The sequence below is a fragment of the Roseivirga ehrenbergii genome (assembly GCF_001593005.1).
Classification (GTDB): domain Bacteria; phylum Bacteroidota; class Bacteroidia; order Cytophagales; family Cyclobacteriaceae; genus Roseivirga; species Roseivirga ehrenbergii.
The window spans coordinates 57,672-173,014 of sequence record NZ_LQZQ01000002.1 but is presented as its reverse complement, the minus strand read 5'-3'; the positions used below and the strand labels follow the sequence as shown (position 1 = coordinate 173,014).

The 115,343-nt window shown below is 39.4% G+C and carries 107 protein-coding genes, 1 pseudogene and 1 riboswitch (2 of these 109 cut by a window edge); of the genes and pseudogenes, 47 read left to right on the top strand and 61 right to left on the bottom strand.

Features of this window, described 5'->3' with window-relative positions; genetic code table 11:
• Window positions 1-6, top strand: the 3' end of a protein-coding gene (locus MB14_RS02755; RefSeq protein ID WP_062588470.1) for an ABC transporter permease. The gene continues 2,601 nt to the left of window position 1, outside the view; the window shows 6 of its 2,607 coding nt (coding positions 2,602-2,607); the start codon falls outside the window, past its left edge; its stop codon occupies window positions 4-6.
• 61 nt (window positions 7-67) lie between these two features.
• Here MB14_RS02755 and dnaA read toward each other — a convergent pair whose 3' ends face one another.
• Window positions 68-1,483: a chromosomal replication initiator protein DnaA gene (dnaA, locus tag MB14_RS02750; protein WP_062588468.1), complete on the bottom strand. Its 1,416-nt coding sequence runs from the start codon at window positions 1,481-1,483 to the stop codon at window positions 68-70.
• A 267-nt stretch (window positions 1,484-1,750) separates the two neighbouring features.
• Here dnaA and MB14_RS02745 point away from each other — a divergent pair, with 267 nt between their 5' ends.
• The 3 genes from MB14_RS02745 (at window position 1,751) to MB14_RS02735 (ending at window position 6,218) form a co-directional block, all read left to right on the top strand.
• The gene (locus MB14_RS02745; protein ID WP_062588465.1) at window positions 1,751-2,887 is read left to right on the top strand and encodes a methylmalonyl-CoA mutase family protein; all 1,137 of its coding nucleotides are present in this window, start codon (window positions 1,751-1,753) and stop codon (window positions 2,885-2,887) included.
• A gap of 9 nt (window positions 2,888-2,896) precedes the next feature.
• Window positions 2,897-5,014, top strand: a complete 2,118-nt coding sequence (scpA, locus tag MB14_RS02740; RefSeq protein ID WP_062588463.1) for a methylmalonyl-CoA mutase — start codon at window positions 2,897-2,899, stop codon at window positions 5,012-5,014.
• Between the two features lie 82 nt (window positions 5,015-5,096).
• Entirely contained in the window at window positions 5,097-6,218 is a 1,122-nt protein-coding gene (locus MB14_RS02735; RefSeq protein ID WP_062588462.1) for a hypothetical protein, read from the top strand.
• 446 nt (window positions 6,219-6,664) lie between these two features.
• Here MB14_RS02735 and MB14_RS02725 read toward each other — a convergent pair whose 3' ends face one another.
• The 4 genes from MB14_RS02725 to MB14_RS02710 are packed head-to-tail and all read right to left on the bottom strand — an operon-like array spanning window position 6,665 to window position 11,032.
• Window positions 6,665-7,516, bottom strand: coding sequence for a hypothetical protein (locus tag MB14_RS02725; protein WP_062588458.1), 852 nt, complete (start codon window positions 7,514-7,516; stop codon window positions 6,665-6,667).
• A 26-nt stretch (window positions 7,517-7,542) separates the two neighbouring features.
• On the bottom strand, window positions 7,543-8,850 hold the full coding sequence (locus MB14_RS02720) for an MptA/MptB family glycosyltransferase (protein ID WP_062588456.1): 1,308 nt from the start codon (window positions 8,848-8,850) through the stop codon (window positions 7,543-7,545).
• Entirely contained in the window at window positions 8,843-10,330 is a 1,488-nt protein-coding gene (locus MB14_RS02715; protein ID WP_062588454.1) for a cellulose synthase family protein, read from the bottom strand. Before MB14_RS02715 ends, MB14_RS02720 begins: the two co-directional genes overlap by 8 nt.
• Window positions 10,331-11,032 (bottom strand): glycosyltransferase family 2 protein, encoded by a 702-nt coding sequence (locus tag MB14_RS02710; protein ID WP_246032604.1) that lies wholly within the window; start codon window positions 11,030-11,032, stop codon window positions 10,331-10,333.
• A gap of 199 nt (window positions 11,033-11,231) precedes the next feature.
• On the opposite strand from MB14_RS02710, the gene MB14_RS02705 reads away from it, so the two are divergent.
• Entirely contained in the window at window positions 11,232-11,753 is a 522-nt protein-coding gene (locus MB14_RS02705) for a hypothetical protein (protein ID WP_062588452.1), read from the top strand.
• A gap of 227 nt (window positions 11,754-11,980) precedes the next feature.
• Window positions 11,981-12,691, top strand: coding sequence for a pirin family protein (locus MB14_RS02700; RefSeq protein ID WP_062589013.1), 711 nt, complete (start codon window positions 11,981-11,983; stop codon window positions 12,689-12,691).
• A gap of 210 nt (window positions 12,692-12,901) precedes the next feature.
• Here MB14_RS02700 and MB14_RS02695 read toward each other — a convergent pair whose 3' ends face one another.
• Window positions 12,902-14,002, bottom strand: a complete 1,101-nt coding sequence (locus MB14_RS02695; RefSeq protein ID WP_062588450.1) for a DegT/DnrJ/EryC1/StrS family aminotransferase — start codon at window positions 14,000-14,002, stop codon at window positions 12,902-12,904.
• Window positions 14,003-14,180: 178 nt separating this feature from the next.
• Here MB14_RS02695 and MB14_RS02690 point away from each other — a divergent pair, with 178 nt between their 5' ends.
• Window positions 14,181-15,002, top strand: coding sequence for a universal stress protein (locus MB14_RS02690; RefSeq protein WP_062588447.1), 822 nt, complete (start codon window positions 14,181-14,183; stop codon window positions 15,000-15,002).
• A 12-nt stretch (window positions 15,003-15,014) separates the two neighbouring features.
• Here MB14_RS02690 and MB14_RS02685 read toward each other — a convergent pair whose 3' ends face one another.
• The 8 genes from MB14_RS02685 to MB14_RS02650 all read right to left on the bottom strand — a co-directional run bounded on the left by MB14_RS02685 (window position 15,015) and on the right by MB14_RS02650 (window position 22,772).
• A complete protein-coding gene (locus MB14_RS02685) occupies window positions 15,015-15,791 on the bottom strand; it encodes an HAD-IIA family hydrolase (protein ID WP_062588445.1) in 777 nt (258 codons plus the stop codon).
• Window positions 15,792-16,126: 335 nt separating this feature from the next.
• Window positions 16,127-17,503 carry a pyridoxal-phosphate dependent enzyme gene (locus MB14_RS02680; protein ID WP_062588443.1) on the bottom strand — a complete coding sequence of 459 codons (1,377 nt, stop codon included), beginning with the start codon at window positions 17,501-17,503 and terminating at the stop codon, window positions 16,127-16,129.
• A 156-nt stretch (window positions 17,504-17,659) separates the two neighbouring features.
• Complete coding sequence (locus tag MB14_RS18900; RefSeq protein WP_157716534.1) at window positions 17,660-17,800, bottom strand: hypothetical protein; 141 nt, start codon at window positions 17,798-17,800, stop codon at window positions 17,660-17,662.
• A gap of 511 nt (window positions 17,801-18,311) precedes the next feature.
• Window positions 18,312-19,283, bottom strand: coding sequence for an alpha/beta hydrolase (locus MB14_RS02670; RefSeq protein ID WP_062588438.1), 972 nt, complete (start codon window positions 19,281-19,283; stop codon window positions 18,312-18,314).
• Between the two features lie 4 nt (window positions 19,284-19,287).
• Entirely contained in the window at window positions 19,288-20,220 is a 933-nt protein-coding gene (locus tag MB14_RS02665) for an aspartate carbamoyltransferase catalytic subunit (RefSeq protein ID WP_062588436.1), read from the bottom strand.
• The gene (gene pyrR, locus MB14_RS02660) at window positions 20,220-20,768 is read right to left on the bottom strand and encodes a bifunctional pyr operon transcriptional regulator/uracil phosphoribosyltransferase PyrR (protein WP_062588433.1); all 549 of its coding nucleotides are present in this window, start codon (window positions 20,766-20,768) and stop codon (window positions 20,220-20,222) included. Before pyrR ends, MB14_RS02665 begins: the two co-directional genes overlap by 1 nt.
• A 52-nt stretch (window positions 20,769-20,820) precedes the next feature.
• Entirely contained in the window at window positions 20,821-22,365 is a 1,545-nt protein-coding gene (locus MB14_RS02655; protein ID WP_062588431.1) for a hypothetical protein, read from the bottom strand.
• Window positions 22,365-22,772 carry an EVE domain-containing protein gene (locus MB14_RS02650; protein ID WP_062588430.1) on the bottom strand — a complete coding sequence of 136 codons (408 nt, stop codon included), beginning with the start codon at window positions 22,770-22,772 and terminating at the stop codon, window positions 22,365-22,367. Before MB14_RS02650 ends, MB14_RS02655 begins: the two co-directional genes overlap by 1 nt.
• Before the next feature lie 104 nt (window positions 22,773-22,876).
• Between MB14_RS02650 and polX the strand changes: the two genes are divergently transcribed.
• From polX to purT, 4 genes are all read left to right on the top strand, one after another.
• Window positions 22,877-24,589: a DNA polymerase/3'-5' exonuclease PolX gene (gene polX / locus MB14_RS02645; RefSeq protein WP_062588427.1), complete on the top strand. Its 1,713-nt coding sequence runs from the start codon at window positions 22,877-22,879 to the stop codon at window positions 24,587-24,589.
• Window positions 24,582-25,598: a glycosyltransferase family 9 protein gene (locus MB14_RS02640; protein ID WP_062588425.1), complete on the top strand. Its 1,017-nt coding sequence runs from the start codon at window positions 24,582-24,584 to the stop codon at window positions 25,596-25,598. The genes polX and MB14_RS02640 overlap by 8 nt, the downstream gene beginning before the upstream one ends.
• Window positions 25,595-25,864, top strand: a complete 270-nt coding sequence (locus tag MB14_RS02635; protein ID WP_062588423.1) for a hypothetical protein — start codon at window positions 25,595-25,597, stop codon at window positions 25,862-25,864. The genes MB14_RS02640 and MB14_RS02635 overlap by 4 nt, the downstream gene beginning before the upstream one ends.
• 77 nt (window positions 25,865-25,941) lie before the next feature.
• Window positions 25,942-27,102: a formate-dependent phosphoribosylglycinamide formyltransferase gene (purT, locus tag MB14_RS02630; RefSeq protein ID WP_062588421.1), complete on the top strand. Its 1,161-nt coding sequence runs from the start codon at window positions 25,942-25,944 to the stop codon at window positions 27,100-27,102.
• 215 nt (window positions 27,103-27,317) lie between these two features.
• On the opposite strand, the gene MB14_RS02625 is transcribed toward purT, so the two are convergent.
• Complete coding sequence (locus MB14_RS02625; RefSeq protein WP_062588419.1) at window positions 27,318-29,498, bottom strand: prolyl oligopeptidase family serine peptidase; 2,181 nt, start codon at window positions 29,496-29,498, stop codon at window positions 27,318-27,320.
• Between the two features lie 40 nt (window positions 29,499-29,538).
• A complete protein-coding gene (locus MB14_RS02620; protein WP_062588416.1) occupies window positions 29,539-30,891 on the bottom strand; it encodes a PhoH family protein in 1,353 nt (450 codons plus the stop codon).
• 193 nt (window positions 30,892-31,084) lie between these two features.
• Between MB14_RS02620 and MB14_RS02615 the strand changes: the two genes are divergently transcribed.
• Together MB14_RS02615 and MB14_RS02610 are read left to right on the top strand one after the other, a co-directional pair.
• Window positions 31,085-32,452: a Gfo/Idh/MocA family protein gene (locus MB14_RS02615; protein WP_062588414.1), complete on the top strand. Its 1,368-nt coding sequence runs from the start codon at window positions 31,085-31,087 to the stop codon at window positions 32,450-32,452.
• A 41-nt stretch (window positions 32,453-32,493) separates the two neighbouring features.
• Complete coding sequence (locus MB14_RS02610; protein ID WP_062588412.1) at window positions 32,494-33,009, top strand: hypothetical protein; 516 nt, start codon at window positions 32,494-32,496, stop codon at window positions 33,007-33,009.
• A 415-nt stretch (window positions 33,010-33,424) separates the two neighbouring features.
• Here MB14_RS02610 and MB14_RS02605 read toward each other — a convergent pair.
• Window positions 33,425-34,311, bottom strand: a pseudogene (locus MB14_RS02605) (DUF72 domain-containing protein).
• A 214-nt stretch (window positions 34,312-34,525) separates the two neighbouring features.
• Here MB14_RS02605 and MB14_RS02600 point away from each other — a divergent pair.
• From MB14_RS02600 to MB14_RS02590, 3 genes are all read left to right on the top strand, one after another.
• Window positions 34,526-35,272, top strand: coding sequence for a lysophospholipid acyltransferase family protein (locus tag MB14_RS02600; protein ID WP_062588410.1), 747 nt, complete (start codon window positions 34,526-34,528; stop codon window positions 35,270-35,272).
• Window positions 35,273-35,322: 50 nt separating this feature from the next.
• Window positions 35,323-36,468: a hypothetical protein gene (locus tag MB14_RS02595; protein WP_062588408.1), complete on the top strand. Its 1,146-nt coding sequence runs from the start codon at window positions 35,323-35,325 to the stop codon at window positions 36,466-36,468.
• A gap of 136 nt (window positions 36,469-36,604) precedes the next feature.
• The gene (locus MB14_RS02590) at window positions 36,605-36,829 is read left to right on the top strand and encodes a VF530 family protein (protein ID WP_062301190.1); all 225 of its coding nucleotides are present in this window, start codon (window positions 36,605-36,607) and stop codon (window positions 36,827-36,829) included.
• A 29-nt stretch (window positions 36,830-36,858) separates the two neighbouring features.
• On the opposite strand, the gene MB14_RS02585 is transcribed toward MB14_RS02590, so the two are convergent.
• From MB14_RS02585 to MB14_RS02565, 5 genes are all read right to left on the bottom strand, one after another.
• Window positions 36,859-37,068: an LPXTG cell wall anchor domain-containing protein gene (locus tag MB14_RS02585; RefSeq protein ID WP_062588406.1), complete on the bottom strand. Its 210-nt coding sequence runs from the start codon at window positions 37,066-37,068 to the stop codon at window positions 36,859-36,861.
• A gap of 161 nt (window positions 37,069-37,229) precedes the next feature.
• Complete coding sequence (locus tag MB14_RS02580; RefSeq protein ID WP_062589012.1) at window positions 37,230-37,550, bottom strand: heavy metal-binding domain-containing protein; 321 nt, start codon at window positions 37,548-37,550, stop codon at window positions 37,230-37,232.
• 50 nt (window positions 37,551-37,600) lie between these two features.
• Window positions 37,601-38,098 (bottom strand): cupin domain-containing protein, encoded by a 498-nt coding sequence (locus tag MB14_RS02575; RefSeq protein ID WP_062588404.1) that lies wholly within the window; start codon window positions 38,096-38,098, stop codon window positions 37,601-37,603.
• Window positions 38,095-39,111: a phosphotransferase enzyme family protein gene (locus MB14_RS02570; protein WP_062588402.1), complete on the bottom strand. Its 1,017-nt coding sequence runs from the start codon at window positions 39,109-39,111 to the stop codon at window positions 38,095-38,097. Before MB14_RS02570 ends, MB14_RS02575 begins: the two co-directional genes overlap by 4 nt.
• Window positions 39,111-40,001 (bottom strand): nucleotidyltransferase family protein, encoded by an 891-nt coding sequence (locus MB14_RS02565; protein WP_062588400.1) that lies wholly within the window; start codon window positions 39,999-40,001, stop codon window positions 39,111-39,113. The genes MB14_RS02570 and MB14_RS02565 overlap by 1 nt, the downstream gene beginning before the upstream one ends.
• Before the next feature lie 82 nt (window positions 40,002-40,083).
• On the opposite strand from MB14_RS02565, the gene MB14_RS02560 reads away from it, so the two are divergent.
• Window positions 40,084-41,865 (top strand): sodium:solute symporter family protein, encoded by a 1,782-nt coding sequence (locus MB14_RS02560; protein WP_062588398.1) that lies wholly within the window; start codon window positions 40,084-40,086, stop codon window positions 41,863-41,865.
• A gap of 92 nt (window positions 41,866-41,957) precedes the next feature.
• On the opposite strand, the gene MB14_RS02555 is transcribed toward MB14_RS02560, so the two are convergent.
• Window positions 41,958-43,442, bottom strand: coding sequence for a trypsin-like peptidase domain-containing protein (locus MB14_RS02555; RefSeq protein ID WP_062588396.1), 1,485 nt, complete (start codon window positions 43,440-43,442; stop codon window positions 41,958-41,960).
• A gap of 517 nt (window positions 43,443-43,959) precedes the next feature.
• Between MB14_RS02555 and MB14_RS02545 the strand changes: the two genes are divergently transcribed.
• The 4 genes from MB14_RS02545 to MB14_RS02530 all read left to right on the top strand — a co-directional run bounded on the left by MB14_RS02545 (window position 43,960) and on the right by MB14_RS02530 (window position 47,621).
• Entirely contained in the window at window positions 43,960-45,123 is a 1,164-nt protein-coding gene (locus MB14_RS02545; protein WP_062588393.1) for a 1-deoxy-D-xylulose-5-phosphate reductoisomerase, read from the top strand.
• 3 nt (window positions 45,124-45,126) lie between these two features.
• The gene (gene rseP, locus MB14_RS02540) at window positions 45,127-46,434 is read left to right on the top strand and encodes an RIP metalloprotease RseP (RefSeq protein WP_062588391.1); all 1,308 of its coding nucleotides are present in this window, start codon (window positions 45,127-45,129) and stop codon (window positions 46,432-46,434) included.
• Between the two features lie 151 nt (window positions 46,435-46,585).
• The gene (locus MB14_RS02535; RefSeq protein ID WP_062588389.1) at window positions 46,586-47,227 is read left to right on the top strand and encodes a hypothetical protein; all 642 of its coding nucleotides are present in this window, start codon (window positions 46,586-46,588) and stop codon (window positions 47,225-47,227) included.
• Between the two features lie 217 nt (window positions 47,228-47,444).
• On the top strand, window positions 47,445-47,621 hold the full coding sequence (locus tag MB14_RS02530; protein WP_157716533.1) for a hypothetical protein: 177 nt from the start codon (window positions 47,445-47,447) through the stop codon (window positions 47,619-47,621).
• Here the strand turns inward: MB14_RS02530 and MB14_RS02525 are convergent.
• The gene (locus tag MB14_RS02525) at window positions 47,618-49,600 is read right to left on the bottom strand and encodes an OmpA family protein (protein WP_062588386.1); all 1,983 of its coding nucleotides are present in this window, start codon (window positions 49,598-49,600) and stop codon (window positions 47,618-47,620) included. The two genes, MB14_RS02530 and MB14_RS02525, sit on opposite strands and share 4 nt — an antisense overlap.
• Before the next feature lie 166 nt (window positions 49,601-49,766).
• Here MB14_RS02525 and lon point away from each other — a divergent pair, with 166 nt between their 5' ends.
• From lon to argH, 5 genes are read left to right on the top strand one after another with little or no spacing between them, the layout of a single operon-like run.
• On the top strand, window positions 49,767-52,232 hold the full coding sequence (gene lon / locus MB14_RS02520) for an endopeptidase La (RefSeq protein ID WP_062588384.1): 2,466 nt from the start codon (window positions 49,767-49,769) through the stop codon (window positions 52,230-52,232).
• Window positions 52,233-52,288: 56 nt separating this feature from the next.
• Window positions 52,289-53,320 (top strand): type IX secretion system protein PorQ, encoded by a 1,032-nt coding sequence (porQ, locus tag MB14_RS02515; protein WP_062588382.1) that lies wholly within the window; start codon window positions 52,289-52,291, stop codon window positions 53,318-53,320.
• 1 nt (window position 53,321) lies between these two features.
• The gene (gene hslU / locus MB14_RS02510; protein ID WP_062588380.1) at window positions 53,322-54,710 is read left to right on the top strand and encodes an ATP-dependent protease ATPase subunit HslU; all 1,389 of its coding nucleotides are present in this window, start codon (window positions 53,322-53,324) and stop codon (window positions 54,708-54,710) included.
• A gap of 40 nt (window positions 54,711-54,750) precedes the next feature.
• The gene (locus tag MB14_RS02505; RefSeq protein WP_062588378.1) at window positions 54,751-55,065 is read left to right on the top strand and encodes a hypothetical protein; all 315 of its coding nucleotides are present in this window, start codon (window positions 54,751-54,753) and stop codon (window positions 55,063-55,065) included.
• A 52-nt stretch (window positions 55,066-55,117) separates the two neighbouring features.
• Window positions 55,118-56,449 carry an argininosuccinate lyase gene (gene argH / locus MB14_RS02500; RefSeq protein ID WP_062588376.1) on the top strand — a complete coding sequence of 444 codons (1,332 nt, stop codon included), beginning with the start codon at window positions 55,118-55,120 and terminating at the stop codon, window positions 56,447-56,449.
• Window positions 56,450-56,565: 116 nt separating this feature from the next.
• On the opposite strand, the gene MB14_RS02495 is transcribed toward argH, so the two are convergent.
• From MB14_RS02495 to MB14_RS02425, 16 genes are all read right to left on the bottom strand, one after another.
• The gene (locus MB14_RS02495; protein ID WP_062588374.1) at window positions 56,566-57,756 is read right to left on the bottom strand and encodes a DUF4221 family protein; all 1,191 of its coding nucleotides are present in this window, start codon (window positions 57,754-57,756) and stop codon (window positions 56,566-56,568) included.
• Between the two features lie 81 nt (window positions 57,757-57,837).
• On the bottom strand, window positions 57,838-59,112 hold the full coding sequence (locus MB14_RS02490; protein ID WP_062588371.1) for a serine hydrolase domain-containing protein: 1,275 nt from the start codon (window positions 59,110-59,112) through the stop codon (window positions 57,838-57,840).
• A gap of 167 nt (window positions 59,113-59,279) precedes the next feature.
• The gene (locus tag MB14_RS02485; protein ID WP_311316232.1) at window positions 59,280-60,059 is read right to left on the bottom strand and encodes a DUF547 domain-containing protein; all 780 of its coding nucleotides are present in this window, start codon (window positions 60,057-60,059) and stop codon (window positions 59,280-59,282) included.
• A 95-nt stretch (window positions 60,060-60,154) separates the two neighbouring features.
• Window positions 60,155-60,844 (bottom strand): Dph6-related ATP pyrophosphatase, encoded by a 690-nt coding sequence (locus MB14_RS02480; RefSeq protein ID WP_221405451.1) that lies wholly within the window; start codon window positions 60,842-60,844, stop codon window positions 60,155-60,157.
• Between the two features lie 5 nt (window positions 60,845-60,849).
• Window positions 60,850-61,533: a Dph6-related ATP pyrophosphatase gene (locus MB14_RS02475; RefSeq protein ID WP_062588367.1), complete on the bottom strand. Its 684-nt coding sequence runs from the start codon at window positions 61,531-61,533 to the stop codon at window positions 60,850-60,852.
• A 4-nt stretch (window positions 61,534-61,537) separates the two neighbouring features.
• Window positions 61,538-63,418, bottom strand: a complete 1,881-nt coding sequence (locus tag MB14_RS02470) for a TonB-dependent receptor plug domain-containing protein (protein ID WP_062588365.1) — start codon at window positions 63,416-63,418, stop codon at window positions 61,538-61,540.
• Complete coding sequence (locus MB14_RS02465) at window positions 63,415-64,425, bottom strand: ABC transporter ATP-binding protein (RefSeq protein WP_089082142.1); 1,011 nt, start codon at window positions 64,423-64,425, stop codon at window positions 63,415-63,417. Before MB14_RS02465 ends, MB14_RS02470 begins: the two co-directional genes overlap by 4 nt.
• 7 nt (window positions 64,426-64,432) lie before the next feature.
• Window positions 64,433-65,491 (bottom strand): iron chelate uptake ABC transporter family permease subunit, encoded by a 1,059-nt coding sequence (locus tag MB14_RS02460; protein WP_062588360.1) that lies wholly within the window; start codon window positions 65,489-65,491, stop codon window positions 64,433-64,435.
• A 20-nt stretch (window positions 65,492-65,511) separates the two neighbouring features.
• Window positions 65,512-66,705: an ABC transporter substrate-binding protein gene (locus MB14_RS18690; protein WP_084375954.1), complete on the bottom strand. Its 1,194-nt coding sequence runs from the start codon at window positions 66,703-66,705 to the stop codon at window positions 65,512-65,514.
• Window positions 66,706-66,732: 27 nt separating this feature from the next.
• A riboswitch (cobalamin riboswitch) is annotated at window positions 66,733-66,930 on the bottom strand.
• Between the two features lie 117 nt (window positions 66,931-67,047).
• Window positions 67,048-67,707, bottom strand: a complete 660-nt coding sequence (gene bamJ, locus MB14_RS02455) for a BamJ family beta-barrel-assembly machinery protein (RefSeq protein ID WP_062588358.1) — start codon at window positions 67,705-67,707, stop codon at window positions 67,048-67,050.
• 106 nt (window positions 67,708-67,813) lie between these two features.
• A complete protein-coding gene (locus MB14_RS02450) occupies window positions 67,814-69,541 on the bottom strand; it encodes a DUF885 family protein (RefSeq protein ID WP_062588356.1) in 1,728 nt (575 codons plus the stop codon).
• A 105-nt stretch (window positions 69,542-69,646) separates the two neighbouring features.
• The gene (locus MB14_RS02445; RefSeq protein ID WP_062588353.1) at window positions 69,647-70,558 is read right to left on the bottom strand and encodes a CPBP family glutamic-type intramembrane protease; all 912 of its coding nucleotides are present in this window, start codon (window positions 70,556-70,558) and stop codon (window positions 69,647-69,649) included.
• A 127-nt stretch (window positions 70,559-70,685) separates the two neighbouring features.
• Entirely contained in the window at window positions 70,686-71,231 is a 546-nt protein-coding gene (locus MB14_RS02440) for a lipid-binding SYLF domain-containing protein (RefSeq protein WP_062588351.1), read from the bottom strand.
• A gap of 60 nt (window positions 71,232-71,291) precedes the next feature.
• Entirely contained in the window at window positions 71,292-71,942 is a 651-nt protein-coding gene (locus MB14_RS02435) for an AlbA family DNA-binding domain-containing protein (protein WP_062588349.1), read from the bottom strand.
• Between the two features lie 398 nt (window positions 71,943-72,340).
• A complete protein-coding gene (locus MB14_RS02430; RefSeq protein ID WP_132644038.1) occupies window positions 72,341-73,306 on the bottom strand; it encodes a tetratricopeptide repeat protein in 966 nt (321 codons plus the stop codon).
• 65 nt (window positions 73,307-73,371) lie between these two features.
• Window positions 73,372-73,911 carry an RNA polymerase sigma factor gene (locus MB14_RS02425; protein WP_062588341.1) on the bottom strand — a complete coding sequence of 180 codons (540 nt, stop codon included), beginning with the start codon at window positions 73,909-73,911 and terminating at the stop codon, window positions 73,372-73,374.
• A gap of 299 nt (window positions 73,912-74,210) precedes the next feature.
• On the opposite strand from MB14_RS02425, the gene MB14_RS02420 reads away from it, so the two are divergent.
• The 4 genes from MB14_RS02420 (at window position 74,211) to rpiB (ending at window position 77,283) form a co-directional block, all read left to right on the top strand.
• Complete coding sequence (locus tag MB14_RS02420) at window positions 74,211-74,654, top strand: response regulator (RefSeq protein WP_062588338.1); 444 nt, start codon at window positions 74,211-74,213, stop codon at window positions 74,652-74,654.
• A 100-nt stretch (window positions 74,655-74,754) separates the two neighbouring features.
• Window positions 74,755-76,029: a serine hydroxymethyltransferase gene (glyA, locus tag MB14_RS02415; RefSeq protein WP_062588336.1), complete on the top strand. Its 1,275-nt coding sequence runs from the start codon at window positions 74,755-74,757 to the stop codon at window positions 76,027-76,029.
• A 4-nt stretch (window positions 76,030-76,033) separates the two neighbouring features.
• A complete protein-coding gene (gene tatC, locus MB14_RS02410) occupies window positions 76,034-76,855 on the top strand; it encodes a twin-arginine translocase subunit TatC (protein WP_062588334.1) in 822 nt (273 codons plus the stop codon).
• A complete protein-coding gene (gene rpiB, locus MB14_RS02405; protein ID WP_062588332.1) occupies window positions 76,852-77,283 on the top strand; it encodes a ribose 5-phosphate isomerase B in 432 nt (143 codons plus the stop codon). Before tatC ends, rpiB begins: the two co-directional genes overlap by 4 nt.
• Window positions 77,284-77,296: 13 nt before the next feature.
• Here rpiB and MB14_RS02400 read toward each other — a convergent pair whose 3' ends face one another.
• Window positions 77,297-78,292: a hypothetical protein gene (locus MB14_RS02400; RefSeq protein WP_132644036.1), complete on the bottom strand. Its 996-nt coding sequence runs from the start codon at window positions 78,290-78,292 to the stop codon at window positions 77,297-77,299.
• A gap of 142 nt (window positions 78,293-78,434) precedes the next feature.
• Here MB14_RS02400 and rbfA point away from each other — a divergent pair, with 142 nt between their 5' ends.
• The 4 genes from rbfA to radA all read left to right on the top strand — a co-directional run bounded on the left by rbfA (window position 78,435) and on the right by radA (window position 84,735).
• Window positions 78,435-78,815 carry a 30S ribosome-binding factor RbfA gene (rbfA, locus tag MB14_RS02395; RefSeq protein WP_062588328.1) on the top strand — a complete coding sequence of 127 codons (381 nt, stop codon included), beginning with the start codon at window positions 78,435-78,437 and terminating at the stop codon, window positions 78,813-78,815.
• Window positions 78,816-78,818: 3 nt separating this feature from the next.
• On the top strand, window positions 78,819-80,045 hold the full coding sequence (locus MB14_RS02390) for an ABC transporter permease (protein ID WP_084375934.1): 1,227 nt from the start codon (window positions 78,819-78,821) through the stop codon (window positions 80,043-80,045).
• Between the two features lie 95 nt (window positions 80,046-80,140).
• Window positions 80,141-83,071, top strand: a complete 2,931-nt coding sequence (locus tag MB14_RS02385) for a DEAD/DEAH box helicase (RefSeq protein WP_062588323.1) — start codon at window positions 80,141-80,143, stop codon at window positions 83,069-83,071.
• Between the two features lie 290 nt (window positions 83,072-83,361).
• Window positions 83,362-84,735 (top strand): DNA repair protein RadA, encoded by a 1,374-nt coding sequence (gene radA, locus MB14_RS02380; protein ID WP_062588321.1) that lies wholly within the window; start codon window positions 83,362-83,364, stop codon window positions 84,733-84,735.
• A gap of 3 nt (window positions 84,736-84,738) precedes the next feature.
• Here the strand turns inward: radA and MB14_RS02375 are convergent, their stop codons facing one another.
• Both MB14_RS02375 and MB14_RS02370 read right to left on the bottom strand, forming a co-directional pair.
• Window positions 84,739-85,323, bottom strand: coding sequence for a hypothetical protein (locus MB14_RS02375; RefSeq protein ID WP_062588319.1), 585 nt, complete (start codon window positions 85,321-85,323; stop codon window positions 84,739-84,741).
• Window positions 85,320-86,219 carry a 1-aminocyclopropane-1-carboxylate deaminase/D-cysteine desulfhydrase gene (locus MB14_RS02370; RefSeq protein WP_062588317.1) on the bottom strand — a complete coding sequence of 300 codons (900 nt, stop codon included), beginning with the start codon at window positions 86,217-86,219 and terminating at the stop codon, window positions 85,320-85,322. The genes MB14_RS02375 and MB14_RS02370 overlap by 4 nt, the downstream gene beginning before the upstream one ends.
• 358 nt (window positions 86,220-86,577) lie before the next feature.
• Between MB14_RS02370 and MB14_RS02365 the strand changes: the two genes are divergently transcribed.
• The 4 genes from MB14_RS02365 to MB14_RS02350 all read left to right on the top strand — a co-directional run bounded on the left by MB14_RS02365 (window position 86,578) and on the right by MB14_RS02350 (window position 91,425).
• Window positions 86,578-87,897, top strand: a complete 1,320-nt coding sequence (locus MB14_RS02365; RefSeq protein ID WP_062588315.1) for an NAD(P)/FAD-dependent oxidoreductase — start codon at window positions 86,578-86,580, stop codon at window positions 87,895-87,897.
• Between the two features lie 68 nt (window positions 87,898-87,965).
• Window positions 87,966-89,012, top strand: coding sequence for a sensor histidine kinase (locus MB14_RS02360; RefSeq protein WP_062588313.1), 1,047 nt, complete (start codon window positions 87,966-87,968; stop codon window positions 89,010-89,012).
• Between the two features lie 17 nt (window positions 89,013-89,029).
• Window positions 89,030-89,752 carry a LytR/AlgR family response regulator transcription factor gene (locus MB14_RS02355; RefSeq protein ID WP_062588310.1) on the top strand — a complete coding sequence of 241 codons (723 nt, stop codon included), beginning with the start codon at window positions 89,030-89,032 and terminating at the stop codon, window positions 89,750-89,752.
• A 56-nt stretch (window positions 89,753-89,808) separates the two neighbouring features.
• Window positions 89,809-91,425, top strand: a complete 1,617-nt coding sequence (locus MB14_RS02350; protein WP_062588308.1) for a mechanosensitive ion channel family protein — start codon at window positions 89,809-89,811, stop codon at window positions 91,423-91,425.
• 80 nt (window positions 91,426-91,505) lie between these two features.
• Here the strand turns inward: MB14_RS02350 and MB14_RS18685 are convergent, their stop codons facing one another.
• The 7 genes from MB14_RS18685 to MB14_RS02320 form a co-directional block, all read right to left on the bottom strand.
• Entirely contained in the window at window positions 91,506-91,664 is a 159-nt protein-coding gene (locus MB14_RS18685; protein WP_082338133.1) for a DUF1328 domain-containing protein, read from the bottom strand.
• A gap of 248 nt (window positions 91,665-91,912) precedes the next feature.
• On the bottom strand, window positions 91,913-92,401 hold the full coding sequence (locus tag MB14_RS02345; protein WP_062588306.1) for a hypothetical protein: 489 nt from the start codon (window positions 92,399-92,401) through the stop codon (window positions 91,913-91,915).
• Between the two features lie 23 nt (window positions 92,402-92,424).
• On the bottom strand, window positions 92,425-92,814 hold the full coding sequence (locus MB14_RS02340; RefSeq protein WP_062588304.1) for a zinc ribbon-containing protein: 390 nt from the start codon (window positions 92,812-92,814) through the stop codon (window positions 92,425-92,427).
• Between the two features lie 33 nt (window positions 92,815-92,847).
• The gene (locus MB14_RS02335) at window positions 92,848-93,765 is read right to left on the bottom strand and encodes a mechanosensitive ion channel family protein (protein WP_062588302.1); all 918 of its coding nucleotides are present in this window, start codon (window positions 93,763-93,765) and stop codon (window positions 92,848-92,850) included.
• 4 nt (window positions 93,766-93,769) lie between these two features.
• The gene (locus MB14_RS02330) at window positions 93,770-93,961 is read right to left on the bottom strand and encodes a CsbD family protein (RefSeq protein ID WP_062588300.1); all 192 of its coding nucleotides are present in this window, start codon (window positions 93,959-93,961) and stop codon (window positions 93,770-93,772) included.
• 201 nt (window positions 93,962-94,162) lie between these two features.
• A complete protein-coding gene (locus MB14_RS02325) occupies window positions 94,163-94,687 on the bottom strand; it encodes a Dps family protein (protein ID WP_062588298.1) in 525 nt (174 codons plus the stop codon).
• 132 nt (window positions 94,688-94,819) lie between these two features.
• Window positions 94,820-96,259: a PAS domain-containing sensor histidine kinase gene (locus tag MB14_RS02320; protein ID WP_062588296.1), complete on the bottom strand. Its 1,440-nt coding sequence runs from the start codon at window positions 96,257-96,259 to the stop codon at window positions 94,820-94,822.
• A 153-nt stretch (window positions 96,260-96,412) separates the two neighbouring features.
• On the opposite strand from MB14_RS02320, the gene MB14_RS02315 reads away from it, so the two are divergent.
• Complete coding sequence (locus MB14_RS02315) at window positions 96,413-97,033, top strand: porin family protein (protein ID WP_062588294.1); 621 nt, start codon at window positions 96,413-96,415, stop codon at window positions 97,031-97,033.
• A gap of 79 nt (window positions 97,034-97,112) precedes the next feature.
• Here the strand turns inward: MB14_RS02315 and MB14_RS02310 are convergent, their stop codons facing one another.
• Together MB14_RS02310 and MB14_RS02305 are read right to left on the bottom strand one after the other, a co-directional pair.
• Complete coding sequence (locus MB14_RS02310; protein WP_062588291.1) at window positions 97,113-98,486, bottom strand: sigma-54-dependent transcriptional regulator; 1,374 nt, start codon at window positions 98,484-98,486, stop codon at window positions 97,113-97,115.
• A gap of 1 nt (window position 98,487) precedes the next feature.
• Window positions 98,488-98,844: a response regulator gene (locus MB14_RS02305; protein ID WP_062588289.1), complete on the bottom strand. Its 357-nt coding sequence runs from the start codon at window positions 98,842-98,844 to the stop codon at window positions 98,488-98,490.
• Window positions 98,845-99,079: 235 nt separating this feature from the next.
• Here MB14_RS02305 and MB14_RS02300 point away from each other — a divergent pair, with 235 nt between their 5' ends.
• Window positions 99,080-99,682, top strand: a complete 603-nt coding sequence (locus MB14_RS02300; RefSeq protein ID WP_062588287.1) for a M48 family metalloprotease — start codon at window positions 99,080-99,082, stop codon at window positions 99,680-99,682.
• Here MB14_RS02300 and MB14_RS02295 read toward each other — a convergent pair.
• The 7 genes from MB14_RS02295 to rho all read right to left on the bottom strand — a co-directional run bounded on the left by MB14_RS02295 (window position 99,677) and on the right by rho (window position 109,378).
• A complete protein-coding gene (locus tag MB14_RS02295) occupies window positions 99,677-101,203 on the bottom strand; it encodes a GH3 family acyl-acid amido synthetase (RefSeq protein ID WP_062589009.1) in 1,527 nt (508 codons plus the stop codon). The two genes, MB14_RS02300 and MB14_RS02295, sit on opposite strands and share 6 nt — an antisense overlap.
• Before the next feature lie 482 nt (window positions 101,204-101,685).
• Window positions 101,686-102,315, bottom strand: a complete 630-nt coding sequence (locus MB14_RS02290) for a response regulator transcription factor (protein ID WP_084375933.1) — start codon at window positions 102,313-102,315, stop codon at window positions 101,686-101,688.
• 90 nt (window positions 102,316-102,405) lie between these two features.
• Window positions 102,406-102,792, bottom strand: a complete 387-nt coding sequence (locus MB14_RS02285; RefSeq protein WP_062588282.1) for a response regulator — start codon at window positions 102,790-102,792, stop codon at window positions 102,406-102,408.
• Window positions 102,793-102,875: 83 nt separating this feature from the next.
• Entirely contained in the window at window positions 102,876-104,918 is a 2,043-nt protein-coding gene (locus tag MB14_RS02280; RefSeq protein ID WP_062588279.1) for a sensor histidine kinase, read from the bottom strand.
• A gap of 2 nt (window positions 104,919-104,920) precedes the next feature.
• Window positions 104,921-105,532: a response regulator transcription factor gene (locus MB14_RS02275; protein WP_062588277.1), complete on the bottom strand. Its 612-nt coding sequence runs from the start codon at window positions 105,530-105,532 to the stop codon at window positions 104,921-104,923.
• Between the two features lie 6 nt (window positions 105,533-105,538).
• A complete protein-coding gene (locus MB14_RS02270; protein ID WP_062588274.1) occupies window positions 105,539-107,500 on the bottom strand; it encodes a histidine kinase dimerization/phosphoacceptor domain -containing protein in 1,962 nt (653 codons plus the stop codon).
• Window positions 107,501-107,701: 201 nt separating this feature from the next.
• On the bottom strand, window positions 107,702-109,378 hold the full coding sequence (rho, locus tag MB14_RS02265; RefSeq protein WP_062588272.1) for a transcription termination factor Rho: 1,677 nt from the start codon (window positions 109,376-109,378) through the stop codon (window positions 107,702-107,704).
• Window positions 109,379-109,637: 259 nt separating this feature from the next.
• Here rho and serS point away from each other — a divergent pair, with 259 nt between their 5' ends.
• Both serS and MB14_RS02255 read left to right on the top strand, forming a co-directional pair.
• Window positions 109,638-110,909: a serine--tRNA ligase gene (serS, locus tag MB14_RS02260; protein WP_062588270.1), complete on the top strand. Its 1,272-nt coding sequence runs from the start codon at window positions 109,638-109,640 to the stop codon at window positions 110,907-110,909.
• 46 nt (window positions 110,910-110,955) lie between these two features.
• Complete coding sequence (locus MB14_RS02255; protein ID WP_062589007.1) at window positions 110,956-111,432, top strand: GNAT family N-acetyltransferase; 477 nt, start codon at window positions 110,956-110,958, stop codon at window positions 111,430-111,432.
• A gap of 20 nt (window positions 111,433-111,452) precedes the next feature.
• Here the strand turns inward: MB14_RS02255 and MB14_RS02250 are convergent, their stop codons facing one another.
• Window positions 111,453-111,758: a hypothetical protein gene (locus MB14_RS02250; RefSeq protein ID WP_062588268.1), complete on the bottom strand. Its 306-nt coding sequence runs from the start codon at window positions 111,756-111,758 to the stop codon at window positions 111,453-111,455.
• An 8-nt stretch (window positions 111,759-111,766) separates the two neighbouring features.
• Entirely contained in the window at window positions 111,767-112,069 is a 303-nt protein-coding gene (locus tag MB14_RS02245) for a DUF4286 family protein (protein WP_062588266.1), read from the bottom strand.
• An 80-nt stretch (window positions 112,070-112,149) separates the two neighbouring features.
• On the opposite strand from MB14_RS02245, the gene MB14_RS02240 reads away from it, so the two are divergent.
• From MB14_RS02240 to crtID, 5 genes are all read left to right on the top strand, one after another.
• Window positions 112,150-112,800: a carotenoid biosynthesis protein gene (locus MB14_RS02240; RefSeq protein ID WP_062588264.1), complete on the top strand. Its 651-nt coding sequence runs from the start codon at window positions 112,150-112,152 to the stop codon at window positions 112,798-112,800.
• Window positions 112,801-112,842: 42 nt separating this feature from the next.
• Window positions 112,843-113,292: a sterol desaturase family protein gene (locus MB14_RS02235; RefSeq protein WP_062589005.1), complete on the top strand. Its 450-nt coding sequence runs from the start codon at window positions 112,843-112,845 to the stop codon at window positions 113,290-113,292.
• Window positions 113,293-113,294: 2 nt separating this feature from the next.
• On the top strand, window positions 113,295-114,194 hold the full coding sequence (locus tag MB14_RS02230) for a MerR family transcriptional regulator (protein ID WP_062588262.1): 900 nt from the start codon (window positions 113,295-113,297) through the stop codon (window positions 114,192-114,194).
• Window positions 114,195-114,434: 240 nt separating this feature from the next.
• On the top strand, window positions 114,435-114,944 hold the full coding sequence (locus MB14_RS02225; protein ID WP_062589003.1) for an RNA polymerase sigma factor: 510 nt from the start codon (window positions 114,435-114,437) through the stop codon (window positions 114,942-114,944).
• Window positions 114,945-114,956: 12 nt separating this feature from the next.
• Window positions 114,957-115,343, top strand: partial view of a bifunctional phytoene desaturase/3,4-desaturase gene (gene crtID, locus MB14_RS02220; RefSeq protein WP_062588260.1) — the start only. 1,089 nt of this gene lie beyond the right edge of the window; only the first 387 of its 1,476 coding nucleotides appear in the window; it begins with the start codon at window positions 114,957-114,959; its stop codon lies beyond the right edge, outside the window.

The following is a 115,343-nucleotide window of genomic DNA, read 5'->3' as shown; positions in this document are numbered from 1 at the left end:
GAGTGAGAATTAAATGGATAATGACAAAGGTTTTAGGGCAATAAAAAAGGGGCTTAAAGCCCCTTTTTTATACTGATTTCATTCTCATTTTCTTCTTGAGTTCGTCCATGCTATGGCAGAACTTGGTGTCAATCTCAATCATATCGCTGACCGATTGCACCGCGTGAATTACGGTAGAGTGATCGCGACCACCAAAATGGTAACCAATAGATTTTAATGAGTGGTTTGTATATTCTTTGCACAAGTACATCGCTACTTGTCGGGCAATTACAATCTCTTTCTTTCGCGTTTTATCCTTCAAATCTTCCACGCTAATCTGGAAGTATTCGCCTACCGACTTTTGAATGTAGTCAACGCCCACTTCCGACTCAATGTCGTGAACGATGTTCTTCAGCGTTTGCTTGGCCAGTTCTAAATTGATTTCAGCTTTGTTTAGCGTTGCATGGGCAATTAGAGAAATCAAAACGCCCTCTAATTCACGCACGTTGGTGTCTACGCTATAAGCCAAATATTCTACTACATCATCAGGGATATAAATTCCGTCCGATTCCATTTTTCTAGAAATAATGGCAATTCTAGTTTCAAAATCAGGCATCTGCAAATCTGCCGTTAGTCCCCACTTGAATCTAGAAAGTAACCTGTCTTGCAAGCCCTTCAAGTCTCTTGGCGGCCTGTCACTAGACATAATGATTTGCTTGCCACTTTGATGTAAATGATTGAAAATGTGGAAGAACATTTCCTGCGTTTTCTCTTTGCCCGAGAAAAACTGCACATCATCTATAATCAAAGTATCTACTTGTAGGTAGAAGTTGGTAAAGCTTTGAATGCTGTTGTTCTTAATTGCGTCAGTAAACTGTGTCGTAAATTTTTCAGAAGACACATAAAGCACAAAATGCTTCTTATCATCTCTTCTAATTTTATTTCCAATGGACTGAATCAAGTGAGTTTTCCCCAAACCAACACCGCCATAAACCATCAACGGGTTAAAAGAAGTTACCCCTGGTTTTTCAGCTACAGCTATACCAGCCGACCTCGCCAAACGGTTACAGTCGCCTTCAATATAATTTTCGAAATCGTAATTCGGGTTCAGGTTAGAGTGCCGAAACTCGTCTTCTACAGAAGGCATGTCAAACGGGCTATGAATTTTTGCCGGCTTGTCTTGCTCCCATTTATTCTTTGGGTTTTGATTGGGTAAGGTTACAGAGTAAGCTTGATTTTGAGCACTTCCGCTATCAACAATTACAGAGTATTCAAGTCGGCCATGGGGTCCTAGTTCGGTATGAATCACCTGCCTTAAGAGCTGAACATAGTGTTCTTCAAGATATTCGTAGAAGAACTGGCTTGGTACCTGAATGGTAAGAATACCTTCATTCAGTTTGAGTGGAACGATAGGTTCAAACCAAGTTTTGAAACTTTGATCGCCCACCTGGCTCCTAATGAATCGGAGACAGTCTTCCCAAACCGATACGCAATCTTTCACCATCAATTGATTATGCAAATTGGATAAAAAATCCCCAAGTGATTTTTGGGGGACGACAAAAATGATAAAAATAAGACGAACATGAAAGGCGAATTCATAAGAGAGGCGAAAATAATTTGACCGCCAAAACTAGCTGCCTTAGCTATGTGCCTCAGTGCCTGTTAAATGGCCTAAAGTGGTTTCAGAATCAAGATTATGAAGGCGAATTTCACTTTAAATCAGCATGGCGATTTGAAATCCCTTATTTTCGTGTCATTAAATTGAAGGAGTATGGAGCAAGGACTTTTCGATGACTTTAAAAAGCCAGAGCCCAAGGCTTGGCGGAACCAAATTATTAAAGAACTGAAGGGCAAACCTATTGAAGAGCTCAATTGGAAAATTGCTGGTGTTGAAGGCAAACCTTTTTACACTGAAGAAGATTTGCCGAGCTCTTTACCACAGTTACAAATTCCAAATCATCAGGCAGAAGCCCTAGGAATAAGAAATTGGGTCAACTACCAAGTAATTCAGGTATACTCGGAAAAAGAGGCCAACGAAAAGGCACTTTTAGCCCTGAACAGTGGTGCAACAGGAATCTTCTTTCATTTAAAATCAGTTCCAAACTTCGATCTGCTCCTCAAAGATGTGCTACTCAACTTCTGCCATATTGGATTGGAAATAGGAAATGGAGCTGAGTCGTTAATGAATTCCTTTGAAGCTTATGTAAAAGCAAATGAGGTTGATAAAAATGAAGTCAGAGGCTTTATCCGCTCCAATGAATCGCCTTTCTTAAGTAAGCTGCCCAATTTCAGATTTTTCATTTCAGAAGAAAAAAATGAAAATGCCAATCTAGGTTTGGCCCTTCTACTTGCCAAAACCATCGATGTTATTGACACGAATACGACCACAACTGAAGAGGTTCAAGCATGGTTTAAGCAATTACAGTTTAACCTGAATGTAGGTGAATCATACTTTCTAGAGATCGCCCGTCATCGTGCTTTCAGGATTTTGGTTGCTCAGCTTGCAAATTCATATGGTTTTCAATTGGCACTGAACGTCATTCAAATTTCCTCTAGCTCTGGCCAATGGAACGAACCTACCAAGGATGAGTATAATTACCTGCTCCGCGCAACAACGGAAGCCATGACTGCCATTATCGGAGGAACAGACGCTGTAATCGTTCAACCTTTCCATCATTTGTTTCCGAAGAACCCGGCCCAAGGCGAGCGCATAGCAAGAAACATTTCTACCATTCTTAAAGACGAATCGTATTTAGACAAAACCCTCGATCCGTCTGCTGGCTCTTATTATATAGAATCACTTACCGCCCAATTGGTAGAGAAAAGTTGGGCCATTCTTCAACAAATTGAAGCAAAAGGAGGTTTGAATAACCTTTCTGAAAACGACATTAACGCGTTAGCCCTTTAATCCGAAATTATGAGACCGACATTAAAACCACTCAACATCTCGGCTGAAAGTACCCAAGCTAAGGCTGCTGAAAACTGGACCACTGCGGAAGGAATTGAAGTGCCTTCAAGCGTTTCTTTTTCCGAAATTAAAGATGCCGAGCATTTAAAGTTTGTGGCGGGAATTCCTCCCTACTTGCGAGGCCCTTATGCTTCAATGTATACCCAACGCCCTTGGACGATCCGTCAATATGCTGGGTTTTCCACGGCAGAAGAATCAAATGCCTTTTACCGAAGAAATTTAGCGGCAGGCCAAAAAGGATTGTCTGTGGCTTTCGATTTGGCCACTCACAGAGGTTATGACTCCGATCATCCACGCGTGGTAGGTGATGTGGGGAAAGCAGGTGTGGCCATTGATTCTATTTTGGACATGAAGCTGCTTTTCGATCAAATTCCGCTCGATAAAATGTCGGTTTCCATGACCATGAACGGAGCGGTTTTGCCCATTATGGCTTTTTACATTGCTGCTGCAGAAGAACAAGGCGTGGCTAAAGAAGAACTAAGTGGAACCATTCAGAATGACATTCTGAAGGAGTTTATGGTGCGGAATACCTATATCTATCCGCCCTTGCCTTCTATGAAAATCATTGGTGATATTTTCGAGTATACGTCCAAAAATATGCCTCGATTTAACTCCATCAGTATTTCGGGTTATCACATGCACGAAGCCGGTGCGCCAGCACATATCGAGCTGGCTTATACGTTGGCAGACGGTTTAGAGTACATCCGCACGGGTATTAACGCAGGAATGGATATTGACACCTTTGCCCCGCGCCTTTCTTTTTTCTGGGGAATTGGCATGAACCATTTTATGGAAATTGCTAAAATGCGAGCAGGGCGCTTGCTTTGGGCGAAAATCGTAAAGCAGTTCAACCCAAAGAACGAAAAGTCGATGGCACTGCGAACACACAGCCAAACTTCGGGCTGGAGCTTAACAGAGCAAGATCCTTTCAATAACGTTACTAGAACTTGTGTGGAAGCCATGGCCGCTGCGCTTGGTCATACGCAATCGCTGCATACAAATGCCTTAGACGAAGCCATTGCCTTGCCTACGGACTTCTCGGCAAAAATCGCCAGAAACACACAAATCTACCTTCAGCAAGAAACCGACATTACCAAAGTGGTAGACCCATGGGGCGGTTCTTATTATGTAGAATACCTCACTGAAGAGTTGGTGAAAAAGGCTTGGGAACTGATTGAAGAGGTGGAAGAGTTAGGTGGAATGGCCAAAGCCATTGAGCAAGGCCTTCCGAAAATGAAAATCGAAGAAGCCGCAGCCCGCAAGCAAGCTCGAATTGATTCAGGCAAGGACATTATTGTTGGTGTAAATCAGTATCAAGTAGATGAAGCCTTAGATTTCGATTTACTGGAAGTGGATAATGCTTCGGTACGAAAATCGCAATTGGAAAGGCTGGCGGTTTTGAAAGCCAACAGAGATACAGCAAAAGCGGAAGCGAGCTTAAAAGCATTAGAAGATGCCGCTCGCTCTGGCGAAGGCAATTTGCTCGAGCTGGCGGTGGATGCCGCTAGGTTGAGGGCTTCTTTAGGGGAAATTTCTACAGCATTGGAAAATGTTTTTGGAAGGCACAAAGCTGTGATCAGATCAATTTCTGGCGTATATTCAAACGAAGTGAAAGACAACGAAGACTTTAAAAAAGCCCGAGAACTGGCCGATAAGTTTGCCGAAATGGACGGTCGAAGACCACGAATTATGGTAGCGAAAATGGGGCAGGATGGCCACGACCGTGGTGCTAAAGTAATTGCTACCAGCTTTGCCGATTTAGGCTTTGACGTAGATATTGGGCCACTTTTTCAAACTCCTGAAGAAACGGCACTTCAAGCAGCCGAAAACGATGTGCACATGATTGGCGCTTCGAGTTTGGCCGCAGGACATAAAACCTTAATTCCACAACTTATTGCCGAATTGAAACGTCTAGGGCGTGAAGACATAATGGTTATTGCAGGTGGTGTAATTCCTCCTGCCGATTACGATTTTCTGAGAGAGGCGGGAGCTGCGGCCATTTTTGGTCCAGGGACAGTAATTGCAAAAGCGGCTCAGGAAATTCTTCTGAAGTTGATGGAAGAGTGAGCTGTTGAAAAAAACGCTTAAAGATTTTAACCAGAACTAAATAACAGATTTCTTTGTAACAATCAGGGATAAGCTTAGGTCAATGCAAATCATCGAGGTTAAGAGTAAAAAAGATAAGAAGGATTTTCTGGACGTGGCCAGAGTTATCTACAAAAATGATCCGGTTTGGGTATGCCCATTGGATCAGGAAATCAATAATATTTTTGACCCGAAAGAAAACGTGTTCTTTCAAAATGGAGATGCCGCGCGTTGGGTTTTTAAAGATGATAAGGGAAACCTGATTGGCAGAATTGCTGCTTTTATTAATGAGAACAAAGCTAACTTTGGTACTCAACGCATTGGTGGTATCGGCTTTTTTGAGTCCATTAATGATAAATCCATAGCCTTTCAAATTTTTGATACCGCCAAAAAATGGCTGTTAGAAAGAAAGGTGAATACAGTTCAAGGCCCCATTAATTTTGGCGAAAACGACTCTTATTGGGGACTTTTGGTAGAGGGCTTTACACATCCATCAAACGGAATGGCTTATAACCCGCCTCATTACCGTGATTTTTTTGAAGCCTATGGTTTTAAAAAGAAGATGGAACAACTGACCAACCATTTGAACATAAAGGATGGTTTGCCAGAGCGCTTTGTCAAAATTGCGAAGTATGCCATTTCGAAAAAGCCAAACCTTACATTGAAGCCTTTAAATGCTGACCGGTTTGATGAATGTGCTGCTGATTTCATGGAAATCTATAATTCGGCATGGGCACATCACGAAAACTTCACCCCCATTAAAAAGGAGTATGTAAAAGAGACTTTCGAAAAAGTTAAGCCTTTTTACGATCCTAACTACATCTGGTTTGCTTATGTAGATGGGCAACCTGCCAGTTTTGTTTTGGTGCTGCCCGATGTAAATCAAATATTAAAACACCTGAATGGTAAACTCAGCCTTTGGAATAAGCTGCGTTTCGTGATGTTGAAGCGGAAAAAAACCATCACTAGGCTTAGGGTTTGGGCCATGGGAACGCATCCAAAATTCCAAAATACCGGACTAGAATCCGTTTTGGTTTACAAATGCTTTGAAGGCGCCATGAAAAGTCAGTATGTAGAAGGCGAACTCTCTTGGGTAGGCGATTTCAATGATAAAATGATTGCCATTCATAAAGCATTAGGCGCTGTGCCAGGAAAAAAGCACATCACTTACGAACTTACTATTTAGTAGCATTCCTGATCTGGAATAGATAAAAGACCCCAGTTTCCTTAAATAAGATTATTAACGCAGGTACTGTGACTTCTAAGTCATTGCGAGAAACCTTTCTTGCGCTAGCAAAGAAAGGTGACGAAGCAATCTCACTATTCATAATTGCGGCTATTCTGTACATAGAGATTGCCGCGTCATTAAACCCTGTTGTCACAGGTTTAATTCCTCGCAAAGACGAAAGCGAAAGTTTTCCCATTTTTTTGCACCTGAATCTTTTAAGGGTTGTGGTAGCTTATCGAGAATTTCATCTATGAATTATAGAATACGTTAAGCAATCTCAATCTTCTTTTAGGGTACGGTATGAGCTTCGGTACCGACCGATTACAGAAGAGCCACTCTCAGGTCGGTACCGAAGGTCAGACCTGCATAAATTAACGAAAGCACCTGTCTATCCCTGAAATAGCTTAGTACCCAAACCGATCTAAATAAGATTGATAGAAGGGAATCATCAAGTCACCGTATTGCTTAATGAGATTTTGATAGGCTGTAGCAGCATCGGCAAATAAGCCTCGGTTTTCAAGCATTATGGCCTTGGTCAAATCGGTCAGCATAGTGCCTTCTTCAGGAAAAGTATGTAGTGCTTGATCGAGCAATTCCTTGTCTGGAGGAGAGAGCTTATCTAGAAAATAAACGCCCGTAGATCGTTTACTATTCTTGGCAAAAACTTCCACCCCAAATATGTCTTTAAATGCCAAGCTATTGCTCAAAAGGTCAATGGTGAAATCAGTGGAATTGACATCATACGTTTCGAAAACCTGATCATATTCGTTCCAAAATCTTACTTGATATTGATCGTGAATTTCAGCCCATTCCAGTTGGATATACCTTCCATAGACTTCCGTAGAAGAAGGAAAATTTAGGTGGAGATCCACAAAATTGGAGGGTTCTTTGGCGTAATCGTTGGGTGGCCAAGCTTCTAAATTCCGTTTTGGGTTATAGAATTTTTCCCACTCGGTATAAATCAATTCTGAAGGAGGATAGAGTTCTTTAAGATCGAGCGTGGCCATATTATACTGGCCTTCCAATTCAATTTCTAATAACCTTCCTTCGCTATCCATTAAAATGACCAAGCCGTTGGGGAGCACTTCTATTTGATCTTTTTTGCTCAGAGGCGTTCCGTTTTTCAACTCAAAATATCCCTTTTCAGTCTTTTTGTAGTTTTTTCCAGAAGACAGAATCACCCTAAAACCTTCCTGACCATTGGCCAAGAAACCAAACATAAGAAAAACGAAAATAAGGGAAAGGTGCCTGAACATTGATGCCAATTTAGTAATCCTCAGCGTCAAAAAAACCACCTTTGCAATGAGCGGCCTGTAGATTCGTAAATCGCAAAAATTGCCCCCAAGCTGTATTCGATAATCACGATTTCAATCCATTCAAAATATTCACCACCAAGGTAGTTGGCGTAGGTAAAGAAAATGAGCAAGGTCCATATGAATGCAAATCGTTTTTCGGTAAACACACTAATGGCCAGCAAAGGAATGGCATACCACGGATGAACCGTAGTAGCGAAGAGCAAATAGATCGTCCAAACCCAGAGCATTCGTACAGGCAGTTCTTTTTTTGACGGCAAAAGCGAATACAACACAATGCCAATAAAAGTGGCCGCCATCATCCATTTTCCTGATTGCGCTATAATGTTGTGTCCCTCGGTTTCAAAACCATACCAACGGGTCAAATAATAGATGCTGGCATTGAATTCGAATTTCTGGAAATAGAGCTCTAAACTGTCTTTTATCGCCCAAATATGAGCCGTATTGATCAATGGTAGAAAAGAAATAACGAGCACTCCAGCTACAATGAGGCCGTAGATCATCGTTTTCTTAAAGCCGATTTTACGGATAAGCAAGGGAAGGAAAATCAGCGGTAAAAACTTAGTAGCCACCGAAAGCCCAAACCAAATGGCCGACTGATGAAGATTCTTCTGTTCGTAATTCCACAAGGCCAAAAGCAGGAAGAAAATCATAATGGCTTCGAAATGCAGATTGCCTGTCAGTTCCAAGATTACCATGGGATTAAGCGCATAGAAAAGGCCATACCTGTCTGGCAAACCATAATGACGCAATAGCTTTCTGATCAAACGAATATTGCCAAACTCGAAGGCCAGAATAATCACGCGTAAAATCACAATGGACCAAAATTCGGATCCCGGACTAAGCAAAGCCGACAAGAAGAAAAACACCTGATTAAAAGGCGGATACACCGAGAAATACTCTGGCGAATTGAGCTGAGAAAATAATTGGATGTTGATGCCTTCGACACCCTGCACCAAATATGTGGTAGGCAGTTCCTTGTATGGATCGACCATTTGAGTCAGCAATCGGCCATCCCAAATAAAGCGGTATACATCATCGGACAAACCAGGAATGGAAAAGAGCAAAAGCAGCCTTAGCAACATGGCCCAGTAAAAGGGCAAATCCGCTTCTTTTTCTTGCGTGCAGCGCATAATGTAAATCATGGCCACGGCCATCAATATAAAAGACGATAGCAAAGGAATGGTCAGCGCACGATCTAAGTAATAGCCCGCCACAATAATGAGCAGGGCATATAGAATGTAGGCAAATGAAAGGCGGTTATTATTTTCAAGCATTTCGCGTATGCTGCACGGTATAATAGAATACCAACAGAAAGCCTAAGCTAAGCAAAATATGAAAAGGGAGTAAAGCAAAATCTTGAAAGTAAAAGGCCAAGCCCAGACCTGCCATAAAATAGAGCGAAAGCAGCCCTTCTACAACGGTAAGCGGATTGATTTTCTTAACGAAGTATTTGTTGCCTTTCCAGCCTTCCTTTTTGCTTTTAATGTTGAATTTTGGCGTACGAACGAATGGAGTTTTCTTCCCAATCCAACCTTCAAAAACAGCCACAGCATTGTGAATGCTCAAGCCTAGAAATACGGAAAGCAGCATAAACATCTGTGGTACAAATTCCTTTAGCGTTTTCCAGAAACCTTCACGCTTTTCTTTAAAACCATTCCAATAGAAGATGATCAGAAAGATATAGCCCAGTAAGAAAATGCTAGAAATATTCAACAGCGTTACCCAACCTGTCGATAGATTACGAATGAACAAAACGGGTATACTTAGCATGGCCGTAACCACAATGCAGATAAAAATGGCGGAGTTCAGTAAATGAAAAGCCGCATGAAATTTCGTTCCGAAAGAAAGGTTTGATCTTAAAACTTGAGGAAGGAGCTTTTTACTGGTTTCAGCCGCCCCTTTTGTCCAGCGGTATTGTTGCGATTTAATAGCACCCATGGCCGCAGGAAGTTCTGCAGGAGCCACCGTGTTCGATACATAAAAAATTTGCCAGCCTTTGAGCTGAGCGCGGTAACTCAAATCTAAGTCTTCAGTAAGTGTATCGGCTTTCCAGCCCCCAGCATCATTGATGCAGCTTTTTCGCCAAACGCCAGCGGTTCCGTTAAAGTTAAGGAAGTGACCTCCGCTTGAACGTCCGTTTTGTTCCACGAAGAAATGCGTGTTCAGTCCAAAGGCCTGAAGCTTGGTGAGCATAGAGTAATTCTCGTTGATGTGCCCCCAACGGCTTTGGACCACTCCAATTTTCCCATCATGCGCAAAGTGCGGAACCGTATTTTTTAAGAAGTCTTTTTCGGGAACAAAATCCGCATCAAAAATGGCGATGAATTCCCCTTTGGCAATCTTCATTCCGTATTGCAAAGCCCCTGCTTTGAAGCCTTTTCGTTCGGGTCTTCTCACTTGGGTAATGTCAATTCCTTTGACTTGCCATTCGGCTACTTTTGCAGCGATCAAATCAAGGGTCTCATCATTCGAATCGTCCAGCACTTGAATTTCCAGTTTGTCTTTCGGCCAATCGAGTGAAGCCACCGCATCGATGAGCCTTTCCACTACATACAATTCGTTGTAAACCGGTAACTGTACAGTAACTACAGGGTGGTTATAATCGGCTGGAATTTCGGGGATTTGCGGAAGTAAGTTCTTTCTTTTCGCCTTGCGGTATTTGTAAACAAGGTTCAGTTGTGAAATGCTATAGACGAAAATAAACGACAGCGCTCCAGTGTATAATGTTAATATGATCAGCTCTAGCCAATACATTTATAGGTATTTAAATATGGTAAAGATAATCTTGTAGCCAGCCATTACGGTGCCTTTCACCGTTCCGGACACCTTGCTAACCCCAATTCGCTTTTTATAGTTTACGGGCACTTCTGTTATTCGTAATTTCTGTTTTGCGGCTTTCAACTGCATTTCTACCGTCCAACCGTAGGTTTTGTCCTTCATGTCGAGCGCTACGAGTTGAGGAAAAGCGATAGCACGGAAAGGGCCAAGGTCGGTATAATTAACTTTATAAAACCATTTCATCATCGAAGTGGCCAGCCAATTTCCAAATATTTGTGGAAAGGTCATTGAACCTCCTTCACGATTTCCCAAAGCCCTTGAACCAATTACGAAATCTGCGTCACCTTTTACAATGGGCCCTGCTACTTCTGGCAATTGCTGTGGATAGTCGGAATAATCGCCATCCATAAACACTAGAATATCGGGGCTTTTGCTTGGGTCTTTTAAGTATTCAATGCCCATTAAGCAGGCGTTTCCATAACCCGCCTTGGGTTGATGAAGCACCGTAGCCCCAGCGTTTTCAGCAACTTCGGCAGTGTTGTCAGTAGAACCGTTGTTCACCACAATAATTTCCTTCACCCAGTCTTTTGGAATATCAGCAATTACATGCGCGATAGATCGCTCTTCGTTGTATGCGGGTATTACCACTTTGATGTTCGGCCTCACCTGTTCGTTCACGGACAAAATTAAAAATATTAATAAGAGGAAGGCCTCGATTGACACTTTAGTTCCTTTATTCTGAAATTCGTTTCTATAAAGGTGCTCCACCCGACCAATACAATTCTTAACTTTCTACTTTTAAAAACGAAATTAGAACCACATAAACTTGTCCGTGTTAAGAAGAAAGCTCCCGAACAGTAACAATTAAAAAGCAACCGTGAAAAATATAATTATCATTTTATTCATACTTACATCAACTTTTCAAGCATTTGCTCAGGTCGATACTTATGATGTAATAGACCCAACCCATGTAATAATCAGAAAAACTGGGTTGGCAATGACCAATAATATAACTTATGGCAGTACCGTACAAGACATGGTTACGGCTTTTGGTCAGTATTCTAGCACCAGTACTGAATACTGGGAGATGAGTGATGTGAATGTTAACGTATATAAGTATGGCACTGATGCTACTTTCACATTTGAAAACAGCAAACTAAGGCTTATTGAAATTTTTAACAGCAATTTTTACATCGGTAAAGTAGGACATTTAGTTTATATAAAACCAGGTGAAAACATAAGCACATTACAGTCTACTTTTCCAATCTCTTATGCGAATCGAATAAACCATCATGGTGCTATCGTTTTGAGGTTTGGACTGAGTGAGGCTGTTATTGTTGTTCGTTACAACCCTAGCACGCATATTATAACCAAGATTGAACAAAGTACTGGGAGCTAAAATTTTAGTACGTACTGTGTTAACACAAAAGATGAGCTGTTTTAATTAAGGCAGCTCATTTTTTCATATCACCCAACATGGAAAAAGTCGTTTCCTTAAAGGTGCTCCACCCGACCAATACAATTCTTGACTTTCTATTTTTAAAAACGAAATTGGGAACTGATTTAAAGCAAAGCGAGTTTAATATATGTACATACATACATTTTAAACAAGAGAGGAAATTCATTATGAAAACCGTTGTACATACATCAGAATCAAGAGGTTCAGCAGACCATGGCTGGTTAAAAAGCCGTCATACTTTTAGTTTTGCAGGTTATCACAATCCTGAGCGCGTTCACTTTGGAGCACTTAGGGTGCTGAATGATGACGAAGTAGATGGAGGTCAGGGTTTTGGTACTCATCCTCACGATAACATGGAGATTGTTTCGATTCCCCTTCAAGGTGATTTGGAACACAAAGACAGCACGGGCCGCAATGAGGTAATCCGCCAAGGTGATGTTCAAATCATGTCGGCCGGAACAGGAATTCAACATTCAGAATTCAATCACAATAAAGATGAGGCTGTTCATTTTCTTCAGATTTGGGTTTTCCCGAAGGAAAGAAACATTGAGCCGAGGTATGAGCAGAAAACTTATTTGGCTGAAGACCGCATGAACAAATTTCAAACGGTGGTTTCTCCAAACGGAGGCGATGCGCTTTGGATTAACCAAGATGCGGAATTCAATTTGGCCAATTTAGATGCAGGTACAAAACTGACCTATGAAGTAAAACACCCAGGAAATGGAGTTTATGTTTTTGTTTTGAACGGGGAGCTTATTGCCGCCAATGAAAAGCTAGATACACGAGATGCCGTGGCGGTTACCGAAACTAACAGCTTCGAAATTAAGGCAAAGTCTTATGCTGAAGTGCTGGTGATTGAAGTACCGATGGAGTTTTAGAAATTAACGAGGATGTCCGAAACGGCATCCTTTTTTATAAAACTAATGTACCTATGATTCTGAAACCTCGGACTTCTTTCCCTGAGTTTACGAAGGGTCTAGAGTTTAAATATAGTTCCTTCTCCCGAAACTTCGGGATCAGGATAGAAAACTATAAAACAGTTATTATTAGATAATTAATCAGTTGACGACCTAAATAACGGGGTATTCTTACTGTTTGAATTCCTTTACCTTTTCAATAATATACCCTATTTCAGCTTCTGTTAATTCTGGATAAATGGGCATTGAAAGCACTTCGTTTTGAAGCTGAGAACTATTAGGGAAATTTTCAAGCCAGTCATTCGAATTAAAGGCCGGAGTCAATGGACTGGCCAATGGGTAGTGAATTTCAGTTGAAATTCCGGCATTCTGCAAATGTGCTTTTAGCGCATCTCTTCTTTTAGTACGAATACAGTAAATATGAAAGTTGTGCGTCTCAGTTTCATTTACTGCTGGTGTAATGATTCCCTCAATAGCTGCGAATGCCTCTGAATACCTTTTAGCAATTCGGTTTCGGGCTTCAATCCATTCCCCAACATATTTCAGTTTGACATTGAGCACAGCGGCCTGAAGTGTATCAAGTCTGCTGTTAATGCCTTTTACCTGATGGTCGTTCTTGGATAGACCGCCATGATTGGCAAACATTCGGCACTGGTTTGCGAAAATATCATCATTGGTGAGTATTGCACCGCCATCGCCAAAGGCCCCGAGGATTTTACTGGGGTAAAAACTGAAGGCCGAAGCAATGCCCCAACTGCCTGGCATTTTTCCGTCCTTTTCTGCAAAGTGCGCTTGGGCGGCATCTTCTATCAAGTACAGGTTATGCTTTTTTGCGAGTTCGGCCAAAGCTTCAATCTCGCAGATTTGTCCATACAAATGAATGGGGATAATGGCTTTCGTTCGCGCGGTAATTTTCTCTTCTACACTTATGGGGTCTAAGCCAAAACGCTTCATTTCAACATCGGCAAAGACGGGTGTGGCACCGCTGAGTGAAACCATTTCGGCAGCGGAGAGCCAACCATGGGCTGGAACAATCACTTCATCTCCATTTCCTATTCCCAAAGATTTCAAAATCACAAAAAGCGCATCGGTGGCATTTCCTAGCCCAATGCAATACTTCACTTTGTGGGCTTTGGCAAAGGCTTTTTCAAAACTTGAAACTACTTCTCCACCAATAAAGCGATGTTCGTCAATTACCGATTGAATCGCAGCATCAACCTCTGGTTTTATGGAAAGGTATTGTCGCTTAAGGTCTAAGAAGGGAATCTCCATGCGTTTCTAAAATAATGACGAGAATCATATTTCTTACTGATGCCTGTCAGGCCAAAGTTAAAGATACCAACATACCTTGGATATAGAATCTAGAAGGTCTGTATTTTCATATCAGTCATCAACTCTAGATTTATAAAACGATTTAATACTTAGCGTGTTAACTATAAAAAACATTATTATGAAAAAGATTATTGTTCCAATAGATTTCTCTGATTGCTCTCGAAATGCGTTAAAAAATGCCATAATGGTAGCCGAACGCATGAATATGGAATTGGTTTTACTTCATTCCTTTATGCTGCCTGTGGCTACTACAGATGGCACTCCGTTAATAGTAGGCTCAATGATAGATGATTTGCAAGAGGCGTCTGAGTCGAGTATGGCCAATTTTATTAAGAAAACACCTGAGCTCGACCGTGTAAAGTATAGCACTGAAATAACCGCAGGCTTACTCTTGAGCGCCTTAACCGATGTTCTTGAAAAACATGATGTAGCTTATGTGATTATGGGAACTCATGGGGCTTCTGGGCTTAAAAAAGTATTTATGGGAAGCAATGCCTATACGGTGATTAAAAATGTGGAATGTCCTGTTATAGCACTACCTGAAGATGCGGACATTACTAAAATGAAGAAAATTGCAATGTCCGGTGATTATAAACACAGCCCTGCTGCCCATTCCATTGAACCTGTAATTGCATTAACGAAGGCATTTTTCGCTCATTTATCTGTTATTCATATCGATCAAGATAAAGACTTGGAGCATGATGAAATTGAAATCGCTAAAAGCTTAGAGAAATATTTGAAAAAGGTAAATCACTCTTTTCACTTCAAAAGAGACTACGATGTGGAAGATGGTTTATTGGCATTCTCCAAGGAAGAAAATATCGACTTACTCGTTATGATTTCACGCCATCATAGTTTTATAGATAGAATTGCACGTGGAAGTGAAACCAAACGATTGGTGATGGACATTCCGATGCCCTTGATGATTATGCCGGAATAGATTACATAAGATCTATTTCCACCACGGAAGTGGCAGTTTTATATCCGCAATCGAATTAACAACCATATCGGGCTTAAACGGGAAATCGTTTAAGTCCTCTTTTTTTGACATTCCTGACAAGGTAAGAATAGTGTTATAACCCACTTGTACTCCGCCTTGAATATCGGTAGCTAGCGTGTCACCAATTACGGTGACTTCGTCTGTAGCCAAGCCAATGTGCTTTCTGGCTTGCCGCATCATTACCGGACTAGGTTTGCCTACGGTAAAGGCTACTTTTCCTGTTGCCGCTTCAATCATGGCCACAATACTAGCAATGCCTAAATTGTTCCAACCCGTTTTTCTAGGCGAGGGGTCCAGATTTGTAGCAATGAATTTGGAACCACCAAGGATAAAATCAATCGCCTTTCTCACCATTTCTAAAGTGAAGTTGATGCCTTCACCTACTACCACAAAGTCAGGGTCATTTTGAACCAAGGTAAAACCATGTTCATGTAAACTCGAAATCAAACCACCTTCTCCTAACACATAGGCAGTTCCGTTCGGGAATTGCTGCCCCATAAAATGAGCGGTAGCCATGGCGCTGGTGTATACATTCTTTTCTTCAACATGAATACCAAGTTTTTCTAATTTTCGTACGGCATCCAAAGGGCTTCGCTGACTGTTATTAGTCATAAAAGTGAAGGGAATATTTTCTTTTTGAAGTAACTCTACGAATTTGTCAGCACCCGGAATCAATCTGTTCTCAACATAAATAACTCCGTCTTGGTCTATTAGAAATCCTTTAGGCATGGTGATTCGAATTATGGTTGGTTAAAGATTGATGATAGAATACATTCTACCAAATTTGAACTCATAAAGCTATTGTTAAGTATTCAATGAGAGGGGTTTGTGCGGTTTAAATTATGAAAATGGGGTAATAAAAATTAAAAGGGATCGCCTTTCTGACAATCCCTTTCTTCAACCAAAACATACAGTATCTGCCATACCATATAATAGAGAAACCCTTTAGGATTATTTTTATTGTGGCTTATTAAATTTATTTTTTCACCCTACTAAGATGAAACAAAAAGACCGACTCAGAACATTTCTAAGTCGGTCTCATTTTTTGAATCGTGGAATGAATCCTAATTACTCGCCATGGCTTGTAGCAAATCGTGTCTTGTGATGATGTGTACTTCGTTGGCTTTATCTCTAATCATTACCGCTGGGTTATCTTTGGTAATTACTGAAGACAACACATCTAAAGTATTATCAGGCGAAACGAACTGGAAAGGCTTGTCCATTATTTCAGAAACTGATTTGCCTTTTACGTCAGCATCATCAATCATGTGTGCTAAAAGCTTAGAATCAACCAAGCTTCCAACAAACTCATCGCCATTAACCACTGGCAACTGAGAAATTCCTTTGGAGGTCATCAATTTAATGGCCTCGGCAACGGTAGCCGTTTGAGCAATAGTCGTCAGTTTACCATTTCCATTTTGGTGGCTCATTATATCGGCAGCGGTTTCGAATGCACGGTTTTCAATAAAACCACGTGCCTTCATCCAGTCATCATTGTATACTTTGCCCAAGTAGCGAGTACCATGATCAGGCAAAATAATAACCATTACATCGTCCTCTTTCATGTTTTCTTTGGCCCACTCTAAGGCTCCGGCAACTGCCGAACCACAAGACCAACCGCAGAACAGTCCTTCTTCGCGCGACAGTCTACGGGTCATGATTGCCCCGTCTTTATCTGTTACTTTCACAAAGTGATCGATCAGATCGAAGTTTACGTTTTTCGGTAGAATATCTTCACCAATACCTTCCGTTAAGTAAGAGTAGATCTCTTTTTCATCGAAAACACCTGTCTCTTTATATTTTTTGAATACCGAACCGTAAGTGTCAATTCCTACTGTTACCACATCTGCATTCTGTTCTTTCAAGTATTTTGAAGTACCACACATTGAACCGCCAGTGCCAACACCAGCCGCATAGTGAGTGATTTTACCTTCAGTATCTCTCCAAATTTCTGGGCCAGTAGTTTCGTAATGAGCCGCAGAATTCGACATGTTGTCGTACTGGTTTGGATAGTATGAATTTGGTATATCAGCGTTTAATTTTTTGGCTACTGAATAGTAGGAGCGAGGGTCATCTGGCGAAACGTTAGTAGGGCAAACAATTACTTCGGCACCTACTGCCTTCAAAATGTCCATCTTCTCTTGCGACTGCTTATCGGCTAAAGTGAAAATGCATTTGTAACCTTTGGCAATGGCAGCTAAGGCCAAACCCATTCCTGTGTTACCAGAAGTACCTTCTATAATTGTTCCTCCTGGCTTAATTAAGCCAGCTTTTTCGGCATCTTCAATCATCTTGACCGCCATTCTATCTTTCATAGAATTCCCTGGGTTGAAATATTCTACTTTGGCCAAAATGGTGCCCGGAATACCCTTGGTTACGGAGTTTAACTTTACAAGAGGCGTATCGCCAATGGTTTCAATGATCGAATTGTAATACTTCATTTTTTAAAAGTTTTGACAAAATTACGATTTCTATTGCTCAATCCTAAACCCCGTTTTTAAACCTTTGTTAAGAATGAGAGTGGCTCTTACTGCGGCAGGCTCTTCAAAACTAGGGGTGACATATTAAATAAGATCTCTGTCCAACTTTCAGTGAGGTTATTTGTTTTCGTTAGCTCTTTTTAACTGCTCCTCAATTGCTTTTAGGCCCATAATGATTTCATTAAGTCCTTTTTTGAGAATTGTTATAATTGCAGTTGCAGTTACTAGTATTGTAATAGCTATGAGTGTTAGGGTCATTGTTTAGTATTTTTATTCTTGGTAATTTAACTAAATTAATAAAAAAAACACTTGTAATCACAATCGAAATATGTCCGGATTCAACGTTTATATCCAGGGTTTAAAGGATGTATTACCTATTCAGGGAATAAATAGGATATCAAAAACAGTAGAACAATACCAAAGATTAGAGTCACCAAATAGAGCCTTAAAACTCTATTAGACCTTTCTAAAAAGGACCTATAATAATTTGAATCGGCAGAGTCATTTATTTCAATTGTAGGCAAAAACAAGATGCTCAACATCCTTAAAGGTCCATTATGATCTTTCTTAAAAGCGAGGTACTCTTGATCTGATAATTCACCTTTTTGCCTAAGAAAAGTAAGGAGTCTTAAGAACTCCCTTCTCCTTTTTTGGATGAAAAAACCAAATCGAAAAAATAAAAAGAAGTAGAGAAGTGAGAAATATACAAGTAACAACATTTAACTAAACCAATAAAAGTTAAACTCACTATTTCAGCTTACAATTTGAATCACTTTCTCAAGAAATTATTCACCGCTTGGGTGTATCGGTCTTTGTATTCTGGGCGAGTATAGAGTTGCACGTGGTCTGCACCTTCGAAAAGTTCAGCACGTACATTGTTGAGACCCATTATTTCATCTTCCAAAATTGAAGCAGGCGTAGTAGAGTCTCCATTGCCATAAAGAATCAGTGTAGGTAGTGGATTGTGATTTAACAGGTAAGAAAATTTCATATTGTCTCCCCAGTCGTCAATTACGTGATCGAACTTATTGAAGGACATGTCGAAGATGAAGCCTGGAATTCCCATGTTTTCGCTTTCTGCTTTGGTGGTAGCATAAATATTACTCAAAGGGCTATCGAGGATTAGCTTGTCTACTTTTAAGCCTTCATTTTGGGCGAATTCAACTAAGTCTGGTCGGTTTACAGTAATGGCACTCGCCATTGCGCCCATTGAAAAACCCCAAAGCACAAATTCGTTTTGGCCGTAATTGTCTTTCAGCATTTTCATAGCGCCAGTAATGTCTTCGGCAAACTCATAACCCAAGGCTGTTTCCGCATCATCTGATTTTCCTGAGTTTCGTAAATCAGGAATGAAAACATTGTACCGTGAGTCAAGGCCTGTTTCTTTCACTAGAGCCAAGTACTTCATGGTTTTTAGTCGGTTAGACGTACGCCCATGATTGATCATCAAAGTTTTTGTAATGCCTTCTTTTGAAGCAGGAACATACCAGCCGTTTAGGTTGATACCATCGGCCAAAGTTTGAAAATCAACTTCTTTAAAATTAGGGTAGCCGTAATCCGCAGGGTCACGATTTTCGCCAATACCAAATTTGGTAATCATGGCGGTGTCGCTTAATACATAATCAAAAGTATAGCGGTCATAATCTGTAATTAGTTTTACCGTGTATGGCAATACTAAGAAATAGAATGCTGCAATCACTAGCAAAAGGCCAATGATCATGATTTTGAAAAATTTCTTCATGATTTTAATTTTTTGAGAGCGAAGCGAGTAAGTACAACACGGCCATTCTTATGGCCACTCCATTTTCTACCTGATCTAAGATGATGGCGTGATCGGAATCTGCCACATCACTGCTCAGTTCTACCCCGCGATTAATAGGCCCAGGGTGCATGATTACTATCTCTTTATTGAGCGAATCTAAAAGCTTTTTATTGATGCCGTAGTAAAGTGAATATTCGCGCAGCGAAGGGAAATACTTAATCTGTTGGCGCTCCAGCTGAATTCTCAACACGTTGGCTACATCGCACCATTCTAGTGCTTTTCTTACGTTCAGTTCTACCTTCACTCCAAGCGTGGCTATGTGTTTTGGAAGTAACGTTATTGGCCCACAAACCATTACTTCGGCCCCTAATTTTTGAAGCGCAAAGATGTTTGATAGGGCAACTCTTGAGTGAAGAATATCTCCAATGATGGCTACTTTTTTTCCTGCCACTCCGCCTAGTCTCTGTCGAATGGAGAAAGTATCGAGTAAAGCCTGTGTTGGGTGTTCGTGGGTGCCATCGCCAGCGTTTACAATGTTGGCTTTAATGTGTTTTGAAAGAAAATGCGGTGCGCCAGGGCTGGCATGTCGCATTACAATCATGTCTACTTTCATAGACAAAATATTGTTCACCGTATCAAGCAGGGTTTCTCCTTTTTTTACTGAGCTATTGCTCGAAGAAAAGTTTATTATATCGGCTGAAAGCCTTTTTTCTGCCAATTCAAATGACAGCTTAGTGCGGGTTGAGTTTTCGAAGAATACGTTGGCGACAGTTACATCACGCAAGGAAGGTACTTTTTTGATGGGTCTGTTGATGACGTCTTTAAACTCATCGGCAGTTTCAAAAATAAGTTCAATATCTCCAGGCGTTAAATCCTTGATTCCCAAAAGATGTTTGACACTTAACTGTTCCTGCATTATTCTTCTTCGTTAGTCATTAACCAAATGTTGTCGTCATCAACGCCCTGACCTTTCCATTCCACCAAAACCTTGTGCGAATCAAGCGTATTTACCTGTCTGCCTACATAATCGGGCTTAATAGGTACATGCCTTGAGTATTTTCTTTCTACCAAAACAAGTAACTCTACTTTGGCCGGACGACCATAAGCAATCATGGCATCCATTGCGGCTCTGATAGAACGGCCTGTGTAAAACACATCGTCAATCAGAATTACCTTTTTGCCCTCAATCAGAAAGTCGATTTTGGTTTCGTTAGCACGTTTTGGAGAATCCCTTCTTCTGAAGTCATCACGATAAAAGGTAGAATCTAAATAACCGAGTTCGATTTCTGTGCCTGTAATTTCTAGAAGTCGTTCTTTAATACGTTCGGCAAAGAAAATGCCTCTAGGCTGAAGGCCTAAGATTACGGTATTATCAAAATTCTGGTGATTTTCTATCAGTTCCTGACAGAGTCGGCCGATAGTGATGGCCAGTTGTGGATGTCCTAAAAGGAGTCTGCGTTGCATTTCAAGTGTCAAAGATACTAAAAGGATTGGCTACTGGAACGATTCATGTCAATTAATCGATGCCATTTCCTTTTTGGTTTGGGTTTAATGAAATTTTATTGATGAAGAAAACCTTTCTCAATTCACCATTATTCTCTCCAGAGCGAATGCTCTGTACGCCATAAACGATAAAATAATTGTTGTACCAACGTAAAGTTCCTGAGCTGTTTTCACTCTCATATCTTAGTTTGTCTTCTGGGTCACTCAATTGAACATTATCTACAATCACATCATTGTCTTCTTCACCGTCCATCGCCTTGGCGTGAACCTCTTTTTCAAAATAATAGAAATAGGTTCCTTGGTTCGCATTCCAATTGAAGTCTCCAAAAGGTTCAGGAATCCCCTTTCCATCTTTCGGAACTTCCATCCAATCGTCCCATTGAATGTTCCCTTTTTTATCTAAAACAAGGCTATAGGCATGGGTGAATTGAAATGAGGCTCTTTCTTGCGAGTTGTTATCGGTATTCGCACCTTGGCTTCTAAACCCTGTTGGATAATTTGTTCCTGCCCATGCGTAACTTCCAGTATCATGGTTGTAGCTTCTTAGAAATTCTCCAAAAACGACAAGTTGATCTTCATCTTCAATCATTTCAGCAAATAGGGGCTGAACCCTGTACCTGACCTCCTTGCCTTTTTTTCTGGTGGCTTCTGCCTTTTCTTTATAACGGTTGGCCTTTTTTTCTCCCAAATAAGAGAAGAAGTGTTCTAATTCACCAAAGCCATAGTATTTCATGGTTTGCAGGCCGGTTCTATCTACATGGTTGATAAATATACCTGCTGGGCTATTTGTGGCTTTATAAGAATAAACCCCTACAACCACTTGCGAAATGTCGTTTATTGAAGAGGAAATCGCTGATGTAAGGTGGTAGTCTTTTTGCGTTTCTATTTTATAGTCACGAATAGAGTTGCCTAAATAATCATAGGTGTTTACCATAATGGTCTGATCTCGACCCCGGTTATATTCTGTTGCCAACACATTAAAAGTGAGGCTGTCATTATTAACCCTAACTTCAAGCAGTTTGGATTCATTCTGATAAACATTGGAGAGCGTCTTAATCTTGTCATTTTCTAAATCAAGCGCAAAAACCACGGGCCTAGATTCAAAATAGCCGCCTATAACAGCCGTGTTTTGGATAACTTCAAACTCTTGAATGTCTAGCTCTAAAACTTCTTTAGGGTTATACTCTTTAATATCTCCTGTTCGGTTATCAATACTCAGTATTTTGATTTTGAACCTGCTTGGAAATTCCTGAAGCATTAAGTAAGTTTTATCATGTACATAATGATAACCCAAAAGTTCGAAACCCCTTTTTATCATTACTACCTTTTCCCACTTCTGATTAAACTCTGTATCTAACTGCTTAATAGATAGCGTGTACTCTTTTAGCCCTCTGTAATCTGCTTGTACTAACGTTAGGCCCAACTGTTCATTTGAAATTAAGAGGTAGTCTTCATCCCTCCATTCATATTCCAACTCAAACCTTTTATGGTTTTCGATTTGCGCTTGGGCAAATTGAGAGAGGAGAAACAGGCTCGATATGAGGAGGAATTGGCGCATTAGGATTGAGATTTTTCTAGAATGATGTCAAATTCTTCTTTTTTAACGGACTGAACTGAAAGGCGAGACAAGCGAAGAAAATCCATATCTTGAAGTCGATCATCAGCCTTTATATCTTCTAAAGTTACTGGTTTCTCTAGCTTTTGTTTTGGCGAAAAATCTACTACTACCCAGCGGTCGTCATCTGTGGTTGGGTCGGGGTAATATTCTTTTACGCATTCCGCAATTCCTACAATCGCCTTTTCCTTTACGCTATGATAGAAAAAAGCCAAATCGCCCACTTTCATTGCTTTCATGTTATTTCGGGCGGCATAATTTCTCACACCATCCCAATGGTCGGTGCCTTTGGCCACCAGATCATCCCAAGAGTAGGTATTCGGTTCCGATTTGATCAACCAATAGTTCATAAAGACTTATTTTTGAATTAGCTTTCGATGGAATTTAGGAAATGTTCAATGATTAAAAAAGGAGAACATTTTCTTCCATTTATTTCGAACTAAAAATTGCCGCTTTGGACAACAAGACGATCCTTAAACAATTAAAGCTTCAGGCTGCCCTTATGGAGCTGCACGATGAAAACAGTTTCAAGATCAGAGGCTACCAGAATGCGGTGTTCAATCTGGATAAAACCGACATTGAGTTGGGCAATTTATCCTTGGCCGAACTCGAAAAAATTGACGGTGTAGGAAAAAGTATTGCCGCCAATATTAATGAAATCAACCAAAGAGGCGTTTCTACTGCTTTAGAAGAGTACCTCAAAAACACCCCAGAAGGCATTGTCGAGTTGCTCGATATGAAGGGCATTGGCCCTAAAAAAATAAAAGTGCTTTGGAAGGAATTGGGCATTGAAAGTGGTCATGAACTGAAAGAAGCCGCCAATTCTGGTTTGGTAGCCAAGCTGAAAGGCTTTGGCGAAAAAACGCAACAGACCATTATAAATGCCTTAGAATTTAAAGAGGCTAATGCCAATAAACTCCATTATGCCGAAGCCGAAAAGCTGGCAGAAATTGTAATGGCAGAAATTCTCGAAATAGCTCCAGATATTAAAATTGAAGTTACTGGCGCACTGCGAAGAAAAATGGAAGTCATCGAAGTTATTGACCTGATTGTGGGCACAGATGATATCGAAATCATTGAAGATGCTCTGGATGATGCGGAAAACTTTGAACAAGTGATTGAAGAATCGGGGCCTATTACCTGGCGAGGAAATTATAAAGAACTCAGAATTCCGATTCAACTTTCTTTCTGCGAAAAGGAAGACTTTGTAAAAGAGCAGTTTTTAAGAACGGGCAGCAATCTGCACCTCAGCTTAGAAGTAAAAGACAAACTGACTTTAAAGGACATTGTAAGACAGCAAAACTTTGCTTCGGAAAAAGAAATTTATGCCGCGGCTGGTTTGGCCGAAATTGTTCCTGAAATGCGCGAGGGTACTTTCGAAATTGAGGCGGCTAAAAACGGAAAACTGCCTGAGTTGGTAGAAATGAAAGACCTAAAAGGTATTCTGCATAATCACTCCACTTACAGCGATGGAAAGCATAGCCTTGAACAAATGGCGCAACATTGCAAAGATTTGGGCTATGAATACCTAGGTATTTGCGATCACAGTAAATCGGCTTTTTATGCCAATGGGCTTAAGGAAGACCGTGTGATTCAACAACACGAAGAAATTGACAGACTGAACGAAAAACTAGCGCCCTTTAAAATTTTCAAAGGCATTGAGTCTGACATTCTTTATGATGGCCAGCTCGATTATACCGATGACGTTTTAGCGACCTTCGATTTCATTGTGGCTTCCGTGCATTCAATTTTGAACATGAACATTGAAAAGGCCACACAACGACTTTTAACAGCCATTGAAAATCCTTATACTACCATTTTAGGTCACCCAACAGGGCGCTTATTGCTCAGAAGAGAAGGCTACCCGATTGACCATAAACTGGTAATCGACCATTGTGCAAAACACAATGTGGTGATTGAAATCAATGCCAATCCTTGGCGACTGGATTTGGACTGGCGCTGGGTACATTATGCTTTAGAACAAGGTGTAAAACTGGCGATTAACCCCGATGCACACGAAATGGATGGCTACCAACATATGTACTATGGTTTGCTGGCTGGCCGCAAGGGTGGGCTTACAGCCGACATGACATTTAATGCTTTAAGCGCTGAAGAAATCGGGAAGTACTTTGCGGAGCGCAAACAAAAAATCGCAGTGAATGGCTAAGCAAAAAATCCTTGTACTTCGGTTTTCATCCATTGGCGATATTGTGCTCACTACCCCCATTGTGCGAGCGCTAAAAACTCAATTGGATGATGCTGAAATTCACTTCTGTACAAAAGCGGGTTTCGCGTCAATTTTAGAAGCCAACCCTTACATTGATAAAGTGCATTTGCTAGAAAAGGACTTAAACCCTTTGATTGCTGAATTGAAGAAAGAGAACTTCGACCACATTGTAGACCTCCATAATAACCTTCGCACTCGCATTATAAAAACCCGTTTGGGCAAACCGAGTAACGCATTCGATAAGCTGAATTGGGAAAAGTGGCTGATTGTTAATTTCAAAGTGAACAAACTACCGAACGTACACATTGTAGATCGTTATTTTGAAACGGTAAAGCCTTTGGGGGTGAAGAAAGACATGCTTGGGCTTGATTATTTTATTCCTGAAAAAGATGAAATAGAAAAAGACTGGCTTCCTGAAACGCACCGCAACGGATACATTGCTTTTGCCATAGGTGGCCAGCTCCACACCAAAAAACTACCCATCGATCGGATGATTGAGCTTTGCGATAAAATCAACAAACCGATTGTGGTTTTGGGCGGAAAAGAAGACGTAGAAAATGGCGAAAGGCTCGAAGACTTCTTCAACAGAAAACACGACAAGGAAGATATGATTTCGCCTTTAGAGGAAATGGGTAAGAAGGCCATTATTTATAATGCTTGCGGAAAATTCAACCTAAATCAATCGGCTTCTATATTAAAAGGTGCCAGTCATGTGTTCACCCACGATACAGGCTTAATGCACATTGCTGCGGCCTTTAACAAAAACATATTTTCCATTTGGGGAAATACCATTCCTGAGTTTGGAATGTATCCTTACCAAACAAAATTCACCATTTTAGAAAACAAGAAACTGGATTGCCGACCTTGTTCTAAAATCGGTTTCGATAAATGCCCGAAGGGACATTTCAAGTGCATGAACGACATTATTTTTGACTTTTGGATTCCATGAAACACCACCATATTCAACGTACTTCACTGGCCTTTTTTCTTGCCTCCATTGTTTTGGAAGTTGGAATGAGAACTGATAAAATCACTTCGGAAGATCATTCTGTAACCATGGGTATTTCATTAGGGCTTATCCTTTTTGCCATTGGCATGAATGTAAGTATTGTGAAGAAAATGGGCATTCCGAAGCGTGAGAAAAATATCAGCCAAACCCTTGGTCTTATTTATGCCATTTATGCTCTCATCATTTATGTAATTGTACCTATGTAGGCTTAGTCAACAGATTAGAAATAAGGATTATTTTCGGAGTATAAATTTTATCTTTGTCTACCAATCAAGCTAAAATTATGCGCAAGAAAATCCTTCTTTTAGGCTCCGGAGAGCTGGGTAAAGAGTTTGTTATCGCCTGCCAAAGGTTAGGCCAACATGTTATTGCTGTCGATAGTTACGATCAAGCCCCGGCCATGCAAGTGGCACATCAGTGCGAGGTAATTAATATGCTAGATGGGGAGGAACTTGACTGCATTGTTGCAAAGCATAAGCCCGATTTGATTGTACCAGAAATTGAAGCCATTCGTACTGAAAGGTTATACGATTATGAGAAACAAGGTATGCAGGTGGTACCTAGTGCTAAGGCAGCCAACTTCACCATGAATCGCAAATCCATTCGTGATTTAGCCGCTACAGAACTAAGGGTACGCACCCCAAAATTTTTATACGCTTCCAGCCTAGACGAACTGATTATCTCTGTCAATAAAATAGGTTTCCCTTGCGTGGTAAAACCATTGATGTCCTCTTCTGGAAAAGGGCAATCGGTGATCAAAGACATTACGGATATAGAAATGGCCTGGTCGGCTGCAAGTAAAGCACGTGGCGAGGCTACCCGCAAAGTGATTGTGGAGGAATTTATCAAGTTTGAATCCGAAATAACGATACTGACCGTAACACAGAAAAATGGTGAAACACTTTTTTGTGCACCCATTGGCCACCGCCAAGAGAGGGGCGATTATATGGAAAGTTGGCAACCAGCCGCCATATCTTCTGGGCAGCTTCAGCGCGCGCAAAAGATTGCTCAAAAAGTGACTACTGCTTTAGGCGGTGCAGGAATTTGGGGTGTAGAATTTTTCCTTACGAAAGACGATGTTTATTTCTCTGAACTTTCGCCAAGGCCACACGATACCGGCATGGTAACCTTAGCGGGAACTCAAAACTTTAATCAGTTTGAATTACACGCTAGGGCTGTTTTGGGCTTGCCTATTCCTGAAATAAAATTAGAGCGCAACGGAGCCAGTGCGGTAATTTTAACCGAATCCGCTGGTACCGAACCTGTATATTCTGGCTTGGTAGAAGCTGCAAATTTTCCAGATTCCGACTTTAGAATTTTCGGGAAGCCCGTTACCCGTCCGTTCCGCAGAATGGGAGTAGCCTTGGCTTATGGAAAGGAAGAATCTACAGACGAATTAAGGGTGCGAGCTACTGAAGTTGCTAAGGCGATAAGGGTTAAATAGACTTTTTAAAATCACGCTCCAGTTTATCTCTTCTAACGGCTTCTCCATTATGACCTTCCGTGGTTTAATTTTTATTCCTTTTTTCACCGCCAGCAAATCTGACAATCCATTGGCTTAAGCCTTTCCAATCAAGTTATATAACTGTATGGAAGGAAATCAAGTCTTTTGTAAAATAAGTTAGGAAGTAGGATTGCTGTGAGGTATTAATTCCCAGATTACCTGGGCAGGTAAAACTCTATGCCAAGCTGATCAAACAAAAAGTAGTATTTGTATATCAAGTAGTCAGAAAAATCAGCATTTGTTTGGCCTTGATCATGCCCAGTCCCAGGGATGACATAAAGGTGGTATAATGATTCATTCGATGCTTTTTCCTGTAGAGTAGCAAGAAATTTATAGGTGTGAAAAGGTGGCACACGTGTATCGCTATCTCCAGTAATGAGCAGTAAGTTTGGATATTTAATACCCGATTTCACATTATGAAGCGGGGAATAAGAGAGAAGATTATCGAAATCTGTTTTATTGTTAACTGATCCAAATTCATCAAGATTGGTGAAAGTATATCCAGCCGAGTAATTTTCCAATCTTAACATATCATAAGGCCCTGCTTCAGCAATAACCGTTTTGAAAAGTTCTGGTCTCTGAATCATTACTGAAGTCATAATTAGCCCACCATGTGATGAGCCATTTAAAGCCAGTTTTTCACAAGAGGTGTATTTATTTTCTATCAAGTACTCTGCCGCACTGATAAAATCATCTATCGTATTTTGCTTTTTAAGTCGTCTACCTTCCAATGCCCAATCCCGTCCTTTCTCTCCACTACCACGCACAGCAGGAACCGCTAAAATTCCACCGTGTAAAATCATGAGTGTATGTGCTTCATCGAAATTCGGTCTTAATGTGATTCCATATCCGCCATAACCATAGATAAGGGTCGGGTTTTTTCCATTCATTTTTAGTCCTTTCTTCATTGTGAGATACATTGGAATTTCGGTGCCATCCTTTGAGGTGTAGGTCACATACTTTGTTTCTAATTCTTCAGGATCATAAGGCATCTCTAACCTAGAGGCAGGTTCTAACTTAAAGTTATCCAAAGAGAGGTGGAATTTTAACTCAGGATGATAAAATGAAGATATAGTGAAAGTTAAATAACCTTCTCTTTTTTTATCGAGAGCCACGTTTGAAAGGTATTTTCCTGCTGGAGCCTCAATACTTTTTAACAGAGTGCCCTGAGTATCGAAAACCAAGGCTTTATTTGTTCCTTTATCAGCGTAAATCGCCACGACCTTGTCTTTATCAATTTTCAGAACATCCACTAAGGGTATGTCAAACTGAGGAATAACTTCTGCAAGCTGATTTTCCTGATGGATATTTGTCTTTACGACTCGACCATTGGGTGCCCCCGAGGTTGTACTCAACAAAAGTGTATCTCCGAAAATGGCCTCCAGATTGAAGCTTGCATCTTGAGAAGAAGGATAAACTAAGAAATTTTTTGGAATGAATGATTGCTTGTCAATTAAACTGACTGTTGAGAGCACAGAATAAAACCGGTTTCTTGATTCCGTATTGTAGGAAAAGAAAAGTTTTTCAGGACCTAATTTTTGAAATCTAAAATGTGTTTTACCAGTTGTATCTTGATTTGTATAAACAAGTCGATCACTTTCTTGTGGTTCATCAACATTATGAAAGAAAAGTTTTTGACCACGTGCTATTTTGGTAATTTCTGACTCTTCAGAAGTGTTATATCTGTCATAATAGACATTTCTACCATGCCAGACCAACCAACTAGTATTCCGTAAAAAAGTGAGTTTCTCTGGCAGTAACTCTTCTTTTATTAAATCACAGAAATAGACTTCCCTCCAATCGCTACCATTAAAAGAGACAAATAGAGCAGCTAGGTTCTCATCATCGTTAATGATCACATTCTCGACTACCACGTTATCGTCCTTGTTACGTCTTAAGTCACGCATTCTAAACAAAACTCGATATCGTTTATCCGCAGTTCTCTTAAAGAGTAATTCAGGCGTGCGGTCATTTCGTACGGTTTTATAATCGAACTGATACTTTTCACTCTCAAAGTATAACTCTGGTTCGTAGTCGCTATCTACTATTTCAATAGTCTTAGAGTACAAGGAATACAATTGAGCATTTAGATTTTGAGTGTTGACATGTTGCCTTTTTTTCTTTTCGAGAATGTCCTTTTGATCTTCCAGCCAACCTTTAAGTCTTGGGTCTTCAAGGTTTTCCATCCATTGGTAGGGATCATGAATGGAATCACCATGATAGATATCATAAATATTCGCTTTTTCGACAGTTGGGTAATTGATCTTCTTTTGCCCAAACAGAGCTAATGAGAAAAGAATAAATAATAGATGGAAAATAATGACTCGGGCATTCATAAAAAGAAAAACGATAATTTGAAAGACTATATTAGAGCTCCTACAACATCTCATTTGCCAAATTCGCTAACTCAGACCTCTCGCCTTTTTCAAGGGTAATGTGCGCATAGAGCGGATGATCTTTTACTCTATCGATCAAGTAAGAAAGTCCATTCGATTGTGAGTCTAAGTAAGGCGTATCAATTTGGTAGATATCGCCCGTAAACACGATTTTGGTGTTTTCGCCTGCTCGGGTAATTATCGTTTTGATTTCGTGTGGCGTTAGGTTTTGGGCTTCGTCTACAATAAAGAAAATGTTCGATAAACTACGTCCACGGATGTAAGCCAGAGGCGTAATCATCAACTTTTCTTTGGCCACCATATCAGTAATGGTTTTAAATTCCTTGTCCGATTCTTTGTATTGGTTCTGAATAAATTTGAGGTTGTCCCAAAGCGGTTCCATATAAGGGTTTAGCTTCGATTTAATATCACCCGGCAAATAACCAATGTCTTTATTACTCAAAGGCACAATAGGTCGGGCCAAATAAATCTGCTTGTATTCTCTGCGTTGTTCCAAAGCACCCGCCAAAGTCAGCAAGGTTTTTCCTGTTCCTGCTACGCCCTGAATGGTCACCAGTTTAACATCGGGATTCATAATGGCATGAATTGCAAAAGTCTGTTCGGCATTGCGCGGTTTAATGCCTGACACTGGGCGTTTGTCTACCTTCTGAATACAGTCTTCATTGACATTGTAATGCGCCAATACCGAGTTCTTATCGCTCTTTAAAATAAAGTATTGATTCGGATGTGCTTTCTTCCTTTTGAGCACTTCTTTAGGTTCAATCGTTCCATCTTCATAAAGGTGATTCACTAAATCAGAATCTACCTTTTCGATTTCAATCATCCCTTTTCTCAGCGATTGAACATTCTTAATCTTTCCAGTTTCGTAGTCTTCAGCTGCCAAGCCCATCGACTTTGCTTTCAACCGAAGGTTAATATCCTTACTGACCAGAATTACTTTTCTGCCTTTGTTTTCATCGCGCATGCGCAGGGCGGCATTGAGAATTCGGTGGTCGTTTTTCGTTTCTCCAAAAACCTCATTGGCATCCAGTTCTCCTTTTCCCGTGCCTGCTTCCATAATCACCTTCAGGCTACCGCGGGTTTTCCCGTTAAGGGGAATCCAGTCTTGCAAAGATTTATCCTGCGCCAGCTTATCGAGTAAGCGGGTAAACTCACGGGCCTCAAAATTCTTGGTGTCATTTCCTTTTTTGAACTGGTCCAATTCTTCCAACACGGTAATGGGAATCCCAATATCGTGTTCCTCGAAATTCATGATGGAGATGTGTTCAAAAAGTATTACGGAAGTATCAAGTACGAAAATTTTCTTCTCACTCAGCGTCTTAGCTTTTGCCATATCAGGTTGGTCAATAATTAAGTAGAAAGGTTGATATAAGTTAGTAAAATAATGGCTCAAACAAGACCAAGGAGCTTTATTAATATAGCCTTAACACACGATTTGAATTAATCTATTGAGAGTGAAGGAGTTAAATTTATTGACTACATCATTCGAAAAAATACCTTAATTTGAAAATCAAATTTTGACAATTATGACACCTCCACTTTCCAGAAGAAACTTTATTAGAAATACGGCAACTGTTGGAGCAGCATTGCCTTTTGTATCGCCTACCATGCTTTTTTCAGATCAAAAGAAGTCTGTTATCAGAATGGGCTTTATTGGTACAGGTGAAAGAGGTCGAAGCCAATTGAATGTAGCCTTATTAAGAGACGATGTTGAAGTAGTAGCCATTTGTGATGTAGACACTGCGGTTTTGCAAAAGGCCGAAGACATGATTACAAAAAGCGGAGGTAAAAAGCCTGTACGCTTTGACGGTGATGGTGAAGCGTACCACAAGATGCTCGAAATGGATAACCTAGACGCGGTGTATATTGCCACCCCATGGGTTTGGCACGTACCAATGGCTGTTGCGGCCATGAAGGCTGGAAAGGCGGTTGCCCTCGAGGTTTCTGGCGCTACCGATATTGAAGAATGCTGGGATTTAGTGAACGCACAAGAAGAAACTGGTGTGCCTTTGATGTTTATGGAAAACGTGTGTTACAGAAGAGATGTAATGGCGGTTTTAAACATGGTGCGCGATGACCTTTTTGGTGAAATGATTCACCTAGAAGGAGGCTATCAACATGACCTAAGGGGCGTAAAACTCAACGATGGTAAATCGGCTTATGGACAAGGGGTTGAGTTTGGTGAAAATGGATATAGCGAATCGAAATGGAGAACAACGCATTCGGTACATAGAAACGCAGAACTTTACCCAACACACGGTTTAGGCCCAGTAGCTACGGCCATTAACCTGAACAGAGGTAACCGAATGGCCTACCTTACTTCCATGAGTTCGAAAAGCAGAGGTTTACACGACTATATTGTGAATCACCCGAAAGGAGGAAAAGACCACCCGAACGCCAAAGTAGATTTCAAATTAGGCGATGTGGTCACCACCATGATTAGAACCGTAAACGGTGAAACCATTAACCTTACCCATGATACTAACCTTCCAAGGCCGTATTCTTTAGGCTTCCGCTTTCAGGGTACCAAAGGACTTTGGATGGACATTAATAAATCACTTTATGTAGAAGGGCAAGGCCGACCACATCAGTGGCAGTCTGACAAAGAGATGATGGAAAAATACGATCATCCGCTTTGGAAAAAATATGGCGAAAAAGCTTCGGGTGCTGGTCATGGCGGTATGGACTTCTTCGTATTCCATGCTTTTGTAGAAGCCCTGAAAAGAGGTGCGCCAATGCCAATTGATGTCTATGATGGTGCTGCTTGGATGGCAGTTACTGCGCTTTCAGAACAATCTATTCTTCAAGGTGGAGAGCCAGTTCAATTCCCTGACTTTACACGAGGCAGATGGATCAATCGAAAGCCTATTTTTGCATTAGACGATAGTTATTAATATCAAAGGCTGTTCTTTAAGATTGGCCTTAATTTTTATCCATGGGCATCCAGCTAGACATGAAGGACGGTTTTATTGAATTAACAATTCGCCCAGAGCGGAAGGAGACGCTGATTGCAATTCTACTTGTTGTTCCTATAGTCGGTATTTTGGTGATGTGTGGTAAACTCATAGAACAGGCTCTAACAGACACCTTACATCCGTTCTTTATTGTTGCTTTTCTATTGTTCCTGTGGTTAGCATATAAAAATTTGTTTGGCTTTTATTGGGCAACTCTAGGTTATGAAACAGTAGAGATTCATGAGAAGTACATTAAGTTAAGTAAGCATGTGGGTAAGTTAAAGGAGAGTAAAGAATATATCATGGCTAATATCACTGAATTAAAAGTTTACGATTATCGGAATGACCCTGGCGCTTCTGGAACGGCCATGTTTGGATTTTCAAATGTCAATGTTCAATTCAAATATGGAAAACGAACGGAAATAATTGGGAAGCAGATAACGCAAGAAGAGGCCGAACGAATAATTTTGGTGCTTAGAAATTACATTCCAAATTAGTCTCGCTTTTATATCAACTCTCAGTCGCTTGGCTTTGCCGAGTGACTTTTAGCTTGTTGGCTTGAAGCCAAACTTCTAGTCATCACTCGGTACAACCGAGCGATTGCACTTCGATTTAAGCTTAATGAAACGCAGTGTTCTTATCGGTGAAAAAACAGCCCACTATAACAGTCACCTCGAAGAGGTCTTTTCACGTTTCACCAAATAAAATCTTACTTGTATTGCTGAAAATTTCAAAGCTTCTCTCTCAGTCGCTTGGCTTTGCCGAGTGACTTTTAGCTTGATGGCTTGAAGCCAAACTTCTAGTCATCACTCGGTGCAACCGAGCGATTGCGCTTCGATTTAAGTTTAGTAAAACGCAGTGTTCTTAGCGGTAAAAAGAATCATTTCTTAAAAAACCTGTTCTTCCACTCAATCAAAACATATTGGTTTGCCCAGTTTGTTGTTCGGGCACATGTAGATTATAACCCAGTTCGTTATTCAGTCGCTTAATAAAGTAGGCCGAAAGCAAAGGCGAGGCCTTCTCAAGGTTTTGGTGAACGAAGAAATAAATATCTTCCAACCCCCCTATTTCAATCCAGCTTTTAATTCGGTCGAACCAATCATCTAAGCGTGTATAGTCACTTTCATGATTTGCACCTACATAGCGAATAAAAGCTTTGGACGTTGTCAAGTGCATGTGAAGCAAATCTCTCCGACCAGCCGTATCGGTAATAATATTCGTCACATTGTTTTCTTCGAGCAGTGCGTAAAATCGGTCAGCAACTTCAGCATCATTCAACCAGTGTGCCTTACTTCCACCGCCAACGGAATTCCTTTGGGGAAATTTGTAATGAAATGCGCTAGCCTATCCCAGTTTTTTGGTCCAAAATTATCGTGCAATTGAAGAAAAGTTAGCTCCATTTTCTCCTCCAAACCCGACAAGGCATTAATAAAATCTTCAGTATAGCGATCCGCATCATTCAACCGCTTTCTATGGCTGATCATCTGATTAATTTTTGGAAAGAACTTGAAGTCGGCAGGTGTTTTTCCATACCAGTTTTCAAATTGTTTTTTACTATAATTATAGAAAGTGGCGTTTAACTCAATACTATTGAATTGAGTAGCATAGTAAGTCAGTTCATCCTTTGTGCCTTTTGGGTAAAAGCCCTTTAAGTCGGTTTTATTCCATTTGGCACAACCCACATAAATACTGGGTTTATCCTTAGCGTTTGACTTCCCTAAAACCGTGGCCGTATTGGGGTGGTCTTTCGGTAAAGTAAAATCAATTTTCTCTGGGTGTTCAACGCTTCCGAATTTCATATTTTAAGATTTGCCTCAAGTTAAACTAATCCACAAAAAAAGCCCAAACCGGTAAGGGTGTGGGCTGCAAGTAAAGAGTGAAGTCATCCTTTTCTTTAAATTGAGTCATGATTTGGATGAATAATCATGGTCAATTGTCATTAATTTCCGCTCAAATCTAATGACGCATTCCACATAAAAAAACTATTTTAGCTAATTCTTCAGAAAAGTTTTTATGCTGAAAAAAGGGATTCAAATACTGTATACAGCTTGGTGCGCCATTTGGTTTGTAGCCATTATGATTGCGCTGTCTCCTTTTACAGTAATTCCAAGATTGATAAGTCATAAACTGGATAAACTCAGTTACTTTTTTGCCCGTGTTTGGGTCTTCCTTTTTTCGATGGTTTCTTTCATACATTTTAAAACCCATAATAGAAAACTCATTCAACGCGGTCAGCCGTATATTTTCACGATTAATCACACTTCGTTTTTAGATGCTCCCGCTATTCCAAGGGCCATTCCTGTTCCGTTAAAAGGTTTGGGCAAAAAGGAACTGGCTAAAATTCCGCTGTTTGGGTTTATTGCCAGCAGCTTTGCCGTATGGGTAGACCGTACCAGCGAAGAAAGTAGAAAGAAAAGTATTCAGAAGCTGGTGAAAAACTTAAACCGAGGCCTTTCGATTATGGTAGCCCCAGAGGGTACACGAAACAATACCGATAAACCGCTACTTCCTTTTTATAACGGCCCTTTCCGATTGGCCATTGAAACGGGTACTCCTATTATGCCATTGATTATTCACGATGCGAAAAGACTGATGCCTAAAGGTCAATTGGGCTTAAAGCCGGGTGTAATTGACAATTATTTTCTTCCACCCATTTCTACCCAAAATATGACCCAAGAGGACCTTCCAGCCCTAAAAAATCAAGTTTACGAAATGATGAAATCTAAGATCATTGAATTAGATGAGAAGAATAAACACTAATTTGGCATTCATTTTGGAATAGTGGCTTACTCAACCAAACAATAAAGCTTATGAAAACTTTTTTACACTCACTTTTAGCCCTTATGGTGCTGACTATCGTAAGCTGTGCTACAGGAAAAAACGCACTCGAAAAAGGCAATTATGAAACGGCTTTAGACCGTGCCATCAATCGTTTACAATCGAACCCAGACAATAAGAAATCGCAGGATGTATTGATTGAGGGTTACCGTTTGGCGAGCAATTATCATATGGATTACATCCGCATGTTGGCCGTTAGTAACGACCCAAATAAATGGGAAGCTACTTACTATCAGTACAAGCAGTTGAACAGTTACTATCGTCAAATTCAGCGATGCCCAGCCTGTTTGTCACTGGTAATGCCAAAATCATATATTAGCGAAGAAAGCGATGCTGCCAGAAAAGCTGCTGAATACCAGATAGAATTGGGAAATAATGCTTTAGCTACCAATACAATTGAAGGTGGAAGAAGGGCTTTTAAACATTTCAATTTTGCGCTCAATTTTGATAGAAACGTACCAAATATCGACAGCCTGTTGACTGACGCTAGAAATATGGGAACGGTTAGGGTTTTAATCGAGCCAATTCCCATTCACTCTCGCAGCTTGGAGTTGACGAATGAGTATTTTGAAAACCGAGTAATCGAATACTTAGATAGATTTAGCCAAGGCCGATTTGTTCAGTTTTTCACTGTTGATGAAGCAGAGCAGATTGATTTGCAACCCGACCAAATCGTGTCGATGCAATTTGATGATTTCGTTTTAGGTCAAACTTTGATTGAATCGAAAACCAAAGAAGTAAAGCGCGACAGCGTAGTGGTTGGGCAGTTTACTGACGACAAAGGTGTGAAGCACGATGTGTATAATACTGTGAAAGCCGAGTTAACGATTAATCGCAAAACGCTTTCGTCTCAGGGGGTAATGAATTTCGAAATAAGAGATGCTTATACGAACCGAATTTTGACCAATCGTAAGTTGCCAAGCAAAGATGTTTGGGTACACGAATGGGCTTCGTTTAACGGAGACTCTAGGGCGCTTACCCGCGATGAAATAGAAATGAGTAAGTTGAAGGAGTTGCCTCCGCCACCTCCTCAAACTCTTTTCATCGGTTTTGTAGACCGTATCTACGATCAAATAATTGGAAGTATCAGTAATTTTTACCGAGATTCTGAAATATAAATAAAGGCCTACCTTAAAGCTATTGGTCATTCTGAACTTGTTTCAGCGCCTGCTTATTGTCTGTCTATTTTGACAGACCCTGAGTCAAGCTCAGGGTGACCAGTAGTAATTGAGGTAACCTTCTAAATAAAAACCTATGACCACCCCAAAAGAATCTCAACCCAACAACCCTCTGCACGGAGTAAAACTGGCCGATATACTCGAAGTACTGGTAAAGAAGTATGGCTGGGAAGAATTGGGCGATAGAATCAATATTCGTTGTTTTACGCATAACCCATCCATTAAATCTAGCCTTACTTTTTTGCGCAAAACGCCTTGGGCTAGAGAAAAAGTAGAACAATTATACCTGCGTTCTATTTAATCAACTGTTCTCCAAGCGTCATTATATAACTAATCCTTCTTCTTTTTTAAAAAGGCGTAAAAGGCAAAAGCTAACACCATTACTCCAATCAATATACCCCAAATTAAATCTGGGTTTTTAGAAAGAAAGTCTGTCTCATTTGGGTCATTGGCCTTGTAAATGGATTTTTGATGAACTACAGGAGTGTATTCCATTGCATCGAAATGGCTTGAAGGATTTTCTATAAATGTATAAAGCATAATTAGTTTCTGTTAGTACAAGCGCTTGCTTTTAGAGCTACGCTAATCATGCTTAACTAACATTTCAAGTGGGTAAAAGTTTATATACGAGTGTTAAAAGTAAAGCCCCGATCTGCTATAAATCGAGGCTTTATGGGATAAAAAACACCAATCGGTGAGTATTATTGATAGGTTACTGCTGTTCCGCTTGCTGTAACCATTAGCATACTAGAACTCTGACCTATCGTTTCATAATCCAAATCAATGCCCACTACTGCATTTGCGCCCATGGCTTGAGCCGCGTATTGTAATTCTTGCATTGCATTATTTTTTGCTTCGCGAAGCACTTTTTCATAGGAGCCAGAGCGGCCTCCGACTAAATCGGTAATACTGGCGAAAATGTCTTTGAACAGGTTGGCGCCAATAATGGCTTCGCCTGTAATTACGCCATGGTACTTTGTAATTGTGTGACCTTCAATGGTTGGGGTTGTTGTTAAAAGCATATTGTTGTTTTTGGTTTTAAGTTTTTGCCACAAATTCATGCAGCGAACAACTATGCTTTCGTGAAACGCTCAATCAGTGTTTTATGATCTGGATAAACGGAAGCTAAAGTCGAGCGATCGGCCAATTCAAAGTCTTCAAATTCGAAACCCGGTGAGACTGTGCAACCTACTAAAATGAAATCTCCTTGAACGATTTCCGAGGCAAACCAATGGTGTTTTGGAATTACAACTTGGAAGCTTTCACCCTTTTCTAAGTCTTTTCCAATGGTTTTAGAAATCAGTTTTCCTTCGGGGGAAAGTATATGAATACGGGCCGCACCTCCATCATGAAAATGCCAAATTTCGTCTGAGTTTAGCCTATGGAAATTTGAAACGCTATTGGGTGTAAGCAAAAAGTAAATTGAAGTACCGAATGTTCGTGCCGATGGATAGTAATTTGGCAATGCGCTTTTTTCAATACTTTCTTCCGATCGATAGTTTTCAGCGTAATAACCTCCTTCTGGATGAGCCAGTAGGTTTAGTTTTTCAATGTAGTATTCCGCTTTCATAGCTCAATTTGTTTGTTCAGTAGTTCCAATAACCTGAATTGATTTCTGGCCCTGATATAGTTTTCTTCCGCGAAGCTTATTTTGTAATAGGAATCACCATTCAAGTAATCGGCTAAAAAACGAATAGCCTGCATATAGATCATGTATAAACCGCCAAATTCTAGATTTTGAATTTCTAGAGATGAAAGAGACTCAGTGCAAGAAGAAAGATAACCTGATTTTAGTGCCTCTAAATAACCTTCTCTGATTTCGATTTTACTTTCATCCAGTTCAGCTTCTTTGGTTGGGCTAAGTAAAGTGCGCATCATATCGCCAAAATCGGAGAGCACATAACCAGGGCCAGAGGTGTCTAAATCAATCACATGCCGAAATTCATCACTGCCTTCGGTCAAAAGAATATTATCAATTTTTGTATCGTTATGACACACCCTTAACGCTAAACCGCCCTTTACAAGTTGATTAAAGTGGTCGGCAATCCAGCGGAAAGTGTTTGCCTGTTCAATGAGGTGTTGGCTTGACTCTCTTCGGTTTGCCCTATTCTGTTCAATGGCTTCGTCCAATTGTTCCAAACGCCATTTTAAGTTATGGAAATTCGGGATGGCTTCATTGAAAACGGTAGGGTCTAAAACAGACGTGACTTTGGTAAACATGCCAAAGCCTTTTCCAACTTCTTTAACCAAAGTGAGATTATTAGCAGTTGTCGGTCCATAGGCATTCAATACGAACTCTTGTAATTTCCAACAGCCATTTTGATCTACATAAAAGCATTTCCCCTTTTCGGTAGTAATGTGCTTTGCAAATACTTCTGATTGCACGCCTTGCAGCAGGTTGAGATTGTTTTCCAAAGTTTCTGTATTCTGAAAAACTTTGGTGTTTACCTTCTGAAGCAAATAGTCTCCACAGCCTGTTTCAACTTTGAAGGTATCATTGATATGGCCAGAACCGAAAGGGGCAACCTTCTCGATCGCCCCTTTTAATTGGAATGCCTTTAATGCTGCTAAGGCAATGTTCATTATTTTATTTCTTCAGGGTATTTCCCGTCCGCAATCATTTTACTAATTCCGCTTACAACAAATGGTTTATCCTCCTGATAGGTTACTCCTAACCATGAAGCAGAAGTAGGTACTACCTTAACTGTAGCTTTGCCTTCGTTCATGAGGTTGTCCATTTCGGCAGGAATAAAACACTCCGACTTAGGGTTGGTGTGGTTTTCCTTCACAAAATCGATAAATTTTTCTTCGAAATGAGGGAGCGCAGAAGCTGGGAAACCCAAGAAATTCATCGACACGTAAGTGTCTGGCGCGAGTGAATGCTTCACTCCATTTTCTTCATAAGTAATGTCGTCACCGTCTTTACTGATGGCCAGCGTTTCTTTGATGCCCGTTAAGGTCATGTCTTCTTTCACATGGCAAACGCCACGGTTTACTGTTCCGTGATCGGAAAGCGTGTTGACCAAACTGTAACCCATGATCAAGTACTCATTTTCCTTTAAGTTTTTCATGGTAGTCACCACTTCACCAAAAGATTCCTGACCATAATAATCATCGGCATTAATTACTACAAAAGGTTCATTGATGAGATGTTTGGCAGCCAAAATAGCATGTGTTGTTCCCCATGGCTTTTTTCTATCGGCTTCGTATGGCGCAGTATGTTCTGTGTATTCATTCTGAAAAGCATACTCCATTTTAATCTTTCCGTTGAATCGATTTTTGTAGTGCTCATCAAAAGCGTCCTTCAAATCGGTACGGATAATAAATACCACTTTAGTGAATCCAGCATTGATGGCGTCATGAATTGAATAATCCATAATGATTTCGCCATGTGGGCCAATTCCGTCCAATTGTTTATTTCCACCATATCGGCTTCCCATGCCCGCGGCCAATACTACCAAAGTCAAATCCATAATGTCCTCTATTTTAATTATAATTGTTGGCTCGAAGTTGTCGAAAAAGACAAGACGAGTCAATTTAACAAATCATTATATTATGCAGCTAGCGACACTCGATTGGATTATCATCCTCGGTTTTTTTGTCATTTTTTTGTTAATCGGCCTTAAAGTATCAAAAAAGGCAGGTACGAGCTCAAAAGAATTTTTCCTCTCGGGAAGAAATATGCCTTGGTGGTTATTAGGAATTTCCATGGTGGCCACTACTTTTTCTGCCGATACCCCAAATTTAGTAACAGATATTGTTCGTCAGAACGGTGTGGCGGGTAACTGGGTATGGTGGGCTTTTCTGGTCACGGGTATGCTCACCGTTTTTGTGTATGCCAAGCTTTGGAGGAAATCAGGCGTACTTACCGATTTAGAGTTTTACGAAACTCGTTATAGTGGAAAAGAGGCCGCATTCTTAAGGGGCTTTCGCGCCATTTATTTAGGTGTTTTCTTCAATGTGATGATTATGGCCTCGGTTTCCTTGGCGGCCATTAAAATTGGGGAAATAATGTTTGGCTTAGAGCCTTGGAAAACCATGCTGTACGCTTCGGTAATTACTGTAGCCTATAGTTCAATGGGTGGATTAAGGGGTGTTATTCTTACGGATTTCTTACAGTTTTTGGTGGCTATGGTAGGTTCCATAGCTGCAGCGGTTTACATCATTAACTTGCCTGAAGTGGGTGGTTTAACAGAACTTTTGGCCAACCCAAATGTGGCGCCAAAATTAGATCTGATTCCTGACTTCAATAATAGAGAGTTGTTTATTACACTTTTAGTCATTCCGCTGGCTGTGCAGTGGTGGAGCGTTTGGTATCCAGGTGCCGAACCTGGTGGAGGAGGCTACATTGCCCAACGTATGCTTTCGGCAAAAGACGAAAAAAACGCAGTTTCAGCTACTTTACTTTTCAACATTACCCATTATGCTTTGCGCCCTTGGCCATGGATTTTAATTGCATTGGCTTCGTTGGTGGTTTATCCTGATTTGGAGTCTATCAGATCTGCTTTCCCAAATATTTCTGAAGGAAAAATGGGACACGATTTAGGTTATTCAGCGATGTTACTCACTTTGCCTAAAGGACTTTTGGGAATTGTTATTGCGTCATTAATTGCGGCTTTTATGTCTACCATTTCAACGCACCTCAACTGGGGTTCTTCTTATGTGGCCTATGATTTCTATCAAAGATTTGTGAAGCCAGAAGCAAGTGAAAAAGAATTGGTAAATGTGGGAAGGATATCTACCGTACTTTTAATGGTTTTTGCCGCTTTGTTTGCTTTGGTACTTACCAGCGCCTATGATGCCTTCCAAATTCTACTTAAAGTAGGTGCAGGAACAGGTGCCGTATTCTTGCTTCGTTGGTTCTGGTGGAGGGTAAACGCTTATTCTGAAATTACGGCCATGGTTGTTTCGTTTATTATGGCATTGTTATTTTATGAGAAAACAGGTCCAGACTTTATGCTTGCCATACCTGGTGATTACCAATTATTGTGGAGTGTAGGTATAACTACCATAGCTTGGGTAGGGGTTACTTTACTAACCAAACCAACTGATTATAGTAAACTTGCTACCTTCTTCAATTCTGTAAAACCTTATGGCGCTGGTTGGAATGGCTTCAAAAAAATAGCTCAAAAAGAGGGTATTCAATTAGAAAGCCATGTTGGTCGTTTTAGCATAGACCTGATTGCAATGTTCCTTGGAATAATCATTGTATACAGTGCGCTTTTTGGTGTGGGCATGCTGCTTTACGGTAATATTTCAACCGCGGTGATTCTGCTCTCTGTTACATTAGTGAGTGTTTTACTCTTATTACGAACTTGGAAGAAATTGACATTCTAAACTTAAGAGAAAAGCCGATTTACGGCCGAAATTGTTGGTTATAGAAAACAAAAAAGGGGCTAAATGCCCCTTTTTCAATTCACTAATATCTTTTACTGAAACCTATATCTCAGTGTGTTTTGTTTTCCTTTTGAGTCAAGAATATCGATCTGTATTCTTCCAGAATAACGTTCAAGGTAGTTTGCTACAGCCGCTGGGTCTCCTGCCCACCTTTGGTTAATGGCCACAATAATATCTCCCTCCTTAAGGTCGCTCAACTTTCTCATAAAGCCAGTATCCTTATTAATTTTGGTAATCTTTACTCCATACTTCAGGCCGTTCTTTTCTAATTCCGCTTGAGTTAATTTTCTCATTTCGGCACCCAGAAAATCCGAGAAGTGAATGTCGTCCTCACTAAGGGCAGATTGGCTATTTAGAATGTCAGTGTTCCCCAATATGTTTTCTAAAGTAACATAGGTTTGGCCAACACGCTGGTTTCTTTTGTACTCCACCAACACCTTATCGCCTGGCGACATATAAGTAAGTAGTTCATCAAAAGTAGATTTGCTGTTGATGTGCTTTCCGTTTAAAGTAAGTATTACATCGCCAGCCTCGAGTCCGGCTTTATCTGCTGCACTTTCTCTTCTAATCGACTGAATGAATACCCCTTTTAGGTCTTTCAGGTTTTCTCTCTTGGCTAACTCTTCATTAATTTCTGCCACATCGGCACCAGTATATGCTTTCTGTACATACTTGTACTTTTTCAAATCTTCTACCGCTTTCACAACAATGTCGGAAGGGACTGCAAAACCATAACCTGCGTAAGAGCCAGTTCTGGAAATAATGGAAGAGTTAATACCAACCAATTCACCATCGGTATTTACCAAAGCGCCTCCACTGTTTCCTGGGTTAATGGCGGCATCGGTTTGAATATAAAGTTCAAGCGGAAAGTTTTCTCTTAATGCAGCCGTTTCGCTACCAATAGCACTTACAATTCCGGCTGTTACTGTAGAAGTTAAGTTGAATGGATTCCCCACTGCCAACACCCAGTCTCCAATTCTCACATCCGAACTTTTTCCCAGTTCAATTGCTGGTAAGTTTTTCGCATCAATTTTTAGTACAGCTAAATCAAGACTAGGGTCGGTGCCCACTAGTGTTGCACGATAGGTTCTTTTTTCGTGCATTACTTCAATTTCATCTGCCCCTTCAATCACATGATTGTTAGTAATAATGTATCCATCTTTAGAGTAGATCACGCCTGAGCCTGAGCCAATGGCCACTTCGGAACTAGCGCCTTCTCGTCCATAAATGTAATCGAAGAAAGACATGCTCCTTCTGTTACGCTGTAAGTTCTTAATGTATACCACACTGCGGATGGATTTATCGGCAGCGGTTCTAAAATCTGCTGGAGTTTCAAACGGCCTAACGGTTGATTCATTATCCGCTCGGTCAGTCGTATAGCTGGCTTGCCTAATATTGGCCGGTACTTCTCGTATAATTTCATTCACTTGAGCAGGGCTCAGGAACTGTTGGAAAACAAAGGCTCCGGCCAGTCCGGCTACAAAAGCCAGAAGAATAATCTTAGCTGCGCTTTTCATATCTGTATGCTAATAATTGTTTTATCTAAATTCGAAAGAAATAGGAGGAAGTCGTTCGGAGACTTTACCTCGCAATATTCAAACATACGTAACAGAGATATTGTTGGTAATCTGTGCATTGTTAATTAAGGTTAAAAGTTAAATGGACGCACGGAGATTGTCAACTTTTGATGATTCCGACACCTCAAAAACATATCTTTGCTAAAGGTAAAGGCACACTAAGTGGGTAGGGATTTTGTCTGAATAGAAGTACCAGATTTGGCAAAGAACTTTCTCATTTGGAGGCCTTTGAAAAAGACCTAAATTTGCAGCTTCGAAAAATGAATTCTTATTAAGGTCATCTGATTTTGTGTAGTATTCGAAAAACGCTGAAAGTAAAATCATTGTCGCGCGATGCTTTCAGAAAGTAGATTAAATCGCAGGGCAAGTAAGGCGAATAAAATAATTGACTTCGCCTTTCAAACTACCGTAAACTTGCAGATGCACTTTTACATTATCTGAAATAGTTAAGCAATACGTGGAAGAAATTAAGAAGAAGCACATTGCCATTTTGGGCTCCACTGGCTCTATCGGCACGCAAGCCTTAGAGGTAATTCAAGCCAATCCAGATCGTTTTCAGGTGGAAGTGCTTACGGCACAAAACAACTGCGATTTACTGATTGAACAGGCCATTACCTTCAAACCGAATGCGGTGGTCATTGGTAATGATCATCATTACGACAAAGTTTTTGACGCTTTAGACAGCCTCGATATTAAGGTTTATGCTGGCGAAAATGCTCTTTCTTCTGTAGTGCAAATGGACAGCATTGATTTGGTGCTTACCGCTTTGGTGGGGTATGCGGGTTTAAGACCAACTATAAAAGCCATTGAAAGCGGAAAACCAATTGCTTTGGCCAATAAAGAAACCATGGTGGTGGCGGGTGAACTGATTACGGCTTTGGCCGAAGAGTATGGCGTGAACATTTACCCAGTAGATTCTGAGCATTCGGCTATTTTCCAATGCTTAGTAGGTGAATTTCATAACCCCATCGAAAAAATTATACTTACTGCTTCTGGTGGCCCGTTCCGTGGAAAGGATACCAACTTCCTTAAAACAGTAACCAAAGAACAAGCCCTGAAACACCCCAACTGGGACATGGGCGCAAAAATCACAATCGATTCTGCTTCTTTGATGAACAAAGGATTGGAAGTGATTGAAGCCAAATGGCTCTTCAACCTAAAGCAAGAGCAGATTGAAGTTATTGTGCATCCGCAATCAATTATTCATTCGATTGTGCAGTTTGAAGACGGTAGTATGAAAGCACAAATGGGTTTGCCCGATATGAAGCTGCCCATTCAATTTGCCATGACTTATCCTGAAAGAATCAAAACCGACTTTCCAAGGTTCGATTTCTTGAATTATCCTGCACTTACTTTTGAGCAGGCCGATACAAAGACTTTCCGTAACTTGGCACTGGCATATGAGGCCCTTAAACAAGGCGGAAACATGGCTTGTATATTGAATGCTGCCAATGAGGTGGCAGTAGAAAAATTCCTTAAAGATGAAATCAGCTTCTTAGGAATGTCCGATGTAGTTGAAGCTTGTATGCAAAAGGTATCCTTTGTTAAAAAGCCAACGTATGAGGACTATGTCTTTACAGACGAGGAGACGAGAAAAATAGCATTTGAACACATAATTTAATTAATGGAAACTATAGTACAGATTGCTCAGCTATTGCTGGCCCTATCAATTCTGGTAGGAATTCACGAAGCAGGCCATATGCTTGCCGCTCGTTTTTTTGGAATGAAAGTGGAGAAATTCTTCATTGGCTTTCCTCCAAAAGTGTTCAGTTTCAAAAAGGGAGATACAGAATACGGTTTAGGTGCTATTCCATTGGGGGGCTTTGTGAAAATATCTGGGATGATCGATGAATCAATGGATAAGGAGCAAATGAAACAGGAGCCGCAACCATGGGAATTCCGTTCGAAGCCAGCTTGGCAGCGTTTAATCGTAATGTTGGGTGGAATTATCGTAAACGTAATCGCAGGTATTATTGCCTTTGTAATTCTTACTTACAACCAGGGGGAAGCTTATATTCCTGCCAAATTCACAAAAGAATACGGTGTGGTCGCTGGTGAAATTGCTCAAGAAGTAGGTTTCCAAACAGGCGATAAAGTGATAATGGTAAATGGTGCCGATTATGATCGTTTTGGCGATATAGCAAGCGGAGAAACTCTGCTAACTACTGATGGCTACTGGACTGTTGATCGTAACGGACAGCAGCTTGACCTTCCAATTCCGAAAGGCTTTTTGAACAATTTGAGCGATGAAGAATTTCAATCAAAATTCTTAGAACCAAGACAACCGTCAATTGTAGGTGGCTTGCAAGAAGGATTTAACATTCCATTACAGGAAGGAGATAAAATTTTACAGGCCAATGGTGTTGAAGTAAAATACTTTGATCAATTGAGGTCTGAGATGGCAAACTATGCGGGTCAAAATGTGGCTTTTTTAATCGAGAGAAATGGTCAGGAAATGACTGTAAATCTTGATGTAAATGAAGAAACGCAAATAGGTATTGCCTTGTCATCACCTTACGAAATAGACGAATACACTTTGGCTGAAGCCATTCCAAGAGGCACCTCAAAAGCATTTGGCGCAGTAATTCTTAACGCCAAGGCCATGGGCAAAATGTTCAAGTTCAATGGCGAAATGTCTGCCAGAAATATGAGTGGCCCTATCGGTATTGTAAACATGTTCCCTAAAACTTGGGACTGGAATGCATTCTGGGGAATCACAGGCTTTATTTCAATGGTATTGGCCTTTATGAACTTATTGCCAATTCCGGCTTTGGACGGTGGACACGTAATGTTTCTGCTTTTCGAAATGGTATCGGGCAAAGCACCCTCAGATCAATTCCTTGAAAACGCCCAAAAAGTGGGTATGGTTATTCTCCTTTTACTAATGGTATTTGTATTCGGAAATGATATTCTAAAGCTTTTCGGAATTTAGACTGAACCAAAAATTTTAATAAAGAAGGTGCTTGAAAAGGCACCTTTTTTTGTGTTTGAGCGTGAAGCAAAATCTTTCATGGGTATTGCAAAAACCATTATATTGTCATTTATAATTTGAAGAACCGCCAACGCCAAAAACCTATAGATTTATGAATAATACGACTGTCGGAATAGTTGGACTTAGTATTACAATCTTTTTCATCTTAGGCTTTGCTTCTCTGTTCATTTACAATCCACAGACAATCGAAGAGGTCAACAACGTGACTACCATAGCTTCATTCAATATAACAGGAATGAATGGAAGATGGTTGGCTGCTTATATCATCTACTTGATGATAGGACTTCTTAATTTGACTTTCGTATTTGGACTTTTTAGGATGTCGAAAAATGACACACCTATAATCATTGGTAAGATTCTAATACTAATTGCTGGACTTACCTGGACAAGTTTTGGAATTATACCATGGGATCCTTATTCAGATACTGACATTCACACTGTGATTATTAGAGTAATAGCAATGATTATAGTTATACCTGTCGGGCTAATCTTCATTGCAATTGAATTTAAAAAAATGATAAAAGATAAATTCTTAAAGTATTATACATTAACAACCGGGCTGATAATTCTAATAATGGGAATCTTGAGCTTATTTGTCTTTAATGACCAAACATTCATAAGGACTAACATCTCCTTGGTAATTTATTTCCTTTGGTTTGGCGTCTTCGGATTAAGGTTGTTACAAATAAGAAATGGCCAAGAAGGGTTACAGACTAAATCTACCAGTTCCTAAAACAGCCCCGCTGAAAATTAATTCCCTCATCCTCGATTGAATCGAGGGTGTCATTAAAGCCAATTTCAAACTGATAAATCACAGTGCGACTTAACGGGGCTTTTAGGCCTTTCAACTCGAATTCGTCATAATTAGATGTTTGCGAACAACCAAACCCTCCGCTAAAGCGTTTTTATAATACGTCTAATATATTTATATATGTCGTAAAGATATGGCTATGGATAAAAACTTGACATCAAAACCTGATAAAAAAGTAGTTGACATGGAAAACACAAACCCCCAAGACGATATCAAGATTTCCACTTTTGTGAAAAGTATGCAAACAGGAGTTAGGATTCCTACTGATTTAGATTACAAAAAAGCCCAAGGTGACCACCTCGTAGAGAAACACTAATTACCACCCTCCTGCGCCTCTCTATAGATTTCAAACTCTACCCTGCGGTTGACTGCGCGGTCTTCGTCCGTTTTTTCTTCTTTAACAATCGGTCGTTGGCTTCCATAGCCAATGGCATTAATGCGTTCACTATTTACTCCGCCATCCACAATCCAGTTTTTAATCGATTGAGCCCTTTGTTGGGAAAGGGCAAGATTTAAAACCGCATCGCCACTAGAATCGGTATGACCAGATACATTCAGTTTGAATGATGGATGATCAATTAAAAAATCCACCACTTTCTTCAGGTCACTTTCCATTTCTGGAAGTATGTTTGACTTCCCATTTTCAAATTCTAAAGAGGCAAATTCAATTTTACTGGCCACACGTTCTACAATGCCTTCATATTCGGTATCGCCATCTAGGAAAAACATTTTTTCAAGGCGGAAAAAATCGTCTCCTTGAATTACCACCAAATAATTTCTTTGGTTAATCAGGTCGAATTCGAAAGTACCGTCTTCACGGGCAAATTTAGGAGCCACTTCTACCCCTTCATCCAAATCGATGATGGAGACCACCATATTTTGAGGAATCTTTCCTGTTACGCTCTGTATTCGTCCCATAAATCGGGTAGTGGCCAAAGGTTGCCCGCCCATGGGTAATGGAAAAGAAAAGAGGTCCAGGTTTTTCATGCTTTTTTTCTCTGAGCGAGAGTAAAAAATATCTTTAGAAGCTTTATCGATGGTAAAGTAAAACTCCGTGCCAGGGCCATTTACCAAAGGTCCAATATTGATCGGTTCCGAAAAGTTGATTCCTACTTTGTAAGCTTTATAGATGTCGTAATCCCCAAAATTCAATAAATGGCCATTACTACTAAAGTACAACACATTGTGTTCGGGGTGATAAAAGGGGCTTACTTCGTTCTGACGCGTATTTACAATTGGCCCTAAGTTTTTTGGCTGAGCCCATTTGTTTTGGGAGTCTTTATAAGTGTAATACAAATCGGCTAAACCAAATCCCCCTTGACGGTCAGATGAAAAGTAGAGTGTATCTTCAGTAGGTGAAAGCGTAGGGTGCGAGTCCCAACCTTTGGAGTTGATCAATTCTCCCATGTTTTTGGGCTCCGTCCAAAGGGTGTCGCCCTGAAAGACTGAAGTGTACAAATCGCAGTTGCCAAAGCTATCGGGGGCATCGCAGCGCGAAAAGAAAATGGTATTTCCATCTTTAGTCATAGCGGCTGAACCTTCATTGTATTTGCTGTTAATAGCATCGAAGGGTTTGGCTTCGCCCCAGCCATTTTCAGTATTCTCAGCAATAAAAATATCCTCGTTACTAATTACCCTAATACCTTCATTATGTGCGTTTCTTTTGGAGGTGAACAGCAAAATTTCATCACCTTTGGCTACGCTAGGAGCATAATCTTCCATTAAAGAGTTGATTTTATTTCCCATGGTGGTCAGTACGCCACGAGGCGGAATAAGTGTATCTACCTGCCTGCGGTACTCCACCAACTCATAATAATACTCCAACGGAACATAATATTCCATTTTATTGGGGTTGATGGAATCATAGCGCGCCAAAACTTCCTCAATTGGAAGTCCCCTTCGATGATGCTTTAGTACAAGGCTGTAAAGTGGCCTGGCCTGGTCTACCGTACCAAATACCTCAGTCAGTTTGGCTAGTCTCCACAAATAATAGGTTTGATAAGCGAAATTTTGAATTCCGAAGTTGGAGACATACTCTTTTAATTCAGGATAAAGTTCCTTCCAGTTCTTTTCCTTATCGAGTTTGTCAATTCTTTTAAGCTGTTTATCGTTGGTGTAAAGCCCAACCTTGTTTATATTTCTAAAGATGATGTCCGTAATCTCAACAGATACCGAATCGGAATTCAATTCTACAAGCTCGGCTTTCTTATTGTCTTTCTTTTTTTTGAAAAACTGTCCATGTACTGTAGAGTTACAGTATAACAGTACGACCGCAATGAGTAGTATCGGTCTCATTCTTTTCAAGTGTTTTAGTCTCTTTTTAGTAAAAGATACATCAAATTACGTGTTTTTCAGTGCAATTAAAAAACCGTTCATGACACATTGCCGTTTGGCACACGGCTTGCAATTTAGGTCGTCCAAATTTATTTAAGCACAAACGTGTCAATCTGGCACTTTATATATGAAAATTAATAACCAAATGTTCGGATCCATGATAGCCAGCGATATTGATGACGATGAAGCAGGCGATCTTATTCAGGTAATTGGGGGTGAAGATGACGAAGAGTTAAACGAAGCCAACCAACCAGATGAATTACCGATTTTGGCGGTACGCAATACAGTATTATTTCCGGGAGTGCTTATTCCTATTACTGTCGGTCGCCAAAAGTCGATTAAGGTGGTGAAGAATGCATATAAAGGAAACCGTCTTGTGGGGGTTCTTACCCAAGAAAACCCAAAAATAGACGATCCTACCCAAAAAGATCTTTTCAGAATAGGAACAGCCGCCAAGATTGTAAAAATGTTGGTGTTGCCTGACGGAAATACCACCATCATTATTCAAGGTAAAAGCAGGTTTGAGGTAGAAGAATATACTTCTGAAGCACCTTATATGAAGGCCAAGGTGAAGTATTTACCAGAAAACTTCCCGAAAAGACTGAGTAAAGAAGTGAAGGCAATTTTACAATCAGTAAGAGAAGCGGCCAATAAAATTATGTCGCTTAATCCTGAAATACCGAAGGAAGCACAGGTGGCCTTGGACAATATAGATAAGACCAGTTTCTTGATTCATTTCCTTTGCAGTAACATCAATACGGAAGCGAAGGAAAAGCAGAAATTGTTAGAAATCAATGATGGTATTGAGCGTGCTACGGCTTTGCTTCAATACATGCTGAAAGAAGTGCAACTGCTTGAGCTTAAGCACGAAATTCATAGCAGAGTTCATTCAGACATAGATCAGCAGCAACGCGATTATTTCTTGCGTCAGCAAATGAAAGTGTTGCAAGATGAACTGGGAGAAGACGGCCCAGAACGTGAAGTGGAAGCCCTCAGAAAGAAAGGGGAAAGTAAAAATTGGCCAGAAAAAGTTGGTACGCACTTCAATAAAGAGTTGGACAAAATCCTTCGGATGAACCCAATGGCAGCGGAATACCCGATTTCCATGAACTATGCCGAATTGATGACCGATTTGCCTTGGGGAGAATATTCAGAGGATAACTTAGACCTGAAGCGCGCGAAGAAAATTCTGGACAAAGATCATTTTGGTTTAGAAAAAGTAAAGGATAGAATTCTGGAATACCTGGCCGTACTTAAGTTGAAAAATGACTTGAAGGGGCCAATTCTTTGTCTTTACGGCCCTCCAGGTGTAGGTAAAACCTCTTTGGGAAGAAGTATAGCCAAGGCCTTGAACCGTCAGTATGTCAGAATGTCTTTAGGCGGAATTCATGATGAAGCCGAAATTCGTGGGCATCGTAAAACTTATGTGGGTGCCATGCCGGGCAAGGTGATCCAAAACATTAAGAAATCGAAAACTTCGAATCCAGTATTTGTACTGGACGAAATAGATAAGGTAAATTCTAACTTCCGTGGCGATCCATCTTCAGCTTTGCTAGAGGTGCTCGACCCTGAGCAAAACGCAGAGTTTACCGATAACTACTTAGAGGTGGAATACGACCTTTCTAAGGTGTTATTTGTGGCCACAGCCAATTCATTGGATACCATTCAGCCTGCCTTGCGCGACAGAATGGAAATTATTGAGGTGTCGGGTTACACGGTTGAAGAGAAAATGGAGATCGCTAAAAGACATCTTGTGCCGAAGCAAAAAGAGGAACATGGCTTAAAGTCTACGGATTTGGTTTTCGATAAAAAGTCGCTTCAGAAAATAATAGATGAATATACCCGAGAATCTGGGGTTCGAAACTTAGAAAGGAAAATTGGTTCGGTAGTGCGAAGTGCTGCTAAATCAATTGCTTTAGAAGAAGAATATCCTAAAAAAGTGATCGCTGAATACATTGAAAAAGTACTTGGCGGCCCTGTTTTCGACAAGGAAACTTACGATAACAACGATTTAGCTGGTGTAGTTACAGGCTTGGCTTGGACTTCCGTTGGCGGTGAAATTCTTTTCATCGAAACCAATTTGAGTCGGGGTAAAGGCAAATTGACACTTTCAGGTCAGTTAGGCGATGTGATGAAAGAATCAGCCGTAGCTGCGCTTTCTTACTTGAAGTCTGAAGCACATAAATACGATATCGACTACCGTGTTTTCGATAAATACGATTTGCATATTCACGTGCCTGCGGGTGCTGTACCTAAAGATGGCCCTTCTGCAGGTATTACCATGCTCACGGCCATTACTTCGATATTTACACAACGCAAGGTGAAAAATAAATTGGCGATGACAGGCGAAATCACATTGCGAGGCAGAGTGTTGCCAGTAGGAGGTATCAAAGAAAAAATTCTTGCTGCGCGAAGAGCAGGTATTAAGGAATTGATTCTGAGCAAAAAGAATGAAAAAGACATTCTAGAAATTGACGAACGATATACTAAAGGCCTCAATGTACATTATGTTGAAACGGCTGAAGAGGTATTAGAATTGGCATTAATGAAGCAAAAAGTAGCCAATGCTATTGATCTAGTAGTAGAAGACTAAAATTCAAACTATTTTAAGGGGGAGAACTTCGGTTCTCCCCAATTAATCCCGAGGTATTGAAGCAAATTGTCCGTATTGTTTTGGTTGCTGGGCTTTTCATTCCCCAACTATTGACTGCCCAATTGGGTGGGCAACGGGCATTTGAATTTCTAAACCTCCCGAATAGTACTCGCCAAACGGCTTTAGGTGGTGTAAACCTTACCTCTGGCTGGAATGATCCAGGCATGTTGGCTTCTAACCCGGCATTATTGAACAGCGATTGGCACAACCAATTGGTCATTGACAGGCTGGGCTATTTTGCCGACATCGCTCAAACTTCCGTTGCCTATGCCCGAAATATTGAAAAAGCTGGGCTTTGGGCAGCCAACCTCACTTACTTGAACTACGGCACCATCGAAGGCTATGATGAAAACGGTTTTCTAAATGGCGATTTTAAAGCATCCGAATTCGTTTTTGGCTTAAGTCATTCCATGGCTTTTGGCCCTTTTCAAGCGGGCTCTACGTTAAAAATTGCCGCTTCGGATTTAGGGTCATATAAAGCTTCTGCCCTGCTATTTGATTTTGGAGGTACCTTCAAACATCCAGAAAAAGATTTGACTGTGGGCTTGGCCCTGAAAAATTTGGGCATGCTATTGAGCGACTATACGGACGACAATCAAAGCGAATTGCCTTTAGATGTTCAGTTAGGGGTGACCTACAAACCAGAGTTTATGCCCTTCCGGTTTTCGCTTACAGCCAGAAATTTAAATCGTTCCGATGTCGTTTTTTTCGACCCAAAAGCCAATACACTCGTTGGTGCTACAGAAAAGGAACCAGGATTTAGTGAAGAGGTGTTTCGAAGATTGGTTTTCGGTACTGAATTACTCTTGAGCAACAATTTTCAATTGCGCTTTGGATATAACCATTTGTTAAGAAAAGAGCTTAAACAAGAAGCCGCATCGGGAGGCGCTGGCTTTTCATTTGGGCTGATGTTTAAAGTAAAAAGATTTGAATTTTCTTATGCCAGAGCACTTTATCACTCGGCAGGAGGAAGCAACACCATACAATTGACCACCAATTTGAGTGGGATCGTAAAGAAAAAAAACTAAGATGTTAGACGCGAAATATTTAACCCCAAGGCAAATTGTTGCCGAATTAGATAAGTACATTATTGGCCAAGCGGACGCCAAGAAAAACGTGGCCATTGCCCTTCGAAATCGTTGGAGAAGAATGCACGTGAAGCCAGAGATGCAACGCGAAATTGCTCCAAACAATATTCTTATGATTGGGGCTACGGGTGTGGGTAAAACAGAAATTGCCCGAAGACTGGCCAAAATTGCGGACGCTCCTTTCACTAAAGTGGAAGCATCTAAATTTACGGAAGTAGGTTACGTTGGTCGCGATGTAGAAAGCATGGTGCGCGACTTGGTAGAGCAATCAGTCAACTTGGTGCGCCAGTCCAAGAAAGAAGAAGTTAAAGGCAGGGCTGAACAGGCGGTTGAAGATGTAATTCTTGACGCACTGATTCCCCCAATCAAAAATACGCGCCCTTCGGCTACTGTGGTTGAAAACGGAGAAGAGCCCGAAAAAATGTCGGATGCGGAGTTGAATGAAAGAACCCGTGAACGTTTCCGTGAAAAAATTCGCTCTGGCGAAATTGACGACCGTAAAATCGAAATCAGTATTACCACTTCTGGCGGTGGTATGGGCATGGTAGGTGGCGGCATGGACGAGGTTTCCATGATGAACCTTCAGGACATGCTGAGCAATGTAATGCCCAAGAAATCGAAAAAGCGCAAGGTGACCATTGGTGAAGCAAAAAAACTGCTTTTAGATGAAGAAAGTGCCAAGCTTATCGATATGGATGAAGTGAAAGAAGAGGCTATTCGTAAAGCGGAAAATACGGGCATCATCTTTATCGATGAAATTGATAAAGTAGCGGGTAGCTCCAAAAAAGGCGGTGGCGGCCCCGATGTTAGTCGTGAAGGTGTGCAGCGCGATCTTTTGCCTATTGTAGAAGGAAGCTCTGTGAACACGAAGCACGGCATTATCAATACCGACCATATTCTGTTTATTGCTGCGGGTGCTTTCCATCTAGCGAAACCTTCAGATTTGATTCCTGAGTTGCAGGGTCGTTTCCCTATCCGTGTAGAATTGAACAGTCTTACGCGAGATGATTTCTACCGAATTTTGAAAGAGCCAAAAAATGCCCTTACAAAGCAATATGAGGCTTTAATGAATTCTGAAGATGTCTCTTTAGAATACACCGATGAGGCCTTAATGGAATTGGCGGACATTGCTTTCAAAGTAAACGAAGAAGTCGAAAATATTGGTGCTAGACGTTTGTACACGGTAATGAGCAAACTGCTCAACGATATCCTTTTCGATATTCCAGAGAAAATTCCGAACAATGCCAAGGTGCTAGTGACCAAAGAATTGGTGCAAGAAAGACTTTCTGGCTTGGTACAAAGCAAAGACTTGAGCGAGTTTATGTTGTAGTAAAATTAAGGCTAAGCAAGAAAACTAATTCTCCCTTGAAATGAGGAATAAGACTGATGCCCCAGTGGCACATTTTCAACTTAAATCTACCTTTCAATTGACTGGACGTCATTTCTTTCTGGTTGGGACCATTGAGGATGGTCAAATCGAAATTGGAGACTATGTTAAGTTAAGATTCAACCATGACGCTTTTGAAGAGAAAATTCTAGCCATTGAAACAGTGTCTAAACAACAGAATGGAGAAAATTTCGATGAATTAGCTTTAGGTATTAATGAACCTACATTAAACCAAAAATCAGAATTAGAAGAAGCGAGCCTAATTCATTCTTCAATTGAAATTTTTAAATACAATTGAATTAGGTTTGTGTCAGATTAATGAAACAGTCTTGAATTCGAAATTTTAAATTATGAAACTCTGGCAAAAGGAAACCCGCGTATCTGAAATTGTAGAACGATTTACCGTTGGTCGCGACCTGGAGTTTGATATCCATTTGGCGCCTTATGATGTGCTCGGTTCTCTGGCCCATACCGAAATGTTGGCCAGCATTGGCTTACTTACTGTGGAAGAAAAGGAGGTCATTCATGTGGAGCTTAAAAATATTTTTAAGTCCATTCAAGCGGGTGAGTTTTCCATTGAAGAAGGTGTGGAAGACATTCATTCTCAAGTGGAATTTATCCTTACCGAACGACTGGGCGATGTAGGAAAGAAAATCCATAGTGGCCGTTCGCGTAACGACCAAGTTTTGGTAGACATGAAGCTTTTTATGCGTTCCGAAATCAAGAATTTGGTGGAAGGGGTGAATACGCTTTTCGATCGCTTGATGCACTTAAGCGACCAGCACAAAAACACTTTAATGCCGGGCTATACGCATATGCAAGTGGCCATGCCGTCCTCTTTCGGACTTTGGTTTGGTGCTTATGCCGAAAGCTTGGTGGACGACCTGTACGCTTTAGAAGCGGCTTATAAAGTGGTGAACAAAAACCCACTGGGTTCTGGCGCTGGCTTTGGTTCTTCTTTCCCTTTAAATAGAAAAATGACTACGGAGCTTTTGGGCTTCGAAGACCTAAACTATAACGTGGTGTATGCCATGATGGGCCGAGGCAAGGCCGAACGTTCATTGGCGACTGGAATGGCGGCTGTGGCGGCCACTTTGGGCAAATTTGCCATGGATGTATGCCTTTACATGGGCTCCGATTTCGGCTTTATCGGTTTCCCCGATGAACTGACCACGGGTTCTAGCATTATGCCACACAAGAAAAACCCTGACGTTTTCGAACTGATGCGTGGCAAATGCAATAAACTACAGGCGGCACCGAACGATATCGCTATGATGACCACCAATTTGCCAGTGGGTTATCACCGCGAAATGCAGTTGATCAAGGAAGTGATTTTCCCTGCCATTCAAGATTTAAAAGATTGCCTTTTCATGGCTGATTTTATGTTGGAAAAAATTACGATTAACGACCAACTCATTCAGCAAGACAAATACAATTACCTGTTTACGGTAGAAGAAGTAAATCGCTTAGTGCTTTCTGGCGTTCCATTCAGAGATGCGTATAAGCAAGTGGGCATGGCCATTGAAAGAGGTGAGTTTCAGCCCGAACGCAGTGTAAACCATAGCCACGAAGGTAGTATTGGCCATTTGAATCATGCAGAAATTAAAGCCATGATGAACACGACCACCGCCAACTTTAACTTTACTAAATGGGAAAAGGCTTTTGAGGGGTTGGTAAAGTAAGTTATAACCGATCGGGGTTCATTGGTGAAAAAATCAGATAATTATACCTTTTCGGATATATCAATGATTGGGCTGAATTTGTTCTATTTTTAAGTTTATAAATTAAAGTGCGAGAACTATAGCTTGAATAAAGAAAAGGGCATAATATCCTCGTTTTGGGAATATAAGTCAGTCCGACCGATATACAAGCCGCCCTTTCCTGAAAATATCATAGAAGGTCTGTAAATAGATCCGTCAAATAGTTTCTCTCCTATTTTTTTGAAGTCTTCTGTTAAGACTGATATCGAGAAGTCAATTACTGTATTTTCAGAACGAAACTCTTCTAGCGTTGGTCTTATATAAGCCACACGATAGTAATAACCTCGATAAGGGTCTGAAATGATTTTATTAAAGTCAGAATTTGTGAGACCATATTCTTTCTTCTCAGGATTAACCACGTTATGATTGATTCGAACTGCAGTTTTAATGTCGGAGTCAAGAGGTTCAATCTTATCTATATAACTCGACATCTCGTAGTGTGTAGACAGAAGTTCACCTCTGTCGTTCGTTTTTTGTATTTTAGGTTCCACGCTGAAGTTAGCGACCAAAGACTCTCCATCTAATCCTAAATCAAGACTGGGAATATATTTAAATACAGGTCCCCAATATGCCTGACTATATGTTTCAGGGTAATCAATAACATACGCTGTTTCGTCAGTCAAAAAATCGTAAGTCATCACGGCTTTTCGTTCTCTATAACTTTCCTCGTATTGATCAATACTACAACTTATATAAAGCTTGTTACCTAAAAGAACCATAGGAGAGGATAAAGAGGGCTCAGGGTTGCCCATTACTCCATCTATTTTATAGTTAACTAGCGTAGACTTCTTTACAAGCTTCCCTTCTGCATTGCTCAAATACATAACGCCATGCATCAGGTTAAAAATAAACATGCTATCAAGGCTAACGAGCTTGTGCGTAGCTAAATTAAGTGCCCCAACAGCATTAGGGCCTTGTTTATCTAGCAGTGTTTTACCCATTAAAGAATTGTTCATTAAATCGTATGTGTAGATAGCATTGTTCATTGGGTTGATAAAAGAAAGTACATCAACTCCATCAATTACATCCACTGACATTGAATAATGCCAAAACCCTGTACTTGCATCTAATGGGAGTTGCACAACTTTTTCATCTTCAAAAACAACGGTTTCATCAAAGCTTTTCCAGTTATCATTTGTCATACTTGACTCAGAGCTACCTGTTGTACAAGACGACATAACAACAACGGCCGTAACTACTATTAAAGATTTTAATTTCATTGTAAACATAAGGCTGCCTTTATTTCAGTCAAGAATTTCATATTTCAAATATATTGATTCCTTGAGCCTTATTGAATTAAAAAAATGGATCTACTCACTCACCTCAAACAGGTCTGTGCTGGGCCAGTTTTTGATTTGCTTGAAAGATTCGCGCATGGCCCAACGGCTGGTGCTCCAAAAGCTGCCTCTGCGCGGTGTGGTGTTTGAAATTACTACCCATGAAACGCCATTAAGGTCGCGGGTAAGTAAGGCTGAGGTGCCTGAAAGGGTGCCGGTTCTCCACCAATGCTCTCCACTTACACTGCGCCAGCCCAAAGGCTGATTTACGCCTCCAACTCCTTTGATCATTTTGTCCATGGTGTCTTTACTCAAAATATCTTTGTAGCGTTTAGAGTAACCATCTACCATGACCAACAATCGCATCATGTCTACGGAATTAGCAACCCAACCGCCAGCAGGACCGAGCATTTCAACATCATCGGCACCATATGGCTTGTCTACCATTTTACCAGAACCTGTATAGGCCAATTGCTTATTGTCAGGGCTGTAGTCGTAATATTTGACTTCATTTTTGAGCCGGTCGCTTTCAAAATTGCCAGCAATTTGCATGTGGGTAATGCCATTCGGCCTTAGGATGTTTTTCTGAACCCAGTCTACGTATTTCTCGCCTGTTTTTTCCTCGATAATTCTACCAAGCAAACAGTAACCAAAATTAGAATAGTTGTAATGTGTACCGGGCGTATATGGTAAGTGACGGGTGATTACAAAGTGGATCACTTCATCAAAGTTTATTGGGTAAGCTGCTTTGTCCATTTTATGGATTTTGGCAGGAATAAACATAGGGTCGCCATAGGTAATTAGGCTCCAGCCAGCAGTATGATTAAGCAGGTGTTTTACCTTTATTTTATAAAAATTTCGATTGGTAATGCCTTTGTATTTGGCGCCTTTCAGAATGCCGTTATCTCCAAAAACATAATCGTCTAAGCCAATTTTTTTATCGTCTACCATTTTTAGAATTGCAATGGCAGTAACTAGTTTAGAAATACTTCCTATTCTGAAAAGGTGATAAGGTTCAACAGTGACCTTATTCTCTTTATCCGCATAGCCAAAGCCTTTGGCGTATACCAGCTTTTCGTTTTTCACTACCGCAACTGTTGCACCTTCAAGGTTTAAACTTGTAACAAGCCGCTGCGCCATTCTATCGATGGGTTCCAAAGCTGGATTGTTAGAGTCTTTATTGGTGAGAGTACGTTTTGCGGGTTTATTTTCGGCAGGTGTTTCTGGCTTTGCGGGGGATAATGACAGCAGGGATACGAAAATACCCATGGTAAGAATAACCAGAATTACTTTGCCTTTATGCTGCATATATTAAGAAACGACCCTTTTCGAAAAGCAATTATAAGAAAACTAGAGTTAAACGTAAAGGCCAATGGACAGTCTCTTGCGGTTAGTCCTAAATGAGCCTCTTTTTTGCTCTGATAATCGCATTATTCAGACGAAATATGAGGCTAGAGGTTTAAAATTAAGTTGAACTACTTTTTAGACGCATCATTGAGGCTCCATTGGTAATCCATAAAATCAACTGCTGCATTGTCATTGATTTTCACTTCTGAATACTTATTTAGGAACTGAATTAGGCTTTGGTCTTTCTTAAAATCTCCCCCAAACCAGCTAAAAATCTTTGACAGCTCTACTTTATCTTTGGTTATTTTGTTTCGCTGTGAATCGTTAATGAAAGCTCTGGCTTGTTCCTCCAATTGCCTCTCGATTTTTTCGGCTTTAAAAGCTTCGGGTCTTAATACTGGGCAAGAAAATGAAGCACAGTTGATCGCAAAATGAATTCTAGGTTCTTCGAATTCTACCCTAAGAATTTTATGTTCTACCCGATCTAAGTTGAAGTCTTCCTCCCCAATTTTAAAAAAATCTTTCGTCCATACGGTGTGTACGGTCGGAATGCTCAATGTTGGGTTTAAGTCTTTAATACTTTCTATGGGGTAATTGTCGATAATGAGCTTTACCGTGAAGGCATTGTAGACATTGATCCAGTAAGCTAATTTCTCGCTTTTATTCCAACTGTTAGCGGGAGGGTTATTGCTGAGTAATTCCAGATAGCTTTCGAATTTTACTTTTTCTGAAATAATGCCTTTATAGTCGATAAAGCCATATTCGTTCACATATTCCTTCAGAAGTTCATCCCAAACTTGATGACTTGGGGCAGGACCATTTCCGATATCTGTCGTCTTTTTACTGGTACACGAAACCAGCGTTAGGAAGAAAGCGAGTACTGAAATATTAATTAAGCTTTTCATCATCAAATTTCTAATCCAACAGCATTAGACAGTTTCGTGTTCATTTTAAAGAAGATGATTGTCGGCCAAATGCCTTTTCTAATAGAAAAAGTGAATTATTAAAGCAGGTCTTGAAACCAGTAGGTTATTTTTTCATTGGTTTGAGCCGACAAAGTGTATTCTTTTGGTACAACCGCTCCTTTTTCGAATGCCACAGGATGTTTAAAGATTGGCCCATCAAAAACAAAGCTATGGAATTCGCCATTTTCCCCGCAGGGGTCAACATTGCTTGGAAGTTCCTTGAGCAAGTCATGGTCTATGATTTGGCCTGCGAACGATTTATCGAGCTTACTTCCGTCTACCGAAACAAGCATGGTTTTAAAACCTAAGTCGATGAACTCTCTTACTAAGTCAGCCGTGTTCCTTTTCCACAGCGGAAAGTGCCCCTTGAGTCCGACTTCAGCTAATCTCTTTTCTCTGTATTCTTTTAAGTCTTCCAGAAAAATATCACCGAAGATGGAGTGCGTTATGCCTTGGGCTTTAAAGTCTTCCATTTTTTCAGACATTAACCGATCATATTCTGGCATCGTCACTTCGCCTGGAATGGATAGTATTGATAAGGGAAGGCCAATGGCTTCCACTTGTCGCTTCAACAGATTTTTGTGTACCCCATGCATGGAAATTCTTTCCAATTCGGCATTAACGCTGGTCATTAGTGTGGTTACTTCAAATTCATTTCCTTGAAGCACATAATGTAAAGCCAAAGCACTGTCTTTGCCTCCGCTCCAATTAAAAATTGCTTTTTGCATTTTATTCATCTCCATTTTGACTTCCTAATATCTAAAAATGAATAGCCTTTATTCGACTGAATTTCAAAACTATCAATCAGTAATGGTTTTTTATGCGCTGGCCCATCTATCACTAATGTGTGGTATTCACCATTTTCACCACAAACATCAATGTCTAAATCCTGAAAAACTTGGATGAGTTCTTCATCAATCACTTTCCCTAAAATATATGAAGCAAACTCTGTTCTGCATGAAACCACAAGCGCTTTAACCCCCAGCTTCAACATTTCAAAAACCAAGGCTTCTCTGTCTTCTTGCCAAAGCGGTAAAAGGGCTTTTAGCGTTGCTGCTTCCGAAACCTTCTCTTCCCAGTCTCTGTGCGACTGAATATCGATATCACCAAATACGGTATGATTGAACTGGTATTCTGTTTTAAGCTGCTTTAACTTTTCTATATAGTTAGTTTCATAATCTTGCCAAGTGCTTTCGATAAACTCAATAGGCAAACCAATGCATTCAGCTTGGGCCAAAAGTACTTCTCTTGAAATTCCGTGTGACCGTGACCTATCACCCAACTCATTCATTACATTGAAAAGTACCACAGGTTTTGCATTCCTTTGGAGCGCCCTATAAAAAGCCAAATAGCTGTCCTTTCCTCCACTCCAAGAGCAAAGAAAAGAACAGCTATGAGTTGGTTTGGTGTTTTTCAAGCTTTTAGAAAGTACCTGTTACACCAATTGTAAAGTTTGCAGGGCGCGTGCTAAAACCATAAACGCCTACAAAATCTTCATCCAATAAGTTATTTACCGTTCCAGAAAGGGTCAGTGTGCCATCAAATAGTTTATGTGAAATAGATAAGTCTACCATGTTGTAAGCTTCAAGCTTTACCAAATAAGGATCTGAGAAAATAGCAGCTTCGCGTTCGCCAAAACGAGTATAGTTTACTCCAACACTTGTATTTGATGTAATGGCATAGCGTGTATTAAAGCCCAACTTTAAATCAGGAATTCTATAGAACTGCGCAGGGTTACCAAATTGGTAAGAAGCTACATTTCCGCTCAAAGAAAGCGGTTCAATAATTTGCCACTGGAAATCAATTTCGAAACCTTCGATTTCTCTAGTTCCAGTTACGTTATCGTAACCTCCGCCAACATAATTTCCTGCATTATCAAATCGAGATACAAAGTCAATTGCGTTTTCTTCCTTACGGGTAAAATATTCTGCGTTTACAGTAAAGTTGCTACCAAGATAAAGCGACAAACCAAATTCAGTCGACTGCGTTTCTTGTGGTTCCAACGCAGTATTTCCGTAGAGTGGCGCAAACAATTGGTATAAACTAGGTGAAATGAATGCTGTAGAGTATGAACCGAAAGCCTTTAACTTACTTTCACCGCCAAGGTTGAATAAGTAAGAAGGGTTTAGGCTATAAACGAAGTTTGAACCGTATTCGCTATTGATATTGAGCCTAGCCCCTGCGTTTAAGGTGAGCGCTTTGGTGGCATCTACAGCCAAATTGAAGTAGGGATCAATATTGGTTGCATCTGGTTCGTTATCACCAGTTACAAACTTATATCCCTGATAATGAACCCCAACAATGGTTTTTACTCTATTGCTAAATCTGTACTCATTAGTCAAATCGGCTTGTGTATTTTCGCCTTCACTTGTTGAAGGGTAAGCCGAAACGAAATCTCTTTTGATTTGGTTATGGTTGAACTTCAACTGTACGTTTCCTTTGTTGTACTTAAACTTTGGGTTCAGCCCAAAACTCGTTTGCTTCAAAGTGAATTCATTATCGGCATCGGCAAAAGCACCATCATCGTAATCTGATCTTAATTTCTCGAATGAGAAGTTTGCTCCTAAATTAAAGGCCTCCGAAAAGTCGTATGCAAATTTTGTTCTTCCAGAGTAACGGTAAAAACCATCGTCACCAAAATCGGTGGCAGGATCGTTGTCTTGTGCTGCTGAAATCCCTTCGCTGATGGCAAAAGCTCCGGCTACTAAATAGCTGAGTTTTCCTGCTTTGCCTTGTACATCTGCATTGGTGTTTGAAGTACTAAACGAGCCTATTGATTGTGACAAAGTCACTTTTGGCACCTCAGAGGTTGAAGCTTTCATTTTAATATTGATTACACCAGCCGCAGCCCCTGTTCCGTACAAAGTACTCGCTGCACCTTTCAATACTTCAATGTATTCAACGGCTTGTGCATTCAGCAATCTCAAGTCATAGTCCATTGCAATGCCAGATGGGTCGTTGATAGGCAGCCCATCAATCAAAATCAAAGTATGGGCATTTCTTCCTCCCCGAATATTGTAATCTAGGTTGGTGCCTGGTGTGCCAAAAGCTCCGTCAATATTAATTCCTGGAAGTTGATTCAAAAGATCGGCAACCGTTCTTCCTGGTGAATTTCTTATTTCATCGGCAGTAATTTTATAAATCACTTTGCCTGATTTTTCAATTGGTGTTTCGAACTTGTTGCCCGTCACTACAACACGGCCAAGGTCTCTTACTTGCCCTGCTTCTTGAGCAAATAGATTAAATGAAGCGGTCAAAATTGTCAGTGAAGCAATGCTTAATTTTTTAAAAATGGTTCTCATTGATTGTTTAATTGAATTAATAATTCTTGAATAGTTTTATAGGTAGTATCGTTGTGATTCAGGTGCCAAAGTGGTGCTTTTAGGCTGCCTGAAATTTTAATTTCTAGATCAGAAGTGTCAGGAGTTACTTCGTAACCCGCCCTTTCCAAAGCACTTCTTGTCCAGCGTTTCAAGATCACATCACCTTCGAGCCTGACCTTTGTTTTGCTTTGGTTCGAAGTCCTTTTAAATGTTCCCAGCTCGTAATCGAATTGAAGTTGATCTCTTTGGAAAGCTTCCTCTAATAGTCCGTTCAATACCAAATCTTCAGGTAATCCTGAATCGATGGTTTGATTTTGATTGATGAGCCATAAATGATCGGCATTGGCCAAAGCCATATCCAATTCATGTGTGGTGAGTAAAATAGCCTTGTCTGACTCAACCGCTAATGCACGCAGTAGATGGAAGATTTCCATGCGATTAGGCAAGTCTAAATGGGCGGTGGGTTCATCCAAAAATATCACCTCCGTATCTTGGGCCAGCGTTCGGGCAATCATCACTTTCTGTCGCTCGCCATCGCTCAATTCACCAATGTGTTTGTTGGCAAATTCGAGTATTCCAGTGGCCTCCATGGCCATAAAAATGATGTCCTTGTCTTTCTGGCTTAAAGTCCCTAGCCAGCTAGTGTATGGGAAACGACCTAAAGAGACTAAAGCATAAACCGTTAAATTTCCAGGAGCAATTCTATCGGTAAGTACCAAGCTCAGTTGCTTTGAAAGGGATTTCGCATCAATGGATCGGATGGGTTTCCCTTGCATGAAGACTTCACCCTTCAGTGGTTTCTGAATTCCTCCAATGGTTCGCATCAAAGTAGATTTACCAGCGCCATTTGTGCCAAGCAAGCAGGTAAGTTTTCCCTTTTCCAAACTGAGGTTAAGGTTGGATAAAACAGGTTTAATCCCTTTTTTATCCTTGTAGCCTACCGTAAGGTTTGTGGTGCTGAGTATCGTTCTTGTCTCTTTCATCATTCTACCTTTAAAAAGAAGCTTTTAGGTTCTTGCGTTTAACAATGATCCAGATGACAATAGGCGAGCCGATGAGGGCCGTAATGGCATTGATCGGTAAGACAGTTTGACTGCCCGGTACTTGCGAAATAATGTCGCAAACCAACATCAAAATCCCGCCTACTAATGCACAAGTAGGTACCAGTGTGCGATGGTCGGAAGTATTTAAAAAGCTGCGCGAAAGGTGTGGCACTGCAATACCCACAAAGCCAATTGGCCCACAGAAGCCCGTAATAGCGCCTGCCAAAATACTGGTCGTAGCAATAATGGCCACTCGTGCCCATTTTACATTGAGGCCCATGCTTTGGGCGTAATCTTCACCCAAAAGGAGTGCATTTAGTGTTTTAGAAAGGAAGAAAGTAAGGATAACACCTGTGAGGACAATGATGGCCAAGGCTCCAAGCTGTTCGTTGGTTACTCCTCCCAAGCTGCCGAATGTCCATAAAATGTATTCTTGAATTTGCTCAGGATTACTGAAGAATTGCCAAATGCTCACCACGGCAATGGTGATATTTGCCACCATCAATCCTACAATAAGCATGACTACATTGTCCCTGATTTTGAAAGAAATGCCCAAAATGAGTACCAGTACCATTGCAGCACCTAAAGTGGAAGCGATGATGATCAGCCAACTTCCGTCTACCCCCAATTCACGAATTGAAAAAGTGGTAGTTACTGTACCTGCGGCTAACATTACAGCAGCCACTCCCAAACTAGCGCCCGCAGTAATCCCCAATACTGAAGGCCCAGCGAGTGGATTTCTGAAAAGTGTTTGCATTTGAAGACCACCCAATGATAGTGCAGCTCCCGCTAAGATTGCTGTTACCGCTCTCGGAAGTCTAATTTTCAGGATAATTCCTTGCCAGCCACTATTGTCGATTTGTTGCCCTAAAAGTGTTTTGATCACATCGCTTACAGGAATTCGTACCGAACCCAAACCGATGTCGAGTAAAAAGAGCAGAATAAGCATCAATCCTAATAGGATCAACGACTTCGCTCTAAGGCGTTTTCCTTGAGTGATTAGATTCATAATAGAAGGGGTTTAATAGCTTACTTCAGCTGATTGTAGTACACCAGTTGGTGATCGGGGAGAAGTTCGGGGTGGAAGATTTTCACCACGTCCTTCAGAACAATGTGCGGTTCTATTACACCAGTTTCGTAATAGTCGTTGCCACCGCCTTCGGTATTTCGACCAAAGACATTGTAAATACCGCCATTTTTATAGGATTTGAAATCCATATATCGCGGGTCTCTTTCTCTAATGTTCTGTAAAGTACTAGCACCACCTGGAGCAATCCAGAAATCGGCATTCAGGCCTATTTCATATACGGTTTCAAAGCTTAACTTAATACTACCAGTAGAATTATCATCTTTCCATGGATAGTCTGCTTTGGCTACTTTCAGTACGTTGTAAGCAAAGCTTTTTCCGCCAGAAACCTGCCACGCATCACCTTGGGCAATGCCAGTAATAGTCAGTGGTGCGTCTGTTACTTTTTCAGCAATCAAGTCTAAAACGCTCTGAAACTCGGCTTCAATGGCACCGAATTTCTCGTTTACCAGCTTTTCCTTATTTAATAAAACGGCCAGTAGTTTCACCCATTCGGCACGCCCTAATAAGTCAACCTCTTGCCAGTCAGCATTCAACACTACGGGAATATTTAAGCGCCCGAGTTGCTGGAAAGATTCGTTCTGGGAGTTAGGATAGCCTACACCTAAAACGACATCAGCTTCCATATCAATAATGGTTTCTACATTTAATGTTCCTGCGGGTTCAACCTCGATAATTTCACCTGAATCTACCATGCTGATTACCTTTGGGCTGCTCACATATTGCTTTCTTTCAATTCCCTTGAGTTCACCAAGTGCATTGAGCAATTCGAACATGCCTAAATGTGTAGTAGATAATGAAACTGCTTTCTGAATAGGTATATTAATCACAGGTAAATCAACGCCTTTAGGGGCAGGAGTTCCTTCTTGAACCAACAGAAAACTCACGGTATCTGCTACATCATTGTAATGCCTATAAAGGTGGAGTGTTTTGTAGTTGCTGTGGTATTCTACATCAAAACCAACGGAATGATCAATCGAGACCTTTTCTGGGAAATAGTCTTTTTTCGGATCGAAATCTGGAAAATCAGATTGATTTTTGGAGTTGGACTGGCAGGCTGAAAAGCCAACCAGTAAGAAACACAGCAGGGTATATACCGCCCAGCGATGCGTATTATATTTTTCAGTTTTCTTCATGCTATTGCCCTTCCTCAGAGGGTGGTTTAGTTGAACTTTGCAATGGCAGGTCTTCTGACTTTCCTAGTGTATTGCGCCTTCCCGTTTCGAATTTGGAAACAGTGGCAAAGTGCGATACACTTTTTTATAGGATTACAGCAGCTGGGACTGTCCGGGATTTACACCCGATTCCCTTTTAATTCCGAAAACCGAAGCTTTCAGGAAACCCTTGCGGTAGCACAAATGTAGAGAATTAAATTTTGATTGGATGAATGAAGATGGAAATATTGATTTCTAACCTAACACAACAAAAAAGCCCTCTCAATTATTGAGAAGGCTTTCAAAATCTTAGTTTTTAAAGAACTACTTAATCTCTAGCAATTCAATTTCGAATATTAAAGCAGCATTTGGAGGGATTGCACCACTAATACCTCTTTCGCCATATGCCAAGTTAGATGGGATATACAATTCCATTTTACCACCTAGTTTCATCAGTTGAAGACCTTCGATCCACCCTTGGATGAATTGGCCTACAGGATAGGTAAGTGGTTCTCCACCAACAGAGCTATCGAATACTGTACCATCTAAAAGTTTACCTGTATAGTGAATGGTTACTGTATCCTCCGCCTTTGGAGATGCGCCCGTTCCTTCTTGAATAACTTTGTATTGCAAGCCGCTAGCTGTGGTTTGAACGCCTGGTTTAGTAGCGTTTTCAGCCAAAAACAGGTCACCTTCTTCTTTAGCTCCTTCTATTGCTCTCTGTTGGTCGGCAATAAGAATCTCTTGCGACTGGTCTAAAGTCATTTGAGCAGTATCAGACAAAGCCTCTTTTACAGCAGCAGCAACCATATCAGCGTTTAAGGTTTTGTTTTGTTGCTTGAGCATTTCTGCAATTTGAACACCATAAGCATAGCTAAGGCTGTCTTGTTGGGTTTTCATTTGTGCAGTAGAAGTGTTGTCATTGCTACATCCAATGGCAGTAGCCAAAAGAATTACCACACCAATAGAAAGTATGTTTTTCATAATCGTTTAGTTTTTAAAGTCAGGCGCAAAGGTAAAAATTAAATACACGTTTAATAATCAAGCCATAAACTCCTTTAGAAATTGGCTTAAGGATAATTTGTAAAGGTTATTTATTATAGAACATCCAGTTACTTTTAAAATCTTCTTTCAATTTCTGATTGGTAAGTATAGCACGTACCATCTCAACAGGCATACTATTTTCTTTTAAAACTGCATCGTGGAATTCTTTATATGTCATTTTACCACTGTCTACCAATTCCTTCTTTAATGCATAAAATTGCAAGCCTCCTGTCATGTAGGCCAATTGATAAAGTGGGCCATAGTTGCCCTCAAAAGATCTTCTAACCTCACCTTCAGCATTAGCGCGTTCATGTCCCACTCTGTCCACCAAAAAGTCAATACACTGCTGTGGAGTCCATTTACCTAAGTGATAGTTTAGCGAGAAAATAATTCTTGCAGAACGGTGCATTCTCCAGAAAAGCATTCCAATACGGTCTTCAGGCGACCTAGGGAAGTCCATATCCCAAAGAATAAGCTCCCAATACAATGCCCAGCCTTCCGTCCAAAAAGGAGTACCATAGGAACGATATTCCTTGTTTCGGTTATTCATAAAGCCTTGAAGATGGTGACCGGCAATTAATTCATGATGCACTACTGCCCTTGAAAAATGAGGGTTATTTCCTCTAAAACTCATGAGTTTATCTTCATGGTTCATTTCGTCTGTTGGATAAGCAATTTGTAGCGTTTCACCTCCTAAAAAGAAAGGACTAATCAGTTGTCTAGCAGGCGAAATCATAGACATTCTCCATGTTTCTTCTGCAATTGGAGGAATGGTAAGTAGGTTGTTCTTTTTCAGGAAGTCTACTGACTGGTCATAAAGCTCAAGCATGGCTTCGGGTTGTGTTCCTTCGGGGACAAAGCTCATTTTCACTTTTTCTTGTGCAGCTCTCCAGTCATCACCAAAACCCATTTCTCGTGAAGCCTTTAGTAATTCGGCATCCGCCCAAGCAAACTCTTTATTGGCGATGTCTACTAATTCTTCTGGTGAATAAGGAATCATCTCAAACTTTAACTGTCTAATCAATTCCTCTCTTCCAATAGGGTTGCCTATAATTCCACTACCGTCATCTTTAGGTAAAGTTGATTTGTCCACTTGTGCACTCAGTACTTTTGAGTAATCATCTAGGGCTTTATCTAGTACCTCATATGGTTTTGTAACCCACCAAGTGAATTGAGGGTCGTAACCTTTGTAAAAATCATAAACACTATTGAGTGCGCGTTTTTGGCCTCGTATTGTTCGTTCTGCTCTTCGGGTTAGTTCTCTAGAAAAAGTTGGGTTCTCTTTTTTTAATTCGGCAGTGGCTATCTTAATTTTTTTTACGGCTTCATTAAGTTCAGCGGCTACTTTTTCACTGTCTAAATGAAATCCTCGTCTTCGTTTCTTCTCTAGATCATAGAGAAATTCAGCAGGACTAATCCACCTTTTTAGCTGGTTTACTTCTTTTTCTTCTACCGATAAATCAAACAAGTTTTCTTCTATAAATCGCTTCTGAAGTAGATAGTCCACTTGACCACCAGTTGACAGCTTATTGAAATTGAATTTCTCAAGCTTCGAGAGCTGATCCTTGAAAAAGTTTTCGAAACGTAACCTTCTTTCAGGGGAGTTTTCAATAGAGTAGAAGCGAGAAAGGCTTCCATAATCTGCTCTTAGGTTTACCGAAAAATCGTATAATTCGGTAACGCCTGATTGGTTATCCGGCTGCTGAGCAATAGTTAAGTGCCCAGATATTAAAATTAGGCAAGCGATAAAAAATAACTTTGATAGCTTTTTCATTTGTAGAACGAGTTAAATCAAAAAGTAAAAATAGAAGAGAAAACCGAAGTTCATCTGTGAAGTTGCTGTGATTGTCAGTTAGCCTGATGAATGGTTTTCTTCCAGCTATTTTAGATTGTTTTTAGGTTTCTTGGCTAAGGTTATTAACTCTTCGCTTTGTAAGGCCTCAAAGAAATCTTGGTAAAAGATTGTATCATACTTAGAGGTGTATTTCAAGTTAAATCTAAAAAATGGTGCATTAATTAGAAAATTGTCTGCACTTTTTCGTTTGTCAGCTATTTCTAAATATTTTAATAGGCCTTCAATATCCTGACCTTCAAGAGTTATCTGCTCACTGTTTATATTAGTTTTGCTTGGTATTCCATCATAATAAGGTACTTGCTCATAACTGAGTATACCATGTTTAGTTTCTTTAACAGTTTTCTCATTAGTGGGAAATTGAAGGCCTATAAACAAAGTGCTCAACAACACGAAATTCCAGCTCATATGAAAATAAATGGCATTTCGTAGTTTAAAGTTTAAGCAAATCCAGTTGCAGATTAGGCCTGAACCTAATTGAATAAAGGTTAAGAAAGTGTCAGTATTCAGTCCAAACTCTCCCTCACTTAAATGTACTAAAGCAAATAATACTGAATTAAGAATAATATATGTAGGTAAGTATTTTGGTTGACTTAAGCGGCCTGTTCTGGCTAAAAGAATGACCATAATCAAGGCTATGCCTAAGGTGAAATTGAGCCACTGGGAATACTGACTAATCGTTACCAGAATGATGGCAATAAGACTAACAATTTTGATTGTGTTATTTGTAGAGTGCTGTCCTCTAAAAGTTACTTCCTCCAGAATTGGTGCAAAAAGGACCGCTATAAAAAAGAAGAGCTCAAAGCTAAATCCGCCAAAATTTTCAGGAGTAATGTTTTCTGAAGAGGTAATAAGAATTACTATGCCTAAGGCTAATGATATGATACCTGTTTTTAGTGCCCAATTAAAATTTCGCTGAGAAAATATTTGCTTTATCAATATTGTAGAGTTAATCTACCAAAGTAACTGAAAAATATTATAAACTCTACTTTGCAATAAGGTAATAAAAAAGGCTTACTGTTCTCTAGTAAACCTTTCAATAGCTTCAACAATTTTTAGTCAGATACTACTTCATTTCATTTTCTGAAATGAACTTAAACTTTTGACCACCCACAGAAGCTTCATACATTAATCCGCCTTTGGCTTGGGTAAAAACCGCTACACCATCGGTATAACTTGCGTCTGCCGATATGCCAGATTTTAATGCTACTGCGGAAACTTGGGCTGCAAACTGGTACTTATTATTGATGAATCGGTTGAAGCTATCGGCATCTTCGAAGAAAATGATTTCACTGTATTCTTGTCCTCCAAACTGGAAGCCGACAGTGATTTGAGTCATATTGGATCCACCAATCATTTCACCTTGTTTAAAAACCACACCTTTTCCAGCTGCACCACCAATACCAATACCACCTTTTCCAATTGATGGGAACACTGCGTAACCAAATGAGTTCTGAAAGAAGGTTACTAGGCTGTTATCTACTTTCTTGAATTCCGTAATGGTTTTCTGAGCTTTTGTTATGTCGTATTTTTCCTTGTTTTGGGCAAAGGTCTCTATTGAAAAACAAAGGCCTAGTGTTATAAATATTGCTATTAAATTTTTAACTCTCATAATAATTTAATTTTTATTGATCTCTCCTAATCAACTTTTATTCCACACTTCTATAGGTTCTTATTTTCTAAAGTACAAGTCTTGCCCTTCAGCTGGTTGAATGTCTAATACATTCGCGAGCACTAATTTTATTAGGGTCCGCGAAGCAACAAATTTTGACAGCTTAGCTGCTTGAGCGTAGTTTGTGAGAGTAATGTTTGGGCTAGACTCTAATAGTTCCATTAATTTTCTTTCTTTCTCTCCAAATACGAACTGAGTATCCTTTTCCTTCACACGCCTTCGCAAAATTTCACGCATTTCTTTGCTCGCCTGTAAGCTTTGTTCACCAGCCCTAACGTAAGCTTTCCCTGTTTTGGTATTGAAATCTTTTCTAAGCTGTAAAGGTAATTTTTTGCCTCTTTCAATTTCAAAAACAGCTATTCCTTTTTTTTCATTTAGTTTAATTACTTGTATTGCATAATCTAGTTTGGGCCAAATAAGGTTCTGAATGGCTTGCTCTAGTACATAAACTTCTCCTTCAATATCGCGAGTCCCCGATATAGTACCGTCATCATCTACGCCAAGTAGAAGTATTCCTCCTTGGGTGTTAGCAAATGCCACTAACTCTTTGGCTATTTTATCAGGAAAGTTGGCCTTTTTCTTAAATTCGAGGTGAACGCCCTCGCCCTTTTTGGCAAGCTCACTTAACCTTCGGATGTCCCAATTCTCCATACTTATTGAATAATAATGTTTTTCTCTCTGTCCGTGTTTTCATTGCTGAGAGAAAAATAAACCCTGTTGTTTGATTAACTGTTCAAATTGTTGTGCCAAATTTAGAATAAGAATAATCAATTTAGGTTTCTTCCTTATTTGATTCACCATCAAAATCGGATAGAATTTTTAAATGTTTCGAGCAAGTGGTGATACTGATTTGCAGAACTTAGGTAGTTTCATATCAGCTATTAAAATGACATATGAAGGGAGAAGGAAGCTGATCTTTTTTTATATCTGCTTGAGTTTAGCTCGTTTTATTTGGGGGCTAAAAGTAGGGTTTATAAAAGCAAAAAGCGTCCCAAAATTATTGAGACGCTTTAAAGTGTGTGTATATGTGTGTATATGGAATTCTAAATTTATCCTAATAAGAAAGCATATCCTTTTTTACCTTTCTTACCTCTAGTAAGAACGATACACTGGATAACATCACCTTCTTTAAGGTTTTCTATTGGTTTATCGTTGAAGAAGTCAAACGCTTCTCCGTTTGAGTTCATGACAACACCAAACTGAACTTGGCGTTTATCAACAAATGAGCCATCTGGCGCGTCCCAATTATTTCCAAGCTCTGGATCTGGTCTCTTTACAGCTTCAACGACTACAACAGGTTCTGTTTCTGTTTCATTAAAACTCTTAAATCCGAACTTTTCTTTGAGTATTTCAAGGCTTTGCTCCTTATAAGACTCACCTTTTACGCTTAAGTCAACAAGATTAGACAAAGCTTCGTCTGTTGATCCATTTTTCAAAAGTGTAAGAGCTAAATACCACTGTGCTTGGTCAGTGTAGCTAGAATAGTTATTGAGAACAATATTTAAATTATTAATAGCAGCCTCAATATTTCCTGTTTCAATCTGAGTTATGCCTAAGTAAAAATAATTATCCGCATTTTTCTCGGTTTCAACTAATTGTGAAAGGCCTCTTTCGGCTTCTTCATAGCTTCCTAAATCATAGGCATAATAAGCTCTGTTCTTCAAATTCGTGAGGTCAACAGCTGAACCTCTCTCAATACCTGAAGCGATATTGTTATAGGCTTCATAGTATTCACCGAAGATTTTGGAACCATTGACTTCTGATGTACCGCTAAAGAGACCAAAGTAGCTTAGCGATACAATCAAAAGCAGACTAGCTGCAATTGAAATGTATTTTTTCATAGTAGTGTGGGTTTTGGTTATTTGTAGTGTTTGAATTGAGGCTTCTTGGTTTTTTAAAGATTGAAGTACTCTTGACTTAACTTCTTCTCTTGTAATATTTTTAATAAGTTTTACTTCTTGAAATTCCAATTGAAATTCAGGATCACTTTTTAACCTATCGTCAAAATCTAACATCTCGTTGGTGTCGAGATTGCCATTTAAATAAGCATCAATTAAATCTAAATTCTCCTTCATCGGAATTACTCAATTAGTTTCTTTATTCGTTGAATACACTTGTATTTCAAATTCCTAACAGTGTTACCACTACTATACCCCATTATTTCAGCAATTTCATCAGCTGACAGCTTATTGAAATAGAATAACTCTAAAATTCGTTTACAGGGGTCTCCCATTGAACTGATGATTTCACTAACCTTGTCGTACTTTTCAATTTTTTCAATTTCGAAGTCGTCCTCGTCAAGAATTAGGTCATCATCTTTAAATTTCCCTTTAAATGTGATCTTGGTCTTTTTCCTTAAATCACCTAGTAATTTATTTTTTCCAATGGAATAAAGATATGTTTTAATACCAGCAGCATTCATTTCCTCAAAACTTCCATCTACAACGTTTTCGTAGAACGATAAAATAGCGTATTGATAAATGTCAATAGCTTGTTCTTCCGAACAGTTATGAGTATTCGTGATGTACGCGATAAAACTTTGCCTGTAGTCAGAATATATCTGCTCAAGGGCTTGTTGATCACCGCGTTTAAGTCTCACAATAAGACTGCTTTCGCTCATGCCTTCTCTTATTAATGATTTAGAACTCCAAATGTCACCCTTGTAAAGTGATTTTTTTTTATTTTTTTTGAAAACCCTGCGTTTTCGAATAGAAATAGGTAAATAACCTAACCAGTAGGTTCTGCATTTTGACCCTAAGGACTATAACTTTTTTTGATTGTAAAGTGATTTTTTCTGAAAATTTAAAATTAGTAGCTTTTGAAGGGTGACATTTACCGTTTTAAATCATTAAAGTTAAAAGAGACACATTGCAATTGAAAGGGACATCATACTATTTAATAGGCGATAAGATTCATTTAATGGAGGACAGTTTTGTGAACGAACCCTCATTTATTGTAAATCAATCAGATCGAAAATTACTAGACGGAATCAATATAATCGTTGTTGATGACAACCCTATAAATTTAACTGTTGCGGACAAAACCCTTGCCAAATTCGGAGGAACCTCGTTCAAATGCCTAAGTGCCGAAGAATCTCTTGTGGCTTTCAAGTCAAAGCCCATTCATTTAGTTTTAATGGATTTGCACATGCCTGGTATTGATGGCTTTACTGCGACCAAATTAATAAGAGAAACAGAAGAGTTTAAAAACAACCCAATTCCGATCTTGGCATATACCACTTATAGCTACAATGATGTAAAGGCTGAAATTGAAGCTTGCGGAATGAGCGGGTATATTGGAAAACCATTTACGCATGTTCAAGTAATTGACACCATCCTAGGCGCTGTTGGTGTTCAGAAATAACATTCTTTCCTCTTTCTTTTTTTATATTCGCTCTCAAGAGTACCTTGGTTGGTAATTAGAACTTGTTACCCTATTTTTGGCGAAAACTACACCCATAGCCATGCAAAGAGACCAACTTATATTCGATCTTATTAAAAAAGAACGTCACAGACAAACCGAAGGGCTTGAATTAATTGCCTCAGAAAACTATGTATCTGATCAAGTCATGGAAGCCATGGGTTCGGTACTTACCAATAAATATGCTGAAGGGCTACCTGGTAAAAGATATTATGGTGGATGTGAAGTTGTAGATGAAGTTGAGTCGCTAGCGATTTCTAGAATCAAGGAATTATTTGGAGCAGAATGGGCGAATGTGCAGCCACACTCAGGTGCACAAGCCAATGCTGCTGTAATGTTAGCATGTTTAAAAGCTGGAGACAAAATACTGGGTTTTGATCTATCACACGGAGGTCACCTTACCCACGGTTCTCCTGTAAATTTTTCAGGAAAACTTTACCAACCTTCGTTTTACGGAGTTGAGCAAGAAACGGGGCTGATTGATTGGGATAAAGTTGAAACTACTGCCCTAGAGGAAAGACCTCAAATGATTATTTGTGGTGCTTCTGCTTACAGTAGAGATTGGAACTACAAACGTCTTCGTGAAATCGCTGATAAAGTTGGAGCCCTTCTTTTGGCGGATATTTCACACCCTTCAGGCTTAATAGCTAGAGGGATTTTAAACGATCCATTAGAGCATTGTCATATCGTAACGACAACCACACATAAAACCCTTAGAGGGCCAAGAGGTGGGCTGATTATGATGGGTAAAGATTTTGAAAACCCTTGGGGTTTGACAACTCCTAAAGGAGAGCCTAGAATGATGTCTCAATTACTCGATTCAGGAGTTTTTCCAGGAACTCAAGGTGGACCATTGGAGCATGTGATTGCTGCTAAGGCTGTTTCTTTTGGTGAAGCATTGAGCGACCAATACATGGATTATATTCTTCAAGTGAAGAAAAACGCCCACGTAATGGCAAAAGCCTTTGTTGATTCTGGATATAAGATTATTTCTGGTGGTACGGATAATCACATGATGTTGATTGACCTTAGAAGTAAGGGGCTTACTGGAAAAATAGCAGAGGCTACTCTTGGCAAGGCAGATATCACGATAAATAAAAACATGGTTCCATTCGATGATAAATCACCATTTGTGACATCGGGAATGAGAATTGGTACGGCAGCAATTACCTCACGAGGTTTAGTTGAGTCGGATATGGAACGAATTGTTAAGATGATTGATCATGCGCTTTTGAACCATGATAATGATTCGAAATTGAGTGCAATTCGCTCTGAGGTAAATTCATGGATGCGAGATTTTCCACTTTTTCAGGCTTAATTAATTGGCACTAGATCAGCTAGACGACAAATCAGAGATGGGCTTTTTAGACCATCTTGAAGAATTAAGGTGGCATTTGGTGCGATCGGTGATTGCTATAGCCGTCTTAATGATCACAGCCTATATATTTCAAGGATACATTTGGGACGTTGTTATTTTGGGACCAACTAAATCTGACTTTTGGACTTACCAAAAGCTGTGTGAGTTGGCAGAAATACTTAGATCTCCTGCTTTGTGCCTTGATGAAATTCCCATTTCGCTCCAAAACAGAGAGATTACCGGGCAGTTTGTAATGAGTATCACTTCTTCTGCCGTTATAGGGCTAATTGTAGCCTTCCCTTACGTTTTCTGGGAGATTTGGCGTTTTGTAAAGCCTGGTCTTAGAAGTTCAGAGAAAAATGCATCACGTGGTGCTGTATTGGTTGTATCCTTTTTATTTCTTACTGGGGTGGCATTTGGGTATTTTATCATTACCCCGCTATCTATTAATTTTCTAGCCAATTACACGCTATCAGATTCAATTCAAAACTTGATAGATATAAAATCTATTTTGAATATGCTAGTGACATTGTCTTTGGCATGTGGTTTTATGTTTCAATTACCAGTTGTTTCATATTTCCTTACAAAGGCTGGTTTAGCCAGTCCAGCACTGATGAAGCGATATAGAAAACACGCATTTGTAGCAATTTTGGTAATTTCAGCAATTATCACTCCCCCCGATGTAATGAGTCAGATACTTATTGCAATACCAATTATAGGGCTATATGAGGTAAGTATAGTAGTTTCCAGAAGGGTGGAAAAATCAACCGAAAAAAAGAACGCATGAAAAATATAGGAATTGGTGGAGACCACGCAGGTTTTGAATACAAAAGTGAAATTATACCTTACTTGGAGGGGTTGGGCTTTAAGGTTACTGACTTTGGACCTAACTCAACAGACTCGGTAGACTACCCTGACTACATTCATCCAATGGCTTCTAAAGTTGAAGCTGGCGAACTAGACTTGGGAATTGCCATTTGCGGAAGTGGTAATGGCGTATGCATGACTGCCAACAAGCACCAAGGAATCAGAGCTGCTTTAACTTGGAATTCGGAATTGGCTGCCTTAGCTCGCCAACACAACAATGCCAATGTAATTTGTATCCCTGCTAGGTTTGTTGACTTAGATTTGGCGAAGGAAATGGTGAAGGTATTTCTCGAAACCGACTTCGAAGGTGGTCGTCACCAAAAAAGGGTTGATAAAATCAATTGCTAGTTACCCTTTCAATTCAAAGGGTAAACAAAAAAGTTATTGATGAAATGGCCAAAAGAAGGAATACGACCTCTGCAACCCAGCGTTTTCCCCTTGTCAGTAAAAACTGAGTCGTAAAAAATGTCATTGGTATAGCAATCGTTTCTGCTGACAATAAGGTCAACTGATTATCTAACCTTAAGGTCACCAAAGCAAAAATTAGCATCCATAGCATCATCCTCTGTATCAGAATTTGATGGTTGGTGAGCCCTGCCCCTTGAAAACTTTGAGCACCAGATAAAACAGTTAAAAATAAGGGTAAGCCAAAAATTAATAAGATATTATTCAGTACTGTTCCATCTAATTCGTTTATTCTGAACAAGCCCGAAAAGTAATCTCCAATAAAGGCAGCGCCTTGTTGAAAGCACAAATAATAAATCCAGAAGACTAGAAAACTGAAAATAAAGCCATAAGCCATAAGAAAATATCTTCTAACCAAAGTACCCGAATAAACTACATAAATAAGGATCGTAAAAATCAGGAAGATAGAATAGGGAGTATAGCACAATGCGCTTAAACCCAATAAGAACCCTGTGGTTAAAATATTCTCTTCAGAGCCTCTAAACTTTAAGTGGATAAGAATTTTATCGGTAGCCAATAGTAAAAACGTATTGGCCATTAAGGCTGGGCTCAAGTATAGAAGCTCTTGAGATGAGCTTAAAATTATAGCGTAAAGTATGCCAGGTAAATAAGTATTATCTTCAAAAGCGGCATTCCGTTGCAGTGTAGTGTTAAATATAACTGCTTGTATGAAAACAAGTATGGTAGATATTACCACCGGTGCTACTACCGAACTGTTGAACAAAAAGGTAATTAATCCATAGAAAAAAGTATATAAAGGCCCAGCCGAAATGGAATTGGATATTACTGTACCAGGATTTTCGTTAAATGCAGTACCTAGTAAGTAAGAACTATTCAGAATAGCCGACTCTTCCAAGCCCATAATGAGTAAAACAACTCTTGTTATGATCAAGAAGGCAGCTATAAACAATAGCAGATACGGATCGTTTTTTCTGAAGAATTGAAGCAATTTGGTCGTAGTTACTATGAGTTGGTAAAATAAGCCAAAAAAAGCACAGGAAGGAAAATAGATAAATTAATAAGATATTTGCAGCATGACCCAAAGTAAAAGACAGCTTAAGTTTTCTAAACTCATTCAAAAAGAGATAAGCGAAATATTTCAGAAGGAACATTCAGCTAAATTCATTGGCTCATTGGTTACTGTTTCAGATGTAAGCATGAGCCCAGACCTTGGTTTGGCAAGAATTTACCTAAGTATTTTTCCTGTTAAATCTTCTGAAAAAATTATGGAAGAAATAGAAGCTGCTAAAAGTAAAATCAGAGGCAGCTTAGGAAAACGTATCGGTAAAGAAGTAAGAATCATTCCTCATATTGCTTTCCATGTAGACAGTACTGCGGAAGAGGCTGAGAAAATGGATCAAATTATCAACAAACTGAATATTCCTCCTGCTAACAATAACGATACTGAAGAATAAATTTTGAACCTCTCGAGTTTCATAGCAAAGCGTTATTTCGCTTCAAAGAAAAAGAAGAACTTCATACAGGTACTTTCGTGGATTTCTGTGATTGGAGTGGCTATTGGCACAGCCGCACTTATAGTTGTGCTCTCCGTTTTTAATGGTCTTCAGGATTTTGTTCGGTCCGTGTATAATTCCTTTGATGCACCTCTAACCATTCAGGCCTCGGTAGGTAAATCCTTTGAGATGACCCCTGAGTTACGCGCTAAAGTAGAATCCATAGAAGGAGTAAACATAGTTACCGAAGTAATTGAAGATAACGCGCTAATTCTTTTTCAAGACCAACAAGTTGTGGCTAAAATCAAAGGTGTAGATAGCAATTATGCCTCTGTAAATCGGTTAGATACTTTTTTGGTTAGAGGGAAAATGAAACTGAAGGAAGGTGATATCAACTATGCAATTTTAGGAACAGGCGTAGCCTACAATTTGAGCCTGCGAATTGATGTGAATTCCTATGGAATGCAAATTGTCTATCCTAAAAAACTCAGACCAGGAATGCCTGTTACCAATAATTCAATTACCCGAAAAAGCATAGTGCCTGCCGCTATCTTCAATATTGAACCTGTTTATAACGAAAGCTATGTGTTTGTTCCTTTGAGTTTTGCTCAAGACTTAATGGATTATGAGAACAAACGGACTTCTATAGAATTATACCTCGATGAAGGAGTAAGCATAAATAAAATTAAAGAAGAAGTTTCGAGTAGGCTCGGTGATGGATTTGAAGTATTGGATAGTGATGAACTTCACTCTAGTTTGCTCAAGGCCATAAAAATTGAAAAGCTTTTTGCCTACATCACGCTTTCATTTATAATGGCCATTGCTTCCTTCAATATCTTTTTTACCCTTTCAATGTTGGCCATAGAAAAAAAGAGAGACATTTCTGTGCTTTACTCTTTTGGAGCCACAGCTCAGTTCATTCGACAGATTTTCCTAAAACAAGGCAGCATCATTTCCTTGGTAGGGTCAGTTATAGGGTTACTCGCAGGTTTGGCACTTTGCCTTTTACAACAGAAGTTTGGTCTTGTTAGTATGGGAATGCAAAGTGCTGTTATGAATGCTTACCCTGTTAAATTAGAGGTAACCGATTTTATAATGGTGGGTGTTAGCATTTTTCTGATTACCATTTTAATATCCTATCGTCCTGCAATTATTGCCTCTCGAGTTGAAACCGTTAAAAATCTGAATTGATTTTCAGTTAATTAAGGTTTTCATCCAGTTTTTTGTTCGTTTTCGTCCAGTCCTTCTCAAATTAATAATTAATTTGCGGGTCGCATTTTTTTGAAATGAAGGTATCTACAGGCAAACCATTCCAGTTAATCTATTCGCTCTTTCAGCACGAATACTTAGGCTATCTATTCGAGTCCTTTGTGGTTCAGTTGGACGACAAGGAGCGCTTGACCCTGCAGCACCAAAATATATCTGCCAAAAACGCAAAAGAATTTGGGAAGGGAATGGACGAAAGGGACTATGAGCTAATCAAGCTTATGGATCAGATGCAACAAGAGGCCATTACGCTTAAGTTTTATAAGAAAAAAATCAAACCTGCTGAATTCTTCTTTAAAGTATACGATAAAGAAAAGGGTGATGTAGAATTACAAAAAACCATTGACCATTACCTAGAAGTAAGGCGTTCTAGAATTCTGGACCTTATGGAAGGTAAAATGATTTTTGAAATGGGGCGTGACGGTGAGCCAGCATGGAGGCAAATTCACTGGATGGAACAAAAGGCCAGCGTACTTTTTCATTTTAGGCGAAATGAAGATAACACCCATTATTTCCCTACCATCAAACACAATGGAGAAAAGTTAGAATGGCAATACAATGGCTCATTCCTAATTTGTAACCAACCAGCTTGGTTGGTGGTAAACGATCAACTATTTCGTTTTGAAAAGGGAGTTGATGGCCCAAAGTTAAAGCCCTTTCTGAACAAGAAATTTGTAGTAATCCCCAGAAAGGTAGAGGCCACCTATTACGAAAAGTTTGTAAGCAATTTGGTGGCCTCGTTCGATGTATATGCCAAGGGTTTTGAAATCAATACAGAAAGGCATGAACTGATTCCAGAAATTACCTTCTCTGAATTATCAACTGCTCAAACTGCCACGCCAGACTTGTTTGGCTCAGCTGGCAGTAATGGAAAATCTGACCCTGAACCAGCCAAATTGCTATTCAAAATTGGTTTTAAATATGGACCGTATACGTTTCCTTACGATGTAAATGCCACCTCTTCTGTAAAATTAGAGCGTAAAGGAGAAGAATACATTTTCCATAAAATAAAGCGAAATGTAGAGGCCGAATTAGACATTATTAAAAAACTGGGAGAGAAGGGGCTGGTGTTAAAAAATGGACGCCAAACTTTAACCCGTGGCGCTGGCTTTGCTTGGCTTTCAGAGAAAAAAGAGTTCATTCAGAATGAGGGAATAATTGTTCGCCAAAGCGAAAAGGATAGCAAACGCTATTTCGTTGGTGAAGCCCATATCGATATTAAAGTGAATGAAAATATCGACTGGTTCGATATTCATGCCATTATAAAATTTGGCGACTACGAAATTCCATTTGAACAATTACGAAAGCTTATATCGGGTAAAAAGAGAGAAATCATTCTTCCAAACGGAGAAATCGCTGTAATTCCTGATGCTTGGTTTGTTAATTACGCTGAGCTTTTCGCTTTTATGGATCATGAAGGTTCGCCAAAACTTAAAAAGCATCACCTATCGCTTATTCAAGATTTACAGAATGGACAACTGGCGCAGGTCAGTATGGATAGAAAATTAAGGCAGCTTGAAAATTTTGAAGAAATTGAGGATTACGATATTCCTTCTTCATTTAAAGGGCAGCTAAGACCATATCAAAAAGCAGGGTATAATTGGATGCGTTTTCTTTCTAGTTACAACTTTGGTGGCTGTTTGGCAGACGACATGGGTTTGGGTAAAACGGTACAAACCTTGGCCATGCTTCAATCTGAAAAAGACAAGGGAAAGAAGAATGCCTCGCTGTTAATAATGCCTACTTCCCTAATTTATAATTGGGAAATTGAAGCTTCAAAATTTACTCCAGATTTGAAGGTACTGGTGTATACGGGTTCTGGAAGAAACAAAGATGTAGCGAGCTTTGAAGACTATGATTTAGTTCTAACCTCTTACGGAATTACCAGAATAGACATTGACATCCTCAAGGGTTATTATTTTAACTACGTGATTCTTGATGAGTCGCAAGCCATTAAAAACCCGTCTGCGAATATTGCCAAGGCCGTACGCAAGCTCAAATCTAAATTCCGACTTATTCTTACCGGTACACCGCTCGAAAACAGCACTTTAGACTTATGGTCTCAAATGAGTTTTGTAAACCCAGGGCTATTAGGTACCGAAAGTTATTTTAGAGATGAATTTCAATTGCCGATTGAAAAGAAACAAGATCAGGAAAAGGCCAAAAGACTGAATGTAATTATTAAACCATTCATTTTAAGGAGGCAAAAATCACAGGTGGCTAAGGACTTACCCGAAAAGGTGGAGAATGTGAAGTATAGCACAATGACCGCCCAACAAGAAGAAAAATATGAGGAGGTAAAATCGTATTACAGAAATAAAATTCTGGACAACATAGAAAAAACGGGAGTTAAAAAATCACAACTTCTGCTATTACAAGGTCTTACGCAGCTCAGGCAAATTGCCAACCATCCAAAAATGACCGACCCAGAATATACGGGCGATTCTGGAAAACTGGAGGACGTGACTTATATGATAGAATCGGCTTTAAGCGAAGGCCATAAAATTCTTGTGTTTAGTCAGTTTGTTAAACATTTGTCTATTGTTCGAGAATATTTCGATAAGAACGACATGAAGTATGCTTACCTAGATGGAAGTACCAAGAATAGGCAAGAGCAAGTGGATCTTTTTCAGAAAGACGAAAGCATCAGGCTTTTCTTGATTTCGTTAAAAGCGGGTGGTTTGGGTTTAAATTTAACGCGTGCCGATTACGTGTTCTTACTCGACCCTTGGTGGAATCCGGCCATTGAAGCTCAAGCCGTAGATAGGGCCCACAGAATAGGACAGAAGAACACCGTCTTCACTTATAAATTTATTACTCGAAATACGGTGGAGGAAAAAATCCTAGCGCTTCAACAAAACAAAATTAAACTGGCTTCGGATTTAATTACTACAGAAGAAAGCTTTATCAAAAAACTAGAGGCGAGCGACATAGAGAGCCTACTAAGTTAATCTGATTTAAAAGTCAAAAATTGAAACCATAGTGCGGAGATAAGGCTATTCGATTGGACTAAGCTATATTAAATATTACTATAAGTTGAATTTTAGTTTTTTTAACTAAAAAGTTAATTCAAAACGAATCCTTTTTGCTTTAAACCCAGTATGTTCATGAATTGACATTCATTTTAGAATACTCTCTTCATAGTTAGTAAAAAAAAGATGTTGATAATTCGATTGAAAAGCGGGCGCATAAGGTGCCCGCTATTTTTTTATACTCCCTTTCCATTTAACTTGCCCAAGGTATGGCGAAGATCAAATCTGTTTACGTTTGTCAAAACTGTGGAGTCCAATCTGCCAAGTGGGTTGGCAAATGCAATTCGTGTAACGAATGGAATACTTATGTTGAAGAACAAGTAGGCGGTTCTGAAAAAGAACTCACTAACTGGAGAGAAAACGATTCAAGAACTACAGTTTCAAAACCAATTCGGCTAAACGAAATAGAAAGCAATACCGAAAAGCGAATAGTTACTTATGATAATGAGTTGAACCGCGTATTAGGCGGTGGAATTGTACATGGTTCATTGGTGCTTATTGGTGGAGAACCTGGTATAGGAAAATCTACACTGATGCTTCAACTGGCACTTTCATCTAAGCGGCTAAAAGTGTTGTATGTTTCGGGCGAAGAAAGCCAGCAACAAATTAAAATGCGAGCACAGCGCATTGGCCAATCGTCAGAAAACTGCTTTATCCTTTCTGAAACCTCAACCCAACACATTTTCACTCAAATTAGAGAAATTCAACCCGATATTCTCGTTATCGATTCCATTCAAACACTTCATACTCCAAGAATAGAATCTGCAGCGGGGTCTGTGTCTCAAGTGCGCGAATGCACAGCTGAATTGCTCAAGTTTGCCAAAGAAAGCAACACACCTGTTTTTCTAGTAGGCCATATTACAAAAGAAGGAAGTTTGGCAGGTCCCAAAGTATTAGAGCATATGGTGGATACTGTGCTTCAGTTTGAAGGGGACAGACACTTGGCGTATCGAATTTTGCGAACCGTGAAAAACCGTTTTGGCTCAACTTCTGAATTGGGTATTTACGAAATGCAGTCTACAGGGCTTCGTGAAGTTTCAAATCCATCTGAAATTCTAATCAGTCAACGCGAAGCTGACTCGCCTGGTGTAGCCATTGGCGCGTCTATAGAAGGCAACCGACCACTCTTAATAGAGATTCAGTCGCTGGTGAGCACTTCGTCTTATGGAACGCCTCAGAGAAGCTCTACGGGCTTTGATGCCAAGCGACTTAACATGTTGTTAGCGGTGTTGGAAAAGCGTGGAGGTTTTAGACTCAGCAGTCAAGACGTGTTTTTAAACGTAGCAGGCGGAATTAAAATTGAAGAACCCGCCATCGACCTTGCGGTTTGTGCTTCATTGGTAAGTGGCTTAAACGATGCTCCAATTTCTGATAAAACAGCTTTTGCTGCCGAAGTAGGTTTAGGCGGAGAAGTGAGAGCAGTAAACAGAATTGACAACCGAATTTCTGAAGCCGAAAAACTGGGCTTTACCCAAATATTCATTTCTAAATACAATATGAAGGGCTTGGATCAAAAGAAATACAAGATCAAAATCAGGCCTTTTAGTAGGTTGACCGATGTTTTTGAAGAGTTGTTGGGTTAAGCTTTAGAAAGTCCAAATGACTTCTGATTTTTCAATTTGCCAGGCCTCACTATTCTTAATCATCCAAACACGCATTAATCGTCCAGATTTACCACTCTCTGTATGAAAAAAATAAAAGAAGGTACGGTCATCATTAACAATTGGCTTTGATACCTCAATATAGCCAGCTTTTGTAGGGAACCAATTCTCATGAAAATTATACCAGAAATCTTTTCGATCAACTGTTGCTCCAAGGCTGTCTAGCTTTTTCTTGTCAATAGTTTGGACACTAGGAATGTGGTCAAACACAACTGACTGATTAAGAATAGCTTGATTTTCTTTTATGAAGAGGCTCGACAGCTTACCGACTGAGTCGTCAGATGAATAGACGGATGAGAAATCGCTGATTGTACCTACAAGGAGGTAGTCACTCAAAAGGCGTGGCTTTTCTGTTTCAATGTCAGCGTATAACAGAGGCTCAATCCCTAATTTTAAAATAGTTTGTTCTTCTTTAGTCAACTGAAATTCTCCTGTGGATTGTTCGGTTTTAGTGCCGCAAGCTTGAAACCACAGTATAATTCCTAGTAAAAATAATTCCCCCTTTTTCATTCCAGTTTTCTAAAATCAAAGCCAGCATTTCCTTGAAGACCACCTGTATGTACAGCCATAATTGTGGTTCCTCTTTCAAAAAAGTCTTTCTTTATCATGTCGAAAAGGCCATAGAACATCTTACCTGTATAAATGGGCTCCAAAGGAATACCATGAACTTCTTCAAACTCTTGTATAAAACTAACCAGATCAGGTTTTACCTTGGCATAGCCACCAAAATGATAATCGGTTTGAATTGACCAATTATTGAGGTTTTTGGCATCAATTTCATTCAGAAGTCTGTTTACTTCAGCTTTCAAGAAATCTCCTTTAAGTGCAGAAAATCCTATCACTTTTTTCGCTCCATTTAAGCCTGCAATCAAACCCGAAAGGGTGCCTCCAGTGCCTACTGGACAAGTAATCACATCAAAATCCTGATCAATCTCGCTGATGATCTCTGTGCAACCTTTTATGGCTAGTTGATTTGTTCCTCCTTCGGGCAAAATATAGCATTTACCAAATTGGCTTTCGAGCTGCTCTATTACTTCAGGCTCGCTTTTCCTTCGGTAAGTTTCTCTGTCCATATACTGCAAATGCATTCCTTGCGATTGCGCAAAAGCCAAGGTTGGGTTTAGCGTTTCGTGCGCTTCGCCACGAATAATACCTATGGTTTTAAAACCGAACGAAGCGCCCGCACCAGCTACCGCATAAATATGATTAGAAAAAGCACCGCCAAATGTCAAGAGCGTATTATGTCCCTCCAGTTTCGCTTGTTCTAGGTTATATTTCAGTTTTCTAAACTTGTTACCCGAAACTACTGGATGATTAAGGTCATCGCGCTTCACAAAAAACTTGACTCCTTTTTTATCAAAAAGTGGGTCTTTAATTTCTTGAATAGGGGTTTTAGGCGATTGCATGATCGAAGATAGATGAGTTTCAAAAACTAATCGAATGATAAGACAAATTTGATGAAGGAGTAGGTACAAAAAAAAGATGCTGTCACTTTCGTAACAGCACCATCTTCAACCAAAAACATTAAAATCTAAATCTACTCTGTCTCTACTTTTAACCTAAGCATTTACCTAACACTCAAGGTTACCAACACGATTTTAACGTTGCCTTTTCTAGCCAATGGCTAGTAATTTCTTTCTTCGGTTTTATAACGGTAAGTCGTTGAGTTGTATTTCAAATTTCTCCGACTTTCTTTAAAACCGATGTTCATTTATTTAAACCATAACAGTCTATAATCGTTCATTTATTAACTATTATTAACATATGGATCCCTTCAAAAACCTCCACCTCGACATTCCTCAAACCCAAAAGAAAAGAGTTGTAATTATTGGCGGTGGTTTTGCCGGCATTCAAATAGCAAAAGGGCTAAAAGGGCATGGTTTTCAGGTAGTTCTGTTAGATCGAAATAACTATCATACTTTTCAGCCGCTGTTATACCAAGTAGCTACCGCAGGCCTAGAACCAGACTCTATCGCTGGGGCACTACGCCAGCTGTTCAACAATTATCCGGACTTCTACTTTAGAATGGCCAAGGTGACGCAAATTCAGCCTGAAGAACAAAAAATTCATACCCTCATAGGCGATTTGTACTATGACTATTTAGTGATTGCCAACGGCTCTAAAACGAATTACTTTGGTAATCAGGAAATGTTCAATCTTACTTTCCCGCTCAAGCAGATTCCGCAAGCCCTTAATTTAAGAAGTCAAATGCTTCAGAATTTTGAGCAGACCGTACTCACGAGAGATCCACTTGAAAAGGATAAACTGACCAATTTTGTGGTGGTGGGTGGAGGCCCCACTGGGGTCGAAGTTTCTGGAGCGCTTGGAGAGTTAAAAAAGCATGTATTGCCTAAGGATTATCCGGATATAGATTTCAATATTATGAACCTACATTTGGTAGATGCGGGGCCAAGGCTTTTGGCTGGAATGTCGGAAAAGGCAAGTGAAAAAGCACTGAAGTACTTGGATGCCTTTGATGTAAAAGTGAAGCTAAACACCTTTGTGAAAAATTATGACGGTGAGGAGGTGACACTTTCTGATGGCACAGTAATTCCTGCCAAAACTGTGGTTTGGGCTGCGGGCGTAAAAGGGAATATTATTGATGGCATACCAGAAAGTTCACTAGAACGTGGGCGTATTTTGGTAGATGATTTTAGCGCTGTAAAAGGCATAAAAAACATGTTTGCGCTGGGCGATATTGCCTTTATGAAAACCGACCGCTATCCTAATGGTCAGCCAATGCTGGCCCCAGTAGCCATTCAGCAAGGTAAGCTTTTGGCCCGCAACCTCATACGGCAATCAAAAAATGAGGCAATGAAGCCTTTTGATTATGTAGATAAAGGCTCTATGGCTACGGTAGGCCGAAACAAAGCGGTAGTAGATATGCCAAAATTCACCTTTGGTGGTTTTCCAGCTTGGTTGGTTTGGATGTTCGTTCACTTACTTTCGATTATTGGTTTCAGAAACCGCCTTGTGGTTTTCAGTAATTGGGTGTGGAACTACTTTACCTACGACCGAGGAACACGCTTAATTATTCGCACTTTCGTTCGCAACAAAAATTATAAACAGGGAGAATCACTTTAATCCGGATTTATTTCTGCCTTTTATAAAATCCAGGCGGATGGAATGACTAAATATTCTTACTTTTTGGCGTGCGGAAGAAGAGGCTATATTGGACATTACAAATCGTTGGTTGGGCACTACCTGCTATAATCAATTTGATTTTTATTTCGGCCCTTGGCGAAAGCCCAGAACAAATGCGTAGACAGCAGTTTGAAGCCATTACGCAGAGTCTTATTCCTTTTCTCGTTTCTCACTTTATTATTAGGAACGTAATAATCAAATACAACTGGCTTAAGGTAGACCTTGGTAGAATAGTTTCTCGAGTATTAGCGCTTATACTAGCTGTAGCTGTGCTTTCTGGCCTGCTTAATCAACTTTCATATTTAGTATTTAGAAGTGCAGAATATAATAATGGAGACCTTTTGCTTCAGCTTACGTTCGATTTTCTTGTAACGGCTTTCCTTTATGTTATTTGGACTACCATTTATTTCCTTTATCATTACTTAGAGAGTAATAACCGCTCATTAAAGTATGAGGCGGCCATTAATGAAATGCAGTTGAATCAGCTTAAATCGCAACTTAACCCACATTTTATTTTCAACGCACTGAACAGTGTAAGGGCTTTGGTTGATGAGGAACCTGCTAAAGCAAAAATTGCGATTACTCAGTTGTCCAATATTCTGAGAACCTCGCTTATTATGGACAAGAAACGGGTGATCAATTTTAATGATGAGCTGAATACCGTAAGGGCATATTTAGCACTTGAATCTATTCGCTTTGAAGAGCGACTTAAAATCAAATACAATATTGATCCACGTTCTAACCATTTTCAGATTCCACCAATGATGCTACAAACTTTGGTTGAAAATGCAATAAAGCATGGCGTTTCGAATTTAGTAGACGGAGGGATTATTGAAATTAAGAGTATTACAGAAGACTCTGTATTAAAACTGCGAATAAAAAACAGTGGTCAATATGTTCATGGTGTTAAAAAACCCGGGAAAAAGGGCGGTTACGGCCTAAGTAACACTAAAGAAAGACTAAAACTGATCTATGGATCGGAAGCGACATTCAATATTTACAATGAAAATGATAAGTTTGTAATAACAGAAGTTAGAATTCCACAGGGAATTTAACAGTTAGCCCATAAATTATGAAAGCACTTATAATAGATGACGAAAGATTAGCCCGAAAGGAGTTAACCAATTTGCTTCAGGAATACCCTGAAATCGACATTGTAGGAGAAGCAGTAAATGCTGAAGACGCACAGGAAAAGATTAACTCGCTGAAGCCAGATTTACTGTTTTTGGACATTCAGATGCCAGAAAAAACAGGCTTTGAGCTGCTTGAATCATTAGACAATGTTCCTGAGGTTATTTTTACAACTGCCTATGACGAGTACGCGCTTAAAGCATTCGACTTTAATGCACTCGATTATTTATTGAAGCCAATTGAGCCAGACCGTTTAAAAGATGCTTTGAATAAGTTGTTGAAGCGAGTTCAGCCAGAAGAAGTTGGTGGTGAAGCCGAAGACAAGAAATTAGGCCCGAACGACCGTGTTTTCGTAAAGGATGGCGACAAATGTTGGTTCGTAAAGCTAGAAAACATTCGTTTGTTCGAATCTGACGGAAACTATATCAAAATCTATTTCGATAACTTTAAGCCAATGATTCATAAATCATTGAACGCTTTAGACGAAAGATTAGATGATAGATCATTCTTCCGTGCCAGCAGAAAGCACATTATCAACCTTACTTGGGTTGAAAGTATTGAATCTTGGTTCAATGGTGGTTTAATGGTTGTTTTACGCGGTGGCGATAAAGTTGAGGTGAGTAGAAGACAAGCTGCTCGCTTTAAAGAGATGATGAGTCTCTAAAAAATTGTTTCTTAAGCTGAAAACTATTATCATGATAATGCGTAGCATTGTGCCATATGAAAATAGTTTTCAGCTTTCTTCTTTTAGTTCTTTCGTTTCAGGGGCTTAGAGCTCAGGCCGAAACGGATACTATTACCCAAGTTAAACCTGCGGGGTTCCCAGTAATAGCAAAAGACACCCTCTTCTACCTTCAACAAGGTATTGGCCCATTTTCTGCGGAAGAAAGAGTAAGACAGATTAATCGGAAAATTGAAGATTTTCTTGCCAGCGAAACTCAGGTTGTAGACTCTCTAAAAATTTTAAAAAACAATACAACTCAAGACATTACGGTTGAAGGAACCATTATAATGTCTGTTACGGAAAAAGATGCGGTACAATTAGGCCTCAACCTTAACCGAACCACCAACTATTATTTCGACCTTTTAAAAGAAGGACTTACAAAAGAGAGCTTCTTTAATTGGCAAGGCTTAATTATTAACATATTAATTGCGCTGTTAATTCTAGGTCTTTTTCTCTACGGCCTAAAATATTATAACAGGTTTTTTAGGGCAGTGTATCTTAAAATACATGCCCAAGAGGGTAAAATGATTAAGAGTATTTCTATTAAGAATTACCAGCTTCTTAAATCCGAAGTACTCACTCGAATTATTGTATATGCAGCCAAGGGCTTAAGAGTCTTAATTTTGGTAATTGTAGTTTATTTACTGCTTCCTATACTCTTTAGCCTTTTTCCATGGACCCAAGGTATTGCAGATACGCTGTTTCACCTGATACTTACTCCGCTTAAAAAGCTGGGGATTGGGCTGTTAGATTACCTTCCCAATTTACTTACCATTATAGTTACAGTGTTTGTAACCCGCTATTTCTTAAGAATGATAAAATTCTTTAAGGTAGAAATAGAAGAAGGTAGACTGTTGGTTCCTGGCTTTTATCCTGATTGGGCAAGACCTACTTATAACATTGTTAAAGGTATTATTCTAGCCTTAGTACTGATTGGTATTTTTCCTCTTTTACCAATGGGAGGTTCTGATAGTTTTAAAGGAGTTTCTGCCTTTTTTGGTCTATTGGTGGCGCTAGGTGGTGCTTCTGCCATTGCCAATGTTATTGCTGGAATTGTGGTTACTTACATGAGGTCATTTAAGATTGGAGATCGTGTAAAAATTGGAGATGTAGTAGGCGATGTGAAAGAGAAATCGCTCTTGAATACCAGAATTAAAACAATTAAAAACGAAATCATAACCATTCCTAATTCAAACTTGCTTACCAGCCATACTATAAACTATACTACGGCAAACGATGAAGATGGACTTATTCTTCATACCACGGTAACTATTGGTTACGATGTTCCATGGAGGCAAGTTCATGAGCTATTAATTGAAGCTGGTCTTAAAACGGAGTTTGTCAAGAAAAAGCCACACCCTTATGTATACCAAACCAGCTTAGATGATTTTTATGTGAGTTACCAGTTGAACGTGAGAACCCGTGAGGTGCAAAAAATGTCTAAAATATATTCTGATTTGCACCAAAATATTCAAGACGGATTTAATGCCGCGGGTGTAGAAATTATGTCGCCACATTATAGAGCTCAGCGCGATGGAAACCAAAGCACTATTCCTCAAGAAAATCTGCCAGCAGATTACGTGGCTCCTTGGTTTAGAATAAAGAAGGAATAAAGATTGATTCCTTCAACATGCAAAAGCCCTGAGTAATTGATTACTCGGGGCTTTTTATTCATTTGCTTCATTCATAGCCTTTATGCGAATCCTTGGTAGAGAAGAGACAATACAAAAAGAACAATGAATATGAAGAACAAAAACTTGGCAATGCTAGACGTTGCCGAAGCAATTCCTCTAAACCCGAATAAGGCAGCGATAATTGCTACCACAAAAAATACGATTGACCAGTATAACATGATTTTAGATTTTTAGTGAATACTTAATTTTTAATCTCATTGACTGTAAGACAATTAAGTATCCAAAACTAAAAAGAGCTCATTATAGGCCTGAATGGCTATTTTAGTTTTTAATAGGCTCTGTTTTGTGGAAAATTATCTACGTTATTATTCTTTTGATTGTGGCTATTTTCAACACGGGCTTGAAATGAAAAAAGGATTCACTTTTTCAAATGAACCCTTTTTCACCAAATCAACTCTACTTAATATTAATTGATAATATATTTAATCCCTATGGCAGGGTCTGGTGCGCCATAAAAATTTCCGTTAGTATCGACTTCCAAGAATGGTTTTAAACCGAGACTGAAAGCAAAAGGAATTTCATTAGGTATAAATTCTAAACCTATAATTCCATCGATACCAAAGCCAACTGTAGAATCATCGTATCTTCTGTCTCCTCTACCGAAATTGGTACCTGGATTTCCGTTATTAAAGAAAGCCACATGCCCCCCATAACCATAAAACCAGTTCAACTCAGGAGTTTCAAAAGCTGTTGTACGCTTTTCTAACAAACCAGTCAGACTAAATCCATTTCCCCAAAAACCCAAGATTCCTTCAAAATTTCCTGTATTGTAGGTTATGCCACTAGTTCCTCCAAAACGGAGTCCAACCGCGGTATTGTAATCTTGAGCTTTCGCTTGATTCGAGGCCAAAAAAGTGATGGCAATCACGAATGTACTTATTATAAATTTTCTCATCGTTTCGTTTAATTGTGATTTGATTACTTATTGTCGAAAAGGTCTTCGATATTCTTCTTAAAATTTTCTAAACCTTCTGATACATCATCATAAGTTCTGCTTACTGCAGACTTTGTATCTTCCCATGCTTCTTCTGTAGCATCCGCAACATCATCTGCAGCTTCTTCCAGCGCAGATTTATCGTCTACTAAATCTTCTCTGATTTCTTCTAACCTGTCTCTAGTTTCATCTCCTGCATTTTCTAATCTTCTATCAATGTCATTTATGGCTTCATCTACATTGGCTTCGGCTTTTTCAAGTCGTTCTTCCATTTCAGCTCTTTCATCAGCAAAAGATGACTCATTTTGACAACTCATTATTCCAAATACGGAAAAGATGATCATTAGGCTTATGGTTTTATAAATCGTTTTCATAATTGTGTTATTTAAAGTGTTATAGTTGAATTATTAATTTTTTGGTAAAAGTTTCATTTGTTTAGTTTCTATTTGTTCAGAGAGCTTTTCCCCTCCCTTTATCCCGAAATCTAGTGTCCTGATTGGGAATGGAATCATAATATCATTCGCGTCAAATGCTTTCTTAATGGCTTTAATTGCCTCACTTTTGGCTTCTAGGTACATCGGTTTTTTAGGGTCATATTCGATCCAAAACATTACTCTAAAATTGATAGAGGAACTACCAAACTCTTCATACACTAGTTTAACAGGTTGTCCATCAACTAAATGGCTGTTGCTGGCCACAGCCTTTTCTACCACCTGAGTTACTTTATCCAAATCATCACCATAAGACACGCCAACTTCTAGATCAATTCGTCTAGTATGGGTGCGGGTATAATTGGTAAATGGGTTTTGGAAAATATCTTTATTCGGAATTATAACATGTAGGCCTTGAAAGGTTCTGATAACGGTTGATCTTAGTTCAATTTTTTCTACAAAACCGTTATACCCATTGGTTTCTATTATGTCGCCAACAACTATTGGTTTTCTGAAGGCCATAATGACTCCTGAAATAAAATTTGCGGAGATGTCTTGAAATGCAAAACCCAAAGCTAAACCAATTATTCCGGCTCCTGCTAGGAGGGATGTAACTGCTTTTGTAAGCTGGAGTACATTTAGGGCTACAACCAAACCGATGGCAATCGTTACCAAGGCAATAATGGTAGAGAATAAACCAATAATAGCTGCCTGATCTGAGAATCTAGATACTAATTTTCTAGATCCTGCTTTCATTAGTCGAGAAAGAAAATAAAACGCAATGAGCACCAAAACCGCCACTACTATATTTGGTAGCATAGACGTAAGAGCCTCTAGCCAGCTTTTTAGCTTGGTAGATACAATATTGGCCGCATCGTTAATTCCAAAATCCATAAGGTTAGTCAGTTATTATCGTTTTAAGTTCTGTAGTTATTTCCCGCTTCGTTTTGTCTAGTTTTACTTGAAGCCTAACAATCAGTTCTTCTTCGTGCCCTTCTATATATTTCAGATCTTGATCATTTAGCTGCTTATATTTCTTTCTTAGCTTTCTTCTAATCTGATCCCAATTACCTTGAAGAAATCTTTTCATATTGGTTTTTTGTTGTTCTTAGTTGGTTTCTGTTCATTATCGTGAAATAATTATACCAAGCTGTTTACATTGATGAAAACACTGTTTAGCGAGGTTTTAGGTCGTTTTGGATAAAAGGGTAGTTATGAACCGTGGAATATTTTTCACAAAAAAGGGTGGTAAAAAACCCCACCCTTAATTAACACATATACCGACTTTATCTTATTTCTTAGAGAAGGCTGTTAGCATCCAATGGTTTTTCTCGGTGTATTTCACCATAGAGTTCACCATATCTACCGTTCCGCTATCTCCATTATTGAGGGCAACTTCAATTACGTTGAACATGTGCTCCAATAAAATTTCGTAGTCTTTAACAATTTCAGAAACCATCTCCATGGCACTTAGATCTGTACTTGACTCTTTAATATCAGATGTTTCAAGGTAATCGCGCATTGTGCTCATAGGTGTTTGTCCGAAAACCCTAATTCTTTCTGCTACATCATCAATGGATACCTTAGCCGCATTGTACTGTTGCTCAAATTGCTCATGAATATCGAAGAAATCGGGGCCCTTTACGTTCCAATGGAAGTTTCTCAATTTTTGATAATGCACGCTGTAATTGGCCAATAACTTATTCATAGCATCTACCAACTCCGCAGTTTCCATCTTTGTATAACCTAATCTAGCGAATGCCCTTTTCTGTAGTTTTGGCTTCGTTTTACTTTCTATTTGTGTATCAGTTGTCATATCCTTTTCTTTAAAAATTAAACTCTCGTTATGCTGTAGGCGAAATTCGTTCCAACAGCTTTATAACAATGAAAAGGGATTTAACCGCAGAAAAATGAGCAATTTGATCTACAATCTTGGGGAGATCAACCCTCAATCTACGCTAAAGGTAATTTGAAAGGATGTTCCTTCTCCAACGGTACTGCTGGCTGATATGTGTCCGGTATGGCTCTTTATTATATTCTGGACTGTAGTAAGTCCTAATCCCATTCCTCCGATTTTGGCTGTAAAAAAAGGCTCGAAAAGGCTGTCGATATTATCTTCTGAAATACCGATGCCATTATCGGCTATTTCTAAGAATATTATATCTTCTTTTAAATAGGTTTTTATAGATAGAATACCTTTTTCTGGCTCCATTGCTTCAAGGGCGTTCACAAACAAATTTACTAAAGCTGTTTTCATCTGATCAGAGTCCAAAGGAATTAAGGGTATAGAAGAGTCATAATCCTCTAATACCTTCATGCCTTGAAGTTTCAATCTATCTTTTATTAGTTCAAGCGAGTCTTTCACTACTTCATTTAAAGGAGTTTGGGTAAGCTTTAAAGATTTTGGTTTTGATGATTCTAATAATTCAGTAATCAGATTACCTATGCGTTTGGAGTTACGCGCAATAATATCAATATATAAATCCGCTTCGGTTACCTCTGGCGGAATCTCATCCTTTAATTGATCAAGTGCTAGAGATAGATTAGTGAGGGGGTTTCTTACTTCATGGGCAATGCTTCTGGCAATTTTTCCTGTCATCGACAGTTTTTCTGCCCAAATCAATTCGCGTTCTGACATCTTTTTTCGAGTGATATCTTTGATGATTCCTTGGTATAACCTGAGTCCGTCATCTGTCTGACTAAGTTCAACAATGTTAATTAAACAGATACCAGTTTTACCATCACTTAGCAAAAGTTCAGCTTCAAACTCTTCAACACGATCATTTTTATAGAATTCTTTATTAAAGCGGATAAAGTCCTCTTCATTCAAAAACAGACTCTTAAAAGTGAGTACTCTCATTGCCTCTCGCTCGTAGCCAAATGTTTTGAGCATGGCATCGTTGGTTTCCAACAAGAGCAATTCATTATTGGTGATAAAAATCGAGTCTATGGATTCATGAAAAAGCTGCTCGTAACGAACCTCTGAAGCTTTTGCTTTCCTTACGGTTCTTTCATGCTCACTTATGTCCAAAAAGCTTACTGTAAAGCCATCAGCCAAGGGGCTAGCGTGAATTTCGAACCAATTATCAAAATGCTCTCCTTCGTAATGCTTTTTTATACTTATACTTTCGCGCTTTTCAACAACCTTAACATACAAATCAAATAAACCAGCTTCTTTATTGCCAGGCATGGTATCGAGAAGTGAATTTCCGACCATTTGCTTAGAAGGGATGCCTACAATTTTTTCTGCCTTAGGATTAATAAACAGACATTCAAAATCAATGATTTTATCTTTTTCATCGCGAATCGATTTAAAGGAAATTATACCATATGGGGCATTTTCAAAGATGGATATTATTAGGTCTTCAAACTCGGTTTTCAAACTCATGTTCTCAGTTTATTGTAGGGTTGATTTTACTCACAAGGGGGTTTCATTTCCCCAATTGAAAGGTAGCAAAGCGTTTAAATGAGCTTTTCGGTAAATGGCACAACCTTTTCTAAATCATGATGAAAAAGCACATAACATTTAAACTAGAAAGTCATGAAAAAGATTATTATAACAAGTATTTTTTCGCTATTGTGTTTGGTTTCCTTTACAAATAAGAGTCAGGCGCAAGAATTTAGGTCGGGAATTAAAGGAAGCTTTAACTTAAGTAACCTTTACACGGACGATATCGATGACAATAATTTAAGACCTGGTTTTAGTATTGGTATCTTTAAGGAAAACCAAATTGGTCCTTCTTCGGCTATACAAACCGAGTTGTTATTTTCAACAAAAGGAAATCGATCTGAATATAGAACAGGTCCATTCGATGGAGAAGCGAAGTTCAATTTAAATTACATAGAGCTACCAGTTATGCTCGATTTAAAAGCTGGCGATGCACTCGATATTTCGTTTGGCCCTTATGTATCGTACTTAATTAGTGCAAACGTAACTACGGATGGAGATTTCGGTAGTTCTTTTAGTGAAATCGATAGAGACGAATTGAATGCTTTCGACTTTGGTCTTTCTGGTGGACTAGGTTTGAACTTTGGAAATACAGAGTTAGGGGCACGATACAATTTCGGTCTGTCAGAAATAGCTGATTCAGATAATGCCAGATCGATTATGGGAGATGCAAAAAACTCCGTAATTCAGTTTTACATTGCATTAGGAATGTAGAAACCACTAAGTAGAGAAAAACAATAATGCCCCTCCAAGCGGAGGGGCATTATTGTTTTAAGCCATCTATAACTCTAGATCAAGTACTTATTCCGTAAGCTTTTAGCTTATTGTAAAGCGTTTTCCTATCTACTTTAAGTAAGTCTGCCGTTTTACTCTTATTATTTTTAGTGCGTTTTAGCACCTCAATAATTGCCCTCTTTTCTGCCGCTTCAGCTACCGATTTCAGATCTGTAGGCATTTCCCCATTAAAGGATACTTGTAGTGAAGAATCTGCTTCTGATAAATCTGGAGTCACAATTTCTTGTGGCAGGTGGATAGTTTCAATAAGGTCGCCTTGACAAAGCAAAACCGCTCTTTTGATCACATTACCCAGTTCTCGTAGATTTCCGTGCCAAGGGTATTCTCTCAATTTTTCTTTTGTATCCTCGGTAAAACCTTTCACATCTTTTTCTAACTGGCGATCGGCCTTAAGCAAGAAGTGCTCCGCATAAATAATAATATCATCGGGTCTTTCTCTTAAAGGAGGAACTTCAATTTTAAACTCATTCAGTCTGTGATAAATGTCTTCACGAAAAGTGCCCTTCTTTACCATTTCTTTTAGGTTTTCGTTTGTAGCCACTAATAAGCGAACATCGATTTCTACCTCTTTATTGGCGCCAATGGGTTTTACTTTTCTTTCTTGAAGTACTCGTAAAAGTTTCACTTGGTTTTCGTACGTCAGGTTTCCTACCTCATCTAAGAAGAGAGTTCCTCCATTGGCCAATTCGAAACAGCCTTTTTTATCGGCAATTGCTCCAGTAAATGCTCCTTTCTGATGTCCAAAAAGTTCTGATCCAGCTAAATCTTTTGGTAATGCACCACAGTCAACGGCTTGGAATGGCTGATCGGCTCTTTTACTTTTTTCATGAATAGCAGTGGCAACAAACTCTTTCCCAATTCCCGTTTCTCCCATAATAATTACAGACATATCAGTGGGGGCGATCAGTTCGATATGTTTTTTTACGGTTTGTGCAGCGTGACTCACACCTTCCACAAATTCGTTCCTGACTTGCTTTTTCTTGATTCGGGTTCTTGGGTGATTTTCTTCTAACTTCTGATTTAAGGCATTCTGAATGGTAAGGAGTATTTCATCCGGATATAAGGGCTTAGTTACATATTCAAAAGCACCTCTCTTAAGGGCCTCAACTGCAACGCGCACATCAGAGTAGCCAGTAATAATTATGACCTGAATGTTGGGGTCAATAATTTTTATTTTCTGAAGAATTTCGAGCCCAGAGTAATCAGGGAGTTTGAAGTCGCAAAGCACCAAATCGACTTGGTTTTTCTTTAGCCATTCTTCAGCTTCCTTTCCACTGTAAGTAATAAAAACCTCATAACTTTTTTTTGTAAGGTATTTTTGAAGGAGCAGGCATATGTCCTGATCATCATCAATAATTAAAATCTTCTCCATCCTATTTTGTTATCGTATTTAGAATTGCCTGCTTATTGAAAGGCTTATGAATAAAACCATGAACACCAAATGATTTAGCTCTACTCAACTCTTCGTGGCCATCATGCGCACTAATGATGATGATTTTGGCATTTTTAGCCCTTTTCTGGATGATCGGTACTAAATCGAAACCGGTTCCATCTGGAAGGTTCAAATCCAAAAAGTAGTAGTCATAGGTTTTTTTTAAAAAGTCTTCCTTAGCAGCAAGCATTCTATCAAAGTATACAGTTGTTAATCCTTCGTTTTGTAAAAATTTTGACACCATGTGTCCGATAAACTCTTCATCATCCACAATTGCCACGCTCTTCGTTTCTTTCATGATTCTATTATAGTGTCTGAATACGACCCGTCATTGGGGAATAATCTACACAGAATAATTATTAAAGTCTACTTATGCTCACTTTGTTCACAACGGCACGAAGTTTTCTTTATAAATGGGTAAAATGGGCTTTGGAGGGAGTTTTTGGTTTAAAAAAATTTAAAAGCTAGCCATTGAAGTTCAAAAACTAGGCGTGTGTACTTAGAGACACTTCGCTTGTCATAACACAAAATTTATGGAACCCTTACTGTTGAATACATTTGGCTGGAGAAAGAAAATTCCAGAAGAAATTAGAACACCTGCCCTTATTGCCCTTTCGCATTACCCAGAGCTTAAAAGCATAAAAATAGAGTTTCGCTTTGCGGAAAAGAAGAGTAAATCGGTAATGAGCGCTAGGCCTTCATTTAAGTCGGTTTTCAGTTTGTTAGAAGATCGTGCTTATGTAATTTATGTGAGGCGTAGGTTTGTGATTGAAGGGAAATTGATGAGAATTGAGGAATTACCACAGACTATTTTGGTAGGCTGGATTGGTCATGAGCTCGGACACATCATGGATTATAAAGACCGCTCAGTGCTTTCGCTTTTAGGCTTTGGTTTGGGTTATCTCATTCTGGGCAAATATATTAGAGCCGCAGAAAGAAGAGCGGATGAATTTGCCGTTCGACATGGCTTGAGGTCTGAAATATTGGAGACTAAGAATTTCATACTTAATAATACACACCTTCCTGAACGATACAAGAGAAAAATCAAGCGACTCTACCTGTCGCCTGAAGAGGTTATGGAAATTGTAAATACTAATGAGGAGGAAATCCCTAAAAAAATAGCGGATGTTTCATGAAATAAACTCTAGAAAAGCCTTCATTTCTGATTCACTCATCATTTGAGGAATTTTAATTTGTCCGCCTTTTTTCTTGGTCTGTTCTGCCCAATCGTAAAAGGTTTCTGGACTTGCTAATTTGAGCTTAACCCCTTTTAAGGCTTTACTTCTAGCTACACCATAGTTTTTATTCACATTTTTAAGCGCTTCATCTAAAGTACGAGCTAGAGCTTCTTCGTCTGTATTACTTTCATTTCCACTTCCAATTACCCACTGGTGGTAAAACTCACCATCATGTTTTACAGCCGCTACGGTGAATTCCGAAATAGACATTTTATATTCTTCTTCAAGCTTTTGAATAGCGTCTGTCATTTTGTTTACAGATAGTTGTGAGCCCACTACATTCAGAAAAAATTTCGTTCTGCCTGTAATCTTAATTTCTGCTTTTTCTTTATTGGTGAATTTTATAGTGTCGCCAATACTATAACGCCAAGCGCCACTAACGGTGGAGATCAACATTGCATACTCATTACCTTCTTCCACTTGAGCCAAACTTAGGGCTGGGGCGTCTTCAAATGGTGCTCCATTTTCGTCAAAATATTCGGGCTGGAAAGGTATAAACTCAAAGTAAATGCCTCCATCGTAGGCCAATTGCATCGACATGTCTTCATTCGGCCTCACTTGCAATGCAATAAAGCCTTCAGAAGCCAAGTAAGTATCTAAATAGAGGAGAGGGTGATCCAATAGTTTTTCGAAGCTTTCTTGGTGAGGCTCAAAAGGAACCCCGCCTGTTGTGAATACAGACAGAGATGGCCAGATTTCATGTATATTTTTTAAATTATTATGTTCTATAACCTTTTTAAGCATGAGCTCAATCCAAGAGGGAATTCCAGAAAGAGCACCAATATCCCAATTGGGTGCTTGTTCAGCAATTCGCTGAACACGTTCATCCCAATCTTGAATTTTAGCAATTTCTTCACCCGGTTTATAGTATCCTTTAAACCAAAATGGAATATTGCTGGCGCTTATTCCGCTTATTTCTCCTTCTAGATGTCCATTTCGCTCTTCAAGTTCTGTGCTGCTACCTAACATGAGTATTCCTTTCTGGAAAAATTCATCTGGCAAGTCGTAATCAGATAGGCTCATTACTTGTTTAATTCCAGTGCTTCGAATGGCTTCGATCATTTCTTTTGTAACGGGAATGCGTTTGCTTTTAGATCCTGTGGTTCCTGAACTAAGTGCAAAGTATTCTGGGCTACCCGGCCAAGTTACATCGGGAATTCCCTCCACAGTTTTATGCCACCATTCCCCAAACATTCGGTGATAATCAAAACAGGGAACGGATACTCGGAACGACTTGGCAACATCTTCTGATTTAAGTATTTCATTAAACTGATATCTTCTTCCGAAATCGGTGTTCTTGGCCGATTCTAGTAGGTTTCTTAGTGCTTCAGACTGTGCTTCAACTGGGTTTTTATCCTCTTCAAAAAGTTCGTTGGCAACATCAATAGATTTCTTTATTAGCTTTCCTAAAAGTGGCATTTGATTCATTTATGTTATTAATGAATTCAGTATTGCAAGACCTTTGCCATTATCGAAAAACCAGATGGCCATAAACAAAAGAAGCCACCCGTATGGTGGCTTCGTAGATTGACTATACCTCAACCAAATAGTCGTCTACCGAAATTGTATATTTCTTTATTAGTAGTTCACTCCTTAATTTTTACTAAATGAACTATCTACTTTATAAAGCTAAGTCCTTAATCCTCCTAATTAAATAGACCTTTAGGTCTAATTTGCTATTCGTAATAAGGGGAAACTGCCTAACAGGGAAACCTGTTGAGTTTCCCTGTTCTAAGCAGCTCAAACAAGAACACCCACATCCTCAATTTGAATTGTATTAGCCCTAAGACTTTTCTTTTCAAAGCTAAAATCTTTATGAACGTTGGTAAATAGACCTCATGGTCTAAATTCATTCTTTTCGAACAATTAAAAAGAAGATATTACTAATTTTTAAAGCTCAATCAGAGGTTCAATTGTCTTTTATTTTCAAGCGCCCAGTTCAAGAGCGAATGAGTAGTTCTGGGTAATTTTAGCTTTACACAGATGTTATGTCTGTGGTTTTTAATAGTGCTAGCACTTAAGTCAAGCCTAGATGCTATTTTTTGTGAAGTAAGACCGTTTGCAACCTCCTTTAAAATCACTTTTTCCATAGGTGTAAATTTGGGAAGCTTTCTTTTCTCAACCTGAGTAGTTTTGAGTGTAGGCTTGGTGCTATTGAAAGCCGATTTCAAAGTGGTTTCGAGTGAAAGGAACTCATATGGTTTTACCAAAAAAGCAAATGGGTTGGTAGCTTTAACCAATGAAATAGATGATCGGTCGATTGAGCCCGAAAGATAGATGAAAGGAATATTGGAGTTTTGCTTAATGTATTTTGCAACATCAATCCCCGTGCGCTCACCCTCAATATGAATATCTAAAGTAACAAGGTCGGGGTTATAGATTTCAAAATACGAGATAGCCTCGTCATAAGATTTAGCGACAGGGCATGTTTGGTAACCACATGACTGTAACACTTCGGACAGGCAGTCGGCTAATTCGGAATTATCTTCAACGATTAGTATTCTTTTCGGATTCACGGTAAGTCTCTTCAAATTATCAATCCTTGATTAAGAGGACATGATGACATGTTAAAACTACAATTAGATTATAAAGCAGTAAATAGACCTTTAGGTCTAAATTTGTTAGGTCAACGCTAGATTTACCGCATCAATAATGTCTTGATTTACAAATGGTTTTACTAGATAGGCCGTTGGTTGGGTTTGCTCGGCTTGGTGTCTGATTATTTTACTTCCCAAAACAGTAATATAGATTATTGGCGTACTGAAATGAGTACGAATCCATTCTGCAAAATCAATTCCTGTCTTTTTTCCTTGAAGGCGAATATCAATAATTACCAAGTCGGGTTTGTAGGTGTTGTAAGATGTTACGGCACTGTTATAATCAAAAACAGGGTCTAAAGGGTAGAAGCCCATACTGGCAATTGTCATGGAGATATCATCGGCAATAATGATTTCATTTTCCACCACAAGAACTTTTCTATTTACCGACAAGGTGTTGGCTCCTAGCATGATTGCAAAGCTATTGACTAGCAGTAGAGGGGTAAATAGACCACAAGGTTTATATTGTGACTAAATAATTGAGGAATCCTTTTTTAAGCGTTTACAAACTCACTTTGTGTAAAGTAAATTTTAAATACCGCACCGTTATCATATTCGTATTCATAGTGGCCGTGTAGCTGGAGCGCCAAACGACTAATGAGCCAAATCCCCGTACTTTTTGCTGTTTTCACATCAAAACTTGAAGGCAATCCTGGTCCGTTATCTTTGAAAACGAACACGCTCTGTCCATCCTTTTCGTAAAGGCTTACTTCTAACTTTAATTGGTTGCCGCCTTTCGTAGCATATTTAAAAGCATTGGTGACAAGCTCGTTTGCAATGAGTCCAAGGGGAACCATATTGTCGATGTCGAGCGTGTAATTAGGATCTACATCCATTTCAATCTCGGAAGCTTGCCCCTCAAAAGATTTCTGAATTTCACTGATAAGGTTTTGAAGATACCCAGCCAACTGGATAGTTAGACTGTCATTATCATAAAGTTGATTATGGATGAGCGCCATTGATCTTACTCTGCTTTTCCCTTCTGATATTAAATCCTTTGTAGCTTGGTCATCCACTCCTTTTGCTTGTAACTCTAATAAGCTAGAAAGGATCTGAAAGTTATTTTTTACTCTATGATGAATTTCTGTTAGAAGCAGCTCTTTTTGATGAAGTTCGCTTTCTACTTGGTCGCTTTTAACTTGAAGCAACTGACTTAGTTTTTTTTGTTTAATAAAGCCATAATAAATGATTATGGCCACAATGAGGATAGCAACTCCCACGAATAGAATCATCCGTTTTGACCGTTTCTGAAGCGTGGTCTCATATTCTGACATTAAAAGGCGTTCGGCATTCTTGAGGCTGTCGGTCATCTGTTTTTGTCTGAAATCGTATGCTAACTCAAGCTCTTTAACTTCTCTGATCTTCTCTTCGCTAAATAAAGAGTCTTTTAATGCCACATATGTATTGAGGTATTTATGAGCGTTAGCGTAGTCTTTTTGCTTTTGATATAAGTCATTTAAAATCCATGCAATATCCATCTGGTCTTTTTTCTTGCCCAGTGATTTCCAAATATTGTAGCCTTTTATAAAGTAGGGAATGGCCCTTGGGTCGTTACCTACGTAACTCCAATACGAGCCTTGCGCCACACTCACCAATCCGGTAAAATCGGGTTTGTTGATTTCAGGAAGTAATACTTCTATCTGTTCTAAATAATATTTGGTGCTGTCATACTGACTTGCATCTCTATAAGTATCGGCCAAATGTTTATAGGCGAAGGCTTTGCCATAGGTGAAATTGGCTTGTTTCGCGTAGTTGATTGATTCCTTAATCACGGCCTTCCTTTTATCAAAGGAAACGCAGTTACAAAGGGAATAAACGCTTGCTAAATTATTCGACCAAATGTTTAATCTCCTTGCATCTCCTTCTGGTTTTAATATTTCAATAATCTGGCTGATCCTATCAGCACTCTCATCATATTCACCCAACGAATAATATATAAACGACTCTCTGTTCAGGATGTCCGTAATTACTGATTTGTTATCTGGGGTATTTTCTGCCAAAATCTTACTCTTATTCAATTCTTGTAATGATTCTGGGTATTGACCCAAATGATTATGCACGGACGATAACATCAATCGCCCACTAATAAGAGATACTGTATTTTGTGATTTTTCGGCTAAATGAACCACTTCTTTGGCAAAAAGAAGGGTGCTGTCATAGTCGTTTTGAAGTTGTTTTGAATAAGCTAACTGATAAGTAGCGTCAATTATGTTCGTTGTATCTTGTTGAGCACGAAAGTAGTTTAGTGCATTTTGAGCATGTCTTTGCATTTCAATTCCATCGTAGCTTGAAACCTTGGCAAGTTTAAGCTCTATTTCAGCCAGTTTAGCAAAGTCTTCCATTTCCTTAGCTAACTCAATTTGGGCAGTAAATAATTGGCTTAGGCTGTCTTCCGACTTGGTTTGAGCAATAACCTGCTCTAAACTGTCTATTTTTGCTTTTGGCCTATCTTGAGCAAGAAGACCTAATGGTATCAGTATAAATATGGTAATGATCGTAATATGACGGATAAAATAACTGTGGAATGGAGAGGTCATAATTATTGAATATACTTATTATTCTCCATTACCCATTTGAGAAGTGAGTGGGTTCCTGATGGCAAATCTAACTTTACACAGATATTGTGTCGGTGATTCTTAATGGTGCTTTCACTAACGCAGAGTTGCTCGGCAATTTCTTTTGTAGAAAGGTTTTCAGCTATTTTTCTAATTACCACTTTTTCCATTGCTGTTAAGTTACCAATATGTTCTGAATCTGCTGTTGTCTTAGTTTCAGAATAGCGTTTTTGGTTGTTAAAAGCTATTTCAATAGCCGTCATTACGTCCGTTGCACCATACGGTTTAACCAAATAAGCATAGGGCATTGTGTTTTTGGCTAACTCTAAAGTTTTAGAATCAGTATGTGATGAAAGATAAATAAAAGGAATATTTAAATGCTCTTGAATATATTCGGCTACATCCATTCCTGTTTTTCTTCCTCCTAAATTAATATCTAGAATAGCCATGTCTATTGACTCGTTTGCCAATACTTCTACGGCTTGTTTATAAGAAAGGGCTGGTTCCAAGGCATCATAACCAAGTTTATTTAAAGTACTGCAAAGGTCATCTGCAATAATCACTTCATCATCTACAACTAGTATCCGCTTCTTCATGATATCTTAATCAACAAGTGTCATTCTCTTTTTCTCATCAGCAAATACAATCGTAAAAGTATTTCCCGAGTTATAGCTATAACTAAGGCTTCCATGTAATTGCTTTGTTAGTCGAGAAGCTAACTTAAGGCCAAAACCTTTTTTTGCCATTTGCTCAAAAGGAAGAGGCAAAGGAGCTCCATTGTCCTGACATGTTAAGTTAAACATTCCATCCTTTCTAAAGTGAAGTTTAAGCAGAATTTCTAGGCGATTATTTTTGCTGATAGCATGTTTATAAGAATTGGTTAACAACTCATTTAAAATTAAACCGAGTGAAATTGAGGTGTCTAAATCAAAATTCGGATGGCAGTCAAAGTCTACCGAAAGGTGGTAGTCGATTTTTTCAGCCTGAATGGAATTGATTTTTTCCGCCAACTCAATTACATAATCTCTAAAATCAATAGTAGCGATATCGTCTGTTCGATACAAAAACTGATGAATCATCGACATGGCCACAACTCTACTTCTACTTTCTTCAATAGCTTTGGCAGAGTCTTCTGTTCCGCTCCATTCTTGTTGCATGTTGAGCAAACTTGAAATCAGTTGTAAGTTGTTTTTTACTCTATGGTGAATTTCTTTGAAAAGGGTTTCTATTCGTTCATTTCGTTCTTGTAAAACTATTTTCTGATCTTCTATTTCTTTTGTTCTTTCAGTTACCTCTTTCTCAATTTTTTTATTCTGTTCATTCAGAACAATGTTCAGCCTATTCAGTGCCAAGTTTTTTTCTTTCTCGTGTTGTCTCATCCTAATTCCAATGGCAATAGAAAAAATAAGTACCTGCGCTAAAGAGCCCAAAGAGCTAGTGTATAAAAGCACAACTGACTTAGATACAAAAATGTACTTCCATGTTAGTGAAGCAATTATAAGAGTTAACCCGAAAATGATTAAACCCACTAAAAACACCTTTCTGCTTTTTTCTACCTTTTTCCAAAGGGCAAAAAGCATGAAATGAAATAAAGCAATGTCAATCATAAGCAGCTTAATACTCATGTCGGTCATGAGTCCATAATTTTGGTATACTGCCGTAAGCACCACACCGACTGCAGTGCGTAAAACTGTCAGAATAATCAGGCCAATAAATACTTTATACCAAAAAGGAAATTTTCTTTTTAACTCAAGAAAGCTAATGGCTAAAAGCAACATTCCTAAAAGGCCAAACTGAGACCAAGGCATGGTAAAGTTGAGTCCGGTTTTTGGAGCGTTGGGTAGAATCCAGTCTACAAAGTAGTTTTGCACAGAGAAGGCATACATGCCCATTCCTAGTGCGAACATTGCCAGCCATAAATATGGCATGTATCGATAAACTCCAAATTGTATGAGTGAGTAAATCACGAAAATTAGGCAAGCACCATAGAATAATAAATCCTGCACTTGAGCCTGTGTTTTTTTGGTGCGGAAGGTTTTGCTATCCATAAAGTTGCCCTTGAAAGCTCTGCCATGAACTCTAAAGTAAATGTCTTGAGTAATTCCCTGCTTCAGAATAAACGAAACATGCGCCCGACTATCGCCAGGGTTAAGGCCTGACTTTTTTTGAAACGATCCATATGGAGCCGTAAAAATTTCTCCATTTTCTAATACCTGATAGAGCTGACTGTTGATCGATTTAAAGCCTTCGGCAATAATTTCTAAATCATTACCTGTAGTGTTTTGTAGGCTTAGTTTGATCCAGTAAACCCCAGTGATATTATTTGGACCAGTTACTTGATTATTGAATGGTGGGTTTTCAATAATATCATTTATGGTGAGTGCTTCAGTAGTATCCTCAAAAACGAGTAGTGATTTCCCTTTATTGACCGAAAAATCAAATAAAGGTGAATCGATTGTGACTACCTCTTGGGCATGTAAAGCGAAACTCGAATGAAGGAGTAAAAGCAGAATTATACCCCAAACAAAACTAGTATGCTTTTTTAGAATTTCTAGTTGTAGCATTATTGCTATTATCGGTTTGCGAAAAGAAGATTAGAGATATGTTGAGGTAGGTAGATTGATGAATTTAATCTCAGACCAATTTGCTATAATAATTTAGTTCTTCCTCTCATTTACTTCAAAAAAGTCTTTATGTAGAAAGCAGTGAAACAAAAAAAGCGACCATCTTTCGATAATCGCTTTTAATTTTTCGACTTGGAAGAATTATCCGTTCATAGAAATCAAGAACTCTTCGTTGTCTTTCGTTCCTTTCATTCTGTCTAATAAGAATTCCATGGCTTCTATTGAGTTCATGTCCGACATGAATTTTCTCAAAATCCAAACACGTTGTAATTCCTCTTTGCTCATCAATAGATCTTCTCTTCTTGTACCAGAAGCAGGAACATCGATAGCAGGATAAACACGCTTGTTGGCCAGTTTTCTATCCAGTTGTAGTTCCATGTTACCCGTACCTTTGAATTCTTCAAAGATTACTTCGTCCATTTTAGAACCTGTTTCGATCAAGGCAGTAGCGATAATTGAAAGCGAACCTCCGTTTTCTACATTTCTTGCAGCACCAAAGAATCTTTTCGGTCTGTGAAGTGCATTGGCATCAACACCACCAGAAAGAATTTTACCAGAAGAAGGCACAACGGTGTTATAAGCTCTGGCCAAACGCGTAATTGAGTCCAAAAGGATTACTACGTCATGACCACACTCTACCATTCTTTTTGCTTTCTCTAACACGATGTTAGAAACCTTTACGTGCCTGTCGGCTTGCTCATCGAAAGTAGAAGATACTACCTCGGCTTTTACGCTTCTGGCCATATCCGTAACCTCTTCAGGTCTTTCATCAATCAATAAAATGATCAGATAAATCTCAGGATGGTTTTCAGCAATCGCGTTAGCAATTTCCTTTAATAAAACTGTTTTACCTGTTTTAGGCTGCGCCACAATCATACCTCTTTGGCCTTTACCAATTGGAGCAAACATGTCCAAAATTCGGGTTGAAGTAAGGCTTGGCTTAGTACTTAAATTGATTTTCTCTTCAGGGAAAAGAGGAGTTAAGTATTCGAAAGGAACTCTATCACGAATTTCCTCGGTAGTTTTTCCATTTACAGACTCTACTCTTAACAGAGCGAAATATTTTTCACCTTCTTTCGGAGGTCTGATTTGGCCTTTTACAGTATCTCCTGTTTTTAAACCAAATAATTTGATTTGAGAAGGCGATACATAAATATCATCAGGGCTAGCCAAGTAGTTGTAATCTGAAGATCTTAAGAAGCCGTAGCCATCTTGCATAATCTCCAAAACACCTTCGCTTTCAATTAAGCCGTCAAAATCCTTGATACTCTGATTGTATTGCTGTTTGTTGTTTTTTCGGTTATCTCTGCGATCACCGTTTTCTCTACGGTCGTTATTTCTTCTTTCTGGCTTTGAATCTCTTGCTTCGCCTTCTTGCTGATCACCTTTTTCTTGCTGCTCGCTGTCTTCGTTTTCAGAAGATTTTGGTTGCGCATCCTTTCTTTCTGGACGTGGTCTTGGCGCTCTTGCCTCTCGTGGTTTATTCTCTTTTGCTTCAGCTTGTTTTTCGTCAGTAGAGTCATCCTTTTTGGCCGAATCTTCTGCTTTTACTTCAGTTACGTTTTCACGTTGTACTCTTCTTTTTGGACGCTCGGCTCTTTCAGTTTTTTCTTTAGGAGCTTCTTCTTTAGTAGTTTCTTCCTTCTTAACGGCTGCTTTTTTTGGTAAAGCTTCGTCTGGAGTTCGAGCTTGTTGATCGAGAATGGCGTAAATAAGTTCTTGTTTTCCGAGCTTTTTGTAGTTCTTCAAGCTCATCGCTTCTGCAATTTCTTTCAGTTCTGAAAGCAGCATTAGCTTCAATTCTTCAATGGTGTACATAGATTTATACTTTGGGGGAATCCCTTATCCGAATGGGTGGGAGTTAATTAAAATTAATGAAATAATTATTTGAGTAATTCAAGAGATGATGTGCAGAAAAAGATCACTCTCATCCTAGGAACACGCAAGTATAGAGCATCTCCGTCTACTTATCAAACATTCAACGGTAATTTTAACAAAAAGGATATAGTTAGCTGGTTTTACACCCTCTTTTTTGTAGGAATTGATTTACTTTGCCGCTATAAACGAATATTAAGTTATGCTGCAAATCAGCCAAATTGTAACGGAGAAAGAAAGGGTAATTGAGGGATTGAAAAAACGTAATTTCCCTAATGTTGAACAAGTTTTGGATCAGGCCATCGCGCTTGATGAAAAACGTAAATCATCGCAACAAAGCCTCGACTCCAATTTGGCAGAAGCAAATGCACTAGCCAAAGAAATTGGTGGCTTAATGAAGGCCGGAAAACGCGAAGAGGCCGAAGCCATTAAAAGTAAAACTGCCGAGCTGAAGTCTGCCAGCAAAGAATTGGCAGAAGCGAAGGATCAAGTAGAAAAGGAACTTCTAGCTTTGTTGTATACAATTCCAAATGTGCCTCATCCTTCGGTTCCATCAGGAAATACAGACGAGGACAATGAAGTTGTGAAAACGGTTGGTGAAGCTCCTAAGCTTCATGCAGGCGCAGTTCCGCATTGGGATTTGATCAAACAGTACGACATTATTGACTTTGACCTAGGTATTAAAATCACTGGCGCTGGATTTCCGGTGTACAAAGGGAAGGGCGCTCGTTTGCAGCGCTCTTTAGTCAACTTCTTCTTAGACGAAGCCGTAGCCGCAGGCTTTTCTGAAGTACAACCTCCAATTATGGTAAATGAGGCTTCGGGTTATGCTACGGGGCAGTTGCCAGATAAGGAAGGGCAAATGTACCATGTGGGGAATGAGAATTTGTATCTTATTCCTACTGCCGAAGTGCCAATTACTAACTTGTATAGAGATGTAATTGTAAGTGAAGACCAGCTACCAATTAAGCACACGGGTTTTACGCCTTGTTTTAGAAGAGAGGCTGGAAGCTGGGGAGCACACGTTCGTGGTTTGAATAGATTGCATCAGTTTGATAAAGTAGAAATTGTTCAAGTATGCAAGGCGGAAGATTCTTACAAAGCGCTGGATGACATGTGTAATCACGTGGCGAGTTTGCTTGAAAAGCTTGGGCTGCAATACCGAATTTTAAGGCTTTGCGGTGGAGACATTGGCTTTACTTCTGCCCTTACCTTTGATTTTGAAGTGTATTCTGCTGCGCAAGAAAAGTGGTTGGAAGTAAGCTCTGTAAGTAATTTCGAGACTTTCCAAGCCAACAGATTAAAATTGAGATACAAAGACGAGAATAAGAAGATCCAGTTGTTACATACGCTAAATGGAAGTGCCTTGGCTTTACCGAGAATTATAGCGGCCATTTTAGAGAACAACCAAACACCAGACGGAATCAATATTCCAGAAGTTTTAGTGCCATATACTGGCTTCGATAAAATTTAATTTGAATACAATGGGGCTTAGGCCTCATTTCTTTTACATACCCACCATGAGCATTACCATCAGAAAAGGAACAGCAAAGGATTTAGCCCAAGTTTTTGAATTGGTTAAAGAATTGGCAGAATACGAAAAGGCACTTCACGAAGTAGAAAACTCTGTAGAAAGAATGACAGAAGATGCCTTTGGCGAAAAGCCCATTTTTGAATTCTTCGTGGCCGAAGCAGATGGTAAGATTGAGGGTACAGCCATCTTTTACTACCGTTACTCTACTTGGAAAGGAAAAGCCATTTTTCTTGAAGACTTGGTGGTGAGAAAAGAAAAAAGAGGAGCGGGTATAGGTAAAAAGCTTTTAGATGCTATTGTTCAAGAAGCCAAGGATGTAGATGCCCGTCAAGTAATGTGGCAAGTGCTCGACTGGAACGAACCCGCCATTAACTTCTACAAAAAACTAGGAGCTAACTTAGACGAAGAATGGATCAATTGTAAGCTAGAGTTGAAGCAGATTCAGGAGTATAAGATGGGGTAGATGAAGTGATTCAAGTCTTTTTAGTTAAAAAATGCCTTCAGCTCAAACATAAGGTCAATATCGGTTAGCACACTTTTTATTTTATGCTCTTTGTCCTCTTTTTGAAGTAGATAGCCACAATCAGCACTTAATGTATCTCTTATGACTTTAACTTTGAGCTCTTGGAAGGTTTCATTATTGTTCTTTAACGATAACTCTAAGTCTTGAATAGAGTCTATACTTTCACAGCCCAAAAGAGCAATAATTTTATAATTATGACTTGGCTTTGAGCATCCGGTTAGAAGTAATGCTAAAAAAAGGAATTTCACTTTTACATTAACCTTCATGTCTGAAATCACTCAACTGCCTGAAGCAAAGTTCTAAAGGCTGCGAATTTGCCAGGAAAGGCTTCTCCTGCTTTTTGCTGAAGGCCGGGCGCATGTTGGCCAAGGTAAGTTTGAAGCTTGCTGTGGTTTTCAGCAAAATATTGAATGCTATAAGACGAAGAGTCTTCTTCTTCTCTCATCACTTTAAAAAATTTATACTCAACAAAAGCACCTGTAGCCATTACTTCGGGAATATGAATATCGCGCATCCACACTTTCCAATCTTCCTCTACAGTTTTTTCAATTGCTACGGTAACGTTGTATAAGATCATAAATATTAGATTTACTGCAAATCTAAAACAATCTGCTTGAACCCTAAAACAATAAGCGGTTCATCAAGTTTTTCAAAATCATGTTAAAACAACTTCTCTCAACTGGTCGTCAAAATCAACGTATTGCTTTTGTTTTACTTATAGCCATGCATACGGCTGGGGTATTGGGTTTATATTTTGAAGAAAGTAGAGTGCTTTTTCAGTCGCTTACACCTTTTAACCTATTGCTTACAGCCGCTATTATTTTTCATTTTGAAGAAGGTAAGAATCTCAAATACTTCATCTTCATTATTTTCACCTTTCTATTCGGGTTTTTTATTGAAGTGGCAGGCGTTAAAACAGGAGCCATCTTTGGTGAGTATGCTTATGGTCCAACTTTAGGTTTTAAAGTATTTGCTGTACCTCTTACTATTGGCCTGAACTGGGTAATACTTATTTATATTACTGGAATCGCCAGCAACAGACTCTCCAGTAACTTTTGGGTTCGGAGCGCTGTTGGAGCGGGAATGATGGTGATACTTGATCTACTGATTGAGCCAGTGGCCATCCGTTATGATTTTTGGCAGTGGGTAGGCTCCGATATCCCACTCCGCAACTATTTAAGTTGGTATCTAATTTCTTTCTTTCTTCATGTAATTTTTCAAAAATTGGACTTTTCTAAAAACAATCCGCTTGCAATAAAGCTTCTTATTATAGAAATGGCGTTTTTCGTAAGTCTTAACCTAATTTGAATTTTTGTTGAACAAAGCATCAAACATTAAGTTATGCCGCTGATGATTAAAGCTGTGTTGTGGTTAGTGGCGGGTTTCGTTCTAATGGAAACCTTCTCATGGTGGATTCACAAGTACATCATGCATGGGGTTTTATGGAAGATTCACAAAACGCATCACCAACACACTAAAGGTTATTTCGAATTAAATGACCTTTTCACACTTCTTTTTGGAGGGGCGGCCGTAGTGCTGATCTTCTTAGGAGTTGAAAATTTGGATTACAGGTTTTGGTTAGGTTGCGGAATCAGTTTGTACGGAATGCTTTACTTTGTTTTACACGATGTACTCATTCACAAAAGATTAAAGCTTCTTGGTCGACCAAAGTCTAAATATTTAAAAGCAATTACAAGGGCACATAGGGCGCATCATAAATCAAAAGAAAAGGACGATTCAGTGTCGTTTGGTTTGTTTTTGGTGCCTAAAAAGTATTTTAAGGAGGAAGGAGAAAGTTAGCCGTGGCGAATTATTCAATCAAAGATTTAGAGCATTTATCAGGTATTAAGGCCCATACGTTGCGTATTTGGGAACAGCGCTATAACCTCATTAACCCAAAGAGAACAGAAACCAATATTAGGTTTTATGATCAAGACGACCTGAAGCTTATTCTCAATGTGTCGTTGTTGAAAGATAATGGCATTAAGATATCGAAGATTGCCGAAATGACTCGGGAACAATTGAATGAGGCCATTATCAATATTTCCGACAACAGTACCAATTTCGCAGATCAAATTTACGCACTCACTTTGTGTATGATTGATTTAGATGAAGAGCGCTTCGAGAAAATTATAAATGCAAATACACTTAAGCATGGGTTTGAGCGAACCATGATGAATTTGGTAATTCCGTTTTTATCAAAAATTGGTGTAATGTGGCTTACAGATGCCATTAACCCAGCTCAAGAGCACTTTATTAGTCATTTAGTGCGGCAGAAAATCATGGTTGCTATTGATGGTCAGCAAACCAATGTAGATAGTTCGGCAAAAAAATACATGTTGTTTTTACCAGAGGGCGAACTTCATGAGCTTATATTGCTTTTCGCAAACTACCTGATTAAGTCTAGGGGAGGAAGAGTAATATACCTTGGGCAAACATTACCCATTACTGATTTAAAGATGGCTCATGAAATTTATGAACCCGAATATCTCATCACTGTACTTACGGGTAAACCTCAAGATTCGACTCCTACAGAATACATCAAAGAACTATCAAATCTTTTTCCCGATTCAGAAATTTTAGTGAGCGGAAGACAGGTGGTTGGTCAAGATCTTGAACTACCAAATAACGTTACTACCCTTTCTGGCCTCAACGACCTGATTGATTTTGTGGAAGAAAATTCCACAGTCGCCACCACATAAGGGTAATTTTCTCTACAATAACAGCTGGTTTTCTAAAAACCTTCCTTTTCTGAAAGAATAATTTTTTCACTTCATTAATTAGAAGCAAAACTCACATCTAGCGCTTTCAGGCTATTAAATGGCTTGGATTCGGTTGGTTATGGGCTTTTTATTTATATGCTTTTTGAAAAACTTCACGGTTTTTGTTTGAGTTTTGTTTAACTTTTATTGATATTTGTTCAACAAAATAAAAAAATGGCCATGACAGTTCTTGAGTACAACCATGAGATCGGACTAATGACTAAGTCACTAAAACCTTTTGCTTTAAAACTTACTAGAGATTCAGAAGATGCAAATGATTTGCTTCAAGAAACCCTAATGAAAGCTTATAAGAATAGAGAGAAGTTTTCGGAAGGAACAAACCTCAAAGCTTGGTTATATACTATTATGAAAAATACCTTTATCACCAATTATCAGAAAATGATGAGAAGAGGTACTTTCATTGATACGACTGATAATCTTCACTTTATCAATACTTCAGGAACAAGAGTTGAAAACAATGCATATGGTGATTTTGCCCTTTCTGATATTAATGACTCCATCAATCAGCTTGATGACGTTTATAAAACTCCTTTCATGATGTACTTCAGAGGATTTAAGTATCAAGAGATTGCTGATAGAGAACAAATTCCAATTGGAACAGTAAAAAATAGGATTCACATTGCTAGAAAGCTATTAAAGGATAAATTAAGAACTTATAAAGTGCGTTAATTTATAAGTTCTATGACAAAAGGCAATGTGGTAGTTATAGGTTCTGGATTTGCTGGTTTTTCAGCAGCCATATGCCTAGCCGATAAAGGATTTAAAGTTCAGATATTAGAAAAAAATGCTTCTATAGGAGGACGAGCCCGACAATTTTCCGAGTCGGGCTTTACTTTTGATATGGGACCAAGCTGGTATTGGATGCCCGATGTTTTCGAATCCTTCTTCAATCAGTTTGGAAAAACCACTGCCGATTATTACGAGCTCATAAGGCTTGACCCTTCTTATCAAGTAATCCATGGAAGAAATGATTTTATGCCCATACCTGCCAACATGCGGGAGTTGGAAAAATTATTTGACTCAATAGAACCTGGTGCAGGAGAGCAACTCAGAAAATTTCTGAAAATA

Excerpts from the sequence above, each read along its gene's own strand:
- dnaA (WP_062588468.1), bottom strand. The coding sequence starts at position 1,483 with ATGGTGAAAGATTGCGTATCGGTTTGGGAAGACTGTCTCCGATTCATT.
- MB14_RS02745 (WP_062588465.1), top strand. The coding sequence starts at position 1,751 with ATGGAGCAAGGACTTTTCGATGACTTTAAAAAGCCAGAGCCCAAGGCT.
- scpA (WP_062588463.1), top strand. The coding sequence starts at position 2,897 with ATGAGACCGACATTAAAACCACTCAACATCTCGGCTGAAAGTACCCAA.
- MB14_RS02735 (WP_062588462.1), top strand. The coding sequence starts at position 5,097 with ATGCAAATCATCGAGGTTAAGAGTAAAAAAGATAAGAAGGATTTTCTG.
- MB14_RS02725 (WP_062588458.1), bottom strand. The coding sequence starts at position 7,516 with ATGTTCAGGCACCTTTCCCTTATTTTCGTTTTTCTTATGTTTGGTTTC.
- MB14_RS02720 (WP_062588456.1), bottom strand. The coding sequence starts at position 8,850 with ATGCTTGAAAATAATAACCGCCTTTCATTTGCCTACATTCTATATGCC.
- MB14_RS02715 (WP_062588454.1), bottom strand. The coding sequence starts at position 10,330 with ATGTATTGGCTAGAGCTGATCATATTAACATTATACACTGGAGCGCTG.
- MB14_RS02700 (WP_062589013.1), top strand. The coding sequence starts at position 11,981 with ATGAAAACCGTTGTACATACATCAGAATCAAGAGGTTCAGCAGACCAT.
- MB14_RS02695 (WP_062588450.1), bottom strand. The coding sequence starts at position 14,002 with ATGGAGATTCCCTTCTTAGACCTTAAGCGACAATACCTTTCCATAAAA.
- MB14_RS02690 (WP_062588447.1), top strand. The coding sequence starts at position 14,181 with ATGAAAAAGATTATTGTTCCAATAGATTTCTCTGATTGCTCTCGAAAT.
- MB14_RS02685 (WP_062588445.1), bottom strand. The coding sequence starts at position 15,791 with ATGCCTAAAGGATTTCTAATAGACCAAGACGGAGTTATTTATGTTGAG.
- MB14_RS02680 (WP_062588443.1), bottom strand. The coding sequence starts at position 17,503 with ATGAAGTATTACAATTCGATCATTGAAACCATTGGCGATACGCCTCTT.
- MB14_RS18900 (WP_157716534.1), bottom strand. The coding sequence starts at position 17,800 with ATGACCCTAACACTCATAGCTATTACAATACTAGTAACTGCAACTGCA.
- MB14_RS02670 (WP_062588438.1), bottom strand. The coding sequence starts at position 19,283 with ATGAAGAAATTTTTCAAAATCATGATCATTGGCCTTTTGCTAGTGATT.
- MB14_RS02665 (WP_062588436.1), bottom strand. The coding sequence starts at position 20,220 with ATGCAGGAACAGTTAAGTGTCAAACATCTTTTGGGAATCAAGGATTTA.
- pyrR (WP_062588433.1), bottom strand. The coding sequence starts at position 20,768 with ATGCAACGCAGACTCCTTTTAGGACATCCACAACTGGCCATCACTATC.
- MB14_RS02655 (WP_062588431.1), bottom strand. The coding sequence starts at position 22,365 with ATGCGCCAATTCCTCCTCATATCGAGCCTGTTTCTCCTCTCTCAATTT.
- MB14_RS02650 (WP_062588430.1), bottom strand. The coding sequence starts at position 22,772 with ATGAACTATTGGTTGATCAAATCGGAACCGAATACCTACTCTTGGGAT.
- MB14_RS02640 (WP_062588425.1), top strand. The coding sequence starts at position 24,582 with ATGGCTAAGCAAAAAATCCTTGTACTTCGGTTTTCATCCATTGGCGAT.
- MB14_RS02635 (WP_062588423.1), top strand. The coding sequence starts at position 25,595 with ATGAAACACCACCATATTCAACGTACTTCACTGGCCTTTTTTCTTGCC.
- purT (WP_062588421.1), top strand. The coding sequence starts at position 25,942 with ATGCGCAAGAAAATCCTTCTTTTAGGCTCCGGAGAGCTGGGTAAAGAG.
- MB14_RS02625 (WP_062588419.1), bottom strand. The coding sequence starts at position 29,498 with ATGAATGCCCGAGTCATTATTTTCCATCTATTATTTATTCTTTTCTCA.
- MB14_RS02620 (WP_062588416.1), bottom strand. The coding sequence starts at position 30,891 with ATGGCAAAAGCTAAGACGCTGAGTGAGAAGAAAATTTTCGTACTTGAT.
- MB14_RS02615 (WP_062588414.1), top strand. The coding sequence starts at position 31,085 with ATGACACCTCCACTTTCCAGAAGAAACTTTATTAGAAATACGGCAACT.
- MB14_RS02610 (WP_062588412.1), top strand. The coding sequence starts at position 32,494 with ATGGGCATCCAGCTAGACATGAAGGACGGTTTTATTGAATTAACAATT.
- MB14_RS02600 (WP_062588410.1), top strand. The coding sequence starts at position 34,526 with ATGCTGAAAAAAGGGATTCAAATACTGTATACAGCTTGGTGCGCCATT.
- MB14_RS02595 (WP_062588408.1), top strand. The coding sequence starts at position 35,323 with ATGAAAACTTTTTTACACTCACTTTTAGCCCTTATGGTGCTGACTATC.
- MB14_RS02590 (WP_062301190.1), top strand. The coding sequence starts at position 36,605 with ATGACCACCCCAAAAGAATCTCAACCCAACAACCCTCTGCACGGAGTA.
- MB14_RS02585 (WP_062588406.1), bottom strand. The coding sequence starts at position 37,068 with ATGCTTTATACATTTATAGAAAATCCTTCAAGCCATTTCGATGCAATG.
- MB14_RS02580 (WP_062589012.1), bottom strand. The coding sequence starts at position 37,550 with ATGCTTTTAACAACAACCCCAACCATTGAAGGTCACACAATTACAAAG.
- MB14_RS02575 (WP_062588404.1), bottom strand. The coding sequence starts at position 38,098 with ATGAAAGCGGAATACTACATTGAAAAACTAAACCTACTGGCTCATCCA.
- MB14_RS02570 (WP_062588402.1), bottom strand. The coding sequence starts at position 39,111 with ATGAACATTGCCTTAGCAGCATTAAAGGCATTCCAATTAAAAGGGGCG.
- MB14_RS02565 (WP_062588400.1), bottom strand. The coding sequence starts at position 40,001 with ATGGATTTGACTTTGGTAGTATTGGCCGCGGGCATGGGAAGCCGATAT.
- MB14_RS02560 (WP_062588398.1), top strand. The coding sequence starts at position 40,084 with ATGCAGCTAGCGACACTCGATTGGATTATCATCCTCGGTTTTTTTGTC.
- MB14_RS02555 (WP_062588396.1), bottom strand. The coding sequence starts at position 43,442 with ATGAAAAGCGCAGCTAAGATTATTCTTCTGGCTTTTGTAGCCGGACTG.
- rseP (WP_062588391.1), top strand. The coding sequence starts at position 45,127 with ATGGAAACTATAGTACAGATTGCTCAGCTATTGCTGGCCCTATCAATT.
- MB14_RS02535 (WP_062588389.1), top strand. The coding sequence starts at position 46,586 with ATGAATAATACGACTGTCGGAATAGTTGGACTTAGTATTACAATCTTT.
- MB14_RS02530 (WP_157716533.1), top strand. The coding sequence starts at position 47,445 with ATGGATAAAAACTTGACATCAAAACCTGATAAAAAAGTAGTTGACATG.
- MB14_RS02525 (WP_062588386.1), bottom strand. The coding sequence starts at position 49,600 with ATGAGACCGATACTACTCATTGCGGTCGTACTGTTATACTGTAACTCT.
- lon (WP_062588384.1), top strand. The coding sequence starts at position 49,767 with ATGAAAATTAATAACCAAATGTTCGGATCCATGATAGCCAGCGATATT.
- hslU (WP_062588380.1), top strand. The coding sequence starts at position 53,322 with ATGTTAGACGCGAAATATTTAACCCCAAGGCAAATTGTTGCCGAATTA.
- MB14_RS02505 (WP_062588378.1), top strand. The coding sequence starts at position 54,751 with ATGAGGAATAAGACTGATGCCCCAGTGGCACATTTTCAACTTAAATCT.
- argH (WP_062588376.1), top strand. The coding sequence starts at position 55,118 with ATGAAACTCTGGCAAAAGGAAACCCGCGTATCTGAAATTGTAGAACGA.
- MB14_RS02495 (WP_062588374.1), bottom strand. The coding sequence starts at position 57,756 with ATGTTTACAATGAAATTAAAATCTTTAATAGTAGTTACGGCCGTTGTT.
- MB14_RS02490 (WP_062588371.1), bottom strand. The coding sequence starts at position 59,112 with ATGCAGCATAAAGGCAAAGTAATTCTGGTTATTCTTACCATGGGTATT.
- MB14_RS02485 (WP_311316232.1), bottom strand. The coding sequence starts at position 60,059 with ATGATGAAAAGCTTAATTAATATTTCAGTACTCGCTTTCTTCCTAACG.
- MB14_RS02480 (WP_221405451.1), bottom strand. The coding sequence starts at position 60,844 with ATGCAAAAAGCAATTTTTAATTGGAGCGGAGGCAAAGACAGTGCTTTG.
- MB14_RS02470 (WP_062588365.1), bottom strand. The coding sequence starts at position 63,418 with ATGAGAACCATTTTTAAAAAATTAAGCATTGCTTCACTGACAATTTTG.
- MB14_RS02465 (WP_089082142.1), bottom strand. The coding sequence starts at position 64,425 with ATGATGAAAGAGACAAGAACGATACTCAGCACCACAAACCTTACGGTA.
- MB14_RS02460 (WP_062588360.1), bottom strand. The coding sequence starts at position 65,491 with ATGAATCTAATCACTCAAGGAAAACGCCTTAGAGCGAAGTCGTTGATC.
- MB14_RS18690 (WP_084375954.1), bottom strand. The coding sequence starts at position 66,705 with ATGAAGAAAACTGAAAAATATAATACGCATCGCTGGGCGGTATATACC.
- bamJ (WP_062588358.1), bottom strand. The coding sequence starts at position 67,707 with ATGAAAAACATACTTTCTATTGGTGTGGTAATTCTTTTGGCTACTGCC.
- MB14_RS02450 (WP_062588356.1), bottom strand. The coding sequence starts at position 69,541 with ATGAAAAAGCTATCAAAGTTATTTTTTATCGCTTGCCTAATTTTAATA.
- MB14_RS02440 (WP_062588351.1), bottom strand. The coding sequence starts at position 71,231 with ATGAGAGTTAAAAATTTAATAGCAATATTTATAACACTAGGCCTTTGT.
- MB14_RS02435 (WP_062588349.1), bottom strand. The coding sequence starts at position 71,942 with ATGGAGAATTGGGACATCCGAAGGTTAAGTGAGCTTGCCAAAAAGGGC.
- MB14_RS02430 (WP_132644038.1), bottom strand. The coding sequence starts at position 73,306 with ATGTTAGATTTTGACGATAGGTTAAAAAGTGATCCTGAATTTCAATTG.
- MB14_RS02425 (WP_062588341.1), bottom strand. The coding sequence starts at position 73,911 with ATGAGCGAAAGCAGTCTTATTGTGAGACTTAAACGCGGTGATCAACAA.
- MB14_RS02420 (WP_062588338.1), top strand. The coding sequence starts at position 74,211 with ATGGAGGACAGTTTTGTGAACGAACCCTCATTTATTGTAAATCAATCA.
- glyA (WP_062588336.1), top strand. The coding sequence starts at position 74,755 with ATGCAAAGAGACCAACTTATATTCGATCTTATTAAAAAAGAACGTCAC.
- rpiB (WP_062588332.1), top strand. The coding sequence starts at position 76,852 with ATGAAAAATATAGGAATTGGTGGAGACCACGCAGGTTTTGAATACAAA.
- rbfA (WP_062588328.1), top strand. The coding sequence starts at position 78,435 with ATGACCCAAAGTAAAAGACAGCTTAAGTTTTCTAAACTCATTCAAAAA.
- MB14_RS02385 (WP_062588323.1), top strand. The coding sequence starts at position 80,141 with ATGAAGGTATCTACAGGCAAACCATTCCAGTTAATCTATTCGCTCTTT.
- radA (WP_062588321.1), top strand. The coding sequence starts at position 83,362 with ATGGCGAAGATCAAATCTGTTTACGTTTGTCAAAACTGTGGAGTCCAA.
- MB14_RS02375 (WP_062588319.1), bottom strand. The coding sequence starts at position 85,323 with ATGAAAAAGGGGGAATTATTTTTACTAGGAATTATACTGTGGTTTCAA.
- MB14_RS02370 (WP_062588317.1), bottom strand. The coding sequence starts at position 86,219 with ATGCAATCGCCTAAAACCCCTATTCAAGAAATTAAAGACCCACTTTTT.
- MB14_RS02365 (WP_062588315.1), top strand. The coding sequence starts at position 86,578 with ATGGATCCCTTCAAAAACCTCCACCTCGACATTCCTCAAACCCAAAAG.
- MB14_RS02355 (WP_062588310.1), top strand. The coding sequence starts at position 89,030 with ATGAAAGCACTTATAATAGATGACGAAAGATTAGCCCGAAAGGAGTTA.
- MB14_RS02350 (WP_062588308.1), top strand. The coding sequence starts at position 89,809 with ATGAAAATAGTTTTCAGCTTTCTTCTTTTAGTTCTTTCGTTTCAGGGG.
- MB14_RS18685 (WP_082338133.1), bottom strand. The coding sequence starts at position 91,664 with ATGTTATACTGGTCAATCGTATTTTTTGTGGTAGCAATTATCGCTGCC.
- MB14_RS02345 (WP_062588306.1), bottom strand. The coding sequence starts at position 92,401 with ATGAGAAAATTTATAATAAGTACATTCGTGATTGCCATCACTTTTTTG.
- MB14_RS02340 (WP_062588304.1), bottom strand. The coding sequence starts at position 92,814 with ATGAAAACGATTTATAAAACCATAAGCCTAATGATCATCTTTTCCGTA.
- MB14_RS02335 (WP_062588302.1), bottom strand. The coding sequence starts at position 93,765 with ATGGATTTTGGAATTAACGATGCGGCCAATATTGTATCTACCAAGCTA.
- MB14_RS02330 (WP_062588300.1), bottom strand. The coding sequence starts at position 93,961 with ATGAAAAGATTTCTTCAAGGTAATTGGGATCAGATTAGAAGAAAGCTA.
- MB14_RS02325 (WP_062588298.1), bottom strand. The coding sequence starts at position 94,687 with ATGACAACTGATACACAAATAGAAAGTAAAACGAAGCCAAAACTACAG.
- MB14_RS02320 (WP_062588296.1), bottom strand. The coding sequence starts at position 96,259 with ATGAGTTTGAAAACCGAGTTTGAAGACCTAATAATATCCATCTTTGAA.
- MB14_RS02315 (WP_062588294.1), top strand. The coding sequence starts at position 96,413 with ATGAAAAAGATTATTATAACAAGTATTTTTTCGCTATTGTGTTTGGTT.
- MB14_RS02310 (WP_062588291.1), bottom strand. The coding sequence starts at position 98,486 with ATGGAGAAGATTTTAATTATTGATGATGATCAGGACATATGCCTGCTC.
- MB14_RS02305 (WP_062588289.1), bottom strand. The coding sequence starts at position 98,844 with ATGAAAGAAACGAAGAGCGTGGCAATTGTGGATGATGAAGAGTTTATC.
- MB14_RS02300 (WP_062588287.1), top strand. The coding sequence starts at position 99,080 with ATGGAACCCTTACTGTTGAATACATTTGGCTGGAGAAAGAAAATTCCA.
- MB14_RS02295 (WP_062589009.1), bottom strand. The coding sequence starts at position 101,203 with ATGCCACTTTTAGGAAAGCTAATAAAGAAATCTATTGATGTTGCCAAC.
- MB14_RS02285 (WP_062588282.1), bottom strand. The coding sequence starts at position 102,792 with ATGCTAGGAGCCAACACCTTGTCGGTAAATAGAAAAGTTCTTGTGGTG.
- MB14_RS02280 (WP_062588279.1), bottom strand. The coding sequence starts at position 104,918 with ATGACCTCTCCATTCCACAGTTATTTTATCCGTCATATTACGATCATT.
- MB14_RS02275 (WP_062588277.1), bottom strand. The coding sequence starts at position 105,532 with ATGAAGAAGCGGATACTAGTTGTAGATGATGAAGTGATTATTGCAGAT.
- MB14_RS02270 (WP_062588274.1), bottom strand. The coding sequence starts at position 107,500 with ATGCTACAACTAGAAATTCTAAAAAAGCATACTAGTTTTGTTTGGGGT.
- rho (WP_062588272.1), bottom strand. The coding sequence starts at position 109,378 with ATGTACACCATTGAAGAATTGAAGCTAATGCTGCTTTCAGAACTGAAA.
- serS (WP_062588270.1), top strand. The coding sequence starts at position 109,638 with ATGCTGCAAATCAGCCAAATTGTAACGGAGAAAGAAAGGGTAATTGAG.
- MB14_RS02255 (WP_062589007.1), top strand. The coding sequence starts at position 110,956 with ATGAGCATTACCATCAGAAAAGGAACAGCAAAGGATTTAGCCCAAGTT.
- MB14_RS02250 (WP_062588268.1), bottom strand. The coding sequence starts at position 111,758 with ATGAAGGTTAATGTAAAAGTGAAATTCCTTTTTTTAGCATTACTTCTA.
- MB14_RS02245 (WP_062588266.1), bottom strand. The coding sequence starts at position 112,069 with ATGATCTTATACAACGTTACCGTAGCAATTGAAAAAACTGTAGAGGAA.
- MB14_RS02240 (WP_062588264.1), top strand. The coding sequence starts at position 112,150 with ATGTTAAAACAACTTCTCTCAACTGGTCGTCAAAATCAACGTATTGCT.
- MB14_RS02235 (WP_062589005.1), top strand. The coding sequence starts at position 112,843 with ATGATTAAAGCTGTGTTGTGGTTAGTGGCGGGTTTCGTTCTAATGGAA.
- MB14_RS02225 (WP_062589003.1), top strand. The coding sequence starts at position 114,435 with ATGACAGTTCTTGAGTACAACCATGAGATCGGACTAATGACTAAGTCA.